The organism is Paenibacillus agricola (assembly GCF_011440305.1).
Classification (GTDB): Bacteria; Bacillota; Bacilli; order Paenibacillales; family NBRC-103111; genus Paenibacillus_S; species Paenibacillus_S agricola.
Window position 1 is genome coordinate 115,343 of the sequence record NZ_JAAOIW010000002.1, and the last position, 115,343, is coordinate 230,685.

Annotated in this window: 101 protein-coding genes and 2 riboswitches (1 of these 103 cut by a window edge); of the genes, 27 read left to right on the plus strand and 74 right to left on the minus strand. The window is 46.7% G+C overall.

What is annotated here, in order from left to right:
• Positions 1-274 precede the first annotated feature (274 nt).
• Entirely contained in the window at positions 275-637 is a 363-nt protein-coding gene (locus tag G9U52_RS05000) for a response regulator (protein WP_166146919.1), read from the minus strand.
• Positions 638-927: 290 nt separating this feature from the next.
• On the opposite strand from G9U52_RS05000, the gene G9U52_RS05005 reads away from it, so the two are divergent.
• The 3 genes from G9U52_RS05005 (at position 928) to G9U52_RS05015 (ending at position 3,246) form a co-directional block, all read left to right on the plus strand.
• Positions 928-1,626, plus strand: coding sequence for a pirin family protein (locus G9U52_RS05005; RefSeq protein WP_166146920.1), 699 nt, complete (start codon positions 928-930; stop codon positions 1,624-1,626).
• Between the two features lie 50 nt (positions 1,627-1,676).
• Positions 1,677-2,027: a hypothetical protein gene (locus tag G9U52_RS05010; RefSeq protein WP_166146921.1), complete on the plus strand. Its 351-nt coding sequence runs from the start codon at positions 1,677-1,679 to the stop codon at positions 2,025-2,027.
• Positions 2,028-2,196: 169 nt separating this feature from the next.
• The gene (locus tag G9U52_RS05015; protein WP_166146923.1) at positions 2,197-3,246 is read left to right on the plus strand and encodes a potassium channel family protein; all 1,050 of its coding nucleotides are present in this window, start codon (positions 2,197-2,199) and stop codon (positions 3,244-3,246) included.
• On the opposite strand, the gene G9U52_RS05020 is transcribed toward G9U52_RS05015, so the two are convergent.
• The 6 genes from G9U52_RS05020 to G9U52_RS05045 form a co-directional block, all read right to left on the minus strand.
• Positions 3,236-4,210 (minus strand): aldo/keto reductase family protein, encoded by a 975-nt coding sequence (locus G9U52_RS05020; RefSeq protein WP_166146925.1) that lies wholly within the window; start codon positions 4,208-4,210, stop codon positions 3,236-3,238. The two genes, G9U52_RS05015 and G9U52_RS05020, sit on opposite strands and share 11 nt — an antisense overlap.
• 122 nt (positions 4,211-4,332) lie before the next feature.
• Positions 4,333-7,425: an SbcC/MukB-like Walker B domain-containing protein gene (locus G9U52_RS05025; RefSeq protein WP_166146927.1), complete on the minus strand. Its 3,093-nt coding sequence runs from the start codon at positions 7,423-7,425 to the stop codon at positions 4,333-4,335.
• Positions 7,422-8,585: an exonuclease SbcCD subunit D gene (locus G9U52_RS05030; RefSeq protein ID WP_166146929.1), complete on the minus strand. Its 1,164-nt coding sequence runs from the start codon at positions 8,583-8,585 to the stop codon at positions 7,422-7,424. The genes G9U52_RS05025 and G9U52_RS05030 overlap by 4 nt, the downstream gene beginning before the upstream one ends.
• A 207-nt stretch (positions 8,586-8,792) precedes the next feature.
• Positions 8,793-9,767, minus strand: a complete 975-nt coding sequence (locus tag G9U52_RS05035) for an N-acetylmuramoyl-L-alanine amidase family protein (protein ID WP_166146931.1) — start codon at positions 9,765-9,767, stop codon at positions 8,793-8,795.
• A gap of 328 nt (positions 9,768-10,095) precedes the next feature.
• The gene (locus G9U52_RS05040; RefSeq protein WP_166146933.1) at positions 10,096-12,024 is read right to left on the minus strand and encodes a DUF2334 domain-containing protein; all 1,929 of its coding nucleotides are present in this window, start codon (positions 12,022-12,024) and stop codon (positions 10,096-10,098) included.
• A gap of 228 nt (positions 12,025-12,252) precedes the next feature.
• A complete protein-coding gene (locus tag G9U52_RS05045) occupies positions 12,253-15,576 on the minus strand; it encodes a beta-galactosidase (RefSeq protein ID WP_166146935.1) in 3,324 nt (1,107 codons plus the stop codon).
• 195 nt (positions 15,577-15,771) lie between these two features.
• Here G9U52_RS05045 and G9U52_RS05050 point away from each other — a divergent pair, with 195 nt between their 5' ends.
• A complete protein-coding gene (locus G9U52_RS05050) occupies positions 15,772-16,854 on the plus strand; it encodes a LacI family DNA-binding transcriptional regulator (protein ID WP_166146937.1) in 1,083 nt (360 codons plus the stop codon).
• Here the strand turns inward: G9U52_RS05050 and G9U52_RS05055 are convergent.
• Complete coding sequence (locus G9U52_RS05055) at positions 16,846-17,625, minus strand: class I SAM-dependent methyltransferase (protein WP_166146939.1); 780 nt, start codon at positions 17,623-17,625, stop codon at positions 16,846-16,848. The genes G9U52_RS05050 and G9U52_RS05055 overlap by 9 nt on opposite strands.
• Positions 17,626-17,955: 330 nt before the next feature.
• Here G9U52_RS05055 and G9U52_RS05060 point away from each other — a divergent pair, with 330 nt between their 5' ends.
• The gene (locus G9U52_RS05060) at positions 17,956-19,494 is read left to right on the plus strand and encodes a PAS domain-containing sensor histidine kinase (protein ID WP_166146942.1); all 1,539 of its coding nucleotides are present in this window, start codon (positions 17,956-17,958) and stop codon (positions 19,492-19,494) included.
• A 6-nt stretch (positions 19,495-19,500) separates the two neighbouring features.
• Here G9U52_RS05060 and G9U52_RS05065 read toward each other — a convergent pair whose 3' ends face one another.
• A complete protein-coding gene (locus tag G9U52_RS05065) occupies positions 19,501-19,842 on the minus strand; it encodes a hypothetical protein (RefSeq protein WP_207952811.1) in 342 nt (113 codons plus the stop codon).
• A gap of 179 nt (positions 19,843-20,021) precedes the next feature.
• Positions 20,022-21,917, minus strand: a complete 1,896-nt coding sequence (locus G9U52_RS05070) for an ATP-dependent protease PrkA (RefSeq protein WP_166146944.1) — start codon at positions 21,915-21,917, stop codon at positions 20,022-20,024.
• A 191-nt stretch (positions 21,918-22,108) separates the two neighbouring features.
• Between G9U52_RS05070 and G9U52_RS05075 the strand changes: the two genes are divergently transcribed.
• The 5 genes from G9U52_RS05075 to G9U52_RS05095 all read left to right on the plus strand — a co-directional run bounded on the left by G9U52_RS05075 (position 22,109) and on the right by G9U52_RS05095 (position 28,295).
• Complete coding sequence (locus G9U52_RS05075; RefSeq protein WP_166146947.1) at positions 22,109-22,939, plus strand: DUF2161 family putative PD-(D/E)XK-type phosphodiesterase; 831 nt, start codon at positions 22,109-22,111, stop codon at positions 22,937-22,939.
• 24 nt (positions 22,940-22,963) lie between these two features.
• Positions 22,964-24,079: a polysaccharide deacetylase family protein gene (locus G9U52_RS39780; RefSeq protein WP_243767153.1), complete on the plus strand. Its 1,116-nt coding sequence runs from the start codon at positions 22,964-22,966 to the stop codon at positions 24,077-24,079.
• Between the two features lie 98 nt (positions 24,080-24,177).
• Entirely contained in the window at positions 24,178-25,710 is a 1,533-nt protein-coding gene (locus tag G9U52_RS05085) for a spore germination protein (RefSeq protein ID WP_166146949.1), read from the plus strand.
• A 2-nt stretch (positions 25,711-25,712) separates the two neighbouring features.
• Positions 25,713-26,963 (plus strand): Ger(x)C family spore germination protein, encoded by a 1,251-nt coding sequence (locus G9U52_RS05090; protein ID WP_166146950.1) that lies wholly within the window; start codon positions 25,713-25,715, stop codon positions 26,961-26,963.
• Between the two features lie 243 nt (positions 26,964-27,206).
• The gene (locus G9U52_RS05095) at positions 27,207-28,295 is read left to right on the plus strand and encodes a GerAB/ArcD/ProY family transporter (RefSeq protein ID WP_166146951.1); all 1,089 of its coding nucleotides are present in this window, start codon (positions 27,207-27,209) and stop codon (positions 28,293-28,295) included.
• 36 nt (positions 28,296-28,331) lie between these two features.
• Here G9U52_RS05095 and G9U52_RS05100 read toward each other — a convergent pair whose 3' ends face one another.
• The 5 genes from G9U52_RS05100 to G9U52_RS05120 all read right to left on the minus strand — a co-directional run bounded on the left by G9U52_RS05100 (position 28,332) and on the right by G9U52_RS05120 (position 33,455).
• Positions 28,332-29,594 (minus strand): MFS transporter, encoded by a 1,263-nt coding sequence (locus G9U52_RS05100; RefSeq protein WP_166146952.1) that lies wholly within the window; start codon positions 29,592-29,594, stop codon positions 28,332-28,334.
• Between the two features lie 249 nt (positions 29,595-29,843).
• Positions 29,844-31,136, minus strand: a complete 1,293-nt coding sequence (locus G9U52_RS05105) for an ABC transporter substrate-binding protein (RefSeq protein ID WP_166148117.1) — start codon at positions 31,134-31,136, stop codon at positions 29,844-29,846.
• Between the two features lie 169 nt (positions 31,137-31,305).
• A complete protein-coding gene (locus G9U52_RS05110; protein WP_166146953.1) occupies positions 31,306-32,142 on the minus strand; it encodes a carbohydrate ABC transporter permease in 837 nt (278 codons plus the stop codon).
• Positions 32,142-33,026 (minus strand): carbohydrate ABC transporter permease, encoded by an 885-nt coding sequence (locus G9U52_RS05115; protein ID WP_166146954.1) that lies wholly within the window; start codon positions 33,024-33,026, stop codon positions 32,142-32,144. The genes G9U52_RS05110 and G9U52_RS05115 overlap by 1 nt, the downstream gene beginning before the upstream one ends.
• Before the next feature lie 138 nt (positions 33,027-33,164).
• Entirely contained in the window at positions 33,165-33,455 is a 291-nt protein-coding gene (locus G9U52_RS05120; RefSeq protein ID WP_166146955.1) for a hypothetical protein, read from the minus strand.
• An 18-nt stretch (positions 33,456-33,473) separates the two neighbouring features.
• On the opposite strand from G9U52_RS05120, the gene G9U52_RS05125 reads away from it, so the two are divergent.
• From G9U52_RS05125 to G9U52_RS05140, 4 genes are read left to right on the plus strand one after another with little or no spacing between them, the layout of a single operon-like run.
• The gene (locus tag G9U52_RS05125; protein WP_166146957.1) at positions 33,474-35,294 is read left to right on the plus strand and encodes a cache domain-containing sensor histidine kinase; all 1,821 of its coding nucleotides are present in this window, start codon (positions 33,474-33,476) and stop codon (positions 35,292-35,294) included.
• 27 nt (positions 35,295-35,321) lie between these two features.
• Positions 35,322-36,938, plus strand: coding sequence for a response regulator (locus G9U52_RS05130; protein WP_166146959.1), 1,617 nt, complete (start codon positions 35,322-35,324; stop codon positions 36,936-36,938).
• The gene (locus G9U52_RS05135) at positions 36,935-37,396 is read left to right on the plus strand and encodes a hypothetical protein (protein ID WP_243767154.1); all 462 of its coding nucleotides are present in this window, start codon (positions 36,935-36,937) and stop codon (positions 37,394-37,396) included. The genes G9U52_RS05130 and G9U52_RS05135 overlap by 4 nt, the downstream gene beginning before the upstream one ends.
• A gap of 28 nt (positions 37,397-37,424) precedes the next feature.
• Positions 37,425-38,495 carry a phosphodiester glycosidase family protein gene (locus tag G9U52_RS05140; protein WP_166146961.1) on the plus strand — a complete coding sequence of 357 codons (1,071 nt, stop codon included), beginning with the start codon at positions 37,425-37,427 and terminating at the stop codon, positions 38,493-38,495.
• Between the two features lie 253 nt (positions 38,496-38,748).
• On the opposite strand, the gene G9U52_RS05145 is transcribed toward G9U52_RS05140, so the two are convergent.
• Together G9U52_RS05145 and trmL are read right to left on the minus strand one after the other, a co-directional pair.
• A complete protein-coding gene (locus G9U52_RS05145) occupies positions 38,749-39,003 on the minus strand; it encodes an AbrB/MazE/SpoVT family DNA-binding domain-containing protein (RefSeq protein ID WP_166146963.1) in 255 nt (84 codons plus the stop codon).
• Between the two features lie 132 nt (positions 39,004-39,135).
• Positions 39,136-39,600, minus strand: coding sequence for a tRNA (uridine(34)/cytosine(34)/5-carboxymethylaminomethyluridine(34)-2'-O)-methyltransferase TrmL (gene trmL, locus G9U52_RS05150; protein WP_166146965.1), 465 nt, complete (start codon positions 39,598-39,600; stop codon positions 39,136-39,138).
• A gap of 130 nt (positions 39,601-39,730) precedes the next feature.
• Between trmL and G9U52_RS05155 the strand changes: the two genes are divergently transcribed.
• Positions 39,731-40,444: a response regulator transcription factor gene (locus G9U52_RS05155; RefSeq protein ID WP_166146968.1), complete on the plus strand. Its 714-nt coding sequence runs from the start codon at positions 39,731-39,733 to the stop codon at positions 40,442-40,444.
• Between the two features lie 95 nt (positions 40,445-40,539).
• Here the strand turns inward: G9U52_RS05155 and serC are convergent, their stop codons facing one another.
• From serC to G9U52_RS05205, 10 genes are all read right to left on the minus strand, one after another.
• The gene (gene serC / locus G9U52_RS05160) at positions 40,540-41,628 is read right to left on the minus strand and encodes a 3-phosphoserine/phosphohydroxythreonine transaminase (RefSeq protein ID WP_166146970.1); all 1,089 of its coding nucleotides are present in this window, start codon (positions 41,626-41,628) and stop codon (positions 40,540-40,542) included.
• A 135-nt stretch (positions 41,629-41,763) separates the two neighbouring features.
• The gene (locus G9U52_RS05165; RefSeq protein WP_166146973.1) at positions 41,764-42,693 is read right to left on the minus strand and encodes an ABC transporter substrate-binding protein; all 930 of its coding nucleotides are present in this window, start codon (positions 42,691-42,693) and stop codon (positions 41,764-41,766) included.
• 148 nt (positions 42,694-42,841) lie between these two features.
• A complete protein-coding gene (locus tag G9U52_RS05170; protein WP_166146975.1) occupies positions 42,842-44,083 on the minus strand; it encodes a DUF1501 domain-containing protein in 1,242 nt (413 codons plus the stop codon).
• Positions 44,084-44,099: 16 nt separating this feature from the next.
• The gene (locus tag G9U52_RS05175) at positions 44,100-45,416 is read right to left on the minus strand and encodes a DUF1800 domain-containing protein (RefSeq protein ID WP_166146977.1); all 1,317 of its coding nucleotides are present in this window, start codon (positions 45,414-45,416) and stop codon (positions 44,100-44,102) included.
• Positions 45,417-45,704: 288 nt separating this feature from the next.
• The gene (gene glnA, locus G9U52_RS05180) at positions 45,705-47,129 is read right to left on the minus strand and encodes a type I glutamate--ammonia ligase (protein ID WP_166146979.1); all 1,425 of its coding nucleotides are present in this window, start codon (positions 47,127-47,129) and stop codon (positions 45,705-45,707) included.
• Positions 47,130-47,382: 253 nt separating this feature from the next.
• On the minus strand, positions 47,383-48,426 hold the full coding sequence (gene aroF, locus G9U52_RS05185; protein ID WP_166146981.1) for a 3-deoxy-7-phosphoheptulonate synthase: 1,044 nt from the start codon (positions 48,424-48,426) through the stop codon (positions 47,383-47,385).
• A 178-nt stretch (positions 48,427-48,604) separates the two neighbouring features.
• Positions 48,605-49,564 (minus strand): 4-hydroxy-3-methylbut-2-enyl diphosphate reductase, encoded by a 960-nt coding sequence (locus G9U52_RS05190; protein WP_166146983.1) that lies wholly within the window; start codon positions 49,562-49,564, stop codon positions 48,605-48,607.
• Between the two features lie 24 nt (positions 49,565-49,588).
• Positions 49,589-51,115, minus strand: coding sequence for a sensor histidine kinase (locus G9U52_RS05195; RefSeq protein ID WP_166146985.1), 1,527 nt, complete (start codon positions 51,113-51,115; stop codon positions 49,589-49,591).
• A gap of 1 nt (position 51,116) precedes the next feature.
• Positions 51,117-51,809 (minus strand): response regulator transcription factor, encoded by a 693-nt coding sequence (locus tag G9U52_RS05200; RefSeq protein ID WP_166146988.1) that lies wholly within the window; start codon positions 51,807-51,809, stop codon positions 51,117-51,119.
• A gap of 177 nt (positions 51,810-51,986) precedes the next feature.
• Positions 51,987-53,534: a S1C family serine protease gene (locus G9U52_RS05205; protein ID WP_243767155.1), complete on the minus strand. Its 1,548-nt coding sequence runs from the start codon at positions 53,532-53,534 to the stop codon at positions 51,987-51,989.
• 217 nt (positions 53,535-53,751) lie between these two features.
• Between G9U52_RS05205 and G9U52_RS40795 the strand changes: the two genes are divergently transcribed.
• Complete coding sequence (locus tag G9U52_RS40795) at positions 53,752-53,877, plus strand: hypothetical protein (RefSeq protein WP_279538552.1); 126 nt, start codon at positions 53,752-53,754, stop codon at positions 53,875-53,877.
• Entirely contained in the window at positions 53,878-54,222 is a 345-nt protein-coding gene (locus G9U52_RS05210) for a hypothetical protein (RefSeq protein ID WP_166146992.1), read from the plus strand.
• 278 nt (positions 54,223-54,500) lie between these two features.
• Here the strand turns inward: G9U52_RS05210 and G9U52_RS05215 are convergent, their stop codons facing one another.
• Positions 54,501-54,923, minus strand: coding sequence for a VOC family protein (locus G9U52_RS05215; RefSeq protein WP_166148121.1), 423 nt, complete (start codon positions 54,921-54,923; stop codon positions 54,501-54,503).
• 124 nt (positions 54,924-55,047) lie between these two features.
• Here G9U52_RS05215 and G9U52_RS05220 point away from each other — a divergent pair, with 124 nt between their 5' ends.
• Positions 55,048-55,995: a helix-turn-helix transcriptional regulator gene (locus G9U52_RS05220; RefSeq protein WP_166146994.1), complete on the plus strand. Its 948-nt coding sequence runs from the start codon at positions 55,048-55,050 to the stop codon at positions 55,993-55,995.
• Between the two features lie 240 nt (positions 55,996-56,235).
• Here G9U52_RS05220 and G9U52_RS05225 read toward each other — a convergent pair whose 3' ends face one another.
• A complete protein-coding gene (locus G9U52_RS05225; protein ID WP_166146996.1) occupies positions 56,236-56,649 on the minus strand; it encodes a YugN family protein in 414 nt (137 codons plus the stop codon).
• A gap of 308 nt (positions 56,650-56,957) precedes the next feature.
• On the opposite strand from G9U52_RS05225, the gene G9U52_RS05230 reads away from it, so the two are divergent.
• Positions 56,958-58,250 carry an ammonium transporter gene (locus G9U52_RS05230; RefSeq protein ID WP_166146998.1) on the plus strand — a complete coding sequence of 431 codons (1,293 nt, stop codon included), beginning with the start codon at positions 56,958-56,960 and terminating at the stop codon, positions 58,248-58,250.
• Positions 58,251-58,495: 245 nt separating this feature from the next.
• Here G9U52_RS05230 and G9U52_RS05235 read toward each other — a convergent pair whose 3' ends face one another.
• From G9U52_RS05235 to ytxC, 5 genes are all read right to left on the minus strand, one after another.
• Positions 58,496-58,837 (minus strand): hypothetical protein, encoded by a 342-nt coding sequence (locus G9U52_RS05235; protein ID WP_166147000.1) that lies wholly within the window; start codon positions 58,835-58,837, stop codon positions 58,496-58,498.
• A gap of 225 nt (positions 58,838-59,062) precedes the next feature.
• On the minus strand, positions 59,063-59,197 hold the full coding sequence (locus G9U52_RS40800; RefSeq protein ID WP_279538553.1) for a hypothetical protein: 135 nt from the start codon (positions 59,195-59,197) through the stop codon (positions 59,063-59,065).
• A gap of 82 nt (positions 59,198-59,279) precedes the next feature.
• The gene (locus tag G9U52_RS05240; protein ID WP_166147002.1) at positions 59,280-59,936 is read right to left on the minus strand and encodes a 3D domain-containing protein; all 657 of its coding nucleotides are present in this window, start codon (positions 59,934-59,936) and stop codon (positions 59,280-59,282) included.
• Between the two features lie 136 nt (positions 59,937-60,072).
• Positions 60,073-62,010: a threonine--tRNA ligase gene (gene thrS, locus G9U52_RS05245; RefSeq protein WP_166147004.1), complete on the minus strand. Its 1,938-nt coding sequence runs from the start codon at positions 62,008-62,010 to the stop codon at positions 60,073-60,075.
• Positions 62,011-62,364: 354 nt separating this feature from the next.
• Complete coding sequence (ytxC, locus tag G9U52_RS05250; RefSeq protein ID WP_166147007.1) at positions 62,365-63,276, minus strand: putative sporulation protein YtxC; 912 nt, start codon at positions 63,274-63,276, stop codon at positions 62,365-62,367.
• A gap of 133 nt (positions 63,277-63,409) precedes the next feature.
• Here ytxC and G9U52_RS05255 point away from each other — a divergent pair, with 133 nt between their 5' ends.
• Positions 63,410-64,516 (plus strand): GGDEF domain-containing protein, encoded by a 1,107-nt coding sequence (locus G9U52_RS05255; RefSeq protein WP_166147009.1) that lies wholly within the window; start codon positions 63,410-63,412, stop codon positions 64,514-64,516.
• Positions 64,517-64,757: 241 nt separating this feature from the next.
• Here the strand turns inward: G9U52_RS05255 and mqnC are convergent, their stop codons facing one another.
• From mqnC to metA, 3 genes are all read right to left on the minus strand, one after another.
• Positions 64,758-65,894 (minus strand): cyclic dehypoxanthinyl futalosine synthase, encoded by a 1,137-nt coding sequence (gene mqnC / locus G9U52_RS05260; RefSeq protein WP_166147012.1) that lies wholly within the window; start codon positions 65,892-65,894, stop codon positions 64,758-64,760.
• Positions 65,895-66,084: 190 nt separating this feature from the next.
• On the minus strand, positions 66,085-67,284 hold the full coding sequence (locus G9U52_RS05265; protein ID WP_166147014.1) for an aminotransferase class I/II-fold pyridoxal phosphate-dependent enzyme: 1,200 nt from the start codon (positions 67,282-67,284) through the stop codon (positions 66,085-66,087).
• Positions 67,281-68,207 (minus strand): homoserine O-acetyltransferase MetA, encoded by a 927-nt coding sequence (gene metA / locus G9U52_RS05270; protein WP_166147017.1) that lies wholly within the window; start codon positions 68,205-68,207, stop codon positions 67,281-67,283. The genes G9U52_RS05265 and metA overlap by 4 nt, the downstream gene beginning before the upstream one ends.
• Before the next feature lie 111 nt (positions 68,208-68,318).
• Positions 68,319-68,460, minus strand: a riboswitch (SAM riboswitch).
• 191 nt (positions 68,461-68,651) lie between these two features.
• On the opposite strand from metA, the gene hflK reads away from it, so the two are divergent.
• The 4 genes from hflK to G9U52_RS05290 all read left to right on the plus strand — a co-directional run bounded on the left by hflK (position 68,652) and on the right by G9U52_RS05290 (position 72,595).
• Positions 68,652-69,653, plus strand: coding sequence for an FtsH protease activity modulator HflK (gene hflK / locus G9U52_RS05275; RefSeq protein WP_166147019.1), 1,002 nt, complete (start codon positions 68,652-68,654; stop codon positions 69,651-69,653).
• Positions 69,650-70,522 (plus strand): protease modulator HflC, encoded by an 873-nt coding sequence (hflC, locus tag G9U52_RS05280; RefSeq protein ID WP_166147022.1) that lies wholly within the window; start codon positions 69,650-69,652, stop codon positions 70,520-70,522. Before hflK ends, hflC begins: the two co-directional genes overlap by 4 nt.
• A 483-nt stretch (positions 70,523-71,005) precedes the next feature.
• Positions 71,006-71,941, plus strand: a complete 936-nt coding sequence (gene corA, locus G9U52_RS05285; RefSeq protein WP_166147024.1) for a magnesium/cobalt transporter CorA — start codon at positions 71,006-71,008, stop codon at positions 71,939-71,941.
• 219 nt (positions 71,942-72,160) lie between these two features.
• A complete protein-coding gene (locus G9U52_RS05290; protein WP_166147027.1) occupies positions 72,161-72,595 on the plus strand; it encodes a universal stress protein in 435 nt (144 codons plus the stop codon).
• 174 nt (positions 72,596-72,769) lie between these two features.
• On the opposite strand, the gene G9U52_RS05295 is transcribed toward G9U52_RS05290, so the two are convergent.
• The 6 genes from G9U52_RS05295 to G9U52_RS05320 form a co-directional block, all read right to left on the minus strand.
• Positions 72,770-73,783, minus strand: coding sequence for an HRDC domain-containing protein (locus G9U52_RS05295; RefSeq protein WP_243767202.1), 1,014 nt, complete (start codon positions 73,781-73,783; stop codon positions 72,770-72,772).
• Positions 73,784-73,933: 150 nt separating this feature from the next.
• Positions 73,934-75,121, minus strand: coding sequence for an oligogalacturonate lyase family protein (locus tag G9U52_RS05300; RefSeq protein WP_207952813.1), 1,188 nt, complete (start codon positions 75,119-75,121; stop codon positions 73,934-73,936).
• Entirely contained in the window at positions 75,093-76,673 is a 1,581-nt protein-coding gene (locus G9U52_RS05305; protein WP_166147033.1) for an extracellular solute-binding protein, read from the minus strand. The genes G9U52_RS05300 and G9U52_RS05305 overlap by 29 nt, the downstream gene beginning before the upstream one ends.
• A 63-nt stretch (positions 76,674-76,736) precedes the next feature.
• Positions 76,737-77,618, minus strand: coding sequence for a carbohydrate ABC transporter permease (locus tag G9U52_RS05310; protein WP_375790234.1), 882 nt, complete (start codon positions 77,616-77,618; stop codon positions 76,737-76,739).
• Positions 77,619-77,630: 12 nt separating this feature from the next.
• Entirely contained in the window at positions 77,631-78,602 is a 972-nt protein-coding gene (locus G9U52_RS05315) for an ABC transporter permease (RefSeq protein WP_166147037.1), read from the minus strand.
• 279 nt (positions 78,603-78,881) lie between these two features.
• A complete protein-coding gene (locus tag G9U52_RS05320; RefSeq protein WP_243767156.1) occupies positions 78,882-81,110 on the minus strand; it encodes a helix-turn-helix domain-containing protein in 2,229 nt (742 codons plus the stop codon).
• Positions 81,111-81,288: 178 nt separating this feature from the next.
• On the opposite strand from G9U52_RS05320, the gene G9U52_RS05325 reads away from it, so the two are divergent.
• On the plus strand, positions 81,289-81,606 hold the full coding sequence (locus tag G9U52_RS05325; RefSeq protein ID WP_166147041.1) for a hypothetical protein: 318 nt from the start codon (positions 81,289-81,291) through the stop codon (positions 81,604-81,606).
• 96 nt (positions 81,607-81,702) lie between these two features.
• On the opposite strand, the gene ilvD is transcribed toward G9U52_RS05325, so the two are convergent.
• Positions 81,703-83,391 carry a dihydroxy-acid dehydratase gene (gene ilvD / locus G9U52_RS05330; protein WP_375790229.1) on the minus strand — a complete coding sequence of 563 codons (1,689 nt, stop codon included), beginning with the start codon at positions 83,389-83,391 and terminating at the stop codon, positions 81,703-81,705.
• Positions 83,392-83,627: 236 nt separating this feature from the next.
• Between ilvD and G9U52_RS05335 the strand changes: the two genes are divergently transcribed.
• Positions 83,628-83,924, plus strand: a complete 297-nt coding sequence (locus G9U52_RS05335; RefSeq protein WP_166147043.1) for a DUF3055 domain-containing protein — start codon at positions 83,628-83,630, stop codon at positions 83,922-83,924.
• Between the two features lie 35 nt (positions 83,925-83,959).
• Here the strand turns inward: G9U52_RS05335 and G9U52_RS05340 are convergent, their stop codons facing one another.
• The 8 genes from G9U52_RS05340 to G9U52_RS05375 all read right to left on the minus strand — a co-directional run bounded on the left by G9U52_RS05340 (position 83,960) and on the right by G9U52_RS05375 (position 91,762).
• Entirely contained in the window at positions 83,960-84,277 is a 318-nt protein-coding gene (locus G9U52_RS05340) for a cupin domain-containing protein (protein ID WP_166147045.1), read from the minus strand.
• Positions 84,278-84,445: 168 nt separating this feature from the next.
• Positions 84,446-85,249: a (2Fe-2S)-binding protein gene (locus G9U52_RS05345; RefSeq protein ID WP_166147047.1), complete on the minus strand. Its 804-nt coding sequence runs from the start codon at positions 85,247-85,249 to the stop codon at positions 84,446-84,448.
• Between the two features lie 107 nt (positions 85,250-85,356).
• A complete protein-coding gene (locus G9U52_RS05350; protein ID WP_243767157.1) occupies positions 85,357-86,394 on the minus strand; it encodes an AraC family transcriptional regulator in 1,038 nt (345 codons plus the stop codon).
• A gap of 182 nt (positions 86,395-86,576) precedes the next feature.
• The gene (locus tag G9U52_RS05355) at positions 86,577-87,596 is read right to left on the minus strand and encodes a Gfo/Idh/MocA family protein (protein WP_166147049.1); all 1,020 of its coding nucleotides are present in this window, start codon (positions 87,594-87,596) and stop codon (positions 86,577-86,579) included.
• Positions 87,597-87,653: 57 nt separating this feature from the next.
• On the minus strand, positions 87,654-88,736 hold the full coding sequence (locus G9U52_RS05360; protein ID WP_166147051.1) for a Gfo/Idh/MocA family protein: 1,083 nt from the start codon (positions 88,734-88,736) through the stop codon (positions 87,654-87,656).
• A 104-nt stretch (positions 88,737-88,840) separates the two neighbouring features.
• Positions 88,841-90,007 carry an aminotransferase class I/II-fold pyridoxal phosphate-dependent enzyme gene (locus G9U52_RS05365; protein ID WP_166147054.1) on the minus strand — a complete coding sequence of 389 codons (1,167 nt, stop codon included), beginning with the start codon at positions 90,005-90,007 and terminating at the stop codon, positions 88,841-88,843.
• Positions 90,008-90,227: 220 nt separating this feature from the next.
• Positions 90,228-91,277 carry a site-2 protease family protein gene (locus G9U52_RS05370; RefSeq protein WP_166148128.1) on the minus strand — a complete coding sequence of 350 codons (1,050 nt, stop codon included), beginning with the start codon at positions 91,275-91,277 and terminating at the stop codon, positions 90,228-90,230.
• 113 nt (positions 91,278-91,390) lie between these two features.
• Complete coding sequence (locus tag G9U52_RS05375; RefSeq protein WP_166147056.1) at positions 91,391-91,762, minus strand: arsenate reductase family protein; 372 nt, start codon at positions 91,760-91,762, stop codon at positions 91,391-91,393.
• A gap of 150 nt (positions 91,763-91,912) precedes the next feature.
• Between G9U52_RS05375 and G9U52_RS05380 the strand changes: the two genes are divergently transcribed.
• The gene (locus G9U52_RS05380) at positions 91,913-92,296 is read left to right on the plus strand and encodes a PilZ domain-containing protein (RefSeq protein ID WP_166147058.1); all 384 of its coding nucleotides are present in this window, start codon (positions 91,913-91,915) and stop codon (positions 92,294-92,296) included.
• Here G9U52_RS05380 and G9U52_RS05385 read toward each other — a convergent pair.
• The 22 genes from G9U52_RS05385 to G9U52_RS05490 form a co-directional block, all read right to left on the minus strand.
• A complete protein-coding gene (locus G9U52_RS05385; RefSeq protein WP_166147060.1) occupies positions 92,293-93,225 on the minus strand; it encodes an RluA family pseudouridine synthase in 933 nt (310 codons plus the stop codon). The genes G9U52_RS05380 and G9U52_RS05385 overlap by 4 nt on opposite strands.
• Positions 93,222-93,788 carry a cob(I)yrinic acid a,c-diamide adenosyltransferase gene (locus G9U52_RS05390; protein ID WP_166147062.1) on the minus strand — a complete coding sequence of 189 codons (567 nt, stop codon included), beginning with the start codon at positions 93,786-93,788 and terminating at the stop codon, positions 93,222-93,224. The genes G9U52_RS05385 and G9U52_RS05390 overlap by 4 nt, the downstream gene beginning before the upstream one ends.
• 31 nt (positions 93,789-93,819) lie before the next feature.
• A complete protein-coding gene (locus G9U52_RS05395; RefSeq protein WP_166147065.1) occupies positions 93,820-96,675 on the minus strand; it encodes a cobyric acid synthase in 2,856 nt (951 codons plus the stop codon).
• Between the two features lie 40 nt (positions 96,676-96,715).
• Positions 96,716-97,612, minus strand: coding sequence for an adenosylcobinamide-GDP ribazoletransferase (locus tag G9U52_RS05400; protein WP_166148130.1), 897 nt, complete (start codon positions 97,610-97,612; stop codon positions 96,716-96,718).
• Positions 97,594-98,580: an adenosylcobinamide-phosphate synthase CbiB gene (cbiB, locus tag G9U52_RS05405; RefSeq protein WP_166147067.1), complete on the minus strand. Its 987-nt coding sequence runs from the start codon at positions 98,578-98,580 to the stop codon at positions 97,594-97,596. The genes G9U52_RS05400 and cbiB overlap by 19 nt, the downstream gene beginning before the upstream one ends.
• A gap of 129 nt (positions 98,581-98,709) precedes the next feature.
• On the minus strand, positions 98,710-99,357 hold the full coding sequence (locus tag G9U52_RS05410) for a bifunctional adenosylcobinamide kinase/adenosylcobinamide-phosphate guanylyltransferase (protein ID WP_166147069.1): 648 nt from the start codon (positions 99,355-99,357) through the stop codon (positions 98,710-98,712).
• Between the two features lie 23 nt (positions 99,358-99,380).
• Positions 99,381-100,433, minus strand: a complete 1,053-nt coding sequence (gene cobT / locus G9U52_RS05415) for a nicotinate-nucleotide--dimethylbenzimidazole phosphoribosyltransferase (RefSeq protein WP_166147072.1) — start codon at positions 100,431-100,433, stop codon at positions 99,381-99,383.
• A 206-nt stretch (positions 100,434-100,639) separates the two neighbouring features.
• Positions 100,640-101,446, minus strand: coding sequence for an ABC transporter ATP-binding protein (locus tag G9U52_RS05420; RefSeq protein ID WP_166147074.1), 807 nt, complete (start codon positions 101,444-101,446; stop codon positions 100,640-100,642).
• Positions 101,447-101,584: 138 nt separating this feature from the next.
• Positions 101,585-102,619 carry a FecCD family ABC transporter permease gene (locus G9U52_RS05425; protein WP_166147076.1) on the minus strand — a complete coding sequence of 345 codons (1,035 nt, stop codon included), beginning with the start codon at positions 102,617-102,619 and terminating at the stop codon, positions 101,585-101,587.
• Positions 102,620-103,705 (minus strand): ABC transporter substrate-binding protein, encoded by a 1,086-nt coding sequence (locus G9U52_RS05430; RefSeq protein WP_311764808.1) that lies wholly within the window; start codon positions 103,703-103,705, stop codon positions 102,620-102,622. It abuts the gene before it with no gap.
• A gap of 184 nt (positions 103,706-103,889) precedes the next feature.
• Positions 103,890-104,062, minus strand: a riboswitch (cobalamin riboswitch).
• Positions 104,063-104,067: 5 nt separating this feature from the next.
• Entirely contained in the window at positions 104,068-104,613 is a 546-nt protein-coding gene (locus G9U52_RS05435; protein WP_166147078.1) for a hypothetical protein, read from the minus strand.
• A gap of 180 nt (positions 104,614-104,793) precedes the next feature.
• On the minus strand, positions 104,794-105,576 hold the full coding sequence (locus G9U52_RS05440; RefSeq protein WP_243767158.1) for an ABC transporter permease: 783 nt from the start codon (positions 105,574-105,576) through the stop codon (positions 104,794-104,796).
• A gap of 4 nt (positions 105,577-105,580) precedes the next feature.
• A complete protein-coding gene (locus G9U52_RS05445; RefSeq protein WP_166147080.1) occupies positions 105,581-106,384 on the minus strand; it encodes an ABC transporter permease in 804 nt (267 codons plus the stop codon).
• Positions 106,381-107,358, minus strand: a complete 978-nt coding sequence (locus G9U52_RS05450) for an ABC transporter ATP-binding protein (protein WP_166147082.1) — start codon at positions 107,356-107,358, stop codon at positions 106,381-106,383. Before G9U52_RS05450 ends, G9U52_RS05445 begins: the two co-directional genes overlap by 4 nt.
• Positions 107,359-107,752: 394 nt before the next feature.
• Complete coding sequence (locus tag G9U52_RS05455; protein WP_166147085.1) at positions 107,753-109,585, minus strand: DUF6583 family protein; 1,833 nt, start codon at positions 109,583-109,585, stop codon at positions 107,753-107,755.
• 214 nt (positions 109,586-109,799) lie between these two features.
• Positions 109,800-110,720 carry a prenyltransferase gene (locus G9U52_RS05460; RefSeq protein ID WP_166147087.1) on the minus strand — a complete coding sequence of 307 codons (921 nt, stop codon included), beginning with the start codon at positions 110,718-110,720 and terminating at the stop codon, positions 109,800-109,802.
• Positions 110,721-110,762: 42 nt separating this feature from the next.
• A complete protein-coding gene (locus G9U52_RS05465) occupies positions 110,763-111,029 on the minus strand; it encodes an aspartyl-phosphate phosphatase Spo0E family protein (protein WP_166147089.1) in 267 nt (88 codons plus the stop codon).
• 134 nt (positions 111,030-111,163) lie between these two features.
• Positions 111,164-112,363, minus strand: a complete 1,200-nt coding sequence (locus tag G9U52_RS05470; protein WP_166147092.1) for an aminotransferase class I/II-fold pyridoxal phosphate-dependent enzyme — start codon at positions 112,361-112,363, stop codon at positions 111,164-111,166.
• A gap of 13 nt (positions 112,364-112,376) precedes the next feature.
• Positions 112,377-112,868, minus strand: coding sequence for an Lrp/AsnC family transcriptional regulator (locus G9U52_RS05475; RefSeq protein WP_166147094.1), 492 nt, complete (start codon positions 112,866-112,868; stop codon positions 112,377-112,379).
• A 202-nt stretch (positions 112,869-113,070) separates the two neighbouring features.
• Positions 113,071-113,376, minus strand: a complete 306-nt coding sequence (locus tag G9U52_RS05480; RefSeq protein WP_166147096.1) for a GNAT family N-acetyltransferase — start codon at positions 113,374-113,376, stop codon at positions 113,071-113,073.
• 156 nt (positions 113,377-113,532) lie between these two features.
• Positions 113,533-114,456, minus strand: coding sequence for a cysteine synthase A (cysK, locus tag G9U52_RS05485; protein ID WP_166147098.1), 924 nt, complete (start codon positions 114,454-114,456; stop codon positions 113,533-113,535).
• A 109-nt stretch (positions 114,457-114,565) separates the two neighbouring features.
• Positions 114,566-115,343: the 3' portion of an MFS transporter gene (locus G9U52_RS05490; RefSeq protein WP_166147100.1), read on the minus strand. It continues 545 nt past the right edge of the window; 778 of the gene's 1,323 nt are visible here — the last part of the coding sequence; the start codon falls outside the window, past its right edge; it ends in the stop codon at positions 114,566-114,568.

Genomic DNA, 115,343 nt, shown 5'->3' on the forward strand with positions numbered 1-115,343 from the left:
AGGAATATTTTACCTTATAAAAATAAATATTTATACGATGAAAAAAGGGAAGTTTTGTCAGTTTTGAACGGAATACCCATATGCTTTTTGACAAAATAAACCTTCTCGCTATGTGAAATTAAAGTTGTCATTTTTATGTAATTTTATGTCGAACATAAAGCCTAACTCCCCATGGGACAAAGAAAACCTTCAGTTCCACTTTAAAGCGGAGTTGAAGGTTTTTCTGTATATCTCCGCAAATGGACGGGCTCCAGTCGGGACAGAAGTTCCCCATTTATCTGAACATTGCCCTGTCTACAGCTTCAAGCAGTCTATTATTTTGGATGGGCTTAACGACAAAATCGATAGCACCAGCCTTTAATGAATCTACAACCATATCGCGTTGCCCCATCGCTGAACACATAATAATTTTGGCATTGTGGTAGGCATTACATATTTTTCCAACCGCCTCCACACCCTCCATCACAGGCATTGTAATATCCATGATCACCAATTCCGGGCGGAATCTCCGATATTTCTCGATGGCATCCGAGCCATCAACCGCTTCACTCACAACCTCATGCCCAGCGTCTTCCAATATATTTCGCACCATTAATCGCATAAAAGCAGCATCGTCAACGACAAGAACCTTTGCCATAATGAACCACTCCTCTTCCCATTGTTGCATACCGTGAATCAACTCCAACAAGACCGACCGCATCAATTCCACTACTTCCATTATATAATAAGCATCTGGACAAAAACTGAACACAAGCACCCAATTTCTCCTAAAATGAATCAAATAAAGTCAAATCAAAGGTAAGTTTGAAACAAATTTGGGAAAACAGTAATATGAATACGATATATTGCTTTAAAAAAGTAATATGATATACTAATGATAGTTAATTAAGTTCAGCGAAAATGACTCTTTTCCAGGAGGTAATTGTAATGATCAACGTCTATCCAGCTTCCTCACGCTATTCAACCGACCACGGCTGGCTACAAAGCAATTTCAGCTTTTCCTTTGGTGATAGCTATGACCCGAACAATACCGAATTTGGTCCCTTGCGAGTATTTAACGATGATGTTGTTCAAGCGGGACGCGGCTTCGGAGCCCATCCCCATCGGGAGATGGAAATTGTCTCGGTCGTCTTGAAGGGACAACTGAAGCATGAGGATAGCACCGGTCAATCCGCTGTTACGACCTTCGGTGAGGTGCAAAGAATGTCCGCTGGCACTGGTATCATTCATTCGGAGGTTAATCCAGGTACAGAGCCTGTTCATATTTTGCAAATTTGGTTCACACCTAATGTCAGTGGCTTGGAGCCATCCTATGAAACTAGTAGCTTTGACACCGAATTATTGAAAAATTCGTTACTTCCCCTCGTTTCCCACAAGTCTGGTGAACATATCGCCCATATTCACCAGGATTTGACGATCTATATGTCCAAATTGGATGCGGGGCAATCTCTGGAATTTACCCAGGAGCCAGGACGGCGCATTTATGTAATGGTAAATGAAGGAGATTTGCTGCTTAACGGCGAAACCCTGCTTAACAAGCAAGATGCTGCCCGTATTGAACAGACTCCAAAGCTAACGCTTAGCACCAAAAGTGGCGTTTCCTTGCTGCTCATCGACCTTCCTTAGACCATGGATCTTACTCATTGTGCCTGAATAGAAAGGAGTGAACTTTCAACATGTCCGAACTTATTCAAAAAACATTGCTAATTAAACACGTAACAAGTCGTATGTTTGTCGATTCTAGAGTAAGCGGCAATGCTTTCAGCCTTTCTGCCCATGAGGGGGGCTGGAAAATTGTTGTTAAAGACATCCCGCTCGAGATAATGAATGAAATCAAGGCGAACCAAGCGGATTTAAACCTGTTTTATTTCGAGGAAACCGAAGAAGGGCAAACACGTTCCATTCACAAATGGTGGATCTATGATACCGTGCTGCCGGGGCTCGAGATCAATGAAAGCAGGAGCGAGCTCACGCTTATTTTGAACACCCGCACCGGCTATAGCAATGAGCATGTGAATAAGCAGTAGCAAGAGTAAGAGCCCAATGTGAATGCACATGGGCTCTTGTTTCTTTTGTAGGCAATCGCGTGTAAATGATAAATGATAATTCCATTGCTACGGTCCAAGTATCCATGATAGGATTACATAAAATGGAAATTTGGCAAAGAAACCATTTATCTTTGAAGGTAGGTGTAGCATGCATTTTTTGCTCAGCCGATTGTTCCATCGACTTGTTAAATTGAACAACCGCTTTTTAATTTGGAGCTCCATCGCGATGATCGGCAGCTGCTCCTTCCTCATTTATTGGCTCGAGCCTGATACGTATGGGAACCCTTTTAACGGACTATGGTGGGTGATGAGTACCATTACTACGGTAGGCTATGGCGATTTTTATCCACACACTGTTGCTGGTAAACTCGTCGGCATGCTTATTTTCATGTTCGGAATCGGGTTAGGCTCGATTTTAATTAGCAAACTGGTCGATACTTTTTTTGTATTCAAACGGAATAAGGAGGCAGGAAATTTGAAGTATACGGGGAGTAACCATTTTGTCATTATTGAGTGGAGCACCCATGCCGCCTCCGCTATTCAAGAAATTCTCCATACAGATGCAGCGGCGGAAATTGTGTTAATCGACGAGCGAGCCCAAACTCCAATATTACATGATAATGTTCATTATGTCCGCGGCAACCCGGTGCTTCCCGAGACGCTCCAGAATGCTAACCTCGCTGAAGCTAAGGCGGTATTTATTTTCTCTAAGGAAATGACGGAGGACGGTATGTTTTTACATGACAGCTCCTTTATTGATGGAAAAACGCTGCTCATCGCTACAGCCATTGAGCGTAACTACGCGGAAATTTATACAATCGTTGAAATCAAAGAACGGGAAAACATCCATAGCTTTACCCATATTAAGGTCAATGAATTTATACTCGGCGATGAAACCATTTCCCGACTAGCGGTTCGTTCTGCTTTTAATCCGGGTGCAGCCGCAATCATTTCGCAGCTCTTAACAAGCCGAGATGGCGAGGATTTATATGAGATTGCCCATCGGATCCATTGGCACCATTACCGAGATGCCTTTGAAGAGCTGCTGAATGAAGGTGCGACATTAATCTCAAATGGAAAAGAGCTGAATATTAACCGCCGGCTTGATGAAGAGATCCCCAAAGGTGCCCGCTTGTTTGTCATTTGTGATCACGCTACTTATTTGCGGATCTCTCCAATAGCCCAAGTTACCAAATAGGCTCAAAATCCTTGATCTCATCTAACACCATCTCTACCTCTTGCAAGACCTCAGGCGATAATGTAACACCGCTTGCCCCCAAATTTTCTTCAATTTGAGAAATGCGGCTTGCGCCTACAATAGCCGAGCTAACACCAGGCTGCCTAAGCACCCATGCAATCGCAAGCTGGGATAAAGTCAGACCAAGATTAGCGGCGATGCCCTCCAGCTTGCCCACGCTGATCAGCACCTTATCCTTCAAATAGCTGCTGATCCAGCGATTGATCTCGCTGTTGGCCGCGCGGCTTTCGGATGGAACCGGCTGCCCCGCTTTGTATTTGCCGCTCAGAATGCCTTGTGCCAATGGCGAGAACACAACCTGGCCCAGTCCCGCAGCTTGCGAAACCGGCAGCACTTCCTTCTCGATATACCGAACGAGCATATTATAAATCGGCTGATTCGAAATAAGCGGCCGCAAATTCCGCTTCTCCCCCATATGGACAGCTTCCGTAATTTGCGCTGCTGTCCATTCGCTCACCCCCGCGTATAATACTTTACCTTGAGTGATGAGATCATCCAAGGCACGAAGCGTTTCCTCCAAGGGAACCTCAGGATCATAACGGTGGCACTGGTACAGATCCAAATAATCGGCATTTAGCCGCCTCAGGCTTGCCTCGCATTGCTCCATGATGTGCTTACGGGATAAGCCTCTATTATTAGGCCCTTCTCCCATCGGAAAATAACATTTTGTAGCGAGCACATAGCTTTCACGGGCGAAGCCTTGCAAAGCCTCACCCACCACGATTTCCGAAGCACCCGCATTGTACGCATTCGCCGTATCAAAGAAATTGACTCCATGCTCGTAAGCGAATTTGATACAATCAATAGCCGTTTGTTTTTCCACAGCTGTTCCGTAAGTCAGCCAGCTTCCCAGCCCCACCTCACTTACCTTCAAACCGCTTCTTCCTAAATTCCGATACTTCATATGGCTTCCTCCTAATTTTAAAATAATTCAATTCCATATCTTACAGCCGGCATCCAAAATCAACTTGCCATTCGATCCTTCTGCCGGCATCGAAACTAAATATTCAATCGGTGTTTCATTGCTTATTTCAAAATCAATTCAACATGGCTGTAGCCTTCCCGCGATTTGGTAACCTCCAGCACAGCTGGGAAAGACGCCTTAATTTCCGCTACATGGGAGATGACGCCGATCATTCTGCCCATTTTTTGCAGGTCAATCAGCGTTTCGATCGCCTTATTCAGCGATTCCTCATCCAAGGTGCCGAAGCCCTCGTCAATGAACATCATCTCGATCGAAATGCCCCCTTGATTGGCTTGGATCACGTCGGTCATCCCGAGCGCCAAGCAGAGGGAAGCATTGAACTTCTCGCCACCTGATAAGGTTTTGACATCTCGGTTTTGTCCGGTATAGGAGTCGAACACATCAAGCCCTAAGCCGCTAGGGCGGTTATGCTTCTCTATGCGCTCACTGCGGAGCAGCTCGAATTGGCCATTCGACAAGCCACGCAGGCGAATATTCGCTGCCTGAAGAATTTGTTCAAAAAATTCGATCAAAATATACCGTTCAAAGGACATCCGCAGCGCATTATCACCCTTCAGCACCTGATGGATGTCAACCGCTTCACCATAGCTGCGCTCCGACTCGATCAGCCTGCCGCTCGTCTGCTCGACCGCAAGCCGCAAGCTCGCCGCGGCTTGCAGGTACGCACGAGCTTCCTTGTGGCGCTCTGCCGCTTGCTCCAGCTGCTCCTTAAGCGCTGTTAAGCGCTCAAGGAGCAAGACGACGTCTGCGCGCTCTTTGCCCGCCAGCGCCTGTGCCAGCTCGGCCATGGCTTGCTGTAGCGCTGACATCGCAGCTTTGAACTGCTGCAGCTGCTCCTTGAGCGCAAAGCGCGCGGGTTCCGGCAGCTTCGCTGCAAGATAGTCGGCCTCTGCGGTAAACCCGCATTTGGCTATCTCTTGCATGAAGCGGATATGTGCCGCTTCACTTTGCGCCGCTGCTTCCTCTAGCTGCTGCTCCATCTGCGCGAAGGTCGCTTGCTCCTGCGCCCATTTCAGCTGTGTTTGCGCATGCTGCTCCTGCGCATGCTTCCAAGCCGCTGCGTTAGCCTCCACCAGCTTCTGCTGCTGTTGCAGCTTGCTCGTCAGGCTTGGATAGGAGCGGAGCTCCTCCGCTATGCTCTCCAAGTCCTTGCTTAACGCTGCTTGCTTCAACGACCGCTCCAGCGTAAGCTTGCCCAGCCTATCTGCCAGTATCTGCTTCTCTTGGGTAAGCTCGCCCATTTGGTGATCGAGCTGCTCCAACGCCGCTTTGACGGGCACCAGCCTCTCAGCTTGCTGGGCCAGCTGATCGACTTCCTCCTTGCACTGCTTACCTTCGGTGACTACTTGCTGATAAGCAGTGTGGATATCCTCGTTAAACTCACCGATTTCCAGCAATTCTGTACGCTTTTCCGCAATGCTGGAGCTAGCTGCTGCTACCTGTGCTTCCGCCCGGCTGAATTCCTCCTGTGCAGCCTGAAGCTGCTTTTTCACGGCATCCAGCTGTTCACGTGTGGGTATGGTGCCCTCTGGTTGCACTTTATCCGGATGCTCCGTGCTTCCGCAAACGGGGCAAGGCATCCCATTATGTAAATGTGCAGCAAGGAGGCTAGCTTGGCCTTCGATCCATAAAGCCTCTTCCTGCTCATACTGTTTTACTAGCGCAGTATAGCTGGCTTGCCCTGCATGCTGGTGCTTGCTCCATTCATCCAATTGCAGCAGCAATTTACGCGTTTCATTCAACGCTGATCCCCGCAGCCTGAGATCAGTTAACCGTTCCCGTTTCGCGGGAAGCGCAGCGACTTCTTGCTCCAGCAGCTTGATCTGCTCAGCAAGCTGCTTTTTATCGACTAGGGCCTGTGCCCACGCCTTATCTGTTGCAGCCTGCTTCGCTATCGCGGCCTTTTCGCCTTCCTCCAGCTTTACAATCTCTGCTTGCCGCTCATGCAGCGATTTCACGATCGGCAGGGTCGCCTGCAGCTGCTGCAAAGCCTGCTCCGCAGCCTTGCGCTCGCCCTCTCTTGCTTGCTCGGCAAGCAGCTTCTGCTCCGCAGCTTGCTTGGCAAGTGTCGCCCGCTCCACCTCGGATGCTTTCAATCCGAGCTTGCTGGTCAGTGACAGCAATTGGTCACGAGCCCTGCGGCTCTGCTCCTCATAAGGCTCAATGCCGGCAGCTTTATCCGCCATCCCGAGGCGTCCCTCATCGCGTTCTATATCGGGCTGGCGCTCCTCCATCTGGGCAAGGGACAGCTGCTTTTTCGCCAAATCGGCAAAACGCTCATTCAACGCCTCGGCTTTATGATAGGCCTCCGTATCCTGCTCCACCTGCTTGTCCAAAGCAATCCGTGCCAATCCAGCTTGCTCCGCTATTTGCGTGTAGTGGACAGCCTCGCTATCCAAAGCCTGCATCACCTGGACGACATTATGAACCTCTTGCCCAAGGGTTTGCGCCAGCTCACTTTCTTCGCGAATAGGCAGGGAAACCGAAATTTGCCGCACCGTAAACTCAAGCTCGGCACGCATCCGCTCGGCAACATCTTTTTTCTCGCGGACTAGCTGCCTGAAACGGTCCTCAACCTTCTGGTAGAGCTCCGTGCGAAAAATACGCCGTAAAATATCCTCTTTATTTTCCGTATCCGAGGTCAGCAGCTTGCGGAATTCCCCTTGCGGCAGCATCACGATCTGGCTGAATTGATCCTTCGTTAATCCAATAATCTGCTGCAGCTTAACGTTGATATCCTTAATATTGAATCGGTCTACGCAAGGAACCGCAGTCCCGCTACTGATTTCATATAGCTCCGCCGTTGGCGGTGTTTCGTTCTTGTTGTTGCCTTTGCGGTAAGCAAGCTGGCGTACCACCCGATATGAACGCGAGCCGATTGCAAAATCGAACTCCACAGTCGTTGGCGTCTGCTCATCGGCAAAATGGCTGCGCAGCATCCGCGTCTCATATCGGTCCTCACCACTCGCTGTATCATATAGCGCGTAGCATATCGCATCAAAAATCGTCGTTTTTCCGGCTCCCGTATTGCCCGATATGACAAACAACCGATGGTGCTCCATCCGGCTGAAATCTATCGTTTCTTTCTCCTTATACGGCCCTAAAGCGGTCATCACCAAGCGCAGCGGCCTCATCCAGCTTCCTCCTCCTCGGCAACTGCCCCCGCATATACCTGCTGGAACAGCCTTTTTTTCTCCTCAGAGAGTGGATTGCCTCGAACCTGCCCATAAAATGCCGCGAATAGCTCGCCGGGATCGGCCTGCTTTCTTTGCACTTGGCTCACCTTTTCATCAGCAGCTTCCTGTGGGTTCATACTTCGGCTCCACCGCCGCTCCACATGCATCGCATTGGGATAAACAGCCCGTACCTTTTCCATCGGGTATAACACCGGATCTTCATTCAAAAGCGTAACAAACACATAATCCTCATTAAGGGGATGGCGCTCGATTTCCTCGATGCTGGCCTCAATCCTCCGCAGATCCCGCTTGGGGGTAAAACTTCTTTTTTCTATGGATGCCTGGCCTTGTCCATCAAGCTCCACCATCAAATATCCCTTGTTATGATGCTCTTCGGATATCGAATATTTCAGCGGAGAGCCTGCGTAACGAATCTTCTCCGCCCCCACATAGTGGGCTTGATGCAGGTGGCCAAGCGCCGTGTAATGGAACGGTGCAAAATATCCGGCTTGCACATATTCAGCTCCTCCGATCGATAACGGGCGTTCGGAATCACTGGTGTTCTCTTCCTTTTCGCCGTATGGCGTTACAAAAGCATGGCCTACATAGACATGGCGGGCAGCCGGATCCAGCTGCGCTGTAAGCCGCGTAACAATCGCCCGCGCTGCATCATCATGCGATCTAATTGTTTCATCTTTCAGCAGATAACGAATCTGGGCGGGATCCGCATAAGGCACCAGGTGAAAATGCACCTCGCCAAACTCATCGTGAAGGATAACGGGTTGATTTCGGAGCTGGCCTGACAGGTGCAGCCCTTGCCCTTTCATCATCGTCGTTGCAAAATTGAGCCGGTCCGGGCTATCATGGTTGCCTGAAATCGCGATGACCGGTGTTTGCAGATCGACCACGATCTGCTCCAGCAGCTGATCCAGCAGCTCTACCGCCTCGGTCGGCGGGACGGCGCGATCATAAAGATCGCCTGCAATCACAACGGCATCGGGACGCTCGGAAGCTACGGTATCAATGAGCTGCTGCAGCACGTGCTTTTGATCCTCGGTCATATAAATGCCTTGCACCAGCTTGCCAAGATGCCAATCGGCCGTATGTATAAATTTCAAGGCTAGATCCCTCCTTCGGTGGTTGGTACTCTCAGTAAATTCCTTGGTATCTCGTTTTAACAGGAATTGCTCCCGTAAATATGAGCGTAAACTATCCTGATTTCCAATTAACTCCATTTTCTCCCGGTAGTTTGGCACACTGGCATTCATTATCGCTAATTAGGCATGATTATGCTCATGCTCACATCCGTCAGCAATGTCATGTCCTTAATCCCCTTTGTTAAGCATATAGGTATCGATGCCGGTTGTAATTGCATCTACCATTTGCTGCTGGTATTCGGGGTCGGACATCAGCTCATCCTCAGTAGGATTCGTCATAAAACCAAGCTCGATTAGCACTACAGGCACCTGCGACCAATTAAAGCCAGTCAGGTCACTCCGTGCGACCATTCCCCTTGAGGCAGCAGTCGTACCTGCCTTTAATGCTTCCAGAATAGCTTCAGCTGCGTGCTGGCTTGCCGGTTGAATGCTTTGCGTCGCCTCCACCCTGGCATCCGGGTATAAAACGGAGAAGCCTTTGGCTTTAGGTGATTCATTGCCATCCGCGTGAATACGAATTGCCAGCTGTGCATTTGCCGCATTCGCCATCTCGGCTCTTTCTACATTACTGATATCAACATCGTGTTCCTCGCGTGTCATCTGTACTTCAAACCCCTGCTGGATTAGTGCCTGCTTTAGCAGTACAGCTATCTCCAGATTAAGAACGTATTCCGGTTTACCCGTAGCTACCCCCGTTGTACCGCCAGTAACCTTGGCCTTCCTCTCTTTCGATCCAGGAGAGACGGGCTCCAGCTGCGAATTGCCTCTACGTTGGTGGCCGGGATCGAGGAAGATAAGCCCTCGCGATACTACCTCTGGTTCATCGGGTAGCGCTGCAGCTTCTGACTGTTGAACGTGCTGTACGGCTGGAGCGCTAGGCGCAGGATGCGGCATCGCGGGCACTGGCGACGCTTGCGGCTGCTCCACGTCACTGTCGGGCTCAGCCCCCGCGTTGCCCGGAGCGGCTATCGAGCCGGTAGCTTGAGCTGCTGATGGCACAACAAGCGGTGCTATTTGTGACACAGGCAAAGTGCGCTCTGGCTGCTTTGCCATTTGGTCTGGCAATGGGCTATAAGCTATAAAGAAAGACATAGCTACAAACGCCAATAAGGCGGCGAAGCCACTCGTTTTCAGCTTGTTCAAGCACGATCGGCTCCCTTCTAAAATCGAATACGTAACCCCGCTCAATCGGGTATGTGGAAGTATCTATCTCTCTTAAAACGGCTCAACACCGAAATCAGTGCTTAACCAGTACGGGTTAATCTCTTAATCAATCTTATTCATTGTGACTCATTTCCAGCTAGGTTTCAAGGGTATGGCTTTATATGGAAGGCGTTACCCCACTACAGCTAAAAAACTCTTGGAATCATCCAAGAGCCCTTTTTTGCTGCAGCTTACTTTAATAGTATCGGTTCATGCATGTTTGGTCGATGTATGATGCTGTGCACCATCAGCACTGTGCTTTATTACGCTAACGATGCTGCAATTGCACATTGCTGCTTTCAAACGAAAGCGCAGTATCCATAAATCCTTCTTCACGGCTCAATAAAGCGAGGTCGCCTTTGCCATTGCCATCCAAATCCGCAACCATCAGCTTACCCCCCAGCTTTCCCCATGGACCAAAGGTGGACAATAGCGAGTATCCGCCAGCTCCATCGCCTAAATATACGCTAGAACGCGATGTATCGGGATTCCAGCGCAAAATATCTGCTTTGCCATCTCCGTTGTAATCACTGAAACGCAGATAGCCATCCTCATTGGGAATGCCCAGCTCCTGCTTATTTTGTGTCCATTCCAGCGTTGTGAGGTTCGGCTCCCATTCGATGCCCCGGTTGGCACCAGTCTTGGAGGAAAACAGGACAGTCGTGCCGTTATCGCGTTTTCGAAGCTGGAGATCATTTTTAAACGGATTATTGAATTTAAAAGGCTTCAAGGGCTTTATTGATTCCTTGCTCACCTGATAACCAAACATTTCCATTTTATCAAGGGTGAGCCCAGCAACAACTACATCGCCTCCCGCTTGCGGTATTACATAAAGCTCGCTGCATTTGCGTGGATCTACCTTCCAACTGCTTTTCAAGGAGAAGCTGTTCCCGTCCACAGTAAACCGCTCCAGCCTGCCCGAAGACTGCGAGATCCACAGATCTTCAAAGCCCGTTCCATTGAGGCTTTTACCTCCTAATGCAGCTGCCGAGCCCTCCTTGAAGGCTGATTTCGCCCAAACCGCAGGCAGTCCCTGCACCTCATTACGCATACCAGCAAAAGAACCTGCCGAAACGGATATCAGCCCATTTTTGGCATTCCAGGTGACCATATCGGTTTGTCCATCACCGGTGACATCCCCTAGCATTAATTTATCTTGGGCTGTTTGACTTACAGAGACGCTATGGGCTGGAGTGAACGGCACATAATCCTGAATGGAGAAAAAGGAGTAACGCTTCGCCTTCAATCCTAATACCAGCTTTTGGAGTAGGCTTTTATCCTGGCTTACGTATCGAAACTCAGGCAGTCCATCACGGGTTACTGGCTCTCCCATCTCATCCAATACGGGCACCATTTGCTTAAACTCCAAAAAAGGATGAAAAAAGAAGGAGGGCACAATATTCGACTTGCCGACACGATCCAAAATTAGCTTTTCATCTTTATTGGAAGGAATATAATCAAAAGGCGTAGGCACGTAAGCTGCACCCCTGCTCGATTCACCATACCCGCTATTTCGTTTGTTCACATATTGGGCAGCCGGTGTATTCCGGTCGGTCTGTACATCCGCCTGATAGTTCAAACCAAAATAAGTGCGGAATAATTCATCCTGCTCGGGCGTTGAACGATAATGCGGCGCTTCCCAGAAGCGGGGCTCCAGGCCTGCCTTTTTGAAAATAGTCAGTGCTTCCTTAACTCTCGGCTCTGCGAAAGCGGCCGTCAATGTTTCAGGGGAACCAGGATTATTAAACTCATTGCCGATACCGGAATCCTGATGCCCATCATCACGGCGTACATTGCCGACTTGGTGGGTATAGCCATGCATGCCCATTGTCGCACCATTGCTTACTGCGTCCTTCAGCAGCTTTTGAAAGGATGCCACATAAGGATTATCCGTTTGGTCCAAGGATACATCATATCGGCTGCCATCCGTAGGCATACTGATCCAGCGTGGAATGACGGCCAGATGATAAAGTACCTGCTGGTCGCGCAAATATTCAAGAACCGTGCGCAGCTTACCAAGATCCTCGATCGTTTCGTACTGGCCGCCGGGTCCTATATCCTCAAGCCTCATCAATACAAAACGGGGATTTGACGCTTCGCCATCAACCGTAATAATGAGATAGAATAAGAACACAATACTGATCAAAACAATAGATAGCACATATTTTAACCACTTATGCTTGAATAGGACGGCCATTTTCCATCATGCTCCCTCTGGATGCTAACATAAATTAAAACGCTTACATTTCAATTATTCTTAGGTGCGTGGGTTTTCTACGATGATTGTAACAGATATCTGGTTTCTCGAACATCCATTTTCAAAATTATTTTATCACCTACCCATAAAACAAAAAACAGGAGCAAAATCCTATAAAGGATCTGCCCCTGCTTCAATTCAAATATTCAAAATAAGGACTAAATACCCTTATCCAGCTTTAACCTCCACTTCTTCCGGCCTATATATAGATATCACATCGCCATCGCTGTTGCTGGCAAACATAACCGTCCGTTCACTCTCCAATTGAAAAGAGTAGTTTACGCCTGTAACGGGGTCTTTGACGCTAATCTCTGCATCAACCGCATACTCCGAAACAAAGATGAACAAGGCTCCGTCCCGGTAGCTAAGCTTGCGTCCATATACCCCTGGTAAGTCGCTACCTTGCAGCCATTCCAGCTCCTGTGTGACCCCGGCCGCCGCCATAGCATGTTTATATAGCTCGATCAACGGCTCCAGTCTGTTGTTCAGCTCAACTGGAAGCGGGCACCAGATCAATCGGCCACCCCCGATCTGCACGTCCGTCAGTTGGATTGCTCCAACGTGTCCTCGGCTTGCTGCGGCTATGGTCTGCTTTGCGGCTTCGGTGCTGATCCCAGTTCCTGTCCCATCCAAGCCAATAGCAGGACGGATTACCGGCAGCTGCTTATTTGCATCGGCAATTCTCGCGCCTCCGAATGAAACCGGCAGCTTCCGCCCGTTTATCTCCAACAGCTCCTCGCGGAGCAAATTGGCCACTACTGTGTCGCCGATCGTATCGGCCAGCCTTGCTTGCGGGCGCCAATATTCATCCAGCCCAACGGGTCCGGTTATGAGCAGCACGCCTCCTTGGCTACTGATATGCGCGATCAGTTTATCAAGCGCCTCCGTGCTAAAGTTATGCGCACTTGGCACGATAACCAGCCTTGGCATACATTCGCTTAAGGAATCCAGGTGGTATTCACTTAACCCGCGGACATGCACATTCATATTATAGGATAACGTTCGAACTAAATGGGTGGTCGATTCATAAGCCAGCTTGCGGTTGGAAAAATCGTTGGAATAAGGGAATACAACAGCAATCTCCTCCAGCTTGCGATCCACGAATAGGTCGCGAATCGATTCCATAAATTGTCCAAAATCATACGATACGTCAGCCTCCGGCTTTTCCGTACCATCCGCCCGCAACGCGCCGATATTGGACTCATTAATATTGTTCATATAAAAATTCGTATTCCATATCCATTGGACAGCTCCGGCTCCACCTGTGGAGAATGCATACGCATATTTGCGCTCAAGTATGTTGCGCAGCTCAGCTTCATTTCGTTTGGCGCGGCCATCCGGCGTTTCTACATACATGATGCCTGTTTCCTGAATTACATTCGGTTTATCGGCTGCCTTAGTGAACACGCCATCCCATACGAGGTCGTCCATCTTCCACCAGGAATGGACAGTTGTGTAATCCACAGCCTCCGCGTAAAAGAAGGGTGATGGCCGCTGGGCACCCAGCCCTTCATCCTGGCCAACCGTTACCAGCTGTTTGGGCTGAATAGCGCGAATCGTTTGGATCAACTGGGCAGCCCAATGATTATGCATCTCCATCGTGAACAACGTGTAATCAAGCCATGGCCCGCCTTTTTTGGCCAAATTCTCGGTCGTTTTAAAATTGATCTGCTCTGGCTCGGGCAGTTGTGCCGCTTCAAACGCCGGAAGCTCTTCAGGCGTCATGTTCCAACGCTCCTGCAGCAGGCGAATCGTGCCATGGCGCTGCTTCAGCCAATCGGTAAACGCTTGGCGCTCGAACCGATCCTGGCAGGAACGCGGGCCTGAGAATAAACGCAGCGGATCGAACATCGTGGGCTCATTGATGAGGTCCCAGTGGACATTCGTCGAATCCTTATGCCGCGATACAATCGCTGCAAGAAAACGTTTCTGCGCTTCCACACTTCGCGGATCCAGATAGGGATTCACACCATCCCAGGCCTCAGGTGTAAAAGCGAAAAAGTTAAAGGTGACCTCAAGCTCATAACGCTTGGCTGTCAGCACGAAAGCATCGATTGCCCTCAGCACTTCCTCATAAGGATGGCCATCCACAAACATAATGCTCCGCCAAGCCGTCCAGATCCCCGTCCTAATTAAATTGATGCCTGCCCGTTTCATCTGCGCCATATCGCGATCCCAAACGGCAACGTTCGGCATTAACAGAAACTTCCTAGCCACGTCGCTGGTCATATAAGTCATGCCTACAATAGGCAAAGGACGTCCATTTTTCCAAAAATAATCACGGTCAACAACGAGCATTTCTCCCTGCTGTAGCAGCTCCATGTCTATGCCCCAATAGCCTTGGCGCAGCTTGCGAACCTCTCCATTCGAGGAAATCGCATTGCATTCCACAATGTGGAATCCAGCTGCCACGGGAATGGGTACTGCGACACGGGCAAAATCCAGCTCTCTTGAGGCAGTAAGCTTCCTCTCTCCTTGCCACAGCTCCGTGAAAAGCTCATTGTCGTAAGAGAAGTTAGGGTCTGCGGTTACCGCTGTACTGTCATTTGCCTTTAGCAAACGAAGCCTAAACGTCCATTCCGTTGCTTTCGTTGCTCCCGAGATAAAGCCGCTTCCGGCTTGCTGCAAGGAACCCGCTCGATTGGCAAACACTGTCGCTTTAGGATTTGCAATCTTTTGCAGCTGTAAGCTGACGGTTACCTGATCCCCAGGCTCATAGGAGGCATAATTCGTCTTAAGCCATAACTCCGTCACACCAAGCGCTGTATGTCTGCCCAAATCCATCAGAAGACTGGCGCCGCCGTCCTGCCAGAAGACTGGCCTTAGCTGCTGGTTAATGAAAATCCAGCTGCCGCCAGCGTAATCACCTTTTGTATTCTCGATCAATACAGCCGGTGCGGCTATTTCACGCTTAATCGCGCCCTCTTTTGTGCCAACCATTAACGGATAAATATGAGCATCCATAGGTCCGCTTGATCCTAGCTGGCCGGGCTGGTCATCCACTTTGGTCACATGAAGCACCAAGCCATAGGTAGGCTCAATGGTAAATAGCTGCATGTTCCCTTCTAATAAAGGGATATCCGTGTTGGCTGACAGCTTTGCAATCGGCGACGGGTCAATCGCTATTGCCTCATGGATATTCAACTGCTGGTGATATCCGGTTTGTTCGGGTTCAATCATCCAGCTTTTTAATCCGGCATGGCCATTGGCAGCTTCATCGGCAGCTTCATATACGGGGAGCTTAAAGGGCGCCCCCCCAGAAACCACTAAGCCCTTTCCCTGGCGTAAATGCTGCAGCATACTGGACCATGCCGCTTTAGGCACATAAGGCGCGTGTAAATAAATAATAGAATCCGCCTCGGGAAGGCGTTGCGCAAGCTCCTGGGCATTGACGATCATTGCATGCTGGCTAAGCGCCTCCAACGCAGCAGCATCAGGACGGGCTCCTGCATAGGGAAAGCTTGGATCATAAAAAACAAGTAGTTGTCCCATTATTTGACCTCCATCTATTTTGTTAGGTTTGTTAGGTGAATAGGGTATTTTCCGTGACCCACTTTAATGCTATGATAAGAAATAGTCAAACTCTTTCTTCATGCTGTACAATATGTAAGTATTGCCTAACTATTTCTTCAGGAGTTGAGCTGCATCCCTAACCAACACACCAAGCCTATAAAGCAGAAAATTACTATGCAGCTAATAGCAGATAGGCTGAATGTATCCAAATATGCCGTTTCACAAGCTTTATCTGGTAAAATCGGTGTTAGTGAAGCCACAAGACAAGATGTCGAAGCTATGGCAAGGTCGCTTGGCTACCAATATAAACCTGCCAAAAAAGCTTCAATTGTAGAGGCAGCCCTTGTATCTAGCCAGGCTGAAGTTAGGCAAGCTAACCAAGCGGAGAATTTGGATATGAATAAAGCTAAGCCCTGTGTAGCGATCTGGATTGATGAATCACAGCGCTATGAGCCTAGCTTTTGGTCACGAGTCCTTGATGGTGCCATGAGAGGCTGCATGGATAACGGCTGGAAAACGGAGATACACCCCTACAGCAGGCATTTACAAAAGGCGGATTTAACTAACGAGGCGGTTAAACGTATTTCTTCCTATATAGGTGCAATTGTAATAGGAACGCTTCCCGTCAGCTTGCTGAACAAGCTGGTGCTGCAGCAAGCAACCCATATCCCGGTTATTCTAGTTGATCATGAAGAACCATTAATACGCGCAGATTGCATACTGAATGCAAATCTGGAAGCAGCCCAAGCGGCTTGCCGCCACCTCTTGTCGCAAAGCTGCAAGCGGATCCTCTTTGTGGGCAAGGATCATTATTCGGCAAGCTTCAAGGACCGTTGGTGGGGCTGCCGCCAGGCGATGGATGAGAGTGCCCGCCAGGCAGAAGGCTATACGCTTAAAAAATGGACGATCTCCTATAACCAGCCCAATTGGGAGATGCAGCTAGCCAAACGTATTGGATTATTGCAGCAAGGCGAGCTGCCGGATGGATTTATATGTGCTAATGATGCTATTGCTCTTACGCTTCTCAAGCTGCTCCAACAGCAACAAATTGTGGTGCCTGATCAGTGCAAGGTCATTGGTATCGACAATATTGACGCTGGCGCCTCATCCGAGCCTCCACTCACCACAGTTGAACTGGCGAAGGAGCTGCTGGGCAACAGAGCAGTGGAGGCATTGGCACGAAGGCTCTCCCATCCTAGCGCGTATCCAGAAAAAATCATTTTATCAGAACGGTTAATTGTGCGGAATTCAGGATAAGGAAGTCGCTACAGCAGAGAAACGCAATCTTCGGTAATCCGCGATCCAACGCTCACCATCAAAAAGCTGCTTTTGCAGCAATTCTTCACAACGTGAATATGCCTCTTCTTTCTCGTTCGAGTCGAGCCCGACAAAAAACATGCCAGCGAATGCTTCCAGCCAGTTTCTCAGCCCAGCTATACCGCCATCTAAAGGTGTAGGGCGGTCATAGAGCTCCATAAACCGGACTTCAAAGCCATCCTTCTCCAGCAAGCTGCTATATTCGCTTATTGTCGGGAAGTACCAAGGGAAGCGTGCTTTAGCATCCATTCCGTAGGCTTGCAGCACTGCTGCTATTGCTTCATAGATAGCTCCGATATTACCTTTACCGCCAAACTCGGCAACGAAACGTCCGCTATCGTGCAGTGCCAGCCGTACCGACTGAATCACACGCTCTGGCTCGGTCATCCAATGCAAGGCAGCGTTGGAGAATACCGCATCCACCCGCTTTTCTATGCGGAAGGTGTGGGCATCGGCAACCATGAATGATAGCGACGGATACTTGGCTTTAGCTTGGTTAATCATTTCCATGGAGCCATCTATGCCTAAACAGTCGGCACCACTTTGCGAAATGATCGCAGCCAAATCACCCGTTCCACAGCCCAAATCAACAATTTTTTCATGGCTCTGGGGCGCCAGCAATTCGACCACTCCTTTTCCCAAGCGTGATACATAGCCGATATTACTGTCATAATGACCAGCATTCCATTGTCCATCTAGCGGTTTATCCATACGTCTTCAGCTCCTTTAGGTCCATTATGAAGCGAAGCCCGCAGGAATGGAAATATATAAAATGCATATTTTTAATAGTTTTTTCCTATATATCGTTTTTCACAGGTTCTACACACGGTTTTCTTATTTCTACCACATCATAGAAGGTCGTTTCTACCTAATTTTGACTTGATTATTTATTTTGGCTTATTTCCATTTACTTATGAAAACGAGAAGCGATATAATAGATTCGTTGTACCTATTTAAACAATCTATCGACAGATTTCACTTAAAATGTATTTTATTTAAATATTTTACCAATGTGAAAAGATGCAGGCAGGTGAATTTAGGATGCAGAAGATTCCAGTCACACGAGATGGCAAAAGAGGCTCGGACATTAAACTCCTCAATTCCGACGAAGTTGTCAAGATCGAGCTTGTTAAGGATAAGGAATATATTATCCATACGGTAAATGACAAATATTATTGGACAGCTTCGCTTGAGGCCTTTGAGGAATGGATGTACGAGGAGGGATTTCGGTTAATCGACCATATGAATCTGGTCAATATGAACCATGTTATCGAGTATGATGCCAGAAAAGGAACAGTTTACTTGGGAACCGAGAATGAGGCTGGAACTAAAACTGCGGACGCTGCATGGATTCATAAAGACCATATTACAAACGTTAAAAGCATGCTGGACGAGCTCAAAAAGCTGGATAAAAGCATGGACCCTGCTGAGTTTCATGATGATATTTTCGAGGATATTGTTGCTCAGGAGGAAGACCTGCGGTTTGCTCGCTCCTATGCCATGATCCAGGCCATTTATGATCGAAAAAAAGCAGAAAAACAACTGGAGCAAAGCGAGCTGCGTTATAAATCATTATTCCAACATAACCCCGATCCCATCTGCTCCTTCGATCTCCAAGGGAATTGTACCAGCGCTAATCCGGCCATCTTTCACATAACGGGTTATACAGAGGCCGAGCTATTGAATAAATCCATTCACCATTTGATTATTAATGAGCATTTAGATCGATGGCATGAGCAATTTGCTGGAACCTTAAGCGGACAAACCCATTTATATGAAATTAATTTTTTACACAAAAATGGTGCCGTTGTCGAATTAAGCATACTTAATGTACCTATTTTCGTAAACGAGCAAATCAATGGTGTTTATATGATCGGCAAGGATATAAGCCAAAGCAAACGAGCGGAAGAAATGCTAATTCGATCTGAGAAGCTCTCGATTGTCGGGCAATTGGCTGCAGGCGTCGCCCATGAAATACGTAACCCCTTAACTTCACTTAAAGGCTTCGTACAATTAATGCAATCCAAGCTGACAGGTTATGATAACTATTTCGAAATTATGATGGATGAACTGGAGCGAATCAATTTTATTGTCAGTGAATTTCTGGTTATCTCCAAGCCGCAATCTATGGTTTTCCAACCCAAAAATGTCCAAATCATTATGCAAAACACGTTAACGTTACTAAAAACACAGGCCTTGCTGCACGATGTGGAGCTAATTCTGGAAACGGATAATCAATTGCTCAATATCAATTGCGATGAAAATCAAATTAAACAGGTATTTATTAATATTTTGAACAACTCTATCGAATCGATGAATACTGGCGGAACCATTCGTATTGAGCTTTTGATGCTGGATCGTCGGCAAGTTATGATCCGTTTTACCGACCAGGGCTGCGGTATTCCACAAGACCGTATTCCACGGCTTGGCGAACCCTTTTATACAACCAAAGAAAAAGGAACCGGTCTAGGTTTAATGGTCACATTCAAAATTATTGAGAACCATGGCGGAAAGCTATCCATTAAAAGTGAGGTCGATGTTGGCACCGTGGTTGAAATTTCGATTCCAGCCGCTCTATAGGATAAGCTAGTTATTGGCTGGAGTAGCGATAGCCCGGAAATTAGGATACGGCGAATAATAGGGCGGCTGGCCCGGATAGGGATATGGGTACGGGTATGGATACGGATATGGCGCAGGGTAATAAGAAGGAATCGGAGGCGCCAAAAACGGCGTTAGCCCCACAAAGGGCAGCAATGAGTTGTAGCCTCCTCCACCGTGAAAGCCTCCATGAAAGCCACCCCCATGATAAGCTCCATGGTAACCGCCTCCTGGATAACCTCCAAAATGCTTAGGCTCGTACTTGGGCCTGAGGGACTCCGGCTGTAAGGCTTGGGAGGGAAGCTCCATTTGTTCCTTTTGTTTAGTCATAATAGCTCTCCTTTTTCTATATCAATTAGGCAATTTTTACTAACCATACTATGTACATTCGCCCAATCGGTGAGCTGGCCTAAGGAAAATGGACTGGTCTTTGTGTAAACAAACCTAGAAAGAAAAAAAGTAGCCCCCCACAATCCATGTTTCATGGCTGTGAGGGACTTTTATTACTCCTACCGGTTCAATAAGCTTCCTACATAACGCAACAGCTCATTGGCGGATGCTACCGTATAGCCGTGCTCATCTACCAATCGGCTTATGACCTCATTGATTCGTTTAAGCTGCATTTCATCCGGAGTTTTAGTTGAAGTTGTAATTTTTACGATATCCTTCAGATCCGTGAATAGCTTCTTCTCGATCGCCTCACGCAGCCGTTCATGGCTACTGTAATTGAACCGATGCCCCTTGCGGGAGTAAGAGGACATGCGGATCAGAATTTCCTCGCGGAACGCTTTTTTGGCATTCTCCGATATCCCGATCTGCTCCTCAATCGAGCGCATCAGACGTTCATCCGGATCCATCTCCTCGCCTGTCATTGGATCCTTGACTTTGCCCCAGTTGCAGTAGGATTCGATATTGTCGAGATAGTTGTTAAACAAGGTTTTGGCGGATTCTTCAAAAGAATATACAAAAGCCTTCTGTACTTCTTTTTTGGCTAAATCGTCATATTCCTTGCGAGCTACTGAAATAAAATTCAAATAGCGCTCTCTTTCCTCCTTAGTGATGGATGGGTGCTGGTCCAGCCCTTCCTTTAACGAGCGCAGCACGTCAAGTGCATTAATGAATTGCAGGTCTTGGCGTATTAGTGCGCTGGAAATGCGGTTAATGACATAACGCGGATCGATGCCGGACATACCTTCTTCCAAATACTCGTTTTGCATTTCCTTCAGATCCGCTTCTTTATAGCCCTCTACCTCCTCACCGTCGTACATCCGCATTTTCTTCACTAAATCCATGCCTTGCTTTTTCGATTCCTTAAGCCGGGTCAGGATAGAAAAAATTGCAGCTGCACGCAGAGAATGCGGAGCTATATGCACATGCGCCATATCGCTTTGCCCGATTAGCTTGTTGTAAATTTTAATTTCATCGGACACTTTCAAATTATAAGGAATGGGCATAACAATCATTCTGGATTGCAGGGCTTCATTCTTTTTGTTGGAAATAAACGATTTGTATTCGGTTTCGTTGGTATGGGCAACGATTAATTCATCAGCAGATATGAGCGCGAACCGCCCCGCTTTGAAATTCCCCTCCTGGGTTAGCGACAGCAGGTTCCAGAGAAATTTCTCATCACACTTCAACATCTCTTGAAATTCCATAATGCCGCGGTTGGCTTTGTTCAATTCCCCATCGAACCGATAAGCACGAGGATCGGATTCAGATCCAAATTCGGTAATCGTCGAGAAATCCATGCTTCCTGTCAAATCGGCTATATCCTGGGATTTGGGATCGGAAGGACTGAAGGTACCTATTCCAACCCGGCTTTCCTCGGATACAAACACCCGTTCCACTAACACATCCTCGATTCTCCCGTGGTACTCGGTCCGCAAGCGCATTTGGCAGGATGGGCATAGGCTTCCCTCAATTTTAACTCCGAGCTCTACCTCCACATCACGGCGCAGCATATCCGGGATCAAATGCAGCGGCTCCTCGTGCATCGGACATCCTTTAATGGCGTAAACAGCTCCCTCCTCGGTTCTTGAGAACATCTCCAAGCCCCGCTTCAGTAGCGTCACAATGGTCGATTTTCCGCCGCTGACGGGTCCCATCAGCAGTAGGATCCGTTTGCGCACCTCTAACCGTCTTGCTGCTGAGTGGAAGTATTCTTCGACTAGCCTTTCTATGGCTTGGTCAAGCCCGAATATATCCTGGTCAAAAAAACGGTACCTGCGTTTACCATTCTCATCACCGACACCTTGAGCAGCTAGCATCTGGTAAACCCTGCTGTGGGCCGTCATCGCCAAGTACGGTTTTTTACGGACCAATTCAATATATTCTGCAAAGGTTCCTGTCCAAGCCAATTGGTCTATTTCCATACGATGGTCCGAAATTTTTTTGAATATGTCCATGGGTTGACCTCCTTAAAGTTTTCCGCAGGAAAACTTACTTCATACACGCTTGAACGAGAGCAGCATCAAATTACAGTGTAATAAATAAGTATGCAAAGAGAGTGGATAAGTTGCCCTTAAATTTTAGACAAAATTTTGTGTTATACTTAGATTAGTTTGGGTAAACGCATAGTAAAGGAGTTTAATGAGCTGTGCCTATTAAAACAGAAACTGAGCTGTATGCGCCGGTGAAATCGTATTTCGAGCAGCAAGGCTATTCAGTCAGAGGCGAAGTCCATCATTGTGACCTGGTCGCCATACGTGGTGAAGAGCCTCCGATCATTGTTGAATTAAAAAAAACATTTGCTATTCCCCTGCTGCTTCAAGGTATTGACCGACTGCGGCTGAGCCGATGTGTGTATGTAGCCTTCGAGATGCCTAACAAAGGCAAGGCTCCTCATGGAGCGAGCTGGCCGCAGCTGCGCAAGCTGTGCCAAATGCTCGGGGTTGGGATGATCACTGTGCAATTTTTCAAAAGAAAGCAACCTGCTGTGCTTGTCGAATGCCATCCGCCTCAAGCTGCCGCCGTGCCCGCTGTGGCTCCGGCATCTGCTGATTTACTGCTGGCATTAGCTTCACAAGCATCCCCACCAGCAGATAATACCGCTGTAGCACCCATGTATGCTCCCACCACCCTGCCTCGCCTTAATAAACGAGCTGCTGATGGGATCGTCCGTGAATTCCGGGAACGTCGTGCCGATTATAACGTGGGAGGCAGCACCAAGCTCAAGCTTATGACCTCCTACCGTGAAAAGGCACTGCATCTTGCCCAACTGCTGCAGCATCATGGAACCTTAAGTCCGGTTCGTTTACGTGATCTGACGGGCAATGCCAAAGTGGCAAGCTTGCTGCAAAAAAACTATTACCGCTGGTTTCAGCGGGTAAAAAGAGGTGTCTATTGCTTAACCCCTCTCGGTGAAGAAGCATTGATTACTTATGAACACGTAGTAGTAGAACTTCCGCCTATAAACAGCCATACATAACCTGAAGGGAGATGTTGATAGCCTATGACCCATCATACTGGCTCCAGACAAAAGCGCTTTAAAAGCAGCTCCATATCTTACCGTGTATATGGCCTTATCTTCTTCTGCCTGCTTTTATTGGTTGGGCTATCTTGGTCGCGATGGATGTCTCCCTCTGCCCGTTCGGCAGAAGTAGATGCTGCTGGTGAACCTTCAACCCCAGCATATTCAGCTTCTGCAAATGATGCGCAGTCTCCCATTGCTGAGTCCATCCCTACTCCCATTTCCGAAATTGCCCTGACTCCGACAGCTCCACCTGCATCTGCTGATCCTGTGCCCGCTCCAACGTCTTCCTCTGCTGATCCTACTTCTGCTCCAATTGCCGAGCCTGTACCTGCTGCTTCTGGCGATATTGCTGCTCCTGCAGCTTCCACTGCTTCTGCACCACCCTCAGAAAAAGCTACTGTTGTCGAATTTAATCCTCCGTATATTCCTGTTCTAAACTATCATAGTATTACGATTGACCCTGGCAACCGCGCTGTCATAACACCTGCTAAGTTCGAAGCACAAATGCAATATTTAGCGAATCATGGATATAAAACGCTTTCATTACAGCAATTTATGGACTACATGGACAATAAGGCAACGGGGATGCCTGAGAAGCCTATTTTACTAACCTTTGATGATGGCTATGCGGATAACCACGAACATGCTTTGCCCATTTTGCGAAGCCTGCAATTTCAAGCCACTTTATTTGTCTCTCCAGGCACAACTGAGGATGGTTACTTTCTCAACTGGGAACAAATTAAAGAAATGCATCAAGCCGGTTGGGATATTCAGCCTCATGGCATGACACATCCCTATCTTCCGAAATTGGCTGCCAAGGACCAAAACTACGAAATTATAGAAGCCAAACGACAAATTGATGAGCAGCTTCAAATCGATACGAATGTATTCTGCTATCCCTATGGTGAAAGAAATACAACGACATTGAACGTGCTCAAAGACAATGGCTTTCGTTATGCATTCACCATTGACCAAGGCATGACTACCCGCACTCAGGATCCGTTGCTGCTAAAGCGCATATTCGTCAACGGAGAAGAAACGATCGAGCAATGGATTAGCCGATTAGAGAACAAAAACGCCAAGGCGACCAAATAAACGCCTTACTTATCCCTTTATCACTCCCTGTTATACAAATGGTTGAAGGAGGTAATAATAAATTCCATAACAACCATGAATAGGAAGCAGGGAGCCCCATGAATCCAACCGACCCCCATGAGCCTGATTCCTCCTCAGGCTCCAATACTCCTATATCTGAGTGGCTCCAGCCTAATATCGAGCTTCTTCAATCTATATATACGGATTGTGATGACGTCGTATTCCATATGTTCACCTTCGGCAACCATATCCATGCTTTGCTTATATATATAGCAGGGCTAACCGATACGGAAGCTCTAAATCAACAGGTGTTGACTCCGCTTATCCAAGATCAGAAGCTTAAAGATGGCGAGCTTCTCTCGATGCTCAAAGAAGTGCTACCCGTCTCTAAATCGGAGCATATCACCACCATCGATGAGATCATAGAAAGCATATCAATGGGTATGCCCGTTATTCTCATTGACGGGGAAAGCTTCGGGCTTACGCTTGGCTTAAGTAAATGGGAGCAAAGAGGCGTTGAGGAGCCGGTGTCCGAGTCTGTGATCCGTGGCCCCCGTGAGGGCTTCACCGAAACCTTGAGCATCAATATGTCTTTGCTTCGCCGCAAGCTCCGCAGCCCTTCCTTCAAAATGCGAACACTTCAGCTTGGACATTACACCCACACGAGGGTGGTCCTGGCCTATATTGACGAATTAGCGGACGATGGGCTTATCGAGGAAATGATGGCGCGAATGCAACGGATCAACATCGACGGGATATTGGAGAGCGGTTATATCGAGGAGCTTATTCGCGATTCCGCAGCCTCTCCATTCCCTCAGGTAATGTCCACCGAGAGACCGGATATTGTGGCAGCCAGTTTATTGGAAGGGCGGGCTGCTATTCTTGTTGACGGGACGCCCATGGCATTGATAGCGCCCACTACGCTTTATTCAATGCTGCAATCACCCGAGGACTATTACCAAAGCTATTTTTTGGGTACGTTTATCCGCTGGACACGGTACCTCTTTCTTGTATTTGCATTGCTGGGCCCTTCTATGTATGTGGCTGTGCTTACCTTCCACCAAGAAATGCTGCCTACTACACTGTTGCTGAGCATTTCCAAATCACGTGAGGATATCCCGTTTCCCGCTTTGGCAGAGGCCTTGCTGATGGAGATTACTTTCGAAGGCTTGCGTGAGGCAGGTTTGCGCTTGCCCAAGCAGGTCGGTGCTGCTGTAAGTATCGTTGGCGCCCTCGTTATTGGACAGGCCGCCACCTCTGCTGGGCTGGTATCCGCACCTATGGTCATGGTTGTGGCGCTTACAGGCATCGCCTCTTTTATGATTCCCCACTTCACCATTAGCATTGCCATCCGGCTGCTGCGGTTTCCCATCATGTTTCTTGCAGGCATGCTGGGATTGCTTGGCATCATGTTAGGCGTCATCCTGATTGTTATTCATCTTTGCTCGCTCCGCTCCTTTGGCGTACCTTACCTCGATTCACTTGCCCCTATGAAAAAAGGAGAGTGGAAGGATGTTTTATTCCGCGCTCCGTTATGGAGCATGAATAAAAGACCAAGCCTAACGGGCACCCCTAATTTATATCGACAGCCAGCCGGCAAGAAGCAGGGACCCCAGAAAGGGGGAGCCTAGACATGGTTAGAAAGCATCCCCATACATGCTTCAAAGACAACTACTTGCTGCCGTTACTGCGAAGGGCTGCATTATTGGGAGCATTGGTGTTGGTCATCTTAGCTTCAGCAGGCTGCTGGGACCGCAAAGAAATTAATGATTTGGCATTTGTGATGGGGGCCGCCATCGACCAAAAGAGTGATGGTGTCATCGAGCTTTCCGTTCAAGTCTTTCTACCTAAAGCGGCTGGAGCCGGACAAGCAACAGGCGGTCAAGCAGCAACCAAAGGGAGTGGATCCGAACAGACCATGGTCAGATACGCCGAAGGGATATCCATAGCGGATGCCATGTCCCATCTCCAAGAACGATTGCCCCGCGAAATATTTTGGGGACATAATGAGGTTTATATCTTTGGGGAGGCTCGTGCCCAGCATGGAATCCGTGAGGATGTTGATTTTATACTTCGTTCTTCCAAGCCGCGCGAACGCTCCCAAGTATTTATTAGTAAGGGGCAAGCCAAGGATACATTAGAGCTGATACCACCGCTAGAGCGAAATTCCTCCGAGGTGCTACGGGAGCTTTCTGCCTTTCATACGGGTTTGGAGGTAACGATGAAAAATTTGGCCGAGCAGCTTACAGGCGATACCAATGCCGGAGCCATTCCCTATATAGTCAAACTGCCTCCAGAGCCTGGAAAACCCGCTACCCAGACAATTTCCTATATCCAAGGGAGTGCTATATTTAAAAACGGCAAGATGGTTGGAACCATGGATAATCGTGAAACACGTGGCATTCTTTGGTTGCGGAATGAAGTTAAAAAATCATTTTTTACAGTGACACCCGATAATTCCAAAGGCTATGTCTCGGTCACGATGATCCGCAGCTACACCCAATTAATTCCAACCCTTGTCGATGGCACTTGGAAGATGACGGTCCACATCGAAACCGAAAATGGTATCCAGCAAAATACGACAGGAAACAATCTTGGTGACCTCGAGTGGTTAAAAACAGTGGAGACCAGCTTAGACGAAGCGATCAAAGCCCGTATACAAACCGTGCTAAAGATTGCACAGAAGGACTATCACTCCGATATCTTCGGCTTTGCTGATGCTTTCCACAAAAAACACCCTAAGCAGTGGAACCTCGCAAAAGGCCATTGGAGCGATGTATTTACTACGATGGAGGTCGAGGTGCTTTCACATTCACGTATTCTTCGGCCGGGTGTATCCAATTCGGATGCCATTTCTCCTCAGAAAGGAGTCGATTCCCAATAAAAACGGCAAGCATTATAGCATTAACTATCGCTATTGCGATGATTATCAGCTACCAATGGAAAAAGCTCAGGATGTACAAAAGAGAGCGGCGGGCTTTTCTTTGGATCACCTGTTTAGGCTGGGCGTTAGCGGTCATTCTCATCCTTCGACCAGATCTCCCAGGCCCTACGCAACTCATTGACACGATATATAAACCGTTTGGAGCTATACTGAAGCCACAAATCTAGGAGGATCAGGCTCAGCATGAATGTAAAAGAAAAAATCTCATCCTTCCAGATGGCTATTATTATGTATCAAACGCTCTTGGGTACTGCGATTCTGTTAATGCCATCCATTACTACGCTATTAGCAGGCCGTGATATGTGGCTTACCCCTATACTAGGCAGTACTGCTGGCTTTATTACAGTGTGGGCGACCTACAGGCTGCATCAATTATTTCCCAATCAAATCATCTACACGTATATGGATGCGATTATCGGCAAAATTCCTAGTAAAGTTGTAGGCTTTATATTCTTATTATTTAACTTGCATATCATCGGTGCTACGACCAGGGATTATGCCGAATTTATTGTCGGAAATTTTTTCGATAAGACACCCCTTCTCGTGATTATAGCTAGTATGATTATCGTCTGTGCTTTTGCTGTACAAGGCGGCATCGAGGTCATCGCCAGATGTATCCAATTATTTCTTCCAGTTGTTATTCTCTTTTTACTGCTGAACATCTTATTCATTATTCCGGAAATGAAGCCCTCCAATGTACTGCCTGTTTTAGAAAAAGGCTGGATACCTCCGCTCCAAGGCACACTGGTCATCCAAGGCTGGTTTTGCCAATTTATGCTGGTCTCCTTTTTATATCCTTCTATTAAGGATAAGGACAAAACCTTAAAATGGGCACAGATCTCCATTGTCGCTACATCGGTTACGATGACCTTGACTAATCTTGCGACTCTTTTTTTATTGGGGCTCTTGGCTGGCCGCTTTAATTATCCCATATTATTTGCTTCGCGATACATTATGTTGGCGGATTTCTTTGAGCATGTCGAAGCCATGGTTATGATGGCATGGGTGCTTGGGGCCTTTTCGAAAATCTCATTTCTTTATTATACCCTTGCTGTTGGTGCTGCCGAGTGGCTAAAGCTTGACCATTATCGTCCCCTGATCGTGCCTATTGGCCTTCTAGCAATCCTGATGTCAGTATGGGTCTCTACCAACCTGCAGGAGCTTTCCCGGTTTATTTCAACTACTGGCACGATTTATATTCTTACCTGGTATATGGGGCTACCTGTACTTCTCCTGGCCATCGCATCCATACGCCGTGTGGGCAGCCGTTAATCCCAGCATAGCGGTTAATCCTAGCCGCTAGCTGCTCTAAGCTTCTGTCTCAGGCTGTCGAATCGGCTCCAGCAGCCAAACCAAGGCAATTTGTGCTAACGCAGCACCAAGTAGTACCCAAGGAAGCGTACCCTCACCTGCATAACGGTGAAGCACAATCAGGACGAAGATAGCCATAACCCGCCCCCCATTCACGAAGGTTTCCCGCATCACAACGGATTCAACACGCAGCTGCCCTTTGAGCGGAAGCATGCCGATCAGGCGAAAGTAGTAGGACGTAATCGTGTTCCCTTGCAAAGGTGAACAGATCGAATAAATGACCATAAATAAAACAACCGTGAATAAGGTCAGCTTCCAAATAATAAATAAGGTTCCCAATACACAGCCTATCGTTGAAATAATAATAAACAGCTGCGCCCGGTCCTCTCTTCCATACCGCGAAATAAAAAATCCCGTTGCAATCCCTAAGCTTGCATACAACACGCCCAAGTAGCCGACCAAATCCTCACGGCCTACGATTTGAAACAATAGAATGCTGGGCAGGAACATCATCATCCCTTGCAGCATCCCAACGACCATAAATCCAAACAGCGATTTTAGCCAGCGCCTGTTCTTATTCATCAGCAAGCCTACGAATTTCAAATAGTAGGCCTTATGATGGTTGGGCTTGGTTTTAATGCGCAGGCTGCCTATGGCAGCAAGCAGAAACATCGTGAAAGCGATCGAGAATACGATCGTATAGCCTTGTAGCCCGCTGCTTTGGCGAATGATAAAGCCTGCCAGTGCCGGGCCAATAAGCCCTGCCAATGTAAAAACGATCATATTGATGGCGAGATAGCGAATCCGGTTCTGCTCCGTCGATACATCATACATGAGCGTAAGATAGCCCGCCCAATAAAAGGCTGCGGACATACCTCCGAATATCGCAAACACCACGTAATAATCCACGACACGCTCCTGTGCCAGCACGACCACCAAATAAAACAACGCGATCAGTGCGATTCCAAAGCGGTAGGTGACCATCCGGTCCTTGCGTTTAATGAGCAGCCCTCCGAGCATAAAAGCAAAAGGTGCAACCGTATAATTGACAATGTTGTACATCCCGTTGATCCATAAGCTGTGGGTCAGCCGCCATAGGTATAAAGTCAAAAATATACCGGACATGGAAGCTCCGAATTGAAAACAAAAGTGGATAAACAAAGAGACAACCGCATCCTTGGATAAGCGTTTTTCCTCAGGTATATAAGGTCTCTTGGCCTCAAACCAATTACGAATGCCTGCACTATGCCTAGCTATCATGGATGTCCCCCGTCAGCGTCTTTGCTTGATTTTTTATTATTACCATTGTAACAGCGTGCAGATGAATCTGTTAAACGGACAAATCGTGTGTAAACCGCCTATGGCTACATATAGAGGTGTATATCTGCATTTTCCCTCCATTTTCATAAGCTTATTAAGCTTATTCCCCCTTTGCTCTTGTATGCTCCCTCTTATAGCAAAAAAACAGCCGGGCCTCGTTCGCCACAGCTGCTTTTTTAACATATTGGTTTACTTGTTTAAGCTTTCCCAAGTTTTTTGAAACTCCTCAAGCATTTGGTCCTTAGTCTTCTGTTTGGCTACATAAGCCTGCATAGTCGCGGCTAATTTCTTGCTGCTCGCTTCCCCACCTGGGAACTTAAACCAGTTCCAGCTTACGGTTTTATTTTCCTTGCTGTATTTGATAATATCCGCTGCCAATGGTCCCAATATCTTTTCGTCCGCAGTGATATTGGTGAAGGCCGGAATAAATTTGAACTCATCCGTAATATATTTTTTGCCAATATCCGAGCTGACCATCCAATTCAGGAACTTCTTCGCTTCCTCTTTATTCGCCGAGTTTTTATTAATTACCCAGTTATTAGGAACCCCTACTGGTAGCTTATCATTCGCAGCAGCGTCCTCACTGATCGGCATCGGTAGGAAGCCGACTTTAATGTCAGGGTTGGTCTGTGTAATTTGCAGCTGGGTCCAGTTACCTTGCTGGGTCATCGCTGCTTTACCCGTCGCAAACTCTGTAACCTGTGTTTTATAGTCAGTCTGTAATGGATTTTTGTTGCCATACTTCAATTGCAGGTCAAACAGCTTTACCCAATTTTCGAATACAGCATTTCCTGGAATTTTCGCTGTACCTTTATTCAGGCCGTCAATAAAAGCATTCGGATCGGGCTGGTAGGCAAAAGGAAGATTAACGAAATGGTTGCCTAATACCCACCATTCCCCATAACCATTCACGAATGGCTGGATGCCTTTGGCTTGCAGCTTTTGGGCAGCAGCATCTAGCTGGGACAAGGTTTTGGGCATTTCGGTAATGCCTGCTTGCGTGAACAAATCTTTATTGTAAATAAAACCATAGCCTTCAAGGTTTAGCGGTTGGCCATATAGCTTGCCATCCTTCGTCATGGGCTCCTTCGAAACGGCAACCATATCCTTCACCCAAGGCTGGTCGGATAAGTCCTCCAGATGCTCGATCCATTTGTCCAAATCGGAGAAACCACCGTTATTGAAAATATCCGGCTTATCGCCCGAGTTAAACTTGGCCATTAATGCCGCGCCATAATCGGAGCCACCGCCAACGGTGTCAATTTGAATTTTTACGCCTGGATTCGCCTTCTCATATTCAGCGGCAAGCTTGCCAAGCGGCTCAGCAATTTCCACTTTAAATTGGAACATTTTTAAGGTAATATTTTTGCCGCCTGCTGCTCCCGTGTCAGTGCCTGTTGCTGCTCCAGGTGCCGTTTCTTTCTTCATGCAGCCTGCCAGTACGGATACGAATAGCAGGATAATTAAACTGATTGCGGTCATTTTTTTCAATTGAGTAGCCTCCCTATTTTTATATGTGTATCTTAAGTCCGGTGAATGGGTCTCGCTGCGCGGCCAAGGTATTCTTCCGATTGCTCTTATTCTACGAACAAAGGCATCGCTTCGCTATCTCCAGAACACCCTGGCCACTCCGCTTATTATTCACCGGACTTTAACCCTTAACTGAACCGGCTGTTATGCCTTCAATCACATGCTTTTGCATGGCTAGAAAAAAGATCACAATCGGTAATACGCCCAGTACCAGTGCGGCTAGCGCCAAATCCCACTGCTTCGTGTATTGTCCAAAAAAAGAATAAGTAGCCAATGGAATTGTACGTAGCTCTGGAGAGCTTAATACAAGCTGTGGCAGTAAAAAGTCATTCCAAATCCATAAGCTATTCAGCAGTACAACCGTGACCGTCATCGGCTTTAATAGCGGAAACACGATTTTCCAAAAAACGCCATATGTCGAAGAGCCATCTACCTTAGCGGATTCTTCAATTTCCATCGGAATCGATTTGATGAACCCATGGTACAAGAACACATTAAGCGATACACCGAATCCAAAATAACATATTACCACACCCGGAATGCTGTCCATAATGCCAATTTGACTACCTACTCGGACCAAGGGGATCATGATCGATTGAAAGGGAATAACCATCGCAGCCACAAAAGCAAGGAAGATCAGATTATTGAACCGGCTTGGCTTTCGTACCAACCGATAAGCAGCCATCGAGCTGATGACCACTAGCCCAATATTACTGAAAACCGTAATTAACAAGGAATTCAGGAAGACCTGCGGAAACTTCATAATGCCCCATACCTTGACGTAATTCGCAAAATTAAGCGATTGCGGCAGGTTGGCGGAATTAATCAGCAGCTCTCCAAAGGTTTTCATCGAGTTCACGATGACGAAGTAGAAAGGAACCAGGAAGAGCAATGCAATCACAATCCCGATAATTTCTAAGCTGAATATACGAAAGTTGTAGGTGCCTTTCGATTCCATTACACCTCCACCTCCTTCTTCTTCGTTATCCATACCTGTACAATTGTAATAACAGCCACGACCATAAAGAAAATGACCGATTTGGCTGTCCCCAGCCCGTAACGATTATTACGGAACGCCTCTTCGTAAATATTTAGCGCCACAGATTCCGTCGAGTTAAACGGGCCTCCCTTGGTCAAGGAAACGTTCAGATCATACATTTTGAACGCCCAGGAGATTGTTAGGAACAAACAAACCGTAACCGCTGGCATAATCAAGGGAACGGTAATTGACCGCAATACTTGCCAACGGTTCGCACCGTCAATCCGAGCTGCTTCCAGAATGTCCCTTGGCACATTAGCCAAGCCCGCAATGTAAATGATCATTAGGTATCCGGCAGTTTGCCATACACTGACGATCACCAGCCCCCAGAACGCCGTTGGGGCATCGCCCAGCCAGGGAAGCTCGAAGAAACCAATGTGGGTCAATTCGCCAATCGTCGCAAACCCTTTGACAAAAATAAACTGCCAGATAAACCCGAGCAACAGTCCCCCAATGACATTGGGCAGGAAAAACACGGTACGCAATATATTGCGTGTTTTTAACGCCTGTGTGAGCAGCAATGCCAGCAAAAATCCAAGCAGGTTAGCCAGCAGCACCATCATCACTGTAAAACGGGTCGTAAACCAAAATGCTTTGTGAAAATCCTCATCCCCCATTATAATTTGCTTAAAATTATCCAAACCTACCCATTTAACGGTAGTGGTGACTCCATTCCATTCGGTAAACGAATAATAGATGCTCATCAGAAAGGGTACGACTACAATAATCGCGAAAAAAATTAAAGCCGGACCAATAAAAACGAGCTGTGGGAGCAGACCCGAGCTTCTCTGCTTTACCTTCATTGCATCCTTCTCCTTTCAACGTGCGTAAGTGAATAACCTAAGTATAGAAACCTTTGATCCTTAATAACACCGATAATGGTGACCCAACAGGTGGAATTTATTGATACCCCTTGCAACAGTTGGTACAATGTACGTGCATTACTCTTGCTCTTGTGCCCTTGCTCTTGCCCTTGCCCTTGTGCCATTGCCCTTGTGCCCTTGCTCTTGTGCCCTTGCTCTTGTGCCCTTGCTCTTGTGCCCTTGCTCTTGTGCCCTTGCTCTTGTGCCCTTGCCCTTGCTTTTATAAATAAGTAAGTGTACGGTGAGCACTAGCGGAGTGGCCAGGGTGTTCTGTAGATAGCGAAGCGGTGCCTTTGTTCGTAGAACAAGAGCAATCGGAGGAATACCCTGGCCACGCAGCGCCGTCCGTCCATCCGTCCATCCATCCACACAAGAGGAGGAAACCATATGCCCAGCAGCAGTATCCGCAATAAGCTCATAGTCTTCCTTCTCGCCGCAACCATCATACCCATTTCCACTTCCATCATTATCACCTATTTATTCACCAAACAAACCGTCTCCAATGAGGCTGTCCTAAGTAATTCAAACTTGATTCGACAAGCCAACAAAAATTTACTGAACTATTTAAAGGTCATTGAGCAAAGCTCATTGTCTGTTTATAATGACAATACCTTTTATACGATCATTGAAAATGGGGACACCGATTATTTGAGTAATAATGAGATTACTCGTGGTCTCCAAACCATCGCCAATTCCGTCAAAGAAATCAGGCAAACGTATTTATATATGTCCGAAAGCAAGCGCTCCTTATTGATCTCTGAGCGTAACCCGGTGCCGGGCAATGGTTCGCAGCCTCAATATCAACCGGCAACCAAGGGTGCCGAGGTTTATTTGGAGCCTACTCATTTAAGCCATGATTACGGAATGGGACGATTGTTCTATGCGCCTCCCTCCACTGTCATTACGCTACATCGCTCGATCCGCAACAGCCTGACACAAAAGGAGCTAGGGACGGTTTCTATCGATTTTGGCTTGGAGGTGATTCGCTCGATTTGCGAGGAATTATATACGCGGGGAGAAGAAGAGCTTTATATTTTAGATGAAAAAGGCACGGTCATTTACGGAGCAAATCCCGACCTCTTAGGAAAAGTCCTCGACGAGCAGTGGGTACGGCATTTAACCACGTTACCTCATCAATATGGCAGCTTTGAATCCAATAGCAAGCAATTTGCCGGTGTCCATATTTATGAACGTTTGTCCGCTCCTTACATGAATTGGACAATGGTCAAGCAAATTCCTTATGACAGCCTCTATCGGAATGCTCGGGAAATCACGCTTATCAACGCGCTGATCTTCAGCTTATTTCTTATTGTAGTAATCTCGGCAACGTTGTATATTTCATTCCGTTTTACGGCACCGATTCGTAATCTGCTAGGCTATATTAGCAAAATCCAAACAGGGGATATGCAGGTCGATATCCAAGTGACCAGTAATGATGAGATTGGCGTGCTGGCCCGTCGCTTCCGCTTGATGATGCAGACGATCAATAACTTGATTATGAGTGAGTATAAGCTGGATATCGCCAATAAAACGAATCAATTAAAGGCGCTCCAAGCGCAAATTAATCCGCATTTCCTTTATAATTCGTTGCAGTCGATTGGCACCTTAGCCTTGCAGCATGAAGTTCCCAAAATTTATCAACTCCTGTCTGCTTTGGCTAAAATGATGCGCTATAGCATGAATACGAACGAGAGCCGGGTCGAGCTGCTACAAGAGCTTAACCATGTAAAAGCTTATTTGCAGCTACAGCTGCAACGCTTTGAGAATGAGCTGGCGGTAAGGTATGATATAGAGGAATCCGCCTTATCCTTGGAAATACCCAAAATGCTGCTGCAGCCATTGGTCGAAAATTATTTCAAGCATGGCTTTGACCATCGCAACCCTAGCAATTTATTAATTGTCTCCTGTCGCTGGGCTCCTGATGGCCAGAACGCAATCCTCGTCATTGAGGATAATGGCATTGGCATGCCGCAAGCGCGTTTTGAGGCGCTGCTTCAGCAATTAGAACAACAGCTGGAGCAGCAAGCCGACCTTTTTGACAAAGATAGAGACAAAGACCCAGAGCTTGAAAGCCACATCGGTTTATACAATGTAAAAAACAGGCTGCTTCTATATTTTAACGGAAACGCGGATTTGCAAATCGAGCGGGTCGTACCCAGTGGATTTCGGGTCACCTTGCGGGTTCCGATTGTGAAGTCAAGTAAGTAAGCTTCTAGCGAAAAGAGGACTAAACCCATGAGAGCCATCATCATTGATGATGAAAAGCACGTACGTGAAGCCATTAAACTCCTTGTTCCATGGAAAGAGCTAGGCATAGCTGACATATTGGAAGCGCAGGATGGACAAGAAGCGATGCATTTAATTGCCTTGCATCGGCCACAAATTATTTTTACGGATATGATGATGCCATTGATGGATGGCTTGCGGCTTTTGGAATGGCTGCAAGCCCATTATCCTTCTGGCAAAACCATTGTCATCAGCGGGTTTGATGATTTTCAGCTAGTACGTCATACCGTCCAATATGGAGGTATCGATTATATATTAAAGCCGATTGACGCCGACCAGCTGCAAGCGGCGGTCCGTAAGGCTGCCCAAGCCTGGCAGCAGGAAGAAGATGAACGCCTCCACCATCAGCAGCGTAATATCGAGTTGAACCAAATCCGTCCGGTCTATTGGGATAAAGTTTTATCCAACTTTATTATGGAGCCCCATGGATTCGAGGCTGTTGCCGAGGCCTTATCCAATGAATTCGGCCTGGACAGGCAAATGAAGCAATGCCGCTTGGCGATTATTAGCCTGGATACGATGACAGGCAGCCTCAAACGCAAGTTTGAGGCAAGCTTGGACTTATTATTCTTCTCACTTACAAATATCTGTAATGAGTTTCTGCAGAGCCCGGCGCGAGGCATCGCCTACCGCTATTGGAACCGCGAGGATGAGATACTTATTTTACTATACGGAGAAGCCTCCAAAGCTGAGCAATTGCTGGCAGATATCCAGCATGGAATATGGACGGCAATAAGAGGAAGCCTGGACATCGGCATGAGCCTGGCCCAACCCTTCCCCGCCGGCTTGCCAGCAGCCTATAAGCAGGCCAAAACCGCCTTACGCCATCGCAATTTGCTGCACAAGGAGAACCGTGTGCATGTGTTTCAAGATGGGGCAGTTGCACATGCCCCCAAGCTTGTTTTTAGCGATTATGCGGAGCCTATCCGCTTGTCCGTACGCAGCGGCAGTACGCTGCAAATCCAGAAGGCTGTGGAGGCCTGGATGCACGCCTTGGCGAAGCTGGACACGATCGATATCGAGGATATGGAGCATTGGGACCATGAATATACCGTGCTCCGCAGCCGTTGGCTGACCGAATGGTTCGGTGATAAGCAGCCCGATTGGTCAAAAGAATCCGTCACTCTGTCCCTCACGCTGCCCCTTGACGAGGAGGGTAGCCTTTCGTTAGCCAGCTGGCAGGAGCAGCTAACAGCCAGCCTTATTCAGCTCTCCACCCATATGCTGGAGCATCAGCAGCAGGACAATAATGCCATTTTCGAGATTGCAAAGTATATTCAAAACCATTATCATCAGGATATTACACTTATCGAAATCGCCAATCATTTTTACCTAAGCCGTGAATATATTTCCCGAAAGTTTAAGCAGCAATTCCAAATTAATGTATCGGATTATATTAGCCAGCTTCGTATGGACAAAGCCAAGCTACTGCTGTTAAACCCTCATTTAAGGATCGCACAAATCGCCGGAATGGTCGGTTATGATGATGAGAAGTATTTTAGCAAGGTATTTAAGAAATCGATCGGCCTTTCGCCGAATGAATACAGGAAGGTGAGCCAACCATGAATACGCCCCTTGACCCTGCGGTACCCCAGCAGTCCATGGTGCGGACAAGCAAAAGCAACACAGCTAATCAGACCAAAGCCAAGCCCAAAGGAAGAGCACGAACCTACCTATTCTTATTTATGGTATGGTCGCTGCTTATAACAGGCGGCCTCTATGGAGCCAAAACGTATACAGACCATTTGCGCCAGCAAATAACGAACCAGATCGCCATGCAAACCGAACAGCAGCTGATGGTGGTCCAGAAGGATTACCAGAAGCAGATTGCCGCTCTAAAGGACAGCGTTAGCGGGGATTTGGGCAAGATGCAGACGAAGATCGATTCGCTTAATGAGCTGCTTGCTTTTACGAAGGACAGTGCCAATAGCAAGACGGATAACAGCAACCAGCTATACACTCAGCTTGCCGAGGTTAAAATGAAGCTCGATGACCTGAAGAAAAATCTGGATACGCTACAATGAGTAGAACGCAGCAAGGAAGTGTGATACGTTGAACCCTATACAATTTATTAACCGGACGATGATGCTGACGGTTGCACCTTTTATAGGTATTGTTTGTTTTTTGCTATACAGCCAGCTATCCATCCAATTGCCGGATTTAGGGCGTTATGCCAAAACCGAGTTCTCGATCCAGTACCAGCTTCAGCAATCGGAGCAAAAGCTGGACAAAGCCAAGGCGGATGCCGCCGAAACGCGGGTGACCATCGAGCGCTTCTACCAGCTGTATGAGAAAAGCGCCAGCGATGTAGCCTCTATGGCACAAGCAGCCGATTCGGTAGTTAATAGGCCTGCTGCTATATTCGACAACCGAATCAGCACCAAGCTTGGTGCCAAGCCTGCCAAGCAGACAAGCAGTCCTAATCTCGATTTGAAGCTATTTTATTTGACGGATCCCAACTACAAAGCTTATGCGCTTAAGGTTGATGCCAAATCGGACAACGCCTTGAAAATGGTGCTGGGTAATGACAAGGTTGGCAGCAGTGAAACAACGCTGGATGCAGCCCGACGCTATGGGGCAGTAGCCGGCATCAACGCAGGCGGGTTCGCAGACGACCGCTCAGGCAAGCGTTATCCGCTCAGCACAACAATGCTGGGCGGCAAGTATGTATATGGCTTTGAGCCAAGCTTTGAGGATCTAGCCTTTGTCGGCATGAACAGCGACCGCAAGCTAATCGGCGGCCGATTCTCGCGGCAGGAGGATCTGGATAAGCTTAAGCCGAATTTCGGCGCGACCTTCGTCCCTGTGCTGCTGCAGAACGGTATCAAGCAGCCGATACCTGCCCAGTGGCAGACCTCGCCTCACCGGGCGCCGCGCACCGTGATCGGCAACTTTAAGAATGACCAGCTGCTGTTCCTTGTCACCGACGGCTACAATGAGCAAGGTGGCTCCGGCGCCACCTTGGAGGAGCTGCAGGACAAGTTGCTCCAGCTCGGCGTCAAGGACGCCTACAACCTCGATGGCGGCGGTTCGTCTAGCCTCATATACGATGGGCAAATTATTAACCGCCCATCCGACGGTAAACTTCGCCCATTGCCTACTCATTTTTTATTTTTTAAATAATTGTTCACTTTTATCCGTTTTCTTTTGCCTATTTCTTGGTTATACTATTTAGGTAGGGGGTGCAGCCAATGTCAGCAACATTTTGGATTATTAATTTGGTTTTTTTAATCATGATCGTAGCTATATGCACGTCAAGTTATAATGATGACAAGACTAAAGGTCTTTAGGCCACTCAACACTTATATCCCTGTCCTAATGAAAAAGCATCACGTTCCCGCTAGGGAATCCGTGATGCTTTCTTTGTTGCCTCATACTATATCTTATCTCGTAGCTCTATCATTTCACCCATACATTCCGCACATACATGGCGGCTCTTGAAATCGCTGACCTGCTCCATAGAGCTGCAAAATACACAACGTGGACGAAATCTCTCCAATATAATATGGTCTCCGCTTACCAATATTTCAACTGGATCTCCCTCATTCATTTGATATCGCTTGCGAAGCGATTTGGGAAGCACAATTCTACCTAGTTGGTCTACCTTTCTAACTACTCCTGCTGGCTTCACTATAAATTCACCTCACTTTCACACAAAAAACACTTGCAGACAAGCCATTCTACGAATTTAAGAATGTCGAATTTTGTCTTTTATAATATTCGGGGTTTAGGTTGAAATTCCTTCTTAAAACTTTATTATTTGTTAACTTAATCCTTTAAATCCTGTTTGCCGTAATGCCTCAAACAACACAATGGCAGCCGTATTCGATAAATTCAACGAACGGACGTCTTCCGTCATCGGTATTTTCATCAGCTGTCCCGGATGCTCGCTTAATATTTCGGCTGGTAAACCTTTCGTTTCTTTACCAAAAACAAAAAAATCGCCGTCTTGAAATGTAAACTCTGTGTAAAGCTGATCTGCCTTTGTGGTAGCAAAAAAGAAACGGCCACTCTTATACTTATCCTTAACTTCCTGAAAAGAATCATGATACTCAATATGGACAGCATGCCAATAGTCTAGGCCGGCCCGTTTTAACGTCTTGTCATCGGTATGAAACCCAAGCGGACGCACCAAATGTAGCCAAGCCCCGGTTGCAGCGCACGTTCTTGATATATTTCCTGTATTTGCCGGTATTTCCGGCTCCACTAAAACAATGTGAAAGGCCATAGTGTAATTCCACCTCGATTATTTGTCTTCATGAAGATTTTACATGGAGTTTACTTAATCATAATATACGGATGATAGTCACCTGCGATAATAAAGATATTAATTGCTTTTACAAAGGAGATTCAATGGGATGAAGAAGAAAATTCTTGTCGTTGACGACGAACCTTCCATTTCGATGCTGATAGAGTTCAATCTTAAATTAGTGGGTTATGAAGTCCATTGTGTGTATGACGGCGAGGCCGTTTTTCAAGCGATCCAGCATTTCCGCCCTGATCTTATTGTCCTTGACCTTATGCTTCCCAAAATGGACGGCATTCAAGTCTGCCGCAAGCTGCGCAGCCAAAACAACCTGGTACCAATCATTATGCTTACCGCCATGCACGATTTATCAGACAAAATCGCCGGCCTTGATAACGGGGCAGACGACTACATGACCAAGCCTTTTTCGCCACAGGAGCTTATTTCCAGGATCCAAGCCATCATTCGGCGTATCCAGACACTTCCTTCTGCTAATGCAAACACGCCTGTCACGATCGGACAAATTTCGATCCAACCTGACCAACGCGAGGTTCATATTAATGGCGAAGCGATTGAACTGACCCCTAAAGAATTTGACCTGCTGCTTTTCCTCTGCAAGCACCGCGGGAAGGTCTTAAGCCGCCAGCAGCTGCTACACGGCGTATGGGATTACCACTTCCTCGGCGATACCCGCATTGTCGATGTGCATATTAGCCATCTGAGGGATAAAATCGAAAGCAATGCCCGCAACCCCGAATACATCGTAACAATTCGTAATGTCGGCTACAAGCTGGCTGAGCCCACAATGAAGGAATCATTCGCTTAATCCAAGAAGATGAACACCTAGCTTGCCTAGGATGCTCATCTTCTTTTTTCATACAAAAACAGCCCCACTTGAAGGTTCGGGGCTGCCAATGTTTATTAACCGTTGTTTTTTTGGAATTCCACCATAAACTCTGCAAGTGCTTGACAAGCTTCATGCGGAACTGCATTATAGGCGGAAGCACGAATGCCTCCAACGCTGCGATGACCAGCCAGGCCTACAAAATTGTGCTGCTGCGATTCCTTCACGAATTTCTTCTCCAGCTCTTCGCTTGGCAAGCGGAAGGTAATATTCATGATGGAACGGCTGTCTGCATCAATATTGCCGCTGTAGAAGCCGCCGCTGGCATCGATAATATCGTAAACCAGGTTGCTCTTCGCGATATTTTTTTTCTCAAGCTCCACAACGCCGCCTTGGTCTCTAACCCATTTCAATACTAAATTCACCATATAGATGGAATGGACAGGAGGTGTATTGTACAGCGAGCTATTGCTTGCATGTGTCGTATAACGCAGGATGGAAGGTATATGCTTAGGCTCTTCTTGCAGCCATTCGTCACGGATTACAGCGATCGTTACACCGGATGGGCCGAGATTTTTTTGGGCGCCTGCATAAATCATCGAAAACTTCTTGGCATCAATCGGCCTGCTGAGAATACCGCTGGTCATATCGCCAATCAGCGGAATATCGCCGGTTTCGGGAATATAGGAGAACTGCGAGCCTTCAATCGTATTATTCGTCGTCATATGTAAATATGCCGAATTCGGATCTAGCTCAATTTCGGATTGCTTAGGCAAGCTTCTCCATTTTCCAGCTTTGTTCGAGGCAGCAATTTTCGCTTCCCCAACAACCTGGCCTTCCTGGTACGCTTTCTCCGAGAAGTTGCCAGTAATGATATAGCTGCCAACCTTGCCCGGTTTCAAAAAGTTCAACGGGATGGTCGCAAATTGTGTGCTAGCCCCACCGCCAAGGAATAACACCTGGTAACCAGACTCTAATCCCAGCAGCTTGAGCAATAATTGCTGTGTTTCGGAATTGATTGCTTCATATTCTTTGCTGCGATGGGAAATCTCCATCAAGGACATGCCGATTCCATTATAATCCACAAACTGCTCTTGTGCTTGCTGTAATACCTCTAACGGGAGCATGGCCGGACCTGGATTGAAATTGTAAGCTCGTTTTGTCATGGTTTCACACCTTCAACTGAATTTAGGATCACTATCTTTTGATATGATATGGTTATGATAGCAAAGTTTATCCCTATACAGCAAGTGCTCAAGCATAATCTTCACACCATAGATACATTTGGCAGGTGCAGGGGGTTATTTAGCAAATAGCTTCTCCAAAGAATCAAGCGCCAATTTATTGCCTAAGGCTGAATAATCAAGCCATGGCTGCTCCGTGATCATATACACTTTGTTCGCTTTCACGGCCTTTAAGCCCTGCCAAATCGGGTTGTTTTTCAGCTGCTCATACACTTTATCATTGCCTTCTTCAAAGCCGACTAGTACAAAGATGGCATCTGCATCATAATCGGGGAATACTTCTTGGGAAACGACCTCGAAGTTTTTCGTAATTTTCTCGACACCCTTCGCCGGCTTCAAGCCCAAATCATTAAACAAGATCGGTCCGAGCGGACGTCCCATTCCATACACACGCAGGTTTTTCGCAGAAATCCGTACAGCCATTACCGTGCCATCACCAATTTTATTATGGATAAGTGCCTTAACACGCTCGGCCTGAGCCTCATAATCTTTAATAAAATCCTCTGCTTTCTGCTCACGGTTAACGAGCTTGCCAATCGCCTTCAAATGGTCCCGCCATGTTCCCTCGTCCAGATTGATCACATGGGTTGGAGCAATTTTCTCATATTTGGCCAAGCCCTGCTTGCCAGCAAATTCGGCATCAATATAAATGGCATCCGGCTTTAATGCCAATAGTGCCTCCATATCGGGATCCTTCGTAAAGCCAAGAAACTTGGTATCCTTAAACCGCTCAGGCACAGTAGGCAAGTAATCGCTAGTAGCAGAGCCCACAGGAGCAATGCCCAATGCAAGCAGGTCACTGGTAAGAAAGATGGAGATCGAAGCGATTCTTGGATCTTTAGCTGCCGTTGCCGTGCTGTCTGCCGGCTTCGTGGTAGTCGTGGCTGCGGCTGGTGTTGGAGAAGAAGCTGCCGGCGCTGCTTGCCCACAAGCTGATAATAAGAGCATCGAAGCAATTCCCAAAACCATAATCATTTTCTTGTTCATAATATCCCCTTAAATAAACATAATTGATAATGATAATCATTATCGTGTTTAATCTTAGCATTTATCCAAGGTATACACAAGAAAAGACCTTCCTAATAAGGAAGGTTAAGGAAGCTGCTGACAGGTCAATATGTGAAGCCCACCGCCACTAAATAAATTTCAGATTCTCATAGGTTTTACCCATTACTGTCTTAGCATCGCCTTTAAGCCAGCTATCAATAATCGTATGGTATACGGAGCGAAAATCAACCTCATACTTCAGGTCGCCGCCCTTATCCAGGTTCGTCAGGCTTGGCTGAACGCCATATAAACCACCTTTCACCTTACCCCCAATCATAAACACGGGAGCTGCTGTCCCATGATCTGTGCCGCCGCTAGCGTTTTCCTTGACCCTACGGCCAAATTCGGAAAACGCCATCGTTACGACGCGATCCTGCAGCCCTTGTATTTCCAAGTCCTTATAAAAGGCTCCAAGACCTTCATCCAGCTGCTTAAGCACACGCGCTTGCTGCTCTCTTTCATTGGCATGGTCATCAAATCCGCCAATTTCCAAATAAAATACGCGGGTGCCTGAATTACCGGTTAACATTTTGGAGACTAGCTGAAAATCCTTAGCAATATTGGTTTTTGGGTATTCAATTTTATTTTGATAAGTGTTAGATAGATTGTGTAAAGCTTCCACGCTTTGGTAGGCATCCTTCCCTTGCTCGCAGGTCACCTTCACCTGTGTCCCTTGGCGGAAGGGATCATACATATCCAAGAAAGCTTGGGCTAAACGGTTTTGGTCCGCTTTTGGCGTCTTTGGGTCAAAAATATTAAAGCTTTCGACCGACTGAATAACAGGTATGCTAATCGTATCCGACCAAAAGGCTTTATTCGCGTTATTGCCAATTTTGAGCGCTTTTAGAGGGTTTGCCGATTGCGACAACGACGACTCTACATAACGTCCCAGCCAGCCTGAACGGGCCAGCTTCTCAGGTTCTGCCGTATGCCATATTTCCATCGAGCGAAAATGTGAGTGATCTGGGCTGGGATACCCGACACCCTGTACAACGGCCACTTTACCCTTTTTGTATAGCTCGTTCGTCTGGATCAGGCTGGGATGAAAGCCAACCTCATTGTTAATGGCGAGCACTTCATTCTGGGTGATCTTTAACGTCGGGCGTGCATCGAAGTAACCGCCCATTCCATAAGGAATCAACGTATTGATCCCGTCATTGCCTCCAGATAGCTGGATAACAACAAGCACCGGAGCATCTACATTCGTCGCATCTATAGGCGTGCTCGCTACTGCAATCCCATCTTGGGCAAAAATCATCGGTCCCCCAAAACCGAGTGAGGCCAGAAGGGCTGTCCCTTTCACTAAAAAGTCTCTTCTCGTCAGCTTCATAGATCCCACTCCGTTCCTATTTCATCTGGGCTTCGGGGCTTATCATAATAAGCTGGAGGAGCCCTTTCATCCCATTGGTCTTTTTGGTTGCATAGACGAAGGTATCATTGGCGTATTTAGCCAGCGTTTGGTTGGTTATTTCCCCCATCGACCATACCCCAGCATTTTGCGAATATTTGCGTACATAATCCTCCGGCTTGGCTTGAACATCCAATTCATATTCCTTGCTGGTGAATAAATTATTGTTTAACCGCTTAGCGATCGATTCAGCAAACTGGAACCGTGAGAGCAAATTCGTCGTCATCAGCCAGGTAGTGCCTCCGCGCCAGCCTGCAACATCTGGAGGAAGATATAGCTCCATGCCCATCTTGCGTGCTGCCTGTGTGTAATTCTTGGACAGAGGAATATTAAAAGCCTTCAAAATGCCAGCCACATATTCGATTGGCGTCTTGATTAACGAACCATAAAGGTCAGGATTATAAAAAGCATCGGACATAAATAGCTTGGTAAGCACACCACCGATCCTTTCCTCATCTCTGACATCCTTAGCGACCCAATTAACCCATTCCTGTGAAGGCTCTTCTGTTGCAAACAGCTTCAACAGCTTTCTTGCTATAAACTGCGGCAATGCCTCCTGTTTGAACAATACATCAACTACCGTTGTTTCATTAAACGCGCCGGTTTCTCCAAGAATGGTCTTGCTTGCAGCATCATATTGCCCTTTATTGAATTTAATGAGTGCTTCTTTCCTATCGTAGGACCAACCGGTCAGCGAGCGAGCCGTTTCCTTAATATCTTCCTCGGTATAATTACCAATTCCGAGCGTGAACAGCTCCATAACCTCACGAGCATAGTTTTCATTAGGCTTGCCTTTACGGTTGCTATTCACATCCAAATAAATCATCATCGCAGGATCTTTACCCACTTCAAGCACAAGCTCGTGAAAATTACCAAGTGCATAATTCCGGAACAGCTCGTTTTGCCTCAAAATTAGTGGAATATCGTTTACTTTAGAAAAAGAAGTGGAGAAATGCCCATGCCAGAATAAAGTCATCTTCTCAATAAGCGGTGATTCTGTATTTAAAATCCGATAGAGCCAATATGTTTGTTGGTCACCAATCGAGTCAAACTTCATCTCTTTGCCATCTGCCGTTAATTGAGATATCGGCTGAAGCATGGCTGTTTTACCTGTCAAGGATTCTCCGGCAACTAGCCTTCTTACCGACTCTGCTTGCCCATAATAAAGGCACGCATCTATATCTGCTTGATTTGTGTAAAATCCAGTGCGGTTCAAGAGATGGATTGCTTCTTTTTCCGTCCAGCCTACTCCCATAAGATTACCACCATCCTGCTGATGTTTGTTAGTTTTAGTATACTGGTGATTTATCACAAAAATGTGACGGTAGCGGAAATTAACTCTAAGTAATCGTTTCAATACGATTACTGTGTTTTCCACGCCTATCGCATCGTATATATTATGATATATAACTATTTCTATATTATCGGTATATCTCTTTGTACGCTTTAGCAAAATAAATGAAATGGGTGGTTCTTATGGCTTATATAGAGGACATAAAGAAAAAACCCCGGAGGATCTCCGGGGTTGGTTTAAACGTTAATCTTATAGGTCAAAATATAAGGAATATTCATGCGGGTGAATACGAATGGATACAGCTTTAGCTTCTTCACGTTTCAAGCCGATATAGTTATCGATGAAATCTTTAGTGAATACGCCGCCTTCTACTAGGAATTCATAGTCAGCTTCCAAAGCATTCAAAGCTTCATCCAAAGAACCAGGCACGCTGCGGATCTCGCCTTTTTCTTCATCGGACAAATCGTAAATGTTTTTGTCCAATGGACCGTAGCCCAATGCACGAGGGTCAATCTTTTTCTTGATTCCATCAAGACCAGCCATCAGCATAGCTGAGAATGCCAAGTACGGGTTAGCTGTGGAGTCCGGAGTCCGGAACTCGATGCGGCAGCCTTTTGGCGTAACAGCAGCAATTGGAATACGAACTGCAGCAGAACGGTTACCCTTGGAGAATACCAAGTTAACAGGTGCTTCGTAGCCAGGAACCAACCGTTTGAAGGAGTTCGTCGAAGGGTTAGTCAAAGCGATCAACGCTGGCGCATGGTACAAGATACCGCCAATGTAGTTCAAAGCCATTTCGCTCAGGTTACCGTAGCCACCCTTTTCGTAGAAAAGAGGAGTACCGCCGTCAAAAATGGATTGATGTACGTGCATACCGCTACCATTATCACCAAAAATCGGTTTTGGCATAAATGTAGCTACTTTGCCATATTGTCTAGCTGTATTTTGTACGATGTATTTGTATTTCATCAAGTTATCTGCTGTTTTAGTTAAAGTATCGAAACGGAAGTTAATTTCAGCTTGGCCTGCAGTTGCAACTTCGTGGTGATGGCGCTCGATACGAAGACCAGCTTCGATCAGCAAACGGCACATTTCACTACGGATATCTTGTTGCGAATCTGTAGGAGCTACAGGAACATAGCCGCCTTTATGGCCAACTTTAAAGCCAAGATTGCCGCCTTCGTCTTTACGGTTGGAATTCCAATGTGCTTCTTCGGAATCTACGAAGTACGAGGATTCATTTTGTCCGCTTTTGAAACGAACTTCGTCAAAGATGAAAAACTCTGATTCAGGAGCAAAATAAGCAGTAGTGCCAACTCCTGCAGTATTCAGATATTCCTCTGCTCTCAGAGCAATACCGCGGGGATCACGATCATAAGATGTGCCATCAGGGTTAGTGATGTTACAGATAACAACTAAAGTAGGATGTGCGGTGAAAGGATCAACATAAACCGACTCCGTTTCAGGAAGCATTACCATGTCGGACTCTTCAATTCCTTTGAAACCAGGGATGGAAGATCCGTCAAAAGCTACCCCATTCACAAATGTTTCCTCTTCAACTTCTGAAGCAGGTAAGGAAATGTGGTGTGCTCTACCGGAAAGATCTACGAAACGAAAATCTACCCACTCGATGCCCTTTTCTGCAATGATGTTTAACACGTTTTGAGCTGACATTGATCATTGACCTCCTAAAATCCGAACATTTCACTTCAATTGTTCGAAGATTGTTCAAGTTTTTTGTTAATTCATTTTCATATTATAAAACTATCCCCTAACAATCGTCAATACTTATGTAAGGTATTTTTTATGGGAGTGTGAGGTATGCTCACACCTCTGTAGGCTTCTGTTCACACTTCCGACAAAAACAAACTTGGTCTCCCATCGTTCTGGAAACCAAGTCGAATTTTATCGCTATTTACAATTTGGATTAAGCTTGAAACACTTCTTTTTTCGTATCAAAGCGTTTGCCGCATAAAGGAGCAAGCTTCTCTAAATCCACCATCAGCTTAGCAAATTGTTCAGGGAACAACGATTGTACACCATCGCCAGTCATCGAATTGTCGGGATCTGTATGCATTTCCACGATCAATCCATTCGCGCCGGCAGCTACAGATGCTTTACACATCGGCTCTACCAGCTCGCGGCGTCCTGTACCATGGCTTGGGTCAGAAATCACAGGCAGATGGCTAAGCGTTTGCAGCGCTGGAATGGCAGCCAAATCGAGCGTATTCCTTGTGTAGCTCTCGAAGGTTCGGATGCCACGCTCGCACAGCATAACGTTTGGATTACCGCCAGCCAATATGTACTCGGCTGCATTGAGGAATTCATCGTAGGTGGAGCTAAATCCGCGCTTGAGCAACACAGGCGTTTTGATCGTTCCCAGCTTACGAAGCAAATCGAAATTTTGCATGTTGCGTGTTCCGATTTGTAGAATGTCGGCATATTCAGCACATACATCCACATATTCAGGTGTCATCACCTCAGTAATCGTTAACAAACCGTGCTTCTTGCCGGCTTCAGCCATCATAACCAAGCCTTCAACGCCAACGCCTTGGAAGCTGTATGGGCCTGTTCTTGGCTTAAATGCTCCACCACGCAACACTTGGGCACCAGCCGCTTTTACCAACCGGGCAATTTCATCAATCTGCTCTGCCGTTTCAACCGCACAGGGTCCACCCATTATAACAAGCTGGTCGCCGCCGATTTCTACATCTTTAATTTTGATGATCGTATCGGAGGGATGAAAGTCACGGCTAGCGAGCTTATACGACTTGGAAATCTTCACAACCTGCTCCACACCACTTAGCTGCTGGATTTGCTCACTCAGCTTAGGATCCGCTTTGCCGATAATCCCGATTACCGTACGGTCTACACCTTTGGATACATGTGCTTGCACATCATGCTTTTCGATTTGGGCTACAATTTCATGAATACGTTCTTCTGAGGTTTTGTTGGATATAATGACGATCATTATGCTTCACTCCCATTGTATATGTTGTAAATCTGAATTGACTTTCCCACTTCAACGCTTGTTCGCTTCGATGCTTGTGTGCTTCAATGCTTTTAATCGCTAAAGTAATTGTACAACGAGAAATGAATCCCGTCAAGATCCAATATTTTTGCTTAATAAAATAATCATTCACTGGAACTTATGATTTACCCGAAGCTACTCTTTCCTTCGTATAAGGAATTAATTTTTTCATGTTTACGGTACGTGTCAGCCCCCAGGTAGTCTCATCCTGTGGATCGTACTTTTCCAGAAAGGTGAGCACTTCCTTCGTAATAGGCGTAGGTGTTGAAGCCCCAGATGTTAAGCCCACACGACGAACGCCTTGCAGCCATTCAGGCTGAAGTTCAGAAATATCGGATATCCGGTAGGCTTTGACGCCAGCGATCTCCTCGGACACTTGGGCTAAGCGATTGGAATTGTTGCTGCGCGGATCGCCAACCACAATAACCAAATCGGCATCCATTGCCTGCTCGGAGACAGCTTCCTGGCGAACCTGGGTCGCCAAACAAATCTCATTATGAATCTCCGCAGTTGGAAACTTCTCTAACAGGCGGTTCATAATATGTTTAATGTCCCATTGGCTCATGGTTGTTTGATTCGTAATCGTAATTCGATCCGTCGGCAGCTCTAACGCATCGATTTCGTCAATACGCTCAATCAAATGGACAAGGCCTGGAGCTACACCCAATGCACCTTCCGGCTCCGGATGGTCCTTTTTGCCAATATATATAATATGATAGCCCTCAGCCGTCTTCTCTCTAATTAAATCATGGGTTTTCGTTACATCCGGGCATGTCGCATCCACTACAGTCAAGCCTTTATCCCGCGCTCGTTTGCGAACCTCAGGTGATACACCATGGGCGGTAAATATGACGGTACCCTTTTCGATGGTTTCCAATATTTCCAACCTATTGGGCCCATCAAGTGTAATAACACCCTCATTATCAAAAAATTCGGTTACATGCGCATTATGCACAATCATCCCGAGTATATAGACAGGTCTAGGCAAATTTAAATTTTTAGCTGTTTGCATCGCAAGCCCCATAGCATCAACAACACCATAGCAATAGCCACGGGGAGTAATTTTAATAACGTCCATTTCTGCACCTTCCTTCCCCCACTATTATACCTGATTATTAGATGCTATGGAACTATCCGAATTCTTTAGAACCGAAAGGAGGAAAATCGGAAGCCAAATAATAAAAACACTTCCTTCACCCTGTGTTGTCTTTACTTCAATTGAGCCATGATGCTCATCAATAATCCACTTCGCGATCGATAAACCAAGTCCCGTGCCTGCTGTTTTGCCGCGGGAAACATCAGCTCGATAAAACCTTTCGAAAATTAACGGCACCTCTTCCTTATCCATTCCCATCCCGGTATCCTCGAGCCGAATCCCAATCTGGTCATCGGTACGCAACGCATCCAGCTTGACAAAGCCCTCTTCTGTATATTTAAACGCATTCTCAATAAAAATAAATAACAATTGCTGCAAATAATCTTTGCTGCCGTATACCTGAATGTCCTTAAGAACGGTTAAATCACCCGTCAACCATTCCACAGAGCGCGGCAGCAGCTGTGCCTTGCGAATGACAACATCGACAAGCGTGCTAATTTCCAAATTCGTTTTGGTCATTTGAAAGCCGGCATCCGCTCTGGCCAGCGACAATAAATCGTTAACCAAACGCGACATCCGCTCTGCCTCGCTCGCTATATCATGCATCGCTTCCATGGACATTTCGATCTGCTGCTCATTTTGATCCAATCCTGCCGCTACGGTTTTGCTCCACATTTTTTCCAACAGGTCTACATTCCCTCGGATCGTGGTTAAAGGCGTGCGAAGCTCATGGGAAGCGTCAGAGACAAACCGCCGCTGGGTTCGGTTCACTTCCTCCAACTCCGAATAGGTACGCTGCAGCCTGCCCAGCATTCCATTAATCGTTGAAGTTAAGCGCCCGATTTCATCATTGGGACCGTAATAATTGATCCGATTTTGCAGATCTGTTCCCTTTTCGATCAAATTGGTCGCATTGATGACCTGTTCAATCGGGCGTAAAGCTTTTCTCGCCAAAAACCAGCCAAGGGATGCTGCTAACAGCACTGTGACTAACGCTGTAACGACCAAAATATTACGCAATAACGCAAACAGTTTCTCATCAGGCTGCAAAAAAACTGCAGCTTGGAATACGCCTGCCAGCTGCCACTGATTATCCAGCTTTAGGACAATCGCCTTGTTATATATAAACACATTTAAGTTCTCAATCTTTGCGTGCTCTATAAAAAAGTCTTCCTCCACCAAACGCTGCTTCTGTGCTGTTGTCAATTCAGGCAAGGACAAATTGAGCTGGCTCAAGTTCTCAGAACGGCTTAAATTTCCATTCTCAAAATTCGCAACCTGGTAATATTTTCCTGTATTATTGATAATGTCTTTTCCCTGTAGAACAAAGTCGGGCGTAATGCCCCCACGCAAAGTCGGGGTAATCCGCGGCTCTATTCGCAAATAAACCTTCTTCGCTTGCTCTTGCAAGTCATCTTCCACGGTATCAAAATAATAATGGTACAAAAGCCCGTAGAGACCAAGGCCAAATATCACAAGAACGACCGATAAAATCCCCGTATACCACAATGTAAGGCGCAGACGAATGGACACGTCAGCTCTCTCCTTTCATAACGTAACCGGCACCACGAACGGTTTGGATCATTCGCTTATGCCCGTACTCCTCCGTTTTTTGACGTAAGAGGGCAATATATACTTCCAGCACATTGGACTCTCCACTATAATCGTAGCCCCATATTTTTTCCATAATGACATCACGCGATAGCACCCGCTTCGGATTTTGTAAAAACAAATGCAGCAGGTCAAATTCTTTGGTCGTTAGCTCAATAAGCTGGCTGCCGCGAAACACTTCACGTGTATCCAAATCCATAAATACATCCTGGTATTGTAGCCGATTCGTCGGTTGGTCGGATTTCTCTGCATTTCTCCGTCGCAGCAATACACGAACTCTAGCCAGCAGCTCCTCCAACGCAAACGGTTTAACTAAATAATCATCGGCTCCCAAATCCAGCCCCTTGACCCGGTCGCCGATCTCATCCTTGGCAGTCAGCATTAGCACAGGCACGGAAGCCCCGCCCTCACGAATGCGGCGAACAACCTCCCAGCCATCCAGCTGAGGCATCATCACATCCAAAATAACCGTGTCCGGATCATGGTCCAATATTTGCTTCAGCCCGTCCATTCCATGGTGCGCCGTAAATACGGTATAGCCTTCAAAAGCAAGCGAACGCTTGAGCATGGAAGTAATTTTTTCATCGTCATCGATAATCAATATTTTTTCTCTCATCTGTATTCACACCGCCCTTTGCCTACATTGTACCAGAATTACCTAGCATACAAAAAGAAGCAGAGCAGAGCTTCAGAAGTGAATGGCTCTGCTCTGCTTCTTATGTTTGTGCTTTTCGAATAGCTGCTTGCCATTCCTTGCTATTTCAAGGTCACCATTGCCGTAGTCTTAACAACCTTATTCAGCGTTGCGGTCACCGATCGTTACAGTAATACTTTGTTTCTTGCCATCCCGCATAATGGTTAAAGCAGCTTGGTCTTTAACCTTCAGCGCTTTGATTTTATCTACCAACTCCTGGGAGTTTTTCACAGCAGCCCCATTCACCTCGGTAATCACATCATAAGGTCTCAGACCTGCTACAAATCCCGGGCTTTTGCGTTCCACTTCAGAAACGATCGCACCGCTAGTGCTTTCAAGCTTTAATTCGGTTAGCCATTCCTTATCGATATCCCCCAGCTTTACACCAATATATGGAGCCGGTTCTTTAGGGATTTTGATGTTGTTTTTCAAGTTATCCAATACTGCAGAGATCGTACTGGTTGGAATCGCAAATCCAATGCCTTGTGCTTGTGCACTTACAGCCGTATTGATCCCGATAACTTCACCATCCAGGTTCAACAGCGGTCCGCCAGAGTTACCTGGGTTGATCGATGCATCAGTTTGCAATAAATGCTGGTAATTCCGTGTGCCTTGAGTATCTGGAATCGAGATCGGACGTTCCTTAGCGCTAAGAACTCCAACCGTTACGGTGTGGTCAAATCCATACGGATTACCAATCGCCACTACCCAATCGCCTACGTTCGTGTTTTCTGCTTTACCAAGCGGCAATGCAGGGAATTCCTTGGTGCCTTCAATTTTCAAAGCGGCTAAATCCAGATCATAGCTGTTGCCTAGCAATGTTGCTTTAAATGGCTCTTCATAGCCTTCAACCGTTACCCAAATTTCATCGGCACCGTCGATCACATGCTCATTCGTCAAAATATAACCTGATTTTTCAAAAATAAAGCCTGTTCCCATCCCGGCTGGCTGAAGCTGCTCCGTCCCTGTACTAGGCTGCTGCTGCGTCCCGCCACCGCCATTACCAAAAAATTGGCGAAAAAACGGATCATCCATCAAGCCACCGCTGCTGCTGGTACTTTTGGCTTTTACCTTAGTTTCAATCTTGACCACTGCCGGTCCTGATTGTTCAGCGATTTGTGCAATATTGGTTGGACGTCCTAGATCGATAGCCGCTTCTTTGACACCACCATTTCCAATTGCGCCTGCTGCTGTCTGGCCTGTTGCTGCAGGAGCCGGGCTACCACTCATAGCCGCCTGCTCATTGCTGAACAGATTCATTCGATCCGAAGCAAACATTAAGCCGCCCACCAGCACCGCTCCCGCCATAAAAGCTGCAAACACACTTTTTAAGGAGGAGCCTTTTCTTTGGTTATCAGGCTGCCAGTTGTTGTTAGGATTTGCCCCTTGCATCAGCCTGTCAGCTCCATTGTAGGAAAAAGGACGGACAGGACGAGGTGGCGTTACTTCTACAGGTGTGGTACCTTCGTTGGAATTAACTGTCGTATCTGATGCTGCTACTTCCCCTTCTGCCATAGTAGATTTATAAGGGCCGTAAGAATAATAGTGGGATGGTCGTTCTTGCTTAATTGGGTCAGCTGGATTACCTCCAGCTTCACCGTTCGTGTTATGAATAAATTCGTTGTTGTTGTTCTTATTATCTTCCATTGTAAAAACCTCCTTCATATAGGTTCTAAAATTATTTAAGTATTTGTTGTTCTTGACCTTATTTTGGACTCGAAACCTTAAAGAAACCTTAAGGGAAAATAAAAAACACATTATCAAATTTCACACAAGTTTCAATCCCCCCAAGCCCCCCTTAGTCTTTAAGGGGGGTTCCAGGGCACTGCGTCCCTGGACCCCGCAAGTTCTGTGGAGAGCGGCGGTGGGGAAGCTTCGATGGCGCTGTGGTGGTGGGATCGCGTCCGTCTGTGCTGCTTTGCTTCGCAAAGTACGCACAGACACGCTACCTGCTAGTGGGGGAACGGACTACGTGCGCAGCAAGGCTTAGGTGGAGGTACGCGCGTTTGTCCGGCGGCGGCTTTGCTGCGCAAAGGATGCTTGGACACGCTTAACGGCGACCGAGCAGGACAGGCTCCTGTGCGCGGGCTCGGCACCAGCCAAGGACGGCACAGCGTCCGGTGGCTGCTTTTGCTCCGCAAAAGTTTGCACGGGACGAACAGGAACATGGCAGATCGACCCAGACCGAGGCAGCCACGGCGTCAAGGACTACGCAGCGACCTATGGTTATACTCACGTCTACTTCTCACCGGTTGATGCTTTTGGCTTTTTGCTAGCTAATTGGCAATATCCAGCACCTGCTGCTTCTTCTGTAACAATTCAAGACTTCCGATAAGGCTCGAAGCGTGTTACATACGAGCGCGGTAGTATAATAGAAGAAGACTGCATATATTCGTCCAAGATAGTAAGATTTTCAGCAAATAGATAGATGCCCTGTTAATAGATTTAATCCTTATATTTACCCTGCCAACGTTTAAACAAAGCATCCGCTTCAGCTTGTCAATTATTCATAACAATGCAAAGAGACTGCCACGGCAGCCTCTTTTTAAGGTAACATCATTCAGTTGTATGATTGTGACTTCTTCATTTCTTGCTTCTTACTTTATCGCTTCTTCATTGCCTCTTCGTGAAAATTTGAAAGGTTACCCCAAACTTGTCCGTTACCATAGCATAAGCAGGGCTGAAATAAGTTGCTTCTAATGGCATATTTACCTGCCCGCCATGCTTCAAGGATTCGTAAAGCTCTCGGGATTTGTCCTTGTCGTGGGTCGTGATACAGATGGAAACTTGATTACCTACTTGGTGGGGCTCTCCCGGGATAAGGTCAGAAACGAAAATATCCGTTTCTCCTATTTTTAAAATAGAATGGGCAATGAGTGCTTTTTCTTCTGCTGATAGGGGGTGCTCAGGATTTTGTGGACCCTCGCCTATCGTTTGTTTAAAAACAGTTTTGGCTTCTAATGCCTGCTCATAAAATTCAATAGCTTCCCGTGCATTTCCATTCAGCATAATAAAAGAATTCAGTTGTATAGCCATCATTGAACAGCTCCTCGGAATCATTTTTGCCCATATAACTGTGCGTTAAGCTGGACTTAATTCCAATCATAGCGGATAATAGTGACAATTATTGTCACAATAATAAAAAAACAGGAGCAACTTCATGTCCAAATCAAAACGACTTATGGAATTAATGATGACCGTCAACCGAATGCGTAAATTTACTGTCAAGGAGCTCGCCGAAGAATTTGGCGTGTCTTATAGAACCATATTGAGGGACTTGCAGGAACTAAGTGAGCTAGGAGTTCCTTTATATTCGGAAGTGGGCCCGCATGGCGGTTACCAGGTTTTGAAGGAAAGAATCCTGCCTCCTATCGCCTTTACGGAGGAAGAAGCAATCGCCATCTTTTTTGCATGCCATGCTTTGCGCCACTATGCCTTCCTGCCATTCGAGACGGAAACTTCTTCGGCTCTAAGCAAATTTTATTACTACATGCCTGGTGACGTACGGGATCGTATTGACCAAATGAAAAACCGGGTTGATTTTGTAACCCCGCCCAGACATTCGGAATTTCCCTATTTAGCCATTCTGCTCGACGGTGCCGTTCACCAAAAAGTGATTTTCGTTGATTATGAATCCCGTGAAGGAAGATCAAGCAGAAAGATTCAGCCTGTGGGTATTTATGCAAGCAACGGCTTGTGGTACTGCCCGGCCTATTGTTTTCTTCGCGGCGAAATCCGTTTGTTCCGTTGTGACAGGATTCATTCTGCAGTTTATGATACTTCAGCCGTGAAGCCGGTAGACTTGACCCATGTTCACCTTGGAAACAAGGAGTCCTTCGTAAAAATGGAACAGGAGCACGTTAGTCTGTATGTAGAATTAAGCAAGGAAGGTGTCCAGAAATGCGAAAACGAATTATGGTCAACACCCAAGCTGCATATTCAAAAAGATGGCTCAGGTTGGCTTGAAGGTGGCATTCCGAAGGTTGACATTCCGTTTTTCGCAAAATTCTTCATCGGATTGGGTAATGACGCTACAGTGAAAAATCCTCCAGAATTGATTGTTCACCTAAAGCAGATAGCCGCTGAGATTATCGCCAAATACGTTTAGTGATGCAAACTTGCGGACTTGGTCCGTACACTCTTTGCTGGAGTAAAGCAGCCCCAGGACCATCCCGTACTTTTGCCCTGCACCTCCGTTAAGCGTGTCTGTGGGTACTTTGCCCAGCAAAGCAGCACAGACGGACGCGATCCCACTACCACAGCCTTCCCACCACCACTCTCCACGGAACTTGTGGGTTCCAGGGACGTAGTGCCCTGGAACCCCCTTAAAGACTAAGGGGGCTTGATTTTATCTCGGAAAACTCGCTTCAACCTTACCCAGCATTTCTTTGGCCTTAGTAACCCACTCATCCTCGACGAGCGCATCCTTATCAAGCGGCTCCTGAAATTGGTCAATAAGTCCCCCGTACGTATGAAATTGCGCCTCTTTATCCAAACCGTCATTGTAAATATGCTTTAATATAAAAGGAGTACCAATACAAACAACGGCATCCGTTGATTCGGTATCACCATCCAATACCCCATGCGTGACTTCAAAAGGGATACGGAGCCACACTTGATGGGCTTCATCTAGATAGCGGTCAAAATAACCATGGTCATAGTCCCAATTCCCCCCCAAGGCAAAATCGAATTCATGTAAATAATGGCTTACTTGTTGATAGGCTTCTTCGTGATTTGTTAAGCCCGATTCTAAAGGGATCATCGTAATGCCTCCTTTTGCTAGTCCAACCTTATTAAATTGCCCCATTGTGTCAAAATGCTATTCAACCTATTCTATACCCATCGGCTATTAGGATGAGCGTAACCAAACCTAATTATGTGCTCCTATTTTTAGCAGGTTTTTTGAAAATTCTTCCACTCAAACAACTATCGCTAACATAACGACGAACAATGGCTAACGATGTCATTATATCTTACGTAATTCGTTGACATAACTATCATTGGAAACGTATAATAGTTGGCGAAGAAACGATAGATAATTCGTAATATGGAAATAAGGAGATGAAGGGTATGGATTTATCCACCTTGGCCAGTGGATTAGACACGGTATGGGTTGTTCTGACAGCAGCCATGATTTTGCTGATGGAAGGCGGCTTCGCCTTGCTGGAAGCTGGTTTTGTCAGACAAAAAAATGCAGTAAGCATCATTATGAAAGTATTTGTTGATATTACTTTTGGTGCGCTTGTATTTTTCTTTTTCGGTTTTGCCCTGATGTATGGCAAAGATGTTGGCGGCTTTATTGGTACCAGTGGATTTTTATTAGGGGGAGACCTTGAACATATCCAGCTTACGATCTCGCATGATACATATTGGCTATTCCAATGCGCTTTCGTTATTGCTGTCATCTCGATTGTGTCCGGCGCGGTAGCGGAGCGAATCAATTTTCATGCTTATATTTTATTTACGATTGCCATGACCGGCATCATTTATCCCATTGCTGGGCATTGGGTTTGGAGTGCAGGGGGCTGGCTTAGCAAACTCGGCATGATCGATTTTGCAGGGTCTGCTGTCATACACGCTTTGGGAGGCTTTGCCGCTTTAGCTGCTGCCGTATTCATTGGGCCGCGGATGGGCAAATTTTCGGAAAATGGAACTCCCAACATTGTCCCTCCATCCAATTTACCGCTTGCATCGGTAGGCGCTTTTATTCTTTGGTTCGGGTGGTTCGGCTTTAACTCAGGAAGCACGCTAAGCGCAACCAATGGATCGATCGGGCATATCGCTGTTACGACGATGTTATCCGCTGCTGCCGGGGGAGCGACATGCATCCTGTTTACGATGTTCCGTTATCGCAAAGCTGACCCTCCCATGGTCATCAATGGCTCTTTAGCTGGCTTGGTGGGAATTACTGCAGGCTGCGCTTTTGTAAGCGATATCGTTGCGATTATGATTGGAGCCATTTGCGGAATCGCTATGGTGTTTGCGACCGAATTCCTGGAGTCCAAACGAATCGACGATCCCGTTGGGGCTTTTGCCGTGCACGGCGTTAGCGGCAGCATTGGCACCTTGGCTGTTGGCTTGTTCGCCATGCCCGAGCTTACGGCTGGCATTGGACAAGGCTACAGCGGTTTGTTTTACGGTGGCGGCTGGAGCCTGCTTGGTGTACAGGCGCTTGGTTTGGTTACCGTCTCGGTTTGGGGCTTCGGTTTAACCTGGATTGCCTTCAAGCTCATCAAGCTGGTCGTTCCGGTTCGCGTAACACGCGATGAAGAACTGGTAGGGTTGGATGTTGGCATTCACGGAGTGCCCGCTTACAGCCAAGACACCGATTTTATTGAGCTGACTAAGCTAAAAAATAGCTGATACCAAGTTTCAATCCTGAACTGCGTGCCACTAAGCCGCAGTTTCTTTGCACATGCTGCAAACGCACATTTGGGGCTTGCTGCAACGTAGGTTTGCTCTAGAACAAACGCAGTTATTTTACATTTGCTTCACATACAGATTTTCAACCTGCCATGTTGGACGCAACAAAATAAGCTTAATTCCCGAAGGAATTAAGCTTTAGATATCCATATCAAATCTTCCCAAGAACAAGCTGCCCGAATGGATCAAAGCATCTCTTTCTGCAGATCGTCACTAATGGTTATAAGGTCACTTGGGTTACTGCCAGCCATAATTGCTCTTGCCTTCTCCACGTCAGCACGAAGCTCGCGAATTTGAACCATCGGCCTTTTCACATAATGAATATACTCAACCGCAGCGTGGTGATCGGGCTTTTTACCTGTAAACATACGGCGCAAAGATGACATGGCTTGATAGCTTCGTTCTTCCATAAGTCGTTTTTTTTGGTAACGCTCAATGATTTGCTCAATTTCCGCGATTTGCTCTTCCTTACGAGCAATATAGGATTCTAAGAAGGGGTAAACCTCAGCTGCTTTTCGTTGTATCACTGGAATCGAACTCCCTGTTAACAAAGCATTCTGCATGGGACATCACCTGTCTTTTCATGTAAACTTTCATTACAATAATAATATTTTACACTAAATGACTAGGTTTGGAAACCCCTAAATTTTATACTTTCATCAATGAAGCCAGCAATTATGGCTATACATAGCAAAAAGCCGGCAGATCGTTCACCGGCTTCCGACAAAGACTATTTTTCAGTTCCCTATTTCTTAGTATTTGTTTTTAGGTTTTTTGTTTGCTTTTGCAGTATTTTGCGTCGTCTGCTCCGCATTTGTACCCGCTAATTCCTCGGAAAACTCATTATCATTTTGTTGCTGTTTATTTTTATTTTTGTTTTTGGCCATGGATGATCACCTCCCCTTACCACCATAGTATGGGTTACAAGGCAATTTTTTATGTTGGAAATAGATAGATGAACCCATCTTATTAAAGAAGCAACTCGCTCTCCAGTTGGTTCCACATCACCGTTGTAATTTTGCCGGCACCTTTTTTCACGACGAATACATGCAATGTTTTTTTGCCCCATTCTTTGTATACCTGGTCCTTCGTCTCGAAGTAGAGGTCGATACGGTTGCCCTTAATCGCGCCGCCCGTATCTGCCACGACTCCATAGCCATAGCCCGGTATATACAACACAGAACCAATGGGGAAAAATGCTGGGTCCGCAGCAATGGTGGACAATGCTTGCTTATTCCGTTGTACCTTCATACCAGAAAACGTCACCCCGTATTCGGGATGTCCTGGGTTTTTTCCAGTAGATTCTTTTCCAGCAAAATAACCCGTTGCCACTACCTCAACAGCCGTGTATTTGGACAAATCATTCTGGAGGTTAGGGATTGCACTATAATCCATCGACACCACTGGTTTGGCCTCTATTGCTGATGGCTCGTTATTCGCAGCTGGCGGAGCAATCGTCTGTGCGGGTACCGAACTTGGTTGGAGCGAAGCCAAAGCTTGATCTTCCCCTACAACCTTGTTGTTCAAGAAGCTTGATTGTTGATCTTTCAATACGTTTATGGACATCGCCAGCAAAATGAGCATAAAGCATATCCATTTCACATGACTTACCGTTTTTGGTAACATACTTGAGTCTACCACCCCTTAGTAAAAGAGGTTTTCCAAAATCACCAAGTTCTATACATAATAGCCTATACAAAAAGCAGGCAGCTTCCATAAAGAAGGAGGCTGCCTGCTTTTATTCAAGGTTTATTTCGTGGAGTTAATCAATAACTTTTGTTCGGATGGCTTCTTCGATCATCGCTACAACGCTGTCCAGGCTTTGTATGCCCAAGTCACCTGCGCCGCGCTTGCGGACGGACACACTGGAGCTGTTCATTTCATTCTCGCCTACAACGAGCATATACGGGATTTTCTCCAGCTGCGCCTCGCGGATTTTGTAGCCCAGCTTTTCGTTGCGCAGGTCGGATTCAACACGCACACCCGCTAGCTGCAGCTTTTCTGCCACTTCTTTGGCATAAGCCTCAAAAGCAGTCGACACCGGGATCACCTTAGCTTGAACGGGTGAGAGCCAAGTCGGCAGGGCGCCGGCGAAATTTTCAAGCAAGTATGCAGTCATTCGCTCCATAGTCGAAATAATGCCGCGATGGATAACTACCGGACGGTGCTTCTGGCCATCGTCGCCAACGTACTCCAGCTGGAAACGCTCAGGCAGCAGGAAATCAAGCTGAACGGTACCGAGTGTTTCTTCCTTTTTCAATACGGTTTTTATTTGAACATCGACCTTCGGTCCGTAGAAAGCGGCTTCGCCTTCGGCCTCATAATAAGGAATTTGTAATTCCTCTACTACCTCTTTGAGCATCCGCTGGGACATCTCCCACATCGCATCATCAGGGAAATATTTTTCTGTATCCTTAGGATCGCGATAGGACAAGCGGAAGCGGTATTCTTTAATGCCAAAATCGTCATATACTTGGCGAATTAGCTGAATAACGCGGCCAAATTCTTCTTTAATCTGGTCAGGACGGCAAAAGATATGGGCATCATTCAAAGTCATCCCACGTACCCGGTGCAGCCCTGTCAATGCTCCCGACATTTCGTAACGGTGCATCATCCCGAGCTCAGCTACACGTACAGGCAAATCGCGGTAGCTGCGCATGTCGCTTTTATAAATCATCATATGATGCGGGCAGTTCATCGGACGAAGCACAAGCTCCTCGTTGTCCATAACCATCTTCGGGAACATATCCTCCTGGTAATGCTCCCAGTGCCCAGAGGTTTTGTACAATTCCACGCTAGCTAATATGGGTGTATAGACGTGTTGATAGCCGAGACGCTCCTCCAAATCCACAATATAACGTTCCATAGTGCGGCGCAGCTTGGCTCCATGAGGCAGCCACAAAGGTAATCCTTGGCCCACCTCACGTGAGAAGGTGAACATTTTCAATTCTCTTCCAAGCTTGCGATGGTCGCGCTTCTTGGCTTCCTCCAACAGATGCAGATGCTCGTCCAAATCCGCCTTTTTCAGGAAGGCAGTTCCATAAATACGTTGCAGCATTTTGTTCTTGGCATCTCCGCGCCAATAAGCACCTGCTACGCTTAGCAGCTTAAAGGCTTTGATACGCCCAGTCGATGGCAAATGCGGTCCACGGCATAAGTCAAAAAATTCGCCTTGGTCATAAATCGTAAGCACGACGTCCTCCGGCAAATCGTTGATCAGCTCCAGCTTTAACGGATCCTCCAGCTCGGTAAATATACGCAAGGCTTCCTCACGGCTGACCTCGCGGCGGCGTATCGGGAAGTTCTCTTGCGCAACCTTTTCCATCATCTTCTCAATCTTGGTGAGATCCTCAGGTGTTAGCGGCGTTTCCAAATCGATGTCGTAGTAAAAGCCATCCTCAATAACTGGACCAATACCCAGCTTGACGGCTTTATCTCCATAAATCCGCTTAATCGCCTGTGCCATCAAATGGGCAGTGCTGTGGCGGTATACCTCCAAGCCACTTTCACTATCCAGCATAATAATTTCTAACGCTGCATCCTGCATAATTGGCGTGTTCAAATCAACCGCTTTGCCGTCGATTTTTCCGATTACGGCATTTTTCTTCAAGCCCGAGCTGATCGAGCCCGCGACATCTTCAATGGTAGTCCCTTGCTCGTATTCCCTTACTGCTCCATCTGGAAAGGTTACCTTTACCATGTTATTGACCTCCTAATAGTTTTCGCAGAAACTTACTGCGTAAGCATCCACTTGAGTTTTCGTACAAAACTACAAACAAAAAAAGCGTATCACATCCCAAAAGGGACGAGTACGCTTGGTCTCGTGGTTCCACCCTAGTTCAATTCGCCGACTATATGACCGCCAGACGAATCCTCATAAGCATCCACTAACGGGAATGAGCCGGCGATATATACTAATGGAGCCACTACTATAGTCCATGTTCCATACCGCAACTACAAAGGGGTAAATGAATGTCGTTAACTGAAGGGGCTTGCAGCCATTGTCCCCTATCTCTGTACAGCACTTCACACATTATTGTCTTTGATTTTAGTCTTAGACCTCATTATAATCCGAGACGGCGGAACGGTCAAGATTGTGGCATAAAAAGCAATAGGTGCATAGCTCGACACGGTTCTCAAAAATTTGCGATATGGTTTGAATAATCTGGAGGCTGGGCTCCCTGGTGTGGATATATATCAGCTTTGGAGACACCGATATCAAGGTGCTTACAATGACATCTTCAAAATTAATGTCCTTTTCCAACAATTCCATCGTTAAGGTCGTATTGCTTTCGCTCGTATCCACGGGCTCCATTTTGTCATCAAGCAGCATAAATTCATTGCCACCCTTATGTAATAAGTGGACAAAAGGAACCTTGGCCTCTTGGATATAAACAAAATATTGCAGCAGCGAAATAAATTCTTTATATTGGCGATCCATCAAAAATTCATCAACCGCATATTCAATGACTTCCCGTAGCTCCTCCGTATACTCATTTAGGCGAAATTTAATAAAACCATCTATATTTAAATCTGGATTCGCTTTTAATAATTGACACAAAGCTGTACTAATTTTACATTTACGTCGCTGAAGCATTTCCAAGGCCTCCGAGTTATCTTCATTTATTTCGCCCTGGAAATAGCTCAATATGCATCCAATATCTTCTTCCTTCTCATAATGAAATTCATGGATGATCAAATGCCGAAGCCGTTGTTCTTCCACTTCAGCTATAACCCAATCCGCCACCACTCCAGCCAAGAACTGATAAAAGACATCTGCTTGCAGATTCACCGAAAATCGTGATTGTCTCCCGGTTCCTTCAATAACCGTAAATCCCTCATAACCCTTCAATTCTACCGTAGCATCAGCCATATATTTGTTTTTAATTTCTGTCGTTAATTCGTGTGCGAGCTGCTCCATGGATGTGTGGCTTGTTTCTATTAGAGTAAAAGCAAATAGCTTCATCTCCTCCACTCCTTTCTTCCGCGTTTCTCATGTTAAAGTATATGGTCAGGTGAAGGCATATATACAAACAACAATTTCCCATGGTATAGTTAAGAAATTAGAAAAAGCGGAGTTAATGGAGTGACAAGAGAATATGGGTTTTGATTTATATCAATTGATTGATCTGCCTCGATGGAATCGAAAATTGTTAACGGGCTATTGGTTAATCATTGCTTTATCCATCATCTCGATATCCGTCTATGATGTTATTGTCTGGTTTTCCACTTCACTTAAGATCGCTCCGATCCTAACCTTTAATACCTTATGGCTGTGTCTAGGACTTCTTGTAGTTGAAGCTTTATTTAAGGTGGCAAAAAAAGGAAAAGATTATGTTGTAATCTTAGGTGCAGCCTTTATATCAGGCGGCATGATTTTCTCTTTTCCCGATGTAACCTCCTTATTAATGATCATGTTTTTGCCGATTATGGTCTCTATATTTTATTTCCAAAGCAGAAAAGTAATCTTTTCCTATTTGCTTGCTGTCATTGTTTTTTATATTATTTATTACGTTCTGGGAGCACAAAGATTTTGGAGCGCATACGACCTAATCGCTGTACCGGCCATCCTATTATGCGGTGCTATAGTGGCACTGGGTGTTATGAGCCGTGGCACGGAGCTGTTAAAGCACTTACAAACTTCTCTCGAATCCGGGCAGGAGCTGCTCGTACGCAATGTTATCATGGACAAGCTCGCCAAAACGGATGCACTCACTGACCTATACAATCATATGTCCTTTCATGAATATTTGGATAAGCTGATCGAGCAGGGTGAACGCTATAATTTTAAATTCCAGCTTGCGCTTCTTGATATTGACCACTTTAAAAAAGTTAATGATTCCTACGGTCATCGTGCAGGAGATGCGGTACTAAAAAAAGTCGCGCAGACGATTAAAACCATGGTTTCGCTTAATGATTTTCCTGCACGGTATGGCGGCGAGGAATTTGCCATTATTTTTACGGATATGGATTTGAAGGAAGCTATCCTTAATGTTGAAAATATCCGCAAACAAATCGCGGCACAGCCCCATGAAGAATTGAATGGAAATGCCGTCACGATCAGCATCGGGATTCATGATTACCGTAAGGGCTGTACCAAGGAAATGCTATTTAAGGGTGCTGACGAGGCCTTATACGACGCCAAAAGAAGTGGCCGCAACAAAACGGTCATCTATACAGATACAGAAAAAGCAACGCTTCGGTGATTTCATACCCAAGGCGTTGCTTTATTTAATTTTACTTTCCTGCTAACCATGCAGATTTTCACTGTGTTAGCTTGTCCATATTGCGCGAGGATAACCGCAGTTCCATTTCATCCATAACAATAGTCCAAGTCCATTACGCAAAGTGTGCCTAGACGACAAAAAACGCTTATCCATACCAATCCCTCTAGTGGATTAAATAATAGATAAGCGTTGTTGTTAATAAATAATTCCTCTATTCACTCTAGTTCTGCATCACAAAGTCATGCTCAACCTTGGCATTCACATCGTCGAACACATGCAGAATCTCATACTTTGTATTGCGAGTTGCCGGGATTTTGCCAGCTTCACGGATCAACTGCAAGGTCGAGCTGATATTGACCTTATGAGTTGTACCCGCGGCGGACACTACATTTTCTTCAATCATCGTGCTGCCAAAGTCATTACAGCCATAATGCAATGATTGCTTGCCGACCTCAGGACCCATCGTTACCCATGAGGACTGGAAGTTAGGGATATTGTCCAGCATAATTCGGCTGATTGCGAGATTTTTCAGGTAGGCTTCTGGTGTCTGCTTCTCGCCTTTCATATTCGTATTGTCCGGCTGGAACGTCCACGAAATAAAGGCCAGGAAGCCGGGTGTATTCCAGCCGTTGGCGATACAGAGATCCTGTCCATCACGCACTCGCAGCAGATGGAGCGCACGTTCCTCGAAGGTTTCACCGAAGCCAATAACCATCGTGGCGGTTGAATGCATGCCAATCCGGTGGGCGGTTTCCATAACGTCCATCCAATCGCGCCATGAGCCTTTCAGGCGGCTGATTTTCCTGCGGGTACGGTCGTCCAATATTTCGGCGCCGCCCCCTGGCAAAGAATCCAGTCCTGCCGCGTGCAGCTCACGAATGACTTCCTCAAGCGTTAATCCACCTGAGACTTCCTTCATCTTCATAATTTCCGCTGGCGAGAAGGAATGCATCGTAATATTGAATCTTTTCTTAATCTCGCGCAACAAATTCGTATAGTACGTAAACGGAAGATCAGGGTTGGTTCCGCCCTGCATTAAAATTTCCGTTCCTCTCACATCAAGCGTTTCCTGTATTTTTTGAAAAATAGTTTCATCCGATAGTACATAACCTTCTTTGGAGCCAGGCGCACGATAAAAGGCACAAAAACGGCAATATACGTCACAAATATTCGTATAATTGACATTACGCCCGATGACAAAAGTCGTAATTGGATCGGGATGATGTTTTAGCATAATTAAATTGGCAGCATGGCCCATCTTCTCAATCTGGTCAGATTCGTATAATCGAACACAATCCTCCACACTGATTCGGTTTCCTGCCACGGCTTGTTCAAGGATGTGGTCTATTGAACTCATTTTGCTCACTCCTTTTTCATCTTATCGTAACACAAAGGCTGAGCCTAGTCATTAAAAAGAGCCTGTCAATGATAAGAGGTGACTCTCTCCATTCACAAACTCTTCAAATTAAGCTTATTCCAATACGCTGGTAAGTGGGTGTTTATTGCTTAAGGCAAACCAAAAAGCGGGCGGAGCAGCTTTCAAGCAGTTAGATGCTTTCTACTTCCGCTTGAGCCAAATCAATCGCACGCGATAGATCAGCGATCAGATCCTCGATGTGCTCGATCCCCACAGAGTAACGAAGCAGGCGATCATCCAAGCCAATTCGCGTGCGAATTTCCTCAGGTATATCCGCATGCGTCTGCACCGAAGGATAGGTCATTAACGACTCTACGCCACCAAGGCTTTCGGCGAAGGCAATTAATTTAATATGGCGCAGGATCGGCTCGATATAACGGGCATCCTTTAGCTTAAACGAGAAGATGCCTGCATTGCCAGAGGACTGCTTCTTCTGGATTTCATAGCCTGGATGGCTTTCCAGCGCCGGGTAGTAGACGGAGTCTACCTGGGGATGCTGCAATAGAAAATCAGCCATCCGCTTGGCATTATATTGATGGCGTTCCATGCGGATCGCCAATGTTTTCATGCCTCTCATCAATAGCCAGCTGTCCTGCGGCCCGAGTACAGCTCCGATGGAATTGTGCAGGAAGGCCATTTGCTCAGAGAGCTCCTTGCCCTTCGTTACAATTAATCCGGCCAGTACATCGTTGTGGCCGCCCAAGTATTTGGTCGCACTGTGGATAATAATATCAGCGCCCAGCTCAATAGGACGCTGGAAAAATGGAGTAAGCAAGGTATTATCGACGATCGTAAGCACATTTTTTTTCTTCGCCCAGCTACAAACCAGCTCCAAATCAGTAATCATCATCAAAGGGTTGGTAGGTGTTTCAATAAGCACTGCCTTGGTGCTGGGACGATAATGCGATTCAAGCGCGTCGATATCGTTCGTATCGACATATGTAGCCGTCACGCCAAAGCGTGACATGATTTTCTCCAGCAGGCGATAGGTGCCGCCGTACAGATCCAAGGAGACGATCAGATGGTCTCCCTGGCTGAACAAGGCAAAGATCGTTTGCAGCGCAGCCATGCCTGAGCTGCAGGCGAATCCGGCATCGCCGGATTCCAGCTCCGCAATCGCTTCCTCGAGTACTTTGCGGGTAGGGCTTTTCGTGCGGGCATAATCGAAGCCCGTACTTTGCCCCAGCTTCGGGTGGCGAAAGGCCGTTGCCTGGTAAACAGGAAAGCTGACCGCCCCCGTTACCGGCTCCTCCTGCGAGCCGATTTGTACTAATCGGCTTTCTATTTTTAATTGCTTATCGCGATTAAGTTCCTGTCCATTGTTACTCATATACTGTACTCTCCTTTATATAGATCATAGGGTGTCTCTTGGTAAACATAATAATTCAACCAATTGGAAAACAACAGATTGGCATGGGCTCTCCACGAAACAAGCGGCTCCTTGGTCGGATCGTCATTGGGGTAATAATTTTTGGGCACATCGACGACCATGCCCTTGTTGACATCCCGATCGTATTCATACTTCAGTGTACACGCATCATATTCCGAATGCCCGGTTACGAAAATATGCTTGCCATCCTTGGTTCCCGCGATATACACACCTGCCTCCGGAGATTCCGATAAGATGTCCAGATCCGCATGGTTTTCAATATCGGCTCTGCGCACTTCGGTATGGCGTGACTGCGGCACCCAGAACTGCTCATCAAAGCCACGCAATAGCTTCACATTTTGTTTGCTTATTACATGTGGGAACACTCCGAACATTTTGCTATCCAAAGGATATTTCGGCACTCCATAATGATGGTACAAGCCTGCTTGCGCTGCCCAGCAAATATGCAAAGTGGAGGTCACATTTTCGTTGCTCCAATCCATAATTTCCTTAAGCTCTGTCCAGTAATTCACATCTTCAAAATCCATCTGCTCCACAGGCGCGCCCGTAATGATTAATCCATCAAATTTCTCATTGCGCACATCATCAAACGTTTTATAAAATTGCTCCAAATGCTCGGCCGATGTATTTTTGGAGGTATGCGTACGTGGATGCAGCAGCACAAACTCCAATTGTACCGGTGTGTTGCCGATCAAACGTAAAATCTGGGTTTCAGTCGTTTCTTTGGTCGGCATTAAATTCAAAATCGCGATACGCAACGGTCGAATATCCTGGTGAAAAGCTTCCGTCTCGCTCATGACAAATATATTTTCGTTCATTAATATTTCTTTGGCGGGTAAATGATCGGGAACTTTAATAGGCATACAAAACCACTCCTTTTTTTTGTTTCTGACCGTTGTTATTCACAAAAAAGGACGCTAAAAAGGCCTTTTTCGCGCAAACGAGAAAGGCCTTGTTATAATTAACAATGTCCTCTCTCATCTCTCAGAAGCTTCGTTCGCTTCCGCAAGAATTAGCACCGTGCATTCCACCACCAAATCGCTCTCGCGAATTGACAATAGTTTGTCGGTTGCCGGGTGTCATCGGGCTAGTCCCTCCACCTGCTCTTGATAAGAAAAGTTTCTATTTTTCTTTATATTATTTACCATAATGCCATCCAAAGTCAAGGACTGTAACTCAAAAAAATATTCCAGCTAGATTTCGTGCTGACAGGCGACTTGAAATCGATACCCAATTATATTTCTGAAACCGTTTACCGTTTGATTCGTATAAATTTAGAAGGATAAATATTGTAAAGGGGTGTTTCTATGGAAGTCATTCATGGTGGAGGCGTATCCATACCGCCTACCGGCCCGCCTCGGAGCTTGGTATCGAAGATTGTTACAGGGATTGTCATTGCCGTCGTATTCCTTGTTGGAATGTCTATGTTCTACACCGTACAAGAGCATGAGAAGGCCGCTATTTTGACCTTTGGGAAATATAGTGGTGAAACAGAGGCTGGTCTTCATTTTAAACTGCCTTATCCGATCCAACAGGTTATCGTACTGCCGGCAAAAAAGACACAGCGTATCCAGATTGGCTTTAGAGAATCCAACGGTAAAATCACTTCCGTTGAAGAAGAATCTTTGATGATTACGGGAGACGAGAACATATTATCAGCGGATGCGGTTGTCGAATGGAATATCAGCAATATGCAAAACTATTTATATAATATTGAGGACGCGGAGCAGTTCCTGCGTAACTCTGCGAGTGCAGCAATTCGTTCAGTCATCGGCTCAACTGCTCTTGATTTCGCGATCACAGAAGGAAAAACGGAAGTGCAAGGCAAAGTAAAAGAGCGGCTCATTGCGATGCAGGCCACTTATGAAACAGGGATCCATATCCTTGACCTGAAGTTCCAGGATATCGAACCTCCTGCAGGGGATGTTCAGGCTGCTTTTAAGGATGTCACAAACGCTCGGGAAGAGAAAAGCACGAAGATTAACGTAGCAACGAAGTATGAGAATGATATCCTTCCCAGGGAGAGAGGGAATGCGCAGGCACTAATTGAAAACGCTGAAGCACAGAAGAAATCCAGGATATTGAATGCGCAAGGGGATGTAGCCAAGTTTAATGCGATCTATGCTGAATATGTGAATAATAAATCAGTTACTGAAAGCAGACTTGTAATAGAAACTTTAGAGAAGATTTTGCCATCTGCCAAAATCTTCATAAGCGACAGTTCAAGTGAAACGGTTAAATACTTGCCGATTAACGAACTGCTGCGTAATCCCGCGGCCGGACAGACACAAGGAGGTGCCGCGAGATGACCAAAGAGAGAAAATGGATAATAGCGTCAGTTCTGATAGTTGTTATAGCCCTCCTTTCGTTCATTTCGCTCTTTATTGTGAAAGAGGGCGAATATAAGGTAGTTTTAAAGTTCGGAGAGGCGGTCAGGATCCAGTCAGAGCCGGGTATTCATATCAAAATTCCTTTTATAGAATCCGTAACGACTCTTCCCAAATATCAAATGGTCTATGATAGCAAGCCTACCTCTATATTGACCAGGGATAAAAAGCCTATTGAGGTAGATAATTATACCGTATGGAGAATCGTCGATGCCCAGCAGTTCCTTCGTACTATACAGTCTATTACTGGTGGAGAAGAGCGTATTGACGCAGCTGTCTATAATACCGTAAGGCGGAAATTATCTGAAATTGATTACAGCAACATTATAAGTGAAAACACACAACGTGGGAATTTAAACGATGAGATCACAAAGGAAGTATCCGAGCTGATGGAACGCGATAACTACGGCATCAAGATTGTCGATGTACGCATTAAGCGTACGGACCTTCCTGAGTCTAACAAGCAAAGCGTTTATAAGAGAATGATATCTGACCGCCAATCCATTGCTGCTAAGTACTTGTCCGAAGGGGACGAGGAATCGAAGAAGATCACTTCAAAGGCTGACAGACAAGCACGCGAGGTAACAGCTCAAGCCGAAGCAGATGCGAAAAAAATTGTTGCAGAGGGAGAGCAGGAGGCCGCACAAATTTATAATCTTGCCTACGGCAAGGATCCCTCTTTTTACAATTTTTATCGCACGCTGGATAGCTACTTAGTTTCATTTAAAGGTGAGCCTGTCATTATGCTTCCGATCGATTCACCGTACACGAAGATTTTACTTGGTAAATAATCAGGCTTTAGCGCCGTCCAGAAATCCTTGGACGGCGCTTTTTATAGAGCTTTGGAATAAGCAGCAACCAGTCACCGAATCTCCTTTACTACATACTTTATTAAAGGCTTAAATAACATAATAAATTCATTGTTTCTCCTTGCTGTACAAGGTCTCTAGGTTTATACTAGACAAGTATTCGACATGAAAAATTCTATAAAACAAGCAAAGGGGTGCAACCAAATCGATGGACGGAGACCCGAATAGTTGGAGCTACATCTACGTTCAAACACAACTGAATATTTGGTTGGGTATACAGTCGGCCTACGCCGCTGATCACCATGTTTCCCACAGCCCCTTGCCCTTACAAATATAGCCCTTTATGGATAGAATCCATTTATTATAGCAGCTTGTTTGTTTGGCTTTATCTGCTGTCCACATGGCTTAGCGGCGTTTCTTCCTCCTGTATTCTTCTCCATTTAACTATGCGAAGAGGTGAGGCAAATGAAAACACGCTTGGTGCAGGATGGCATTTTTACATTGGTGGAAGATGTTACACAAGCTATGAAAGCGCCGGATCATGGATTTTACTGGATAGATGCGGATGTTGAAGATTTGGAGATTTTACAGCCCCTCTACCACCTCCATGAGCTGGCCGTCGAGGATTGCTTGATGGAGGAGGAGCAACGCCCCAAGATCGAACTCTATGATTCCAATTATTTTATCGTGGTTAGCAGTATACGCTTTGACGATGAAGAGATTTTTTTGCGTGCACTGAATATTTTTATCGGCAAGCATTACATTATTACGGTGACCCGCCAAAAAATTAATGAGCTTCGCGCGCTGAAGCCTGTGCTATGGGAAGAAGAAGTTGCAGCACCTGACAGCTTCCTGTATCACTTGATCGATTTGGTAGTAGATAATTATACAAGCGTTGGTGATCGGATTGAAGTCAAAATCGAGAAGCTCGAAGAAGACATCCTCATGCATACAAAGAAATCCCATCTGAATGAAATTATTGGGCTGCGAAGCGAAATTCTTTGGTTAAAAAAGGTGCTGGGCCCGCAACGAGACGTCATTGCTACCTTAAACCGAAAAGAGCTGAAACTCATCAGCGAGCCGCTCAAAAAGTATTTTGGGGATATCCACGAAAATGCCGTCAAAATTTCAGAAACCTTCGACACCTTCCGCGACCTGATGGGCAACTTACGAGAAGCGTACCAATCCAGCTTGTCCAACCGCGCAAATGAAATTATGCGGGTGTTCACGGCGCTGACTTTGATCTTCATGCCATTAACGTTTATTACTGGTATTTATGGGATGAACTTTGATTATATTCCCGGACTTCACTGGGCGTATGGCGGTATTGCCGCCGTAATTTTCATGTTTCTTGTAGGCGTCTCGATGTTAGTCCTCTTCCGTAAGAAAGATTGGCTATAGCTTGAAAAAACTCGTAGGTTGGGAATGTTCATCCCTTGCCCCACGAGTTTTTTTCATTAAATTATGGTCAAGCTCGCCATCTTAACCCCCTTATTTTTCGCTGCCCATTTCGTAAAGCAAAAAAGCATCCCCAGAATACCTAAACCGTTTGGCTATACCGTTTCACCGGCTTCTACAACGTGTAATGTATGGGTATACTGTAAATTGAGGTGAAGGTCTATGTTCCATAAAATTTTAGTCGCCTACGATGGATCGGAGACAGCAAGAATCGCTTTAAATAAAGCCATTGAATTGAAGCAGGTTTTCGTTGAATCCATTCTGGAAGTTGTTCATGTGTTCCAGATATCTAATCTGGTGCTGAATGATGCTATTATTCCAGAGCCGGTTATGATCCAAGCTGAATTGTACCAAGCCGCTGAAGAGGTTGTGGCCGAAGCCAGGCTTCTAGTCGCCCCTCTAAGCTTGGCAACAGTCACATTATTAGATGGCGGCGGGGCTCCCGCCAGAGTGATATTGGATTACGCAGAAGCCCATCAATTCGAGCTGGTTATTGTGGGCAGCAGAGGCATGGGAAACTTCAAGGAAATTTTCTTAGGTAGTGTGAGTTCAGAAATAGTCCACCACGCCCAGGTTCCTGTGCTTGTTGTGAAATAGAAAAGAGCTATCCCAAAAGGTCTAAGACCGTTGGGACAGCTCTTTTTTTGAAGTGCTAGGAGCTTGGCTCCCGTATAGATAGCAGTTGGCTGGCTCTTGACCGACCAGTAGTTAGACTCGGTCTGGCCCAATTGCACCTTGACGGCTCGTTATTTAGCCGATTTCGGCTGGTTCTCAGCCTGCCTCAACGGCTTGCTCGGCTTGGACTTGGACGTGTCGGTATTTCATCCGCAGCAGCCTTAGCCACTCATAAATCCGGTCCACCTCCTTACCTTCCAATGCCTCAGGATGGTATACAGCTTGCAGGATCGGCTTCAAGTAGCGGTCGCCTTTTTGCTCAAAGGCTTCCCAAGCCAACGCTTGTTCTTCCTCCGGCACATTTTGCAGGATGATTTCGATATAAGGCTCCATATCGTAGCCTTCTCTATCGAGCTCCTCCATCAGCACCAATAGCTCTCTCCGCTGCAATTGCGTCTGCTCTCTTAAAGCTTCCAATCCATCGCCGCGGGAAATGGCTTCAAGCAGCTTGCGCTTAATATCCTGCTTATTTTCGATTGATTTCCGTTTGCTCTCCTTCTCCTGCACCAGCCAGCTATTAAACTCTACAGGATTAATCGTTTCTTTAACCCAGTGAAGCGGAAACGAGGTGATTCGTTCATGGCCGTTCGTAAGGCTGAGCAGCTCTTGTCCATAAGCGGCCGACTTCGTTGCACCTAGACCGGGAAGCTGCCTTAATTCCTCCAGTGTATGCGGAAGGAACACACTGACCAGCCGCAGCAGCCTATTCGTCGCTACCATGAAAGGGATCTTGCCTTCTTTGCTTGACTGCTTAAGCCGCCACTTGCGCAGCTCCTCATACAACCCATCATTGGGATGAAGCTCGCTGTAATAGGTGAGCAGCTGAAGCCTTTCTGTTCTACTGTCCAGCACTTTGATTTCCGGTACAATCGCCGCCTCAATAATAGGGTTAAAGCCATCACTTTGCTTGGCAATTAGATGCTCACGGAATGCTACCAGCATGTCCTCCCAGCCAGTCCCTTCAAACCACGTTTCCTGGACCAGACGCCCATCCTCCTTGGTTTCCTGCCAGCCTACATACCAGCAGCCTTGGCTCTCACCGATCGATACCTGCGCATTTAGTACACGATCTTCCTCCACTCTCTTCTCCAAGCTGTTTAAAAACACCATATTCAATGGGCATCCCTCCATAGCATTATCCAACAAACACAAAAAAGCACCCCTCCTACATGTACTGTAAGAGAGGTGCTTCCCCTGTCGATTGAAATTATTACCATAATATCATATTATATCCTGTTGTACAACCCTAAATTACTTAGGTTATTCACGTATTGGCAGCGACTCAAAATCAGGCACATCTACCATATACAGATTGCCATAGCCTGACATATCGCTTGTAAAAAGCACATGCTTGCCATCAGGACTTAATCTCGGATGCACATGCAGGCTTTGTGTGTGGAAGCTTCCACGATGCTTGCATAATAACCGCGGTCCCTGAAAGCCGGAGCCGTCATTGCGCCATAGCTGCAGCGTATCCTGTAGCTGTTGTCCGTGGTAGGCACTGGCCTGCTGCCCATCTCCAACGACCAGATTCAAATCATTCGAATGCACATGCATATTCTGAAACGGAAAGCTGTATTCCTCAAGGCGTTCATTCGTATAATGGACAGCCCCAAGAATTTTGCCGGTCTCATCGGATAAGGAGCCGGTAAAGCCATGGTATCCGATGTGGAGGCCATCCTTCATCCAATATTCATGGCCTACATATTCATTGGACTTCGTATCCCTGACCTTCCAATGAAGGCCTGTATTCATATCAAACACCCAAATACGGTGATCGATCTGCTCCCATGGCCCCTCATGGCAATAAGTGAACAAATGCGGCTGCGTAGGGGACGTATTAATATGCCCTAGCCATAATTGCTCCTCGTGCAGCTCTCGAACCGTGCCGTTCCTCGTTGAAACGGCCATAATCATACAATGCGGCTTAGCGCTGAAATAGCTCTCGAAGCCCGCATAGCCATTGCCCAAATCCATATGAATACGATCTGATAAATTCTCGTTTAGCCCGAAGCAGACCCATTCGCCGTCGGCTGTACAGCTCATGCTGCCAAAGTTGTATCCAGCTGGAGCCGTATATAACGTGCGCTCTTCCAGCGTGTGAAGGTCAATTCCGATAATGGCATGATTATAATAGAAATAAGCTTCATGCTCTAACGGGTTCAAGAACGTACCTTGAATCCGCGAAGTATAACCCGGCTTGAGGTCCGTTAGCTGCGCCATTTCCCCACTGTGCAGATCAAGGCTGTACAGATTCGTGACATTGCCACGGTCGGAGCCAAATAGCAGCTTTCCCTTTCCATAAAATCCGTTATTCGTAAAATAAAGATGAAAGCTATGCGAGCGATAATCGGTTAATTGCCTGACGGTTACGCCTGTCAACCTGTCTTGGAAGCTGCGCTGCTCTGAGCGCCACACCTTACTTTTTGCTGGCTGCATAAGCTTCATTCATTTCCTTGGTATAGTCGTCCCCGCCGCTTTTTTTCCATAGCTCCATATCTGCTTGGAACCCGGCCTCATCCACCTTGCCAACGATAAATTTAATTCTTGCATCCTCCACAATTTGATCCAGCTGAGCGCCCTTCTGTGTAAAGGTTGCCGAGGTCAATGGCTCGCCGGGATTGGCAACAATGATTTTTTCATTTTCCTTCATCACTTCATTGGCTTTAATCCGCAATGCCGTTGCCGGTTTGAACAACTCAGGCACAATATAAGGAATCTGCAAGGCAAATTGGTTCATATTTTTGTTATTAATGTCCGGTGCCATATTATCATTAATCGTCAGTATCGGTGTCATCTTGTCATTTTCCATTTTATAATGCGTTCCATCAATCCCATAGCTCAGGAGTCCTTGGAGCTCTTTATCATTGGTTTTGTCAAAAAATTGCAGAACCTTCTTAAGCTCCGCTTCGGTTTTCACGCTTGACTTGGAGATTAGGAATACACCTCCGTAGCCAGTGGATGGCTGGTTGAATAGTCCTTTGGGTCCGCTTACCGCACCAATAACATCAATGGAGCCTTTAGGATCAACTGTTTTCATTTTTTCATCAATTTGGTACGAGCGGTCCGCTACATCAACGGCAACACCTGCTTTTCCATTCACAATCGGATCGTTCCACTTGGCTGAATCATAGACGGCGAAGTCTTGGTTAACCAATTTCTCATCATACAATTTTTTGTAAAATTTAATCGCTTCCAGGTATTCCGGTGTAAGATGGGCAGGTACAAGCTTGCCATCCTTGATTCCCCATTTGTTCGGTGCCCCGAACCAGGTTTGCATGATATCCCATGGACCTGAATATTTGGTAACTACCATACCGTAGGTGTCGTCCTTACCGTTCTTGTCAGGATCATTATTTGTAAAGGCCTTAAGCATATTATAGAAATCATCAATCGTTTTGGGCTCCTTCATTCCCAGGTTATCCAGCCAATCCTTACGGAAGGAGATACCCATTCGGCCAATTGGGCGGGTTGTGTAAAGCGCATAATACTTACCGTTAACGGAGGTATTATTGAGGATGACGGGGTTCGCCTTGCTCAGATTCGGATAGTCCTTCAAATAAGGACCGATTTCCCAAAAAGCGCCACCTTTAATCGCATTGGCAACTGCCGGAAGCTTGACGTTGACTACGAAAATCCCTGTTGGCATAGAGCCTGAGGCCAAGGTTATATTCATTTTATCGAGATACGAGGCATCCGGTACAAACTGGAGGTCGAGCTTCGTATTCGTATATGCCTCGACCTTTTTCCATACCTTACTTTCAGGTGTTGCATTGTCATTAGAAAAGCTCTTCAACATCAGGCTAATCTTGAATGGGGGCTCTGCTACTTGGGTCTCGGCTGGTTTAGGCCCTGTGCTAGGAGCTGGGGCTGGGGCTGGGGAAGCAGTAGGAGCCGTTGCTGGACCTGAGGTTGTACTGCAGCCTACAACTACGCTTGCGGTTACAGCGATACTCGCCAAAGCAAACAGCGGACGTTTGGACGTTTGAAGCCATTTCATAGTAAACTTCCTCCCTTTTCTTATCCATCAATGAACCTATACTTATCATTTATCTGAAGCGCCTTACCCCTTGACAGCGCCCAATAGAACGCCTTTGGCAAAATGCTTCTGGATAAACGGATAAACCAACAAAATAGGTAGAGTGCCTACAACAACAACCGCCATTTTGATCGATTGGTCAGGAGGCTTCACATAACTCAGATCCATCGTCGACATATCTAGAGAGCCCGATGCCAATAAAATCATCTGTCGCAGCAGCACCTGCATCGGCCACATCTTCGAGTCGCTTAAATATAACAGCGCATTAAAAAAATCATTCCAGTGGCCCACGGCATAAAAGAGGGCAAAGGTTGCGATAACCGGCTTCGATAAAGGAAGAACAATGCGCCATAACACACCAAGGTCATTGCACCCATCGATACGTGCCGATTCCACAAGCTCATTGGGGATTTCCTGAAAAAAAGATTTGATCACGATCAGATTGAACACATTAATCGCTGTCGGGATCATGACCGCCCAGTAGCTGTTAAGCAGCCCCATCCCTTTGACAACCAGGTAGGTAGGGATCATCCCGCCACTGAATACCATTGTAAAAATAATCATATTGAGCATGATATTCCTGCCAATCATATAGCGGCGCGATAAGCCATAAGCAAAGGTAAAGGTGAAGAACAGGTTTACGATCGTTCCTGCTATGGTAATGAACACCGATACCAGCAAGCTGCGTGGCAACGTATGGTCTTTAAACACAAACACATAAGCATCCAAAGTAACCGTCTTCGGAATCAGGAAAAAGGCACGGCTGCCAATTTCAATTTCCGATGCAAACGATCCCGCTACAATATACATAATCGGCAGCATCATACAAACAGCAACCAATGCGAGAAACGAGTAGTTGGCGATATCAAACGCTTTACCGCCTATAGATTTCTGCCTCATGACGATAGCCTCCTCTACTTAAAATATGCCTGAATGGCCCGCACGCTTAGCCAAATAATTGGACGTAAACACAAGAATGATCCCAATAATGGCTTTGAACAATCCTACAGCCGTGCTGTAGCTAAACGCACCTTGCGTGATCCCAAGCGCATACACATACGTATCGAATACCTCGGCTACCGGTCGGTTCAGCGCATTACTCATCAATAGCACCTGCTCGAAGCCGCGGTCCAGAAAATTGCCCATTCGCAGAATCAGCAGTACAATAATCGTTCCGCGAATCGCTGGCAGTGTGATATGCCATACTTGGCGAAACCGGTTGGCTCCATCCACGATCGCGGCCTCATATTGCTCCTGGTCTACGCCTGCCAGCGCTGCGAGAAAAATAATCGTTCCCCACCCTACTTCCTTCCACAGGCTTTGCCCAATAATCACCGGCCGAAACCAATTTTCACTTGTTAGAAAATCAAATCTTTGCCCTGTCAGACTAAACAGCATTTCGTTCACTACGCCACCTTCGGTTGTAAGCAGCAGATAAGAAATGCTGGCGAGGATGACCATAGAAATAAAATGCGGCACATAGATGATCGTTTGGATCAATCGTTTATACAACGAGATCCGGACCTCATTGAGCAGCAACGCCAAAACAATGGGTGCCGGGAAAAAAAACACCATATCGTAGAAGCCCAGCAGCAGCGTATTACGCATTAATTTGAAAAAGATCGGATCCTGAAACAATTGCTTAAAATTAGCAAATCCGACCCACTCACTTTCGAAAAACCCGATATAAGGCTGATAATTTTTGAAAGCAAGCAGCACTCCCCACATCGGAAGATACTTGAAAATAAGAAAGTAGAGCAGCCCCGGCACACAAAGCAGCAGCAAATATTTATCTCTGCTCATCTTTGCAAGCAACGAGTTTCTTTTGGGTATCTCCACTGCCGCTTGTCCCTCGGCTGCGAGCAATTTGGATTGTGATGCTTTCGGCATATGATCACTCCTTCATACTCCCACCATATCCAATTTCCCATTTTCCAACAACCACACTTTTTTGAATGTATTTCCAGAAGATTCAGACTTTTTTTCCAAGCTAAGATTTTTATAAAAACGGCTACTCATGGGTAATGATAGCGTTTGCACAATTTCGGAAATGTAAGATATTTTTGCAGATAAAGCCCAAATAACCATCAAATAGCAAGAGCTTGATAGTTACTTAGCATATGGACGATTGTGAAACGATGCACAAGCGGTTATAGCTGTAGCTGTGGTTTAGTGGCGGCTTTGCTCACGATAAAGGCTGGGTGTTACACCCTCATGCTTTTTGAAAATACGATTAAAATAGCTATGCTGGTAGCCCACATGTACGGCGACATCATTAATTTTTAGCTCCGTATCCCGCAGCAGCTCCTTCGCTTTATCCATCCGCAGCTCGGTCAAATAGTCGATAAAATTTTTCCCGTTCACCTGCTTGAACGCTTTACTGAGCGATACTGCATTCATGCCTGTATGATTCGCGCAGCTTTCCAAGGAAATCTCGTTCATATACTGATTTTGCAAATAAATCATCGCTGACTCGACTGCCTTTTTGACTTGCCCATCCGAACGGGCTTCAAGCTCCTTGACGAAGGGCCCAATCACCTTCCCCTTGAACCAATTAAGCATTTTGAGCGGCTCACGGAAGCTGGTTAGCTGCTCATACAGGTTAGCCGACTTGTACACCCGGTTCGGATCCATACCTGAATGGCGAATGGCATGAAGAATCGTCCCGAGCAGCTGCAGCATGCCCTGCTGAATATCAATTTCTTTGGCGCCTCTTTCCTTAAGCTCTTGTAAAAAAAGCTCAATCCTATACCCAGCCTCCTGCTCCTGGCCGGTACGGATCAATTGGATAATTTCCCGCTCCAGCACAAAGGGATACCATAGCTCTTTAATTTCCTCGATTGTTTCCATCGTCTCCAAATCAATCATCTGGTTCTCATTCTCGAAATTGCGATAGCTTAATGCCTGCATAGCCTCCTCATAGCGAAAAGGGATTTGGCTAATCGATGAGGCGGGTTTGCCAATGGCAATAGATACTCGCAGCTTCAGGATATGGTTGATCGTGTGCATAAGCTCTTCACTTAACGCATGCAGCTTCTCTGCATAAGGCTCCTCCTCAGGCAATAGCACCAACAAGCCCATAGATAAATCGTGAAAATTGATCGCATTCGCCTGCTCCAGCCTGCCTGCTGCAAGTTCCTCGATAATATTCGCCGCGGCGAAGGTGACCAAGCCTTCGTCACCCTGCGAGAAACGTCCCTCCAGGTTTTCAAAGCCCGTCAGTTGAATATGCATCATAACAAACTGCCGGCCATCCACCTCCCAATCAAAATTCCTCATCCGCTTCAGCAGGTCCTCTTCGGAATAGGCATACAGAAAGCCTTGCACCAGCTGGAGCAAAAAACCTTCCTTGATGTGGGGCAGCTGCTGCTCTAGCTTATTTTGCAGTGTGGTGCTTTCCCTGCTCAGATGCAGCCATTCCTTCTCGATCATTTTAAATTCATCTTGTTCCCCTGGATGGCCTACAAACAGCTTATTCGCTCCAAGCATCCGAACCAAACGGTCAATCGGTGAATAAATTTGCTGCGAGGCGAGCCAGGATAAGAGCACAGCCAATAAAAGCGCAGTGCAGCTTACCGAAATAATCAGCTTGGAAATAAACACAACCGGCTTCGTAATCGCACTGATCGGCGAGGCGGAAACGTAAAACCAATCTGACCCTACACGGGAAAAGGTACCATAGGAAACCGTATAAGTAGCCTTATTCCAGTCATATAGAAAGGAGCCCGACCTTAAATTTCGTTGCAACACCTCATTCCTCAGTGCTTCATTAAATCCTGATGGCTGCGGGCTGCCAGCGCTTGACAAAAGAATACTTCCGTCGCTTTGCATAAGCAGTGTTTCACCCACATTATAGGGCGTTAGCGTTTTTAATAAATCGGAAGCCTTATCTTTATTAACACGTACCATCAAAGCGCCAAAAGGCTCAAAATTGACACCTGGCAATTTATGTACCAAGGTCAGCTGCTTTTCACTGGTGACATTCGCATCACTTGGCATATTCGACGACCAAAACACCAATTTTCCATGGGACAGCATTTCGATATAGCTATCCATAAATTCCCTGTCGCTGATCACATCATATTCCGGATAAAATCGGATCGGCTCCGTACCATTCAAGAACAGCTCCACCTGCTTGGCCAATGGACTGGAGCCCTGCATAATACCTAATGTTTTGGTAACATCACGGGCAATTTCGAAATCCTTGAAAAAGTTGACATCCTTCAAGCTGCTATTGAATTTAGGGTCGAAAGCCCAATGGGCAAGTGAGTTTTCCAAATACGAAAATTGATCATCGATATTCGCTGCCCTTTGTGCAATTTGATTCTGATGAAGCTGTAGCATTTCATTCTCAAGACGTTCTCCACCCATCCAATAAATAATAAACCCTACTATCATTCCTGGTATGCTAGAGATAATCAATATTAGGATCAGGCTATTGCGAAAAAATCGACCCTTTAACAAATACCGCTCACCCTCCATAAAAAATATTCATCGTAAACCAGCGTATAATGGGATTGGTGTTGGACAAGCTATATCCATACATATACTTGGAAAGCTGGGGTGTTTAGAGCCAATGGGCGCAGATTCTAATCCATCAAATCAAGACGACCTTCATGATGGCTTTATAGAGGAAGACCGGAATTTATACACCGATTTGGCGACAGTGGAGTCACAAAGAAATGATCTAACCGCCGAGGAATTTCCTGAGGGTCCATACGGCTCTGCCCGATTAACGGAGTCGATTGGCAAAAGCAGCCCATGGCGCAGGGACCAACGTCCCCCCGATCGTTTCACTTATGAAAACCGCGAACTTCATGCCGGCATTTCCCGGGAATATCCCGGAGCCCACCCGACCCATGATTCGAGCGGCGATGACCAATCCAATGCTTAACCTTGGAATTGAAAACGGCAGATGAAGAGCATGTTTAGCTCTCCTTCTGCCGTTTTTGGTAAGTTTATTTGTTTATTTATAGCTTTGCCTGAACCATTAGATTTTCATAACGCCGCCAGTGCTGGCAGAAGTAACAAGCTTGGCATAACGAGCTAGGTAGCCTGTTTTCACTTTCAGCTCGAAGCCTTTCCAGTTAGACTTACGGCGTTGCATTTCTTCATCAGAAATTAATAGCTCAATGCGGCGTTCGATTAGATCTAGCTCGATGATGTCGCCATCCTCAACGAAAGCAATTGGCCCGCCTTCAGCAGCTTCAGGAGAAATATGACCGATACTAATTCCACGAGAAGCACCCGAGAAACGACCATCTGTGATCAATCCAACCTTGGCTCCTAGACCCATCCCAACGATTTGTGAGGTAGGTGCCAGCATTTCTGGCATACCCGGTCCTCCCTTAGGTCCTTCATAACGGATAACGACGACATGTCCTGCTACTACTTTACCACTAGCAATACCGGATAAAGCCTCCTCTTGGGAATCAAAGCAAATAGCTGGTCCCACATGCTTGCCGCCAACCTCTTTATCAACCGCACCCACTTTAATGATGCCACCAGCAGGAGCCAGATTGCCGAACAAGACAGCCAAGCCGCCGCGCTCAGAATGAGGGTTGTCCAACGTATGAATAACGTCTGTATTCAAAATTTCCGCACCTGCTACGCTATCGCGCAACGATTTTCCAGTTACGGTTATGCAATCGCCGTTAAGTGCACCCGGCTTTTTCAACAGCTCATTGATGATGGCACTAACACCACCTGCATTGTGTACATCCTCGATATGATAGTCAGAGGCTGGAGCAATTTTGGCCAAATGTGGTACACGGTTAGCCACTTCATTAATACGCTCGATTGGGTATTCGAAGCCGGCTTCATGCGCCAAAGCCAAGGTGTGAAGCACTGTGTTCGTAGAACCGCCCATCGCCATATCCAATGCAAATGCATTGTCGATTGCATCAATGGTTACAATATCACGTGGCTTAATATCCAGCTTAATCAATTCCATCAATTGGGTAGCCGAACGTTTCACGAACTCTTTACGCTCCTCGGCAACCGCAAGAATGGTACCATTACCCGGAAGGGCAAGGCCTAAGCCTTCAGCCAAGCAGTTCATGGAGTTAGCAGTGAACATGCCTGAGCAAGATCCACAGGTAGGACAGCCATATTGTTCTAATTCGAGCAAGGATTGATCATCAATTTTGCCTGCTTGATGCGCACCAACGCCTTCAAACACATTAGATAAGGATATTGACTTGCCGTTTTTGTCTTTACCAGCTTTCATCGGCCCACCACTGACGAAAATCGTCGGGATATTGACACGCAAAGCGCCCATCATCATACCTGGAGTGATTTTGTCACAGTTCGGGATACAGACCATACCATCGAACCAATGCGCGGCAACAACCGTCTCCACTGAATCTGCGATAATCTCACGGCTTGGCAGCGAATAGCGCATACCGATGTGTCCCATCGCGATACCATCATCTACACCAATGGTATTAAATTCAAAAGGAACGCCGCCTGCTTCACGAATAGCTTGCTTGACGATTTTACCGAATTCCTGAAGATGAACGTGTCCCGGAACAATGTCGATATATGAGTTACATACGGCAATAAACGGTTTATCGAAATCTTCTTCCTTCACACCTGCTGCTCGTAATAAGCTACGGTGTGGAGCGCGGTCGAAGCCTTTTTTAATCATGTCACTTCTCATTTTGGGTGGTTTGGGCATGGGAATATGAATCCTCCTAGTATGAATTAATATAAATAATGACAATAATTATTTATTTTCTAGCATTCTTTAAATTCTATCATGTTTGAAGGCAAATAGAAACGCTAGTCAACAAAATTACCAATATAAACGCGCAAGGGAGAACCACCTCAAGAAGTGGCTTTGCTCCATGCGTGCTTCTTCATGTATAATCAATCTACGATCTTATATATAAAGGAACGGAGTGATTAGAAGCGATGTCAGAATTCGATTTATTATATGACACCCAAGAAGATACAAGGACGCGCTTTGTTTGCTTCATCGGGGATATTACTATGCATCGCTTTGATTTGGCGATTACTTCAACTAACCGCTTTTATGGCAAAAAGCTTGTGACCGACCTTCAATCCGGACGTACAGCCGTAATCGGTCCCGACGATCTGGATGAAGAAGGCTACTTGGAGCATGTATACAAGGTGACGGAGGAGGAAGCCTCCGAATTGGCGAATTTCCTGTCCATGGTTGTGGGCACGATCAATTTCACGGACCTATAAAACGCAAAAAGAGCCCTTAACGGGCTCTAGCGTAACTAGCGCTTAACCAAATCCTCACGCACCGGCGTGAAGGTATCCAGCAGGATGCTGGGCTCCAGTGCTTTTGCACCGTGCACAGCACCACTTGGTATATAAATCGTTTCGCCTGCCCCGATGACTTGCTTTTGGCCATCAATGGTAAACTCAATCCTACCCTTGGTACAGTAAGAAAACTGCTCATGTGGATGGCTGTGCTCGTAGCCCTCGGCGTTTTCCTCGAAGTGGACCTCCATCATCATAATCGTTTTACCCGGCTCAAATATTTTCCTGGTGACCCCTGGCTCCGCATTTTCCCAAATTCCAATATTGCTCATCTCGATAAAACCTCCTACAAGTTTTCGGCACACTATCCGTTATCCTAATACCAAGTATGCTACAAGGCAGCCCGAAAGCTGTCCTATTTTATACTATCGTACCATATATTAGCCATTCTAGATTGGAGTTTCTTTGGGTATGCTTGTCATTTTTGCAGATGGCTCGACTTAGTTAGAAGCTTGGACCGCAGCTACCAGCTTTTGCCGCTTCTCTTCGCGCTCTTCCTCGCCCATTCGCGGACAGGTGTAGCAATAGCCATGGCCGGTATCCGTCAAATAAGCGAGGCAACAGGAGGCTTTTATCCGATAAGGCTCTTCGGGCATACGCGGGTTATCTATAAGGCGAAAATTGATGTCAAATGGATTTCTTTTTCTGCCGAACACCTCGCCATCCAATTCCTGCTGCAGGCAAGCAAAATCCTCCTCAATCGTCTGGCGCACCCAAGTGCTAGTTGCTTCACGCAAAAAAGCATCCTGCGCATAATGCATGCGCGTAGCCACCTGCCCCCAAAGCTGACCGACACCAATATCAGCGGCTTCGGCAATCGAGGTCAATAGCGGAGCTACTTCAAGGGCGTAAAAGGAAGTGAGCACTTGCTTTCTCCAGGCGTTACGATCCCCGGCAGGCGTAGACAAGCTGTCCGCGTCATGGAGAAGGAAAGCCCACCGCGGCCGCCCATTGACCAGATGCACCTGTCCCTTAAGATTGCGGAGCGAGAAATCGTAGGTAGCGTGATCGTGGGAGATCGTGTACTGCATAGCTACACATACCCAAGCGAACCAAAGTGAGAAATACGTAGCGGCTACCTCCGGCTTCATCGCTTTAAGCACCGGCCCATATTGCCCCACAAACCGTTTGGCGTTGCCTTCCTTCAATAAATCGGCCATTTCTACCCGGAAAGCCTGCTCAGGGAACGCTTCCTTTGCGAAAAACATCTGTTGCTCTAGCCTATCAAAACTTATTCCGGCCACCCTACAAACACCTCATCCCATTCTAGCGTATAAGGTGAATGATAATGGCTCTCAATTATGATGTCAATATGTATAACTGCAAAATGGCAGTTATGGCACTCATAGACTTATTTATCGCTTAACTCTAGCTTATCTTCTACAAAGGTTGGAGCTTGATGCTCCACCCGATATTTCATCGGCGTAGAGCCAAACTTTCGTTTAAACACATAATGCAAATAATTGGCGCTGGAGAAGCCGTTTTTATAAGCAATTTGGTCAATCGTTTGGTCGCTTAGACTTAACTCATTACATATATGGGTAAGCCGCACATGCTCGATATATTCGCTGAAGGTACCACCCGTATGGTCGCGAAAGATACGCTGGAGCTGGCGCGGGCTAATTTGCACACGCTCAGCTACAATTTCCAACGTAAGCGGCTCCATGTAATTGTCCTTGATGAATTGCACGGCCAGCTTATGCCTGTAATGCTTCATATCCCTTGATGGAATATCTGGTTGCGGCCCTGACGTGTAAGCGCGGGTCGTGCGCAATAAAATTTGGATGATCGAATGCTTAATCACCGTAAACAACCCCGGCTGGTTCTCAGACCAAGCACGGTAAGCCGTCAGAAAGCATTCCATTGCCCTGTATTGGTCCATCGCCGGCCTAGGCGGCATTGTTCGCAGCCGCTGGATACAAGCCTCGGCCTCGGCCGTCTCCCATTTGCTGCCCCATTCCGATTCAGGGTCAGCCCCATCTTCAGCCCCCATGCCAGCCGGAGCAGGTCCATCCTGCGACTCGCCGCAATCCAGCTTCACAATATCGATATGGAGGCATAGCTCATCCATCGCTTCCTCGGTATCCGCTTCTTGATAATGAAGGAGATTAGGACCGGTCAAATAAAGCATCCCTTCCTGAAGGGCGTAGCTCACATCACCAAGAATTACCTTGCCTTTTCCCCGTGGAATGTAATGGAACTCAAAGTCGGAATGCTTGTGGAAGGAGACGATTTTGCCCGGCGCAAAGCTGGTATGGTGGAGCTTCAGCATTCGTATGCCATAATGCCCCCAGCGAAATTCCACATCGAGGCGGTCCAATGCGAAGGCATGCTCAACTAACAGCTCATACGGATAAGGCTTGGGGCTTGGCTTTCCATGGCTTTCCAAATGTCATCAGCCTCCTCAGTGATCAATCGAGCTATGCAAGCTTTAAATGGAAAAAGGCCGCCCGTCTCTCGCAAATTTACAAGAGTACGAACCAGCCTAACTCCTTAACATGAAATGAACAACCGCAAAAAGGTGCTGCCGTGAACCCAATTAAATCCTGCTTAATGATACCGCAACCGCAACTACTCAGCCAAATCGCTTAGCTTGAAAGCCGCGCCTGAACGGGCGGATTGATTCGATGCTTCCATTAATCGGGTCAAATCCAAAGCAAGCCGAATATTTTCCGTCGCTGTTGTATTCTTCTGGATATGGTCCACCCATTGCTGGTATGCGGTTGGACGGTTCTCCGGCAAGGTCTCGATGACTTGCCATTCCTTGGAGCCTTCTCCCATCTTGGTGCTGCGAACGAATAACTTATTATTATGCGTAGAATAAAGCAAGCTGCCTTCGGTGCCATGCACCTCAATGACGAAAGGCGAGAACGCATTCACAAAGCCTGCTTCAATAATCGCAAGGGCGCCGCCCGCATAACGAAGCACAGTAACCGCGTTATCCTCGACTTCCTTGCCTGTTACATAACCATAATTGGCGCTAACACTTTCGGGAAGCCCCAGAAACAAGCGGGCCAGATACATTGGGTGGCAGCCTAAATCGATCATGGCACCACCACCAGCCTGCTCCAGATTGAAAAATTGTGCTGGCAGCCAGCCATTGGAGTCACGCTCCGAAGGAATACCTCCATTATGCGATAGGCGGGTACGTACAAGTGTAATATCGCCGAGCAGGCCTTGGTTTAATATATCCTGCACAGCAAGCGTATAATTGGCATTCAAGCGCGGCAGTGAGACTGTTAATTTCACATTGGCAGCTTCGATGGCTGCCAGGATTTCATTGCATTCGTGAAGTGTTGTGGCCACTACCTTTTCCGTGAAAACATGCTTGCCTGCTTGGGCAGCGGCAATAATGACATCACGATGGATGTTCGTCGGCGTAACAATAATGACGCCTTCAATATCCGGCTGTGCCAGCAGCTCGTCTAAATCCGCGAAAAATTGGAAGCCATGCTCCTCTGCTTTTTGGCGACCGCGTTCGGGGTCCTCGTCCCAAAGCGCCACAACTTGTGTGTCCGGGTGCGCGGCAGCATCAGCGTTATAATCCTTGGCATGTACATGCCAAAAGCTCAAAATAGCAACCTTCATCACGTTACGTTCCTCCTCTTACATGCTCTAGCCTATAAGTACGATTTCATAGGGTTCCTATTAATCAAAATATACAGCTTTACCTGTTTTGGCGGATTCGTAAATCGCTTCCAATATCTCTGAAACAACGCAAGCCTGCTCAGGGGTTACGGTAGGCTCGGTATCATTAATAACCGCTTCAATCCATAGGCGCAGCTCGGTGTCCTGCATGCTTTCTTTTTTGCCATCATAGAAATCGACGCCTTTGGCATCCAGTTGAATATGATTTGCATACAAGCGGCTGTGGTTTTCACCGTTAAGGCGTAAGCCATCATCCATATCCGCTCCGCCTTCCGTACCACATAAGGTACATTTGGCTTCCTTTACATCCAGTGTATTTAACGCCCAGCTAGATTCAAGAACAATGGTGGCTCCATTCTTCATCGTAATCATGCCAAAGGCGGAATCTTCAACTGTGAATTTCTTCGGATCCCATGGACCCCACGCATTGGCAGCGTTTTCTTTTGAAGAAAGCTTGTGGAACGTAGTACCCAGAACAACCTTCGGCTCATAATTATTCATCACCCATAGGGTTAGATCCAATGCATGTGTGCCGATATCAATTAACGGGCCTCCACCTTGCTTTTCCTCATCCAAAAATACACCCCATGTAGGTACAGCACGGCGACGGATCGCATGAGCCTTGGCAAAATAAATCTCGCCCAAGTCTCCATCAGAAGTGACTTGCTTTAAATATTGGCTGTCGGGACGAAAACGGTTATTGTAGCCTACTGTCAGCTTCTTGCCTGATTTTTTGGCAACCTCAACCATACGACGAGCGTCTGCGGCTGTCTTGGCCATAGGCTTCTCGCACATTACATGCTTGCCTGATTCCAAAGCAGCAATCGAAATTTCGGCATGTGAATCATTTGGTGTACATACATGAATAACGTCGATGGAACCATCTTTTAGCAGCTCCGTGTAGTCCTCATAAACCTTAGCTCCTGCGACGCCATACTTATGAGCAGCCTCATAGGCCTTCTCAACAATGATGTCACAAAAAGCGACAAGCTCAACTGTTCCCAGATTGGACAAGCTAGGTAGGTGCTTGCCGTTGGCAATGCCCCCACAACCGATTATTCCTACTTTTACGATACTAGACACGCATGTATTCCTCCTATAAAATAATGACTTGCTGTTAGTTTAACATGTTTGCCCACAAGTTTGAATTGCAATTTAATGACAATCAAGAGTGCGATTTTATGACATTAAGCCAAAAATTCACCCATACGGCGAACCGCTTCCCGAAGCTTTTCCTCATCCTGTACTAGAGCAATCCGCACATAACCCTCGCCTTCTTTACCAAAGGCATCGCCCGGTATAACAACGACACCAACCGCAGCCACCATTTCCCGGGAAATTTGTCGAGAGGTCCAGCCGACTGGTATGCGAGCCCAAATAAACATCGTTGCCTTCGGCTTTGAAATAACCCAGCCCACTGCAGCCAGCCCTTCAATCACGATATCACGCCTTCGCTCATACAGGGCGGCAACCGAATGGTCTTGCTCCATATCTTCCTCCAGCGCAGCTATTCCCGCTTCCTGCACGGCTTTGAACACGCCATAATCGATATTCGATTTCAAAATACGCAAGCTATGCACTACAGTAGGCTGACCCACCATAAAAGCGATCCGGCAGCCCGCCATATTGAAGCTTTTCGATAACGAATGAAATTCGACTGCCACCTCTTTGGCACCTTCGATTTCTAATATACTGAGCGGGCGAAAGCCATCAAAGGCTAATTCCGAGTAAGCTAGATCATGTACGATCAACAGCTCGTATTTCTTCGCATAGGCCACCAGTTGCTCGAAAAATTCCCGTGGCGCTATGGCCGACAAAGGATTACTTGGGTAATTCAACAAAATAAATTTCGCCAAGCGGGCTTTTTCTTCTGGAATATCCTCCAGCTTTGGCAAGAAATTATTTTCCTCCCTGAGCGGCAGGAAATAAGGAGTGACCCCAGCCAGCACAAGACTGCCCGCATAGATCGGGTAACCTGGATCGGGAACCATCACCACATCACCAGGATCGGTAACCGCCATTGCCAAATGCGCCAGTCCGTCCTGTGACCCCATCAACGCTATGATCTCATTCTCTGGATCGAGGTCTACTCCAAACCTATAGCTATACCAACGAGCGACCGTTTCCCTAAACGCCTCGCTGCCTTCTGAGGTAGGATAACCATAATTACCAGGATTACGTACAGCCTGCTCCATCGCTTGCATGACCCGCTTTGAAGGAGGCTGGTCCGGGCTGCCAATACCAAGGTCAATCACATCAAGACCACGGCTTCGTGCTTCTTCCTTCCATTGTGCCATTTCAGAAAAAATAGCGGAACCCATTAAGGATAGCCGCTTTGATTGAAATCGTTCCATATATATACCTCCTGAAAATATGCTAAAACTCTACTTAGCTCTTGACTTAAAGTGTGCGCTAAATAACTAGCGGAGTGGTCGGGGTTTTCTGGAGATAGCGGAGCGGTGCCTTTGTTCAAGGATTTTCACAACTAAATGTCTAATAAAATCAAAAAAATCCTTGAACAACAGCAATCGGAGGAATACCCCGACCATGCAGCGGCATTGATGCACCACACCTTTACAATCCTGATAAGCTAGAAGAAATATGCCCTGTTTTCTGGACAAGCATCATCATGCCAAACAAAAATCCGGCAAGCGCTAAATAGGCAATACCATATTTCCAGCGGGAAGCGGTCGGTACCTCATAATATTTGTCATTCTCGAAGGGATCGTAATCGACCTGGATATGAAGCATTAGATGCATTCCATCCTCTTTGTTCAGCCGCTCCAATCGGGTGACATGTACACGCCGAATCAGCGCTTGGCGCCCCAATGAAATGGTACCTTGGAAATTCAACCCTTCCCAAACCACATCAATGTATTGCTGGCCCTCTAGATCGGAGTAGGTGAGAAAAGCCAGCTCGCGCTTATGCTCTTCACCAGGGATCATATACCCCTGTTCAATCAAGGGCTCAGCCGGAATCAAAAAGCTCGTGGCTACAGCTCGTGGCTCACTCCCTGTTTTGCGGTGCTTCACATATTTATTATAAAGATCATAAGCAAACATCGACCAAATAATTAGCAAAATAACATTAAAGTTATAGATAATCAACAACAAGCCACCAACTAGCCCCACCAACCAAAGCCATCTGGAAACGGCTGTCACAATCCGCCCTCCATCTAAGGGGTGGATTGGAATCAGATTAAACAAATTGATTAGGAATCCGACCTGTGCTAGATGGTAAAGCAAAGGGCTATCGAAGACATATGCTAACCCAAAGGTCAACAAGGCGCCGACAGTTCCCAGCACAGGACCGCCAAAAGCGACATAGGCTTCGGTTACTGCATCCCTGGGATGACGCTTCATATTAATCATAGCCCCTATAAACGGGATAAATACAGGCGCCGAAACCGGCAGGCCTTTTTGCTTGGCTGCAAGAACATGGCCCATTTCGTGGATCAAGATCAACACGACAAAACCAATGGCAAAGCTCCAAGGAAACAAAATCGCATAAGCCCCTATGGATATCAGCATAGACAGAAACACGCCGCCAAATTTACCAACCTTCAACAAGCCAATGATCCATTTGCCTTGTGCCATGACAAACAAAGCAGCCGCGCCGATCATCCAGAAAGGGTTTTTCTTATTTTTTTTCTTAGTCTGCAAGCATGACCACGCTCCTTTGCTACTGTTACTTGCTACAAGTCTTTACGGTTCATATGCCTATAACGTTACAAGTTTTATAAGGAGCCCCATATTTGCTCGTATTGCTCTTCCTTATAACCAACGGTCACCTGAACTCCATCGGTCGTAATCGGGCGCTTAATAAGCCGCCCGTTTGAAGCTAGCAGATCAATCTTTTGCTCGTCGGTCATTTGCGGGAGCTTCGTTTTTAAATCCTGCTCCTTGTATACATCGCCAGAGGTGTTAAACCACTTTTTAATCTCCAGTCCGCTTTGTGCAATCATCTTCTTCAATTGTTCACGCTCGGGAGGGGCTTCAAACAAATGAATGGCCTGCACCTCGACATCTTTTTGCTTCAAGGATTTCAGGGCGTTGCGGCAGGTGCCACAATTAGGATAATGATAAAAAGTAACAGTTTTGGAAGCCATACGTGTATTCCTCTCTTTATTGCAAAATCCCTCAATACTTCTCATCACTTTCGACAGTACTCTACATAACGTCCCATGGAAATAATATTCGTCCGATGATACAATTTGTATATACATTTCGTGATTTCGTTACACATTGGAGGGTTAATTATGTTCACCAGTAGAAGGAAAGAAGCGTTTCGTTATATTTTCAATAAACCTCTATCTTGTGTATACGAAATTATTGAAATTAATGGCTCTGCAATCACCAGTAAAAAGGCAACCGCCCAATTGATCGATATCAGCAGGAATGGCTGCAGGCTGGAGATGAAGCTGAATCTTAACTCCAAAGCCAACCGCATCCAATTAAAAATGGTTCTAAAAATTACTGATAAAGAAATCCCGATTACTGGCTATGTCAGATGGCAACGATCCTCTTTAAGCTATCATAGCTATGGAATTTTGTTCGAAAAAAGCCATGACCTTGGCGCCACGATTGTTGAAGAATTAATGAAATTTACGAAGGATTCCAAAAATGCACCCAAAGTTGGCTAACCCTGCTGCAGCTGCAGCAAGCAATCCCCTATATCAGAGGGCATAGGGGCATTAAATTCGATTCGCCCTTTTGTGATCGGATGGGTAAATCCCAGCCTGCATGCATGTAGAGCATGCCGCTCTATCCCAACTTCCACGGAGCTATCGGCTTCTGTCGCAGCTTGCTTATACAGCTTATCCCCAAGCAAGGGATGGCCCAAATATTGCATATGCACCCGAATTTGATGGGTTCTTCCCGTTTCCAGCCAAAGCCGTACTAGTGTGGCTTCCGGGAAGCGTTGCACGACCTTGTAATGGGTAATGGCTGCATAGCCCGATTCCGTCACAATGCGAATATGCGGCTCCTCCGGATCCCGATCAATCGGTGCATCCACAGTCCCTTCATCTGCACTCATAACGCCATGAACCAGCGCCAAGTATTCCTTTTCAACTTCGCCGACTTTCATTTGCTCGGATACCTGCTGGTGGACAAACGGATTTTTGGCTATGGCTAAAGCACCTGACGTTTCTTGATCGAGTCGATGGATAGGGCGAAACCGGTAGCTTTTCCCTTGCTGCTGCCAATAATAAACGACCCCATTTGCTAACGTGTTGACGTAGTGGCCATGGGTCGGATGGACGATCATCCCAGCCGCTTTGTTCACGATCAGCAAATGCTCATCCTCATACAAAATTTCAAGCGGTAGCTCCTGGGGCAAAATGTCCTCAGATACCTCCTGCTCCATATGAACCTCGACCACGTCCCCTGCATGGACACGAACGCTAATATACTCACGCTTGCCATTCAATAAAATCCCTTTCTCTGTAAGCTTCAAACGGGATAACAGCTTACGTGAAACGTACATCCGGTTTTGCAAAATGGTTTTCAGGTAGAAGCCGTCTTCTTCCGCTGAAACGTTATAAATTAAGGGCTCGTAGTAAGTGCTCATTTGCGACGAAATACGTCCGCACTACGTGCATAGGAGACATCCTCTAGGCCATTACGGCTATTGGCCACGCGAGCAATAGTAAAGAATAAGTCCGACAAGCGGTTCAAATAACGGCGAACCTCCTCGTTTATCGGCTGCGTGCGAGCCAGTGTGACCACACGGCGTTCAGCCCGACGGCATACCGTACGGCAAACGTGAAGCGTAGATGCAGCCAAGCTGCCTCCGGGCAATATAAATTTCGTAATATCCGGTAATTCGGCATCGTATTTATCAATCAAAGCCTCCAGATGATCAATCATCTCCGCTTTCACTTTATAAGGGCGAAGCTCCTGCTTTAGCAAAGCCAGATCAGAGCCACAGTCGAACAGCTCATGTTGAATTTCCAATAGATCCTCTAGCAGATCCTCGAATTTATCCTTGTCAAGAAAACCGATGGACTGTCCGACAAAGCATTTGAGCTCATCGACGGTACCATAAGCCTCGACACGTACATCATCCTTATCGACTCTTCCCCCAATAACCCCAGTCGTTCCAGCATCGCCAGTCCGCGTATAAATTTTCACAGCCTTCAGCCTCCCCTACTTACTTACTTACTTACTTACTTACTTGCTTATCTATGCCTATCATCTCATATATTCGAGCCATATCCAAATGGTTACGTACATGCTCCGCCAGCCGATCAAATGCCGCTTCTCTGCGATCTTGAAAATAAAGCTCTGCGGCCTTCGGCTCCCAGCCCTTGCTGCGCCTTAGATTATTAAGCCATGCTCTTCGAAACAAATCATTATGCAAAATACCGTGCACATAGGTTCCCCATACTTTTTCATCCTCGGAAACGGCACCATCTGGGTGATCCGGCAGCTCTGCGTTGTCCCCTTGAAGCTGAAAGGGATGGGCAACCGGACTCAAGAAACGGGATTGCCCCATATGGATCTCATAGCCGCTAACCGGTAGCACCTGATCGATTTCGGCGAACAAGCGGGTTGTACCTTCTGTGCGAACCGTTCGCTTCTCCGCTTCAAAGGTCGTCACTATAGGAAGCAGCCCCAGCCCCCGTGTTTCGGGGCGGTCGGATTCCGTCAGCTCGGGGTCAAGCAGATGCTCGCCCAGCATCTGGTAGCCCGCGCATATGCCCACCATATGCCCTCCGAGCTGCACATGCTGCAGCAAGGCTTGCTCCAGCCCCGACTCGCGTAAAAAGATAAGGTCGTCGACGGTATTTTTGCTCCCTGGAATAAGAATCGCATCCGCAGTGCCCAGCTCTGCTGGCGAGCTCACATACCGCAAATTCACGTCGGATTCATACAAAAGTGGATCGACATCGGTAAAGTTGGACAATCGCGGCAAACGAATGACTGCAATATCCAGCTTTTCAAGGCTCGCACCGTCCGCTGTACTGTTTATGCCTTCTACGCGATTTGCCGCTTCAGCAGGATCGGTACTTTTACCGCCAGCTCGCCCACTCTGCAAATTCCCCGTAGATAGCTTGCGATCCAAAGAAGCGGAATCCTCATCCTCCAGCTCCAAATCCGGCAAAAAGGGAATCACACCCAGTACCGGCTTGCCTGTGCGCGCCTCCAGCCAATCCAAGCCTGGCTTCAGCAAGGTAACATCACCACGAAACTTGTTAATAATAAAGCCTTTAACACGAGCCCGTTCCTCGGGTGTAAAAATCTCCATCGTTCCCAGCAGCGATGCGAATACGCCCCCGCGGTCAATATCTGCAACAAGCACAACGGGCGCATCCGCCCAGCCCGCCAATCGCATATTGACAATATCCCGATCCTTGAGATTCACCTCAGCGGGGCTTCCAGCCCCTTCGATGACGACGACATCATAGGCCTCGCGCAGCCTCACCAAAGCTTCCTTTACGATCACCTCGGCCTCGGACAAATATTTCTCGCGGTATTCCCTGGCATTAAAATCACGGTAAGGCCTGCCATGCACAACAACCTGCGCCACCATATCTTTTTTCGGCTTCAGCAGGATTGGGTTCATATCGGTAGTAGCCGCAATCCGGCAAGCATCCGCTTGCATGCCTTGAGCGCGCCCAATCTCCTTGCCGTCCAAAGTGACGTAGGAGTTTAATGACATATTTTGCGATTTAAAAGGGGCGATCCGTTGCCCATCCTGTAATAAAATACGGCAAAAAGCAGTCGTGATCAAGCTTTTTCCAGCATCGGAGGACGTGCCCTGCACCATCAGCGTCGGAGCTAGGGGCTTTAAAGCCTCCGGTTCCCATTCAATTGCGGATTGTATGGTAGCTGCCATTATTAATTTGGGCTCAGGCTGTGATACCGATTCGTGCTTCGTATCCGCGTTCGCGTCCAGCAGACCAGCAGCTGGCGAGGCATCCGAATTTACCGACCGCAGCGCCGTGAAAGAAGCCCGCAGCGCCACGATCAAACGCTCGTTGGATTCGCGCAAACGAATCGCGACACGTACATAAGAAGCATCCAGCCCCGCAAAATGGGAAGCGTCTCGAACCATAACGCCACGCTGCCCCATTTCCCGCTGCAGATCCTGCGCATTTAGCCCCAGCCCCCGCATAGAAAATAGCAAATAATTCGTATCACTTGGCGTTACCTGAAGGCCCAACCCCTCTAGCATCCTGACCATCCATGGCCTTTCCTCGGCCAGCCATGCATGCGTTCGGCTCTCGAAGGCTTGGTCGCCAAGCACCCCTACACCCACAAGCTGCGCTATGGTGTTGACACTCCACTGCACCTGCTGCCGCTGCAGCTCTCGAATCCGCTCCGGGTGCCCCACAATAAAGCCGAGCCGTAATCCGGGAATCGAGTAAAACTTCGTCATGGAGCGGATCACCATAAGGTGTGGGGATTCCGCAGCGAGACGAATCATCGTCAGTTGCTCTTCATCGGGGCAAAAATCAATAAAAGCCTCATCCAAAATGACAGGCTTGCCAGAATCGGATTTGGCCAAATATCCCCTCACCTCGGCAGACAATAACCTACCTGTCGGATTATTGGGCGACGCAAGAAACAGCAGATCAGTTTCAGAAGCAGCTTGCATCAGATCTGATAGCTGCAGCACAAAACCATTAGCCTCGTGCAAGGGTATTTCCAGAATCGTGCTGCCCACCTTTTCCGCGGCTTCCTCATACTCACCAAACGAAGGGCGTGCTAATGCCGTTACACCAGGCCTTATCACACGAACAGCAAGGTCAATTAGCTCCGCAGCCCCGTTGCCTACCAAGATTGACTCCACAGGTATACGATATTTGGCCGACAGCTGGCTGCGCAGCTCCCTGACAGCCGGATCGGGATAAGCCGCAACCTCGCGCCAACGCTCACGCATCGTTTTTTCTACGACATCCGATGGACCCAGCGGGTTCATATTCGAGCTATAATCGAGCAAGCTCTCCTTGCTTACCCCAAACTTCTCTGCCGCTGTCCATAAATCGCCGCCATGGCCGTATTTTTCTAGCAAGAAAGCCACCCCCTTTAATCTTGATCTTGATGTATTAGCCCTAACGAATCGCTACATATAAAATCAACAGCAGGGCCGTTTCCACAATTTCATTCATCGCCCCATAGGTATCTCCTGTCAGGCCACCCAGCTTGCCACTTAAATAACGGCTTATCCCCGCTCCGAGCAAAGCTGTGCAGAGCAAGGCAATTCCAGTTATCTTCAAACTTTGCCACGAAAAAAAGGCATTTCCTAACCCTACTCCTGGAGCTGAGCCTGATCCTGTCGCAAGTCCGACCAATAGAACCGACAATAATAAGGCTATAGCCGTATGGACCAATAAGTGTTTGAAGCCGATCCCGCGAAAAAAAGCCCCAAGCCCCCGCTTTGCCTCCTGGGCTCTTGCGTAAGGCCAGCAAGCAATCGCTACCACCATATACCAGCGACTCCACAGGGCAGCTAATGGCAGCACATAAAAAAATGTACCCATAGGCAGCATCAGCCATTGCTGCAGCAGCGTCCATTTGCAGAGCATCAGCAGCACGCAAGCAACCACACCCATCGCGCCAACCCGGCTGTCCTTCATAATTTCCAGCATTTCTGCGCGTGGGCGATGGCTGAAGATGCCGTCCGCCGTATCCATCAGCCCATCCAGATGCAGGGCTCCTGTGAGCGCCACCCATAACACCAACAGCAGCGCTGCGGTGACACCAGCCGCGCCGCTGCCTCCTGCAGCTCCTGCGAACAAACTATCCGGAGCAGGCAGCAGATAGCCTTGCAGCAACCAACCTGCCAAGCTTAGCAGCAGCCCGAGCACGGCCCCCACCAGCGGATAAAAAATGACACTGCGGCGAAATAACGCATCGTCATATTGCAAATGAATGGGAATCGGAAGCCGTGTCAAAAATTGAAAGGCAGCAGCACATGCCGCCAAACCTTTTACCACCAAGTCCAGCATAGTGCGCACAACAAACCTCCCACAATAAGAAAACTAACGGTATATAAAAGCTCCACCGTATGAATAATATCTGCTTTGCCGCGTTCACGCAGTGGCCAGCCCATTCTTGCGCGTTCGCTCGTTCGGCCGTGGTAAACATTCACCCCACCCAGCTCAATGCCAAGCGCACCTGCCACAGCAGATTCCGGGATTCCGCTGTTCGGGCTTGGGTGCAGCCGCGCAAATTGCCGGATCGACCTTGCAGCCCGCAGCGCTGAGCAGCCCTGTCGGCAAGCCGCCGCCGCCACCAATAAGCAGCCCGTCAGCCGGGCAGGCAGCCAGTTCATCACATCATCCCAGCGCGCTGATGCCCAGCCGAAATATAAATATTTGTCGCTGCGGTAGCCGACCATCGAGTCCAGCGTATTCGCGGAGCGGTACAGCATCGCTAGTGGTGCACCGCCCAGCAACGCAAAAACTAACGGAGATACGACAGCGTCGACAATATTCTCAGCCACGGTCTCTACCGTTGCCCTGGTTATCTCCGGCTCCTCCAGCTCTGAGGTTGTCCTGCCTACGATATAGCCCACATATTTTCTGGCTTCGTCCATTTGTCCATGCTGGAGTGGATGGTACACCTGCATGGCCGCATCCTTTAAACCTTTGATCGCAATCGTCGTAGAGATGAACCAGGTATTGACCGCATAACCAAGCCATGGATGTATCCAGCGCGATGCTGCTAATGCAAGAGCCATAATTACAAAAGCCAACAATAGTGTCGATAGAAGCAGCCCTACACCTCTCAACCTTTGGGCTTGTGGGGATAGCTGCGCGCCTTCGTCCTTATGCAGCCTTGCTTCCAGCCAACTGATCCACTGCCCGATTCGAATAACGGGATGGGTCGGCCACCGCGGGTCACCCACGATCCAATCTATAATAATAGCAGCCACCAGCATCAATGCCGTTTCCTGCCAAGAGTAGAACAACATCTTTCCACACCCACCGTTCTTTGCTGCATGAATCCTTACCAGGCCTGAATTTACCTGCATAACACCTGCATAACTGCTTACGCTGCAGCTATGCTTCTCCCTTAACTTATGAGCTTCGCTTTCGATCCGCTAAAACTGGTACCGCATTCTTGTCAGCTCCACCGGAATTCCTGAGGTTACAAGGAATACTTGCTCAGCAGCATTTGCCAATTGCTTATTCATCACCCCTGATAAATCGCGGAATTGCCTTCCCAGCTTATATTCAGGCACCAATCCATAGCCAACCTCATTGGTTACAAGCAGCAAATGCCGGCCTTGTCTTGTAAACGCTTTGCAAGCAGCCACCAGCTCATCAATCTTCAGCATTAAGCGCTCTTCCGCATCTACCTCCTGCTCCACCTTAAGCAACCAATTGGACAACCAGAGTGTGAGGCAATCTACCAAAATAACGGGATCACCCTCTATCCCGCCCATCCTATTCCCACTATCATCAGATGGCAAATTTTCATTTGCTAGATTTTCATTTAACAGATTTTCATTCAATAGACTTCCAAGCGATATCAATGTTTCTGCTAGCGCTAAAGGCTCCTCGATCGTCGTCCAAGCATAGCTGGTCAATTCCCGTTGCTGCCGATGCATCCCGATGCGTGCTCTCATCTCGCCATCATAAGCCTGCGCTGTTGCTATGTATATACCGCGTTTGCCCAGATGGGCAGTGTAGCTCTCGGCGAATGAGCTTTTGCCGCTACGGGCACCGCCCGTCACTAATACTAGCATACAGAGTACCACCCTTCATTAAGTTAAGATTGGGAGATGCCAGCACTTGCAAATGTCGCCATTTCTTTCATGATTTTAATCGCAGCTTCTATGATCGGAAAAGCTAATAAGGCGCCAGTTCCCTCACCCAGCCTCATGTCCATTTGTAGCATCGGGGATAATCCGACAGCTTTTAAAAGGCGTTCATGGCCTCTCTCCTGAGACTGATGGGAAGCGATCATATAGGAAACGCTATGCGGAGCGATTCGGCTTGCCACAAGTGCAGCGGCAGATGAAATAAAACCATCGATCACTACAGGGCAACGATGTATCGCAGCACCCAGGATGACACCCGTCAAACCGGCAATTTCCAGCCCGCCCATCTTGGCGAGCACATCGATCGGATTGGTTTTATCCGGTGCGTTCAACGCGATAGCCCGCTCAATAACGGCCTGCTTGTGCAGCAACCGCTGGTCATCAATTCCAGTACCACGTCCGACTGTGGCAACCACTTCCTCATCGGCCAAGACGGTTAGCAGCGCGGAGCTTGCTGTCGTATTGCCGATACCCATTTCACCAGTCGCAAATAAGGTGTAGCCTTTCGCATATAGTTCATCTACCAGCTCAATACCGACATAAATCGCCTGCAGCGCTTCATCTTCAGACATGGCCGGTCCCTTTGCCATATTATTGGTTCCTTTACGCACCTTACGGGAATACAGCAGTTCATGCTCGATATCGGCATTTACGCCAATGTCTACACATATCACATCAGCTCCTGTATGCCGTGCTAAAACATTCACTGCGGCACCGCCGCTGCAAAAATTAAGCACCATTTGCTGCGTTACCTCAGCAGGAAAAGCGCTGACACCCTCCTCACAAACCCCATGGTCAGCCGCCATCACAATAACGGCCTTTTTGCCAATCTCAGGAATTGTTTTACCCGACATACCAGCTAGCTGCTTAGCGACATCCTCCAGCTTGCCAAGGCTGCCCGGTGGCTTCGTTAGCTGGTCCAAGTGATGGCTGGCTGCCTCTATAGCTTCAAGATCTAACGGTTTAATAGCTGATACGATACTGTGTAAAGATTTTGACATGATTGATTCCCCATTCTGATTGGCTTAACCTCACTACCAGCACTTGACAAGAAGCTCCAATGACAATAGCTAAATCCTGTAGCGGCAGATTTGTAACGTTAAGCCTCTATTTTATTTTCACCTGTGGTGGTGGTAGTCATGTAGCCTCTAACTAGATAAAGCTAAATCAAGCTGCCTTATATGTATCAATTATGACCTGTACTCTCTCAATCGACTTGCATAGCTCCATCAGCATGAAGCAAAATTTGTGGAACACCTGACAATGGATGCTTCAACACAATCGGGCGGGTTCCATACACTTGCTCCAGCAGCCCACTCTGGATAACTTCTTCGGGTCGCCCTATCTTTACTATGGATCCTGTTTGCATAAGCAGAAGCCTATCACAATATTGGGCAGCCATATTGAGGTCATGCAGCACTGCAACAACAGTCAGCTTCTCCGCTAGCTGCCAGGTGCGAATCCATTCCATCATCTGGACCTGATAGCCGATATCGAGAAACGTCGTCGGCTCATCAAGCAGCAGCAAGCGGGGCTGCTGTGCCATCAGCTTGCCCAGCGCAACCCGCTGCCGTTCGCCACCGCTTAAACGGTCTACGGCACGATGCTCCAACGCTTTAAGCTGAAGGCGCTCGATGATATGCTCAACCAACGGCTCCGCATCGCTATTCGACTCATCGCCCAGCCAATTTTGAAAAGGGTAACGCCCCATCGAGATCACCTCGCGTGCGGTGAAGCCGAGCGGCGGCAGTGCATCCTGCTCCAGCACAGCCATCCACTGCGCCAGCTGCCTGCGTGAATAAGTATGAGCATTGCGGCCTTCCAGCAGCAAGCGGCCTGATGTTGGCGTATCCACGCCTGACAACAGCTTTAGCAGTGTTGACTTGCCGCTGCCGTTAGGACCAATAATGCCAAAGCATTCTCCCTGCTCGACAGCAAAGCTGACCTGATCCAGCACCCGCTGGGATCGGTAAGCTTTACTTACCTTGTCGACTTCAATCACCGTGACTGCCATCCCGCTCCCCCTCCCAACCTTTAAACCGCTGAGCCAGCAGCTAGTTTAACCATTTACACCATTTTTTTCCATCCAGCTACTTATTGGACTTACTCACCGCCAGCTACCAACCAGGCTTTGCTCTGTTTTCCTCTAGTCTTAGCCGGCAGCCCGCTTACTCTTACGCATCAGGTAAACAAAAAACGGCGCACCCAAAAACGCTGTGACTACACCAAGCGGAATTTCCATGGGGCTCCATAAAACTCTGCCCAGTGTATCCGCCCACAGCACATACAAAGCGCCGCCAAGCAGAGACAGGGGCAGCAGCAGCCGATAGTCTGGACCGACCACCATTCGCAGTAAATGCGGTACAATTAGTCCTACGAATGCGATTACCCCAGATACGGATACAGCCGCCGCCGTCACTAAGGTTGCCGCGATCAACACTGTAAGCTTGGTGCGTTCCACATTAACGCCCATATGCGAAGCTTGGGCTTCCCCTAGCGAGAAGAGGTTCATCGCCCGTCCAAACATAAATAATACTAATGCGCCGACAACTAGATAAGGCAGCAAAATGAGTGAGTACGACCAGCCTCTCAGCGTCAAGCTGCCCATTAACCAAAAGATGATTTCATTGACAACCTGCTTGGACATCGACACCATCAAAGCGACAAAAGCACCCAGAAAAGCATGCATAACGACCCCTGATAAGATGACCGTCTCCATCTGCAGCTTCCCATCAATCCGCGATAACAAAAGCACCGTTATTAAAGAAGCTACGCCCGTGGCAAAAGCTACCGCTGGAACCGTCCAAGCTCCTAACCATGAAAATTGCAGCCCGAACAAAATTAAAAATGAAGCTCCTACCGCTGCACCCGATGAGACACCGAGTGTATAAGGGTCAGCTAACGGGTTGCGCAGCACTCCCTGAAAAGCTGCCCCGGCAATGCCAAGCGATGCTCCAACCAAGAGCCCAAGCACCACTCTTGGAAACCTCACCCGCCATATAATTTGCTCCGATGACGCTTCCCAACGAACCGGTATGGAGTCGCCAATCCATGGAAGATGGTGGGCTATAATTCCCCATACTTGCAAAAGCGGCAGTTGCACCGTTCCAATCGACAAGGAGATCGTGATGGAAAGCAGAATGAGCAGTATGCCTCCCCCTCCCCAAACTAACAGTTTTTGCTGCATCTATTTCACCAATTCCGGATAAATGCCTTTGGCTATATCGACGAGCCCCTTCGTCATCCGCGGTCCGGGGCGGCTAATCCAATCATTGTTTACGCCTACAACCCGATTGTTTTTAACTGCATCAATAGCTCCCCAGCCGCTTCGCTCTTTAATAATTTGGTCTATCGTTTTTTTCGACTTGTCGTCGATCAGGTTGTTAGGATAAATGATGACCTGTGGATTCGCAGCAATAACCATTTCTTCATTCAACTGCGAGTAGCTTGTCGAATCGCCATAAATATTAATGCCTCCAGCCGAAGTGATAAGCTCATCCATAAACTCACCTTTGCCTACCGACCAGCCTGGTGAAAATTCGAGCAATACGCGTTTTTTCTGCTCCGGCAGCAAACCTTTGACGGCATCAGCAACCTTTTGGCGGTCTGCCTTCATCTCAGCAACCACCTTTTCCGCTTGCTCCTGCTTGTCAAAAATTTGTCCAAACATTAGCAGGCTAGCAAGTACATCATCGATTGTTTTTGGCTCCACCTTAAAAACATTCACCTTCAACGAACGAAGCTGCTCCACTGCTGGCGTCTTCATCGATATACCGGCTACCACTACATCCGCATTAGCTGCAAGCAGAGATTCCTCATTTGGTTTAACAATGCTGCCCATTTTCGGCTTTTTCAAAGCCTCTGCCGGATAATCACAGAAATCGGACACGCCAACGATGCGATCCCCCAGCTCAAGGGCAAATAACATCTCCGTCTCACTGGGCGAGACCGAAATAATCCGGCTAGGAGCCTTATCGAATATAAACTCTTTGCCTGTTGCATCCTTCACTTTGAGTGGATACACGGTTGCTTTAGCTTGAGGTGTGGCTTGAGGCGCAGCTACAGAAGACGTTTGTCCATTGGTTTGACCGTTAGCTGACTGCCCTTCCTTAGCACCCCCCGCCTTGGGCGGGTCGACGAGTTCTCCCTTGCTCGGAGCTACAGCTGCATTGCCGCAGCCTGCCACAAGGAGCATGAACATCAACCCCAGCAGGCATGCTAAAGATAACCGAGAATTGCGATGTATAAACTTTTTATTCTTGAATAGGTTCACCTTGGACTCCTTTTCTGCTTTCCAATTTTAATATCCAAACCCTGCCTCTATAAAAAAATAGAAAAACCCTCCGATTCCTTTTCACAAAGAAACTAGAGGGGCATGCGTTTATATACGAACGACAATAAAATAGCCATGGGCCATTTTCGCAGGTACACGACGCTCCTTTTTCCTCGAAAGGGGACAGTCTATCTACAAATAGGCAGGTTTCCTGACTTGGGTTAGAAATCTTACTGGGAAGCTTGCTTCCAATAGGACTATGAACCCTTACAGTGGCGGGACCGTGCCGGACTTTCACCAGCTTCCCTTTTAACCTATAAACCGCGGCTTACAGGCACCTATTCGTGAATATGCAGTTTGGCTTACTTCTGGGCAATAATTTTCATAACCTGCATAACCAGATCCTGCTTTTTGGCATTAGCAGGTACAAAAGCGACCAAATTTTTACCATTCAGCTTCAAATCTGTAAACCATTTTGTGTTTTCTAGTGGGATTCCATACAAATGCTTTTCAGTACGGACGGTTTTGTCCGCCTTATCCTTATTATCTACCGGCAGCTCCATAACACCTTCAGGAAAATCCTCACTTTTGGCTATATCATCTAAACTGATGTAACCACCCTGCTGGCCAAGTGCCTTGAATTGCTCTGCCGGAACGACAATAATCCCATTATCACCTGCGGCAATTTCCACAATCAGCTTCTCCATCGAAAAAATAGGCGTCGTCTGGATCTTAATCGTAGGGACAGCTCCTGTTTTCGTTTGCAGATCGACCTCGAGCTTATCGCCCACATCACTTGGAATGCCACTGGCCGACATCATAAAAATCGGTACGTCCGGCTTCGGACCCCCACAACCTGCTAAAAATATGAACAATATCAGTCCTAAACACGCAAGTTTCGCCTTCATCTGTCTCTCCTCCCGGACCCCAAACAAGCCGTCCGTTCCTGAAATCTCAACTCACATCTTAACATAAAAGCCTGTATTCTACAAAAAAACACCCTTCGGATTCCATTCATCCTCGGGGTGTTCGTTTTTTAAACCTAGATTTACATAAAGGCACGTTTTCCAAGCCTTACGACTGAGACTTCAAGATCCGGTTGATCGATAATAACGAACGCCCATATGCCAGACAAGCAAGCATGGGAACAGAAACAGCACACCAGCCAAGGGAGCCAGCATATAGAGCATACCATTGCCCTGAACCTTATCCAGAATATAAAGCAATGGCAAATAGCTAATGAACCCGAACGGAATAATAAAAGTAAAGAAGACCGTAACCCACTTCTGATAAATATTAAGCGGGTATTGTGCCATCTCCCGACCCCCGTCCGTAAAAATATTAGCCACTTCAATACCCTGAATGGTCCAAAAACAAAGCGTGGCCGCCAGCATATAAATGCCTGTAAAAATCAACACACCGCATAATACCATTAATATGAGCGTAATAACCTTTGCTGCATTCCATGAAATAGGCAGATTATACAAAGCCCAAACCAAGACGAGCGAGCTCTGGACGATGCGGCCAAAACGGGTAAACTCAAATTTGGAGCCAAGCACCTGGATAACCGTGCTTCGCGGCCGAACCAGAAGGCGGTCAAAATCGCCACCGGCAACAAGGGTCGCAAAAGCATCAAACCCGCGGGAAAAGCATTCACTAAGCGAGAACGCCAAATGGACAATGGCAAAACAAAGCGCAACCTCGAAAAAGCTCCAGTCCTGCAGCTGCCCAAACCGCTCAAACATAAAATAAAGTCCGGCAAATACGGAGAATGGAATGAAAAACTGCCCAAAAGTGAGGAGCCAAAATGAGGTGCGGTACTGCATTTGCGATTTAAATAAAATACGCAAATATTTAAAATATAAGCTCAATCCATTAACCCCCTTGTACAACAACTTGACGCAGCGCTTTACGCAAGCTCCATCGACCAAAGCCAACAAGCACAGCCAGCCATGCCAGCTGCACGAGAATTCCCCAAAGTGCTTCAGCCTGGGGAATATGACCGGAATACACGCGGAATGGAAAATCCATGGTCCAGCGGAATGGCAGCGCGTACGCAATATGCTGCAGCCATTCGGGCATCAGCGGAACGGGTATAACCATGCCAGCAAAAAATTCACCAGCAACCGCAATCATCAACGTAGACCCCGTTGGCGACATCGTCCAAAATACAGAGATATAGATCAGCATCGAAATAGCAACGATCACCAGCAAGCCCAATATAAGCGTGGTTAGAAAAAGCAACAACGCCATCAAGGTAGGCGGCAAGCTTAGCCGGTATGGCTCCGGCAGGACGAACACGATGATCAGGAGCGGGAAGCATCTCAGTAAAGCACTGGATATTCGTTGAGCTAGCAGCTTGGCGTACCAAAAAGGGTAGATCTCGCAGGGGCGGCACAATTCATAAGCAATGTTTCCGGTGGTAATCAGCTGAAAGATTTCGTTATCGCGGAACCACAGCATGATAAACGCCAGAAATATTTGCTGCAGCCATACATACGTGATGAGCTCCTTTAAGGAAATCGGCAGCACCACAGTGCTTTGGCTGTAAAAGGCGGCAAAAATCATAATAAATATGAAGCCAAAAAATAGCTGGGTTGCCATACCAGCCAAAGCGGCAGCACGATATTGCAAGCCCATAATAAAGCGCAGCCTCCAGATGGAGAGGTAAGCATTCATATTTGATGCTCCTTATACAGCTGGAGAATTAATTCATCGACTGGCGTGGTTTCAATAGCTACATCGATAAGCTCCACCTGCTCGGATAATCGGGATATGACACCAGCAATAGCAACATGCTCCGTATCAAAGCTATACACGGCTCGCTCTGGTGTCCAAGAGAGCCGTGCTGCACCGGAAATATCGATTGGCTGCATATATTCACGGTAATCGACCGTAATCGTTCGCTGCGTACCGAATCGATTGCGCAGCTTGCCCAGCGTACCATCGTATAATAGAGCGCCTTTGCCAATCATCAGAATGCGGTCGGCCAGTGCCTCAATATCACTCATATCATGGGTGGTCAAAATAACGGTCACACCACGCTCTTTATTGATGGTTTTAATGAATTTGCGGACAGCGAGCTTGCTTACCGCATCAAGCCCAATAGTGGGTTCGTCCAGAAACAAAATTTGTGGGCTATGAAGCAGCGAAGCAGCAATTTCGCAGCGCATCCGCTGCCCTAAGCTTAATTGCCTTACAGGCACATGTAGAAAATCATTCAGCCCTAACGTTTCCACAAGCATGCTTAGATTGGCTTTGTAGGACACGGTGGGGATCTTGTAGATATCCCGTAGCAGCTCGTAAGAATCGATAACGGGCACATCCCACCACAATTGGGAGCGTTGTCCGAATACCACACCAATATTGCGGACATACGCTACCCGATCCTTCCAAGGCGTGTAACCCATGACCGAACATGTTCCACAATCAGGGACCAGGATCCCGCTCATTACCTTGATCGTGGTTGACTTACCTGCTCCGTTGGGACCAATATAGCCGACGATCTGCCCTTCGTCGATTGAAAAAGAAATATTTTGCAGCGCTTCGACAATCGTGTGCTCACGGATGAATAAGGCTTTGGCAGCTTGCTTGATGCCGGCTGACCGTTTAGCGACTTTAAAAGATTTACTAATACCTTCCAGTGAAATCACTTGTTCTCCCACCTTTCTTTTTTCAAAGCTGAGATTTGGGTTATATTAGGTTATAAACGAAGCAACATTAAGAATATAATGGAAATCCAAAAAAAAGACTAGACTATTTCTTTGGCATGTGTTATTCTAATATTATAGTAATTAACCAGCAATTCTAATTTTGGTCAGGAATATCAAAAAAACATATATTTTTTTGTACAAGGCGGATGCTTTGTATTTATTTTCGTTTATGGGGCTATCTACATGATCAAAGATCATAAGATGGTCTTTTTTTCTATTATTAAGCACAAAAAATCCTCTCCAAGGTAAATGTAAGAGGCGATTGCCCATCATTTACACTAGGGAGAGGATTTTCACTTGGCAATTTAGCCATCATGCTTGTAGAAATTATAAATTATTGCATCGATTGTGCTTTTTGCATCTGCTCGATCAGTTGTTGCATTTCAGCTTTTTCTGCTGGTGTCATGCCTTCAAACACATCATCCGGAATTTCTAAATTGGGCATTGCTCCGCTTGGGGGCATCATAGGACTCGTAGGAACTCCGAATGCTCCCAAAAGCGCGCTGTTTTTTGCCATGAAGTTCTGTGCATTGATACCAACCTCTTGCAGCAACTGAAGGCGCTGCTGGTCAGTGAGCTTACTCGCATCAATCGAATTGTCTGCGGTCATTACCGGCATCTTCACTTCAGTGATCGTTTCCTGCTTAGTGTGAAGCTTGAAGCTAATGCCTTTAACCTCACTTTGACCCTGCACATTCGTGAAATTCAGTTTCACATCAACATTGGAATCCTTAGCTGTGCCGGTTTTGGTAGTGTCTATATTCATCGATCCTTTAATAGCTCCTGCATCCTTACTAGTGCCGGGAACCGTAATATTGAAATTGAAAATTCCTGCTTCCTTGGTGTCGCTCTTTTGCAGGTCATAATCCACATTTGCCAGAAATGCTTGATTGGCAGCACTTGTGCCATAGGGTTTAACATCCATTACAAATTTACCTTTACCGCCGCTGTTGCCAACATTGGATGCATTCACAATCTTCATTTCGCCGCCTTCGCCTTTGTCGTCCTTAGAGCTAACGAAGAAAAGCGTTTGGTTAACAGCTGCAGCGTCCTTCCACCCAGCGGCCTTTATAAGCATCGCATTGTTTTGGCCACTTTCGTTCTTAGCCGTAAAGGCAAATTTGCGTTCTAAAATTTTATGATTTCCATCTACATATAGAGTCATCGTAGCACCATCGGCAATATTGCCTTTATCGGCTGATATTTTCATATCCTCAACGGATTTTTTCCAATACGCCAAAAACTCTTCTTTGCTGGGCTCCTGTGTGGGATAACCGCTATCGTTCAGCAGTAAAGCTACATTTTTAGTACGTGTGTAGACCAAATCCTGAAGCACAGTATCTGCCAGTAATTGTTCAACGAAGCTGCTCGTAAGGCGTTTGATATCGGCTTGATTAAAAGTTACGATAACTTCAGTGGCTTCTATACGCGTGTTTTCTTCCTCCAGAACCCCGTTTTTGTTCATTGTTACTTGATTAGGGTCAATATTATCTGCATAAAGCTTCCCATAGGGCATGAAAACAGCGGTTAGCTCCTCTTCCTTTATGTATACGGCATTAACCAAATCATTATAAGATAGCACTTTTTTCGGCAGGTTATTGGTGCCCATTTCATTTTTCAGTGCATCCAGATCCTTGGTATTTACATAGAGATACTTTGCATACAGCTCGGGAACACGCAGCGCCATTTTTTCAGGGTCAATAGCTGCTTCCAGGTTAATAAAAGGATCGGCGCCAACGGCTAAACTAATTTTAGTAAGGGTTTGGTTCGTTTTTGCATTCTGTTCAACATCAAAGCCCAATTTAATTTTTTTAATGGTCTCCATAACCTTACTCAGCTCTGCATTGGGGCTAGCCAGATCTATAGTTACATCCGATATATCCACAACCGAGTGGAGGGGTTTATCCAATAAAGGTAGCACCTCGGCTTCATATTGCTTTTTCACAGCTTGCAGCGACTCCTTAGCTGAACTGAGATTGTTCATTTCCGCTTGCAGGTACAACGTTTTAGGGCTTTTGAACATATCGAACTTGGCATAAGCTACTGCTGACCCTGCGGCGACTAAAATAAGAACCAGCACGATAATCAAAACCACCATCAATGGCTTTTTACTTCTTGGACGCGCCGTTTGCATGCCCACTGTACTTGGATTTTCAAAAGATGACATCAATGAATTCCTCCCGAATTTAATTCTCTATTTATCTAATTTTTCCTTACTTATTACCGTTAACCTTATTATTCCAACTTTAAACACAAAAAAAAAAACCACCCTTTCCCGCCTGGGAAAAAAAGCAGCTTTCAATTAACAATTGAAAAGCTATTCCGCATAAGTCACAGTAATCGGTATTACCTTTCATTTAATTTGCCTGCTATTAACGACCTTATTGGAACAACCCCCTTGCCAATAACGTAATAATCATAATCGATCCGCAACGAATAGTAACACTAAGTGAAGCTCCCATTAAAGGAAGATAGGCTCCCGAAGGATTTTGCGGCTTAAGCATTCCATAAACACGATAAATCGGAATCATTGTAATCAACGCGATCAACGAATAATAGGGCAATACTCCAAAAGCGACACATACTAACAGCGACAGGAATGCCAGGATCAACAAAAACCGCGAAAACTGGATTGCACGTTGCTCTCCCCATACTACAACCAATGTGTTTTTGCCTGCCTGCTTATCCGACTGCCAGTGTAGAAAATGGTGGTTATATAAGATTAAGGTCGTTAAAAGGCCAATCGGCAGAGATAATAAAAACGCACGATAATCCAACTGCATCGTTTGTACGAAGTAGCTGCCCATAATCGGCAATATCCCAAAGGACAACAAAATCGCTGCTTCACTATAGCCTTTCCCTCTATAACCGAATTTTAAAGGCGGAGCCACATAGAAATAGGCAATTAATCCACCCAAGCCACCAAAAACCAGCACGAACCAACCGGCAAAATAACTAAGGATAAGGCCGCAAACCAGAGCAATAAAAAATAAGCTCCAGGTAAGGATTGAAAATATTTTCTCTGACATGGTACCATTAGCCAAAAAACCGGAATTCGTAGAAATCATCGTTTCCGTTTCTTTGGCCACAACATCTACACCACTACGATAATCCCATAGGTCGTTAATCATATTAGAGAAAAGATGGGCGGCTCCAGCCCCAATCAGTGTGATAATAAACAGCCACGGATGAAAAGTGCCCTTCCAAGCATAGGCACCTAATGCGCCAAGGATAATAGGAATTAACATAACAGGAATTACTTGAAATCTGCTCGCTTTCAAAAAAGTATTCAGCTTATCCATTTCATACTCCTTTCCAGAACAAGATTAAAAAGAACCGAAAATTTATCGGTTCTTTCGGTTTTGGTTCATATATTCATTAATTTTTTTATCAAGAATCATACTGAATTCTACAATTTCTGGGGATGATAAGCTTTTATTAGTAAGAACCATAAGCTCCAATTGTCTGCGTAAACTATCAATTTCTTCTTCTAGCAAACGGATATCGGAGACTTGCTTCCTGGTTCGAAATGACCATTTGGCTTGCTCATCATTTTCCCGGATCCAACCGACGCGTCTATACTGTCGGAGCTGATATTCTGGAAAAGCCATATTCCTTCCTCCCTTAAACCATATCTTAATCTATCGGTTTCTAAAAAGTAATTTATAAACGAAACTAATATACTATAAAGATACCAGCTTTTTAGCAGGAAGGAAATGACTTATTTTGTCGTAAAATGGCGAAATTACAACTTTTTAATAAAGTTTCCAATGCGATCAATCGCTTCGATTAATTGGTTGACCGAATATGCATAAGAACAACGGATAAAGCCTTCTCCACCTAATCCAAATGCATCCCCCGGCACAACAGCTACATTGGCTTCAAGAAGCAGGCGTTGAGCAAATTCTTCCGAGCTCAAGCCGGTCGAAACAATCGATGGGAATGCATAGAAAGCACCCTGGGGCTCATGGCATTGTAAGCCGATTTCACGAAAGTTATGGACAACAAGGCGGCGGCGTTGATTGTAGGATTCTACCATGCGGTCTTTTTCCTCCATACCATTCTTCAAAGCCTCCAGAGCAGCGACCTGCCCCATAGCCGGAGCGCACATTACTGTATATTGGTGGATTTTGAGCATAGCCGAGATCAGGTCGGAATGTCCGCAGGCATAACCCAATCGCCATCCGGTCATCGCAAATGCTTTGGAAAAGCCACTGACCAGAATGGTACGGTCCCGCATTCCAGGCAATGCAGCGAAGCTCACATGCTTTTCTTCATAGGTAAGCTCTGCATAAATTTCATCGGATATGACAATCAAGTCATTGTCCTCAACGATTTTGGCAATTGGAAGCCAGTCCTCATAGGTCATTATGCCGCCTGTTGGATTGCTTGGGTAGCTGACAATAAGCACCTTGGATTTGGGCGTTAAGCACGCTTGCAGCGATTCGGCGGTCAATCTGAAGTTATCTTTCGCAAAGGTTTCAATCCCTACAGGAATGCCTCCGCTAATAGCAGTAATTGGAGAATAGGAGACATAACAAGGCTCTGGAATCAGGATTTCATCGCCAGGAATAATTAAAGCCCGCAGTGCCAAGTCAATAGCTTCGCTGCCACCAACGGTAACCAAAACTTCATCCTTGGGCTCGTAAGGAACCTGGAAGGAATCATATAAATACTCAGCTATTGCTTCCCTTAAATCATAAAAGCCGGCATTGGGTGTATATTTCGTATTGCCCCGTTCCAACGAATGTACGGCCGCTTCCCTTACATGCCAAGGCGTGCTAAAGTCCGGCTCCCCTACGCCAAGCGAAATAATATCTTTACTAGCGCTAACAAGATCAAAAAACTTCCGGATACCAGAAGGCTGCATATCCCGCACCAATGGAGCCAAATATCCGGACATGGATTTTACGGAAGCTACGGGTACATTATTTTGCTTGATCATTACTCATCGTCCTTCACGGAGAAATTAACAGGCGTGGATCCTCTTCATGATTTTCGAAGATGATGCCGTCCTGTTTATATTTTTTTAATATAAAATGGGTTTTTGTCGACAATACTCGGTCAATCGGCGATAGCTTGTTAGATACAAAGGAAGCCACTTCCTTGAGTGTTTTGCCTTCAATCTCAACCAGCAAATCATAGGCGCCGGACATCAAAAAAACGGATTTCACTTCTGGATATAAATATATACGTTCCGCAATCGCATCAAAGCCGCGTCCACGTTCTGGTGTAATTTGCACTTCAATTAGGGCCGTCACCTTGTCATCGTCAACCTTTGCCCAATTCACGACTGTCGCGTATTTCACGATAACATTCGCTTCCTCTAGCTCACGGATGGCTCCCGCCACTTCCGCCTCTGAGGCTCCAAGCATAGTTGCAATTAACGAAGGTGACATTCTCGCGTCTTCCTTCAATAGGTCAATAATGCGAATTTTAAACTGTTCCATTGTTGTGTCCTCCTAAGAGCTTCCTTTGGAAGCTTTCTTCGTAAGCATAAGCTGTAACTGAAAAACTTATTATTCATCTTACACCCAATCGCAACTGTTTTGCAAAATAAAATATTTCTGCTTGGCTCAAACCTGGAAACCAAGCATATGTGGAAAGAACAGCATCGCACTTTCCACTGCTCGCGAATCGCTGGACACACTTCTATTGGACGGACAAGAGCTTCCGCATATAATTGCCAACATCTCTGCCGCGGTATTGCTGTAAAACAGCAATATCATATCGCTGCTCTTCATTAGGGCTGTCCCCCACAAGCTTCGCGGCTCTTCCCAATCCGACCAGCCTGCCTTGGTCATAGGCTGCGACCACAAGAAAGCTATGGCAATAATCTTCATATTGTATCAGGTTGGCTTCCTGATCCTCTTTCATGATAGAAGCCCTTAATTGCTGATAATCGCTTTGAAGAGGAAGCTTGTGCTCCAGTTCGATTTTTATTCCTTCATTGGCCACGTAAATAACGCCACCTTTCTTATTTCCATATAATAATTATACATATAAATGAATATTTATACAACAATAACCAAAAAAAATGCAAACAAAAAACGCCCCTTTTCAGAGACGCTCGTACTTATTCTTATTATCAAGTACATATCCATGCTTGGTGATTTAGAAAATGTCCATGCTTAAGTAACGTTCTCCTGTATCTGGAGCAATACACAAAATCCGTTTACCTTTGCCCAATTGCTTGGCAATCTGCAAAGCCGTCCAAACCGATGCCCCAGCAGACGGTCCTACAAGTATGCCCTCTTCGCTTGCCAAAGCGCGCATCGTGTTTAGGGCATCCTCATCAGAGACTTGGATAATTTGGTCATAAACCTTTGTATTGAGTATCGATGGAATAAAGCCCGGGCTTGTGCCTACCAGCTTATGTGGTCCTGGCTCTCCACCCGATAATACCGGTGAGCCCTGTGGCTCCACGACATAAATCTGAATGGAGGGCAGCTTCTCGCGAAGCACCTCGCCAGTGCCTGTTATGGTACCACCTGTACCCGAAGTAGCAACGAATGCGTCCAGCCTGCCATCCATTTGCTCCAAAATTTCTACGGCCGTTGTTGTCCGATGAATATCTGGATTCGCCTTATTCTCGAATTGCTGTGGAATGTAGCTGTTCGGAATTTGTGCTTGCAGCTCCACCGCCTTTTTGATCGCTCCAGGCATTCTTTCGGCTGCCGGGGTTAGGACCACCTGTGCGCCATAGGCTTTTAATATATTGATCCGTTCTTTGCTCATATTGTCGGGCATAATCAGGATCGCTTTATAACCCTTTGCTGCTGCATTCATAGCTAAGCCAATGCCTGTATTACCGCTCGTCGGCTCAATAATCGTTGCTCCAGGCAGCAATAAGCCATCTTGCTCTGCTTGTAAAATAAGATTATAAGCGGCGCGATCTTTAACACTCCCACTTGGGTTAAAATATTCAAGCTTTACGTAAACCTCAGCATCATTGTCTCCAACCAGCTTGCGAACTCTGACGGCCGGCGTGTCTCCAATAAGCTCTGTGATGTCATTTACCATTCTGCTACTTGCCATGAATAATGCCCCTTCCTTCCTGCAAAAGCACTTCCGCTGCTCTGCCCTCATATCCTATATACTCCACCGAACTAATTTTATAGCTGCTACGTATTTTGTCAAGATAAAATTAAGTTCGAGAGCCTCTTTTTTTACTTCCCAACGTATTGCTTGTGCTTGGGCTGCTATCGAGCCAGTAGGGCTTTTCAATTGTAGCTCCAGGTTCAAGGGTTTTATGCTTGCCAGCTGCTTGACCATGAAGCTTTCGCATGAAAAACCAGGCAATGAGCGGTGAGCTACCGATACCCAATAGCAGGATATTCATCGCTAAAGGTGCGGCTGTGACTGTGACAACGGCAATAAACAGTAGCAGTCCTGTAATCCTTCCGGCATTTAGTGCCAGCTCACGCAGTACAACAAACTCTGCACGGCGTTGAACGCTGTATGCATCCCCGCCAATCGTATCGAATACCGTGGAGGTCATTGGAATGGAATATAGCGGAAAAAACATCCCTACGCCCACCCCAAATGTAAGCAGAGTAGCCAAGTTTACCTTCCAAAAAAAGGGGATAATGACCAATACGATCATAAGCGCACCTATTCCCATGGCAACTCCTCGATATTGCTTTTTTATAAGCTTACCCACTACCATAAAGCTGACTAAAGCGACTCCCGAGGTAATAAGTGCAAAATTACCTAACATCATCTCGCTGCCTGTATTCACATAGACGAGCAATGCGATCATAAATCCGAACACACCTTCACGGATGCCTTGCGCGAGCAGCGCCCAAGCTATAGGCCGCCATGTGGCTCCTTTGTTGCTCATAAGACATTGGATGGCAAATAGCCATTCGTAGGTACCTTCCGTTTTTCGCTTTTTCAGAAAAAAGCTAAACACCGCACACAGT

Bases quoted from the DNA above. Each gene is read 5' to 3' on its own strand.
- G9U52_RS05000 (WP_166146919.1), bottom strand. From the start codon at position 637: ATGGCAAAGGTTCTTGTCGTTGACGATGCTGCTTTTATGCGATTAATG.
- G9U52_RS05005 (WP_166146920.1), top strand. From the start codon at position 928: ATGATCAACGTCTATCCAGCTTCCTCACGCTATTCAACCGACCACGGC.
- G9U52_RS05010 (WP_166146921.1), top strand. From the start codon at position 1,677: ATGTCCGAACTTATTCAAAAAACATTGCTAATTAAACACGTAACAAGT.
- G9U52_RS05015 (WP_166146923.1), top strand. From the start codon at position 2,197: ATGCATTTTTTGCTCAGCCGATTGTTCCATCGACTTGTTAAATTGAAC.
- G9U52_RS05020 (WP_166146925.1), bottom strand. From the start codon at position 4,210: ATGAAGTATCGGAATTTAGGAAGAAGCGGTTTGAAGGTAAGTGAGGTG.
- G9U52_RS05025 (WP_166146927.1), bottom strand. From the start codon at position 7,425: ATGAGGCCGCTGCGCTTGGTGATGACCGCTTTAGGGCCGTATAAGGAG.
- G9U52_RS05040 (WP_166146933.1), bottom strand. From the start codon at position 12,024: ATGGCCGTCCTATTCAAGCATAAGTGGTTAAAATATGTGCTATCTATT.
- G9U52_RS05045 (WP_166146935.1), bottom strand. From the start codon at position 15,576: ATGGGACAACTACTTGTTTTTTATGATCCAAGCTTTCCCTATGCAGGA.
- G9U52_RS05050 (WP_166146937.1), top strand. From the start codon at position 15,772: ATGCAGCTAATAGCAGATAGGCTGAATGTATCCAAATATGCCGTTTCA.
- G9U52_RS05055 (WP_166146939.1), bottom strand. From the start codon at position 17,625: ATGGATAAACCGCTAGATGGACAATGGAATGCTGGTCATTATGACAGT.
- G9U52_RS05060 (WP_166146942.1), top strand. From the start codon at position 17,956: ATGCAGAAGATTCCAGTCACACGAGATGGCAAAAGAGGCTCGGACATT.
- G9U52_RS05065 (WP_207952811.1), bottom strand. From the start codon at position 19,842: ATGACTAAACAAAAGGAACAAATGGAGCTTCCCTCCCAAGCCTTACAG.
- G9U52_RS05070 (WP_166146944.1), bottom strand. From the start codon at position 21,917: ATGGACATATTCAAAAAAATTTCGGACCATCGTATGGAAATAGACCAA.
- G9U52_RS39780 (WP_243767153.1), top strand. From the start codon at position 22,964: ATGACCCATCATACTGGCTCCAGACAAAAGCGCTTTAAAAGCAGCTCC.
- G9U52_RS05085 (WP_166146949.1), top strand. From the start codon at position 24,178: ATGAATCCAACCGACCCCCATGAGCCTGATTCCTCCTCAGGCTCCAAT.
- G9U52_RS05090 (WP_166146950.1), top strand. From the start codon at position 25,713: ATGGTTAGAAAGCATCCCCATACATGCTTCAAAGACAACTACTTGCTG.
- G9U52_RS05095 (WP_166146951.1), top strand. From the start codon at position 27,207: ATGAATGTAAAAGAAAAAATCTCATCCTTCCAGATGGCTATTATTATG.
- G9U52_RS05100 (WP_166146952.1), bottom strand. From the start codon at position 29,594: ATGATAGCTAGGCATAGTGCAGGCATTCGTAATTGGTTTGAGGCCAAG.
- G9U52_RS05105 (WP_166148117.1), bottom strand. From the start codon at position 31,136: ATGACCGCAATCAGTTTAATTATCCTGCTATTCGTATCCGTACTGGCA.
- G9U52_RS05110 (WP_166146953.1), bottom strand. From the start codon at position 32,142: ATGGAATCGAAAGGCACCTACAACTTTCGTATATTCAGCTTAGAAATT.
- G9U52_RS05115 (WP_166146954.1), bottom strand. From the start codon at position 33,026: ATGAAGGTAAAGCAGAGAAGCTCGGGTCTGCTCCCACAGCTCGTTTTT.
- G9U52_RS05125 (WP_166146957.1), top strand. From the start codon at position 33,474: ATGCCCAGCAGCAGTATCCGCAATAAGCTCATAGTCTTCCTTCTCGCC.
- G9U52_RS05130 (WP_166146959.1), top strand. From the start codon at position 35,322: ATGAGAGCCATCATCATTGATGATGAAAAGCACGTACGTGAAGCCATT.
- G9U52_RS05135 (WP_243767154.1), top strand. From the start codon at position 36,935: ATGAATACGCCCCTTGACCCTGCGGTACCCCAGCAGTCCATGGTGCGG.
- trmL (WP_166146965.1), bottom strand. From the start codon at position 39,600: ATGGCCTTTCACATTGTTTTAGTGGAGCCGGAAATACCGGCAAATACA.
- G9U52_RS05155 (WP_166146968.1), top strand. From the start codon at position 39,731: ATGAAGAAGAAAATTCTTGTCGTTGACGACGAACCTTCCATTTCGATG.
- serC (WP_166146970.1), bottom strand. From the start codon at position 41,628: ATGACAAAACGAGCTTACAATTTCAATCCAGGTCCGGCCATGCTCCCG.
- G9U52_RS05165 (WP_166146973.1), bottom strand. From the start codon at position 42,693: ATGAACAAGAAAATGATTATGGTTTTGGGAATTGCTTCGATGCTCTTA.
- G9U52_RS05170 (WP_166146975.1), bottom strand. From the start codon at position 44,083: ATGAAGCTGACGAGAAGAGACTTTTTAGTGAAAGGGACAGCCCTTCTG.
- G9U52_RS05175 (WP_166146977.1), bottom strand. From the start codon at position 45,416: ATGGGAGTAGGCTGGACGGAAAAAGAAGCAATCCATCTCTTGAACCGC.
- glnA (WP_166146979.1), bottom strand. From the start codon at position 47,129: ATGTCAGCTCAAAACGTGTTAAACATCATTGCAGAAAAGGGCATCGAG.
- aroF (WP_166146981.1), bottom strand. From the start codon at position 48,426: ATGATCGTCATTATATCCAACAAAACCTCAGAAGAACGTATTCATGAA.
- G9U52_RS05190 (WP_166146983.1), bottom strand. From the start codon at position 49,564: ATGGACGTTATTAAAATTACTCCCCGTGGCTATTGCTATGGTGTTGTT.
- G9U52_RS05200 (WP_166146988.1), bottom strand. From the start codon at position 51,809: ATGAGAGAAAAAATATTGATTATCGATGACGATGAAAAAATTACTTCC.
- G9U52_RS05205 (WP_243767155.1), bottom strand. From the start codon at position 53,534: ATGGAAGATAATAAGAACAACAACAACGAATTTATTCATAACACGAAC.
- G9U52_RS05215 (WP_166148121.1), bottom strand. From the start codon at position 54,923: ATGGCTATACAACTGAATTCTTTTATTATGCTGAATGGAAATGCACGG.
- G9U52_RS05220 (WP_166146994.1), top strand. From the start codon at position 55,048: ATGTCCAAATCAAAACGACTTATGGAATTAATGATGACCGTCAACCGA.
- G9U52_RS05225 (WP_166146996.1), bottom strand. From the start codon at position 56,649: ATGATCCCTTTAGAATCGGGCTTAACAAATCACGAAGAAGCCTATCAA.
- G9U52_RS05230 (WP_166146998.1), top strand. From the start codon at position 56,958: ATGGATTTATCCACCTTGGCCAGTGGATTAGACACGGTATGGGTTGTT.
- G9U52_RS40800 (WP_279538553.1), bottom strand. From the start codon at position 59,197: ATGGCCAAAAACAAAAATAAAAATAAACAGCAACAAAATGATAATGAG.
- G9U52_RS05240 (WP_166147002.1), bottom strand. From the start codon at position 59,936: ATGTTACCAAAAACGGTAAGTCATGTGAAATGGATATGCTTTATGCTC.
- thrS (WP_166147004.1), bottom strand. From the start codon at position 62,010: ATGGTAAAGGTAACCTTTCCAGATGGAGCAGTAAGGGAATACGAGCAA.
- ytxC (WP_166147007.1), bottom strand. From the start codon at position 63,276: ATGAAGCTATTTGCTTTTACTCTAATAGAAACAAGCCACACATCCATG.
- G9U52_RS05255 (WP_166147009.1), top strand. From the start codon at position 63,410: ATGGGTTTTGATTTATATCAATTGATTGATCTGCCTCGATGGAATCGA.
- mqnC (WP_166147012.1), bottom strand. From the start codon at position 65,894: ATGAGTTCAATAGACCACATCCTTGAACAAGCCGTGGCAGGAAACCGA.
- G9U52_RS05265 (WP_166147014.1), bottom strand. From the start codon at position 67,284: ATGAGTAACAATGGACAGGAACTTAATCGCGATAAGCAATTAAAAATA.
- metA (WP_166147017.1), bottom strand. From the start codon at position 68,207: ATGCCTATTAAAGTTCCCGATCATTTACCCGCCAAAGAAATATTAATG.
- hflK (WP_166147019.1), top strand. From the start codon at position 68,652: ATGGAAGTCATTCATGGTGGAGGCGTATCCATACCGCCTACCGGCCCG.
- hflC (WP_166147022.1), top strand. From the start codon at position 69,650: ATGACCAAAGAGAGAAAATGGATAATAGCGTCAGTTCTGATAGTTGTT.
- corA (WP_166147024.1), top strand. From the start codon at position 71,006: ATGAAAACACGCTTGGTGCAGGATGGCATTTTTACATTGGTGGAAGAT.
- G9U52_RS05290 (WP_166147027.1), top strand. From the start codon at position 72,161: ATGTTCCATAAAATTTTAGTCGCCTACGATGGATCGGAGACAGCAAGA.
- G9U52_RS05295 (WP_243767202.1), bottom strand. From the start codon at position 73,783: ATGGTGTTTTTAAACAGCTTGGAGAAGAGAGTGGAGGAAGATCGTGTA.
- G9U52_RS05300 (WP_207952813.1), bottom strand. From the start codon at position 75,121: ATGAAGCTTATGCAGCCAGCAAAAAGTAAGGTGTGGCGCTCAGAGCAG.
- G9U52_RS05305 (WP_166147033.1), bottom strand. From the start codon at position 76,673: ATGAAATGGCTTCAAACGTCCAAACGTCCGCTGTTTGCTTTGGCGAGT.
- G9U52_RS05315 (WP_166147037.1), bottom strand. From the start codon at position 78,602: ATGCCGAAAGCATCACAATCCAAATTGCTCGCAGCCGAGGGACAAGCG.
- G9U52_RS05320 (WP_243767156.1), bottom strand. From the start codon at position 81,110: ATGATAGTAGGGTTTATTATTTATTGGATGGGTGGAGAACGTCTTGAG.
- G9U52_RS05325 (WP_166147041.1), top strand. From the start codon at position 81,289: ATGGGCGCAGATTCTAATCCATCAAATCAAGACGACCTTCATGATGGC.
- ilvD (WP_375790229.1), bottom strand. From the start codon at position 83,391: ATGCCCAAACCACCCAAAATGAGAAGTGACATGATTAAAAAAGGCTTC.
- G9U52_RS05335 (WP_166147043.1), top strand. From the start codon at position 83,628: ATGTCAGAATTCGATTTATTATATGACACCCAAGAAGATACAAGGACG.
- G9U52_RS05340 (WP_166147045.1), bottom strand. From the start codon at position 84,277: ATGAGCAATATTGGAATTTGGGAAAATGCGGAGCCAGGGGTCACCAGG.
- G9U52_RS05365 (WP_166147054.1), bottom strand. From the start codon at position 90,007: ATGGAACGATTTCAATCAAAGCGGCTATCCTTAATGGGTTCCGCTATT.
- G9U52_RS05370 (WP_166148128.1), bottom strand. From the start codon at position 91,277: ATGATCGGCGCGGCTGCTTTGTTTGTCATGGCACAAGGCAAATGGATC.
- G9U52_RS05375 (WP_166147056.1), bottom strand. From the start codon at position 91,762: ATGGCTTCCAAAACTGTTACTTTTTATCATTATCCTAATTGTGGCACC.
- G9U52_RS05380 (WP_166147058.1), top strand. From the start codon at position 91,913: ATGTTCACCAGTAGAAGGAAAGAAGCGTTTCGTTATATTTTCAATAAA.
- G9U52_RS05385 (WP_166147060.1), bottom strand. From the start codon at position 93,225: ATGAGCACTTACTACGAGCCCTTAATTTATAACGTTTCAGCGGAAGAA.
- G9U52_RS05400 (WP_166148130.1), bottom strand. From the start codon at position 97,612: ATGCTGGACTTGGTGGTAAAAGGTTTGGCGGCATGTGCTGCTGCCTTT.
- cbiB (WP_166147067.1), bottom strand. From the start codon at position 98,580: ATGTTGTTCTACTCTTGGCAGGAAACGGCATTGATGCTGGTGGCTGCT.
- G9U52_RS05410 (WP_166147069.1), bottom strand. From the start codon at position 99,357: ATGCTAGTATTAGTGACGGGCGGTGCCCGTAGCGGCAAAAGCTCATTC.
- cobT (WP_166147072.1), bottom strand. From the start codon at position 100,433: ATGTCAAAATCTTTACACAGTATCGTATCAGCTATTAAACCGTTAGAT.
- G9U52_RS05420 (WP_166147074.1), bottom strand. From the start codon at position 101,446: ATGGCAGTCACGGTGATTGAAGTCGACAAGGTAAGTAAAGCTTACCGA.
- G9U52_RS05425 (WP_166147076.1), bottom strand. From the start codon at position 102,619: ATGCAGCAAAAACTGTTAGTTTGGGGAGGGGGAGGCATACTGCTCATT.
- G9U52_RS05435 (WP_166147078.1), bottom strand. From the start codon at position 104,613: ATGAAGGCGAAACTTGCGTGTTTAGGACTGATATTGTTCATATTTTTA.
- G9U52_RS05445 (WP_166147080.1), bottom strand. From the start codon at position 106,384: ATGAATGCTTACCTCTCCATCTGGAGGCTGCGCTTTATTATGGGCTTG.
- G9U52_RS05455 (WP_166147085.1), bottom strand. From the start codon at position 109,585: ATGTCATCTTTTGAAAATCCAAGTACAGTGGGCATGCAAACGGCGCGT.
- G9U52_RS05460 (WP_166147087.1), bottom strand. From the start codon at position 110,720: ATGGATAAGCTGAATACTTTTTTGAAAGCGAGCAGATTTCAAGTAATT.
- G9U52_RS05465 (WP_166147089.1), bottom strand. From the start codon at position 111,029: ATGGCTTTTCCAGAATATCAGCTCCGACAGTATAGACGCGTCGGTTGG.
- G9U52_RS05470 (WP_166147092.1), bottom strand. From the start codon at position 112,363: ATGATCAAGCAAAATAATGTACCCGTAGCTTCCGTAAAATCCATGTCC.
- G9U52_RS05475 (WP_166147094.1), bottom strand. From the start codon at position 112,868: ATGGAACAGTTTAAAATTCGCATTATTGACCTATTGAAGGAAGACGCG.
- cysK (WP_166147098.1), bottom strand. From the start codon at position 114,456: ATGGCAAGTAGCAGAATGGTAAATGACATCACAGAGCTTATTGGAGAC.